Origin of the sequence: Streptomyces sp. NPDC102441 (assembly GCF_044765585.1) — a bacterium.
GTDB lineage: Bacteria > Actinomycetota > Actinomycetes > Streptomycetales > Streptomycetaceae > Streptomyces.
This window is the reverse complement of sequence record NZ_JBIWKH010000001.1, coordinates 693,622-778,832: the sequence shown is the minus strand read 5'-3', so window position 1 is coordinate 778,832 and position 85,211 is coordinate 693,622. Positions and strand designations below refer to the sequence as shown.

Annotated in this window: 77 protein-coding genes, 1 tRNA gene and 1 pseudogene (1 of these 79 running past the window's edge); 50 read left to right on the top strand and 29 right to left on the bottom strand. The window is 68.6% G+C overall.

The genetic code is table 11. The features are described 5' to 3' along the window. The first annotated feature begins 139 nt into the window (after positions 1–139). Complete coding sequence (locus ACIREO_RS03615; RefSeq protein ID WP_404104425.1) at positions 140–1,654, top strand: AAA family ATPase; 1,515 nt, start codon at positions 140–142, stop codon at positions 1,652–1,654. A gap of 540 nt (positions 1,655–2,194) precedes the next feature. Here the strand turns inward: ACIREO_RS03615 and ACIREO_RS03610 are convergent. Then, positions 2,195–2,464 carry a Txe/YoeB family addiction module toxin gene (locus tag ACIREO_RS03610; RefSeq protein ID WP_404104422.1) on the bottom strand — a complete coding sequence of 90 codons (270 nt, stop codon included), beginning with the start codon at positions 2,462–2,464 and terminating at the stop codon, positions 2,195–2,197. Beyond that, positions 2,461–2,721 (bottom strand): type II toxin-antitoxin system Phd/YefM family antitoxin, encoded by a 261-nt coding sequence (locus tag ACIREO_RS03605; protein ID WP_138358631.1) that lies wholly within the window; start codon positions 2,719–2,721, stop codon positions 2,461–2,463. Before ACIREO_RS03605 ends, ACIREO_RS03610 begins: the two co-directional genes overlap by 4 nt. A gap of 1,150 nt (positions 2,722–3,871) precedes the next feature. On the opposite strand from ACIREO_RS03605, the gene ACIREO_RS03600 reads away from it, so the two are divergent. From ACIREO_RS03600 to ACIREO_RS03575, 6 genes and pseudogenes are all read left to right on the top strand, one after another. Further along, a complete protein-coding gene (locus ACIREO_RS03600) occupies positions 3,872–4,123 on the top strand; it encodes a type II toxin-antitoxin system VapB family antitoxin (protein WP_404104419.1) in 252 nt (83 codons plus the stop codon). Next, on the top strand, positions 4,120–4,536 hold the full coding sequence (locus tag ACIREO_RS03595) for a PIN domain nuclease (protein WP_404104416.1): 417 nt from the start codon (positions 4,120–4,122) through the stop codon (positions 4,534–4,536). Before ACIREO_RS03600 ends, ACIREO_RS03595 begins: the two co-directional genes overlap by 4 nt. A 280-nt stretch (positions 4,537–4,816) precedes the next feature. Next, positions 4,817–5,023: pseudogene (locus ACIREO_RS03590) on the top strand (type II toxin-antitoxin system Phd/YefM family antitoxin); the annotation flags it as partial. Continuing rightward, positions 5,020–5,274 carry a Txe/YoeB family addiction module toxin gene (locus ACIREO_RS03585; RefSeq protein ID WP_404104414.1) on the top strand — a complete coding sequence of 85 codons (255 nt, stop codon included), beginning with the start codon at positions 5,020–5,022 and terminating at the stop codon, positions 5,272–5,274. The pseudogene ACIREO_RS03590 and the gene ACIREO_RS03585, both read left to right, overlap by 4 nt. Positions 5,275–5,681: 407 nt before the next feature. Then, positions 5,682–6,431, top strand: a complete 750-nt coding sequence (locus ACIREO_RS03580; RefSeq protein WP_404104411.1) for an SDR family oxidoreductase — start codon at positions 5,682–5,684, stop codon at positions 6,429–6,431. Between the two features lie 108 nt (positions 6,432–6,539). Further along, a complete protein-coding gene (locus tag ACIREO_RS03575) occupies positions 6,540–6,971 on the top strand; it encodes an Rrf2 family transcriptional regulator (RefSeq protein WP_404104409.1) in 432 nt (143 codons plus the stop codon). Between the two features lie 194 nt (positions 6,972–7,165). Here ACIREO_RS03575 and ACIREO_RS03570 read toward each other — a convergent pair whose 3' ends face one another. The 3 genes from ACIREO_RS03570 to ACIREO_RS03560 all read right to left on the bottom strand — a co-directional run bounded on the left by ACIREO_RS03570 (position 7,166) and on the right by ACIREO_RS03560 (position 9,171). Beyond that, positions 7,166–7,972: an SAM-dependent methyltransferase gene (locus ACIREO_RS03570; RefSeq protein ID WP_404104406.1), complete on the bottom strand. Its 807-nt coding sequence runs from the start codon at positions 7,970–7,972 to the stop codon at positions 7,166–7,168. Positions 7,973–8,056: 84 nt separating this feature from the next. Next, positions 8,057–8,308, bottom strand: coding sequence for a DUF397 domain-containing protein (locus ACIREO_RS03565; protein ID WP_148020507.1), 252 nt, complete (start codon positions 8,306–8,308; stop codon positions 8,057–8,059). Further along, entirely contained in the window at positions 8,305–9,171 is an 867-nt protein-coding gene (locus ACIREO_RS03560; RefSeq protein WP_404104404.1) for a helix-turn-helix domain-containing protein, read from the bottom strand. The genes ACIREO_RS03565 and ACIREO_RS03560 overlap by 4 nt, the downstream gene beginning before the upstream one ends. A gap of 314 nt (positions 9,172–9,485) precedes the next feature. Between ACIREO_RS03560 and ACIREO_RS03555 the strand changes: the two genes are divergently transcribed. From ACIREO_RS03555 to ACIREO_RS03490, 14 genes are all read left to right on the top strand, one after another. Further along, complete coding sequence (locus ACIREO_RS03555; RefSeq protein WP_404104402.1) at positions 9,486–9,944, top strand: ATP-binding protein; 459 nt, start codon at positions 9,486–9,488, stop codon at positions 9,942–9,944. Further along, entirely contained in the window at positions 9,941–10,309 is a 369-nt protein-coding gene (locus ACIREO_RS03550; RefSeq protein WP_404104400.1) for a hypothetical protein, read from the top strand. The genes ACIREO_RS03555 and ACIREO_RS03550 overlap by 4 nt, the downstream gene beginning before the upstream one ends. Before the next feature lie 1,160 nt (positions 10,310–11,469). Continuing rightward, entirely contained in the window at positions 11,470–12,732 is a 1,263-nt protein-coding gene (locus ACIREO_RS03545; RefSeq protein WP_404104398.1) for an ATP-grasp domain-containing protein, read from the top strand. A 43-nt stretch (positions 12,733–12,775) separates the two neighbouring features. After that, complete coding sequence (locus tag ACIREO_RS03540; protein WP_404104397.1) at positions 12,776–13,777, top strand: SGNH/GDSL hydrolase family protein; 1,002 nt, start codon at positions 12,776–12,778, stop codon at positions 13,775–13,777. 205 nt (positions 13,778–13,982) lie between these two features. Beyond that, the gene (locus ACIREO_RS03535; RefSeq protein ID WP_404104394.1) at positions 13,983–16,067 is read left to right on the top strand and encodes an iron-containing redox enzyme family protein; all 2,085 of its coding nucleotides are present in this window, start codon (positions 13,983–13,985) and stop codon (positions 16,065–16,067) included. Continuing rightward, positions 16,067–17,905, top strand: coding sequence for a carbamoyltransferase (locus ACIREO_RS03530; RefSeq protein ID WP_404104391.1), 1,839 nt, complete (start codon positions 16,067–16,069; stop codon positions 17,903–17,905). The genes ACIREO_RS03535 and ACIREO_RS03530 overlap by 1 nt, the downstream gene beginning before the upstream one ends. Positions 17,906–18,123: 218 nt before the next feature. After that, entirely contained in the window at positions 18,124–18,540 is a 417-nt protein-coding gene (locus tag ACIREO_RS03525) for a DUF6917 domain-containing protein (RefSeq protein WP_404104389.1), read from the top strand. Then, a complete protein-coding gene (locus ACIREO_RS03520; protein ID WP_404104386.1) occupies positions 18,540–19,742 on the top strand; it encodes a pyridoxal-phosphate dependent enzyme in 1,203 nt (400 codons plus the stop codon). Before ACIREO_RS03525 ends, ACIREO_RS03520 begins: the two co-directional genes overlap by 1 nt. Positions 19,743–19,744: 2 nt before the next feature. Then, positions 19,745–21,388: a thiamine pyrophosphate-binding protein gene (locus tag ACIREO_RS03515; RefSeq protein ID WP_404104383.1), complete on the top strand. Its 1,644-nt coding sequence runs from the start codon at positions 19,745–19,747 to the stop codon at positions 21,386–21,388. A 1-nt stretch (position 21,389) separates the two neighbouring features. Next, positions 21,390–22,652: an ATP-grasp domain-containing protein gene (locus tag ACIREO_RS03510; protein ID WP_404104380.1), complete on the top strand. Its 1,263-nt coding sequence runs from the start codon at positions 21,390–21,392 to the stop codon at positions 22,650–22,652. 151 nt (positions 22,653–22,803) lie between these two features. Then, positions 22,804–23,562 carry an HAD family hydrolase gene (locus ACIREO_RS03505; RefSeq protein ID WP_404104378.1) on the top strand — a complete coding sequence of 253 codons (759 nt, stop codon included), beginning with the start codon at positions 22,804–22,806 and terminating at the stop codon, positions 23,560–23,562. Between the two features lie 33 nt (positions 23,563–23,595). Then, positions 23,596–24,570 carry an asparaginase gene (locus ACIREO_RS03500; RefSeq protein ID WP_404104375.1) on the top strand — a complete coding sequence of 325 codons (975 nt, stop codon included), beginning with the start codon at positions 23,596–23,598 and terminating at the stop codon, positions 24,568–24,570. Positions 24,571–24,693: 123 nt separating this feature from the next. Continuing rightward, the gene (locus tag ACIREO_RS03495; RefSeq protein ID WP_404104373.1) at positions 24,694–25,953 is read left to right on the top strand and encodes an ATP-grasp domain-containing protein; all 1,260 of its coding nucleotides are present in this window, start codon (positions 24,694–24,696) and stop codon (positions 25,951–25,953) included. Next, positions 25,946–27,172, top strand: coding sequence for an MFS transporter (locus ACIREO_RS03490; RefSeq protein WP_404104370.1), 1,227 nt, complete (start codon positions 25,946–25,948; stop codon positions 27,170–27,172). Before ACIREO_RS03495 ends, ACIREO_RS03490 begins: the two co-directional genes overlap by 8 nt. A gap of 51 nt (positions 27,173–27,223) precedes the next feature. On the opposite strand, the gene ACIREO_RS03485 is transcribed toward ACIREO_RS03490, so the two are convergent. Next, complete coding sequence (locus tag ACIREO_RS03485; protein WP_404104367.1) at positions 27,224–27,940, bottom strand: SDR family NAD(P)-dependent oxidoreductase; 717 nt, start codon at positions 27,938–27,940, stop codon at positions 27,224–27,226. 147 nt (positions 27,941–28,087) lie between these two features. Here ACIREO_RS03485 and ACIREO_RS03480 point away from each other — a divergent pair, with 147 nt between their 5' ends. Beyond that, positions 28,088–28,693, top strand: a complete 606-nt coding sequence (locus ACIREO_RS03480; protein WP_404104365.1) for a TetR/AcrR family transcriptional regulator — start codon at positions 28,088–28,090, stop codon at positions 28,691–28,693. An 81-nt stretch (positions 28,694–28,774) separates the two neighbouring features. Here ACIREO_RS03480 and ACIREO_RS03475 read toward each other — a convergent pair whose 3' ends face one another. Then, positions 28,775–30,577 (bottom strand): flavin-containing monooxygenase, encoded by a 1,803-nt coding sequence (locus tag ACIREO_RS03475; RefSeq protein ID WP_404104362.1) that lies wholly within the window; start codon positions 30,575–30,577, stop codon positions 28,775–28,777. A gap of 204 nt (positions 30,578–30,781) precedes the next feature. On the opposite strand from ACIREO_RS03475, the gene ACIREO_RS03470 reads away from it, so the two are divergent. Then, positions 30,782–31,795, top strand: coding sequence for an SMP-30/gluconolactonase/LRE family protein (locus ACIREO_RS03470; protein ID WP_404104359.1), 1,014 nt, complete (start codon positions 30,782–30,784; stop codon positions 31,793–31,795). A gap of 11 nt (positions 31,796–31,806) precedes the next feature. Here the strand turns inward: ACIREO_RS03470 and ACIREO_RS03465 are convergent, their stop codons facing one another. The 3 genes from ACIREO_RS03465 to ACIREO_RS03455 form a co-directional block, all read right to left on the bottom strand. After that, positions 31,807–32,397, bottom strand: coding sequence for a TetR/AcrR family transcriptional regulator (locus ACIREO_RS03465; RefSeq protein ID WP_404104356.1), 591 nt, complete (start codon positions 32,395–32,397; stop codon positions 31,807–31,809). A gap of 66 nt (positions 32,398–32,463) precedes the next feature. Then, positions 32,464–33,522 carry a M24 family metallopeptidase gene (locus ACIREO_RS03460; protein WP_404104354.1) on the bottom strand — a complete coding sequence of 353 codons (1,059 nt, stop codon included), beginning with the start codon at positions 33,520–33,522 and terminating at the stop codon, positions 32,464–32,466. Between the two features lie 300 nt (positions 33,523–33,822). Then, complete coding sequence (locus ACIREO_RS03455) at positions 33,823–34,560, bottom strand: SDR family NAD(P)-dependent oxidoreductase (RefSeq protein ID WP_404104351.1); 738 nt, start codon at positions 34,558–34,560, stop codon at positions 33,823–33,825. A gap of 100 nt (positions 34,561–34,660) precedes the next feature. Here ACIREO_RS03455 and ACIREO_RS03450 point away from each other — a divergent pair, with 100 nt between their 5' ends. Further along, on the top strand, positions 34,661–35,509 hold the full coding sequence (locus ACIREO_RS03450; protein WP_404104348.1) for a helix-turn-helix transcriptional regulator: 849 nt from the start codon (positions 34,661–34,663) through the stop codon (positions 35,507–35,509). Here ACIREO_RS03450 and ACIREO_RS03445 read toward each other — a convergent pair. After that, entirely contained in the window at positions 35,506–36,318 is an 813-nt protein-coding gene (locus tag ACIREO_RS03445; RefSeq protein WP_404104345.1) for an alpha/beta fold hydrolase, read from the bottom strand. The genes ACIREO_RS03450 and ACIREO_RS03445 overlap by 4 nt on opposite strands. A 140-nt stretch (positions 36,319–36,458) precedes the next feature. Here ACIREO_RS03445 and ACIREO_RS03440 point away from each other — a divergent pair, with 140 nt between their 5' ends. After that, positions 36,459–37,049: an ArsR family transcriptional regulator gene (locus ACIREO_RS03440; RefSeq protein ID WP_404104342.1), complete on the top strand. Its 591-nt coding sequence runs from the start codon at positions 36,459–36,461 to the stop codon at positions 37,047–37,049. A 134-nt stretch (positions 37,050–37,183) separates the two neighbouring features. After that, the gene (locus ACIREO_RS03435) at positions 37,184–37,513 is read left to right on the top strand and encodes a hypothetical protein (protein WP_404104339.1); all 330 of its coding nucleotides are present in this window, start codon (positions 37,184–37,186) and stop codon (positions 37,511–37,513) included. Positions 37,514–37,601: 88 nt separating this feature from the next. On the opposite strand, the gene ACIREO_RS03430 is transcribed toward ACIREO_RS03435, so the two are convergent. From ACIREO_RS03430 to ACIREO_RS03420, 3 genes are all read right to left on the bottom strand, one after another. After that, positions 37,602–37,805 (bottom strand): hypothetical protein, encoded by a 204-nt coding sequence (locus ACIREO_RS03430; RefSeq protein WP_404104337.1) that lies wholly within the window; start codon positions 37,803–37,805, stop codon positions 37,602–37,604. Positions 37,806–38,181: 376 nt separating this feature from the next. Beyond that, on the bottom strand, positions 38,182–39,027 hold the full coding sequence (locus ACIREO_RS03425; RefSeq protein ID WP_404104334.1) for an SDR family oxidoreductase: 846 nt from the start codon (positions 39,025–39,027) through the stop codon (positions 38,182–38,184). Between the two features lie 114 nt (positions 39,028–39,141). Further along, positions 39,142–39,585, bottom strand: a complete 444-nt coding sequence (locus ACIREO_RS03420; protein WP_404104331.1) for an ATP-binding protein — start codon at positions 39,583–39,585, stop codon at positions 39,142–39,144. Between the two features lie 204 nt (positions 39,586–39,789). On the opposite strand from ACIREO_RS03420, the gene ACIREO_RS03415 reads away from it, so the two are divergent. After that, positions 39,790–40,629 carry a Scr1 family TA system antitoxin-like transcriptional regulator gene (locus ACIREO_RS03415; RefSeq protein ID WP_404104328.1) on the top strand — a complete coding sequence of 280 codons (840 nt, stop codon included), beginning with the start codon at positions 39,790–39,792 and terminating at the stop codon, positions 40,627–40,629. After that, a complete protein-coding gene (locus ACIREO_RS03410; protein WP_404104325.1) occupies positions 40,626–40,826 on the top strand; it encodes a DUF397 domain-containing protein in 201 nt (66 codons plus the stop codon). Before ACIREO_RS03415 ends, ACIREO_RS03410 begins: the two co-directional genes overlap by 4 nt. Before the next feature lie 105 nt (positions 40,827–40,931). Here ACIREO_RS03410 and ACIREO_RS03405 read toward each other — a convergent pair whose 3' ends face one another. The 10 genes from ACIREO_RS03405 to ACIREO_RS03360 form a co-directional block, all read right to left on the bottom strand. Further along, on the bottom strand, positions 40,932–42,824 hold the full coding sequence (locus tag ACIREO_RS03405; protein WP_404104323.1) for an SMI1/KNR4 family protein: 1,893 nt from the start codon (positions 42,822–42,824) through the stop codon (positions 40,932–40,934). Positions 42,825–42,878: 54 nt separating this feature from the next. Continuing rightward, positions 42,879–42,953: transfer RNA gene (locus ACIREO_RS03400), tRNA-Trp, on the bottom strand. A gap of 15 nt (positions 42,954–42,968) precedes the next feature. Continuing rightward, the gene (locus ACIREO_RS03395) at positions 42,969–45,578 is read right to left on the bottom strand and encodes a glycosyl hydrolase family 65 protein (RefSeq protein WP_404104320.1); all 2,610 of its coding nucleotides are present in this window, start codon (positions 45,576–45,578) and stop codon (positions 42,969–42,971) included. Positions 45,579–45,686: 108 nt separating this feature from the next. Next, positions 45,687–46,382 carry a GntR family transcriptional regulator gene (locus ACIREO_RS03390; protein ID WP_404104317.1) on the bottom strand — a complete coding sequence of 232 codons (696 nt, stop codon included), beginning with the start codon at positions 46,380–46,382 and terminating at the stop codon, positions 45,687–45,689. A 100-nt stretch (positions 46,383–46,482) separates the two neighbouring features. Further along, on the bottom strand, positions 46,483–47,526 hold the full coding sequence (locus tag ACIREO_RS03385; RefSeq protein WP_404104314.1) for an LLM class flavin-dependent oxidoreductase: 1,044 nt from the start codon (positions 47,524–47,526) through the stop codon (positions 46,483–46,485). Then, on the bottom strand, positions 47,523–47,795 hold the full coding sequence (locus tag ACIREO_RS03380; protein ID WP_404104311.1) for a 4-oxalocrotonate tautomerase family protein: 273 nt from the start codon (positions 47,793–47,795) through the stop codon (positions 47,523–47,525). The genes ACIREO_RS03385 and ACIREO_RS03380 overlap by 4 nt, the downstream gene beginning before the upstream one ends. 1 nt (position 47,796) lies before the next feature. After that, entirely contained in the window at positions 47,797–49,293 is a 1,497-nt protein-coding gene (locus tag ACIREO_RS03375) for an aldehyde dehydrogenase (RefSeq protein WP_404104308.1), read from the bottom strand. Further along, the gene (locus ACIREO_RS03370; RefSeq protein WP_404104306.1) at positions 49,286–50,017 is read right to left on the bottom strand and encodes an alpha/beta fold hydrolase; all 732 of its coding nucleotides are present in this window, start codon (positions 50,015–50,017) and stop codon (positions 49,286–49,288) included. The genes ACIREO_RS03375 and ACIREO_RS03370 overlap by 8 nt, the downstream gene beginning before the upstream one ends. A gap of 6 nt (positions 50,018–50,023) precedes the next feature. Continuing rightward, positions 50,024–50,575: an amino acid synthesis family protein gene (locus ACIREO_RS03365; protein ID WP_404104303.1), complete on the bottom strand. Its 552-nt coding sequence runs from the start codon at positions 50,573–50,575 to the stop codon at positions 50,024–50,026. Beyond that, complete coding sequence (locus tag ACIREO_RS03360) at positions 50,575–51,165, bottom strand: amino acid synthesis family protein (protein ID WP_404104301.1); 591 nt, start codon at positions 51,163–51,165, stop codon at positions 50,575–50,577. Before ACIREO_RS03360 ends, ACIREO_RS03365 begins: the two co-directional genes overlap by 1 nt. Before the next feature lie 330 nt (positions 51,166–51,495). Between ACIREO_RS03360 and ACIREO_RS03355 the strand changes: the two genes are divergently transcribed. The 5 genes from ACIREO_RS03355 to ACIREO_RS03335 all read left to right on the top strand — a co-directional run bounded on the left by ACIREO_RS03355 (position 51,496) and on the right by ACIREO_RS03335 (position 55,794). Further along, positions 51,496–52,449 carry a flavin reductase gene (locus ACIREO_RS03355; RefSeq protein ID WP_404104298.1) on the top strand — a complete coding sequence of 318 codons (954 nt, stop codon included), beginning with the start codon at positions 51,496–51,498 and terminating at the stop codon, positions 52,447–52,449. Positions 52,450–52,489: 40 nt separating this feature from the next. After that, positions 52,490–53,929 (top strand): purine-cytosine permease family protein, encoded by a 1,440-nt coding sequence (locus tag ACIREO_RS03350; protein ID WP_404104295.1) that lies wholly within the window; start codon positions 52,490–52,492, stop codon positions 53,927–53,929. Between the two features lie 172 nt (positions 53,930–54,101). After that, positions 54,102–54,848: a GntR family transcriptional regulator gene (locus ACIREO_RS03345; protein ID WP_404104292.1), complete on the top strand. Its 747-nt coding sequence runs from the start codon at positions 54,102–54,104 to the stop codon at positions 54,846–54,848. 345 nt (positions 54,849–55,193) lie between these two features. Continuing rightward, the gene (locus ACIREO_RS03340; protein ID WP_404104289.1) at positions 55,194–55,394 is read left to right on the top strand and encodes a hypothetical protein; all 201 of its coding nucleotides are present in this window, start codon (positions 55,194–55,196) and stop codon (positions 55,392–55,394) included. Between the two features lie 214 nt (positions 55,395–55,608). Beyond that, the gene (locus tag ACIREO_RS03335; protein ID WP_404104287.1) at positions 55,609–55,794 is read left to right on the top strand and encodes an SPOR domain-containing protein; all 186 of its coding nucleotides are present in this window, start codon (positions 55,609–55,611) and stop codon (positions 55,792–55,794) included. A 360-nt stretch (positions 55,795–56,154) separates the two neighbouring features. Here ACIREO_RS03335 and ACIREO_RS03330 read toward each other — a convergent pair whose 3' ends face one another. Then, a complete protein-coding gene (locus ACIREO_RS03330; protein ID WP_404104284.1) occupies positions 56,155–58,809 on the bottom strand; it encodes a DUF6493 family protein in 2,655 nt (884 codons plus the stop codon). Between the two features lie 337 nt (positions 58,810–59,146). Here ACIREO_RS03330 and ACIREO_RS03325 point away from each other — a divergent pair, with 337 nt between their 5' ends. From ACIREO_RS03325 to ACIREO_RS03315, 3 genes are all read left to right on the top strand, one after another. Continuing rightward, positions 59,147–59,551: a (deoxy)nucleoside triphosphate pyrophosphohydrolase gene (locus ACIREO_RS03325; RefSeq protein WP_404104282.1), complete on the top strand. Its 405-nt coding sequence runs from the start codon at positions 59,147–59,149 to the stop codon at positions 59,549–59,551. Between the two features lie 114 nt (positions 59,552–59,665). Further along, positions 59,666–60,103: an ATP-binding protein gene (locus ACIREO_RS03320; protein WP_404104278.1), complete on the top strand. Its 438-nt coding sequence runs from the start codon at positions 59,666–59,668 to the stop codon at positions 60,101–60,103. Between the two features lie 194 nt (positions 60,104–60,297). Then, positions 60,298–62,868 (top strand): SpoIIE family protein phosphatase, encoded by a 2,571-nt coding sequence (locus ACIREO_RS03315; RefSeq protein ID WP_404104487.1) that lies wholly within the window; start codon positions 60,298–60,300, stop codon positions 62,866–62,868. 42 nt (positions 62,869–62,910) lie between these two features. Here the strand turns inward: ACIREO_RS03315 and ACIREO_RS03310 are convergent, their stop codons facing one another. Together ACIREO_RS03310 and ACIREO_RS03305 are read right to left on the bottom strand one after the other, a co-directional pair. Beyond that, a complete protein-coding gene (locus ACIREO_RS03310) occupies positions 62,911–63,624 on the bottom strand; it encodes a PspA/IM30 family protein (protein WP_404104276.1) in 714 nt (237 codons plus the stop codon). Positions 63,625–63,692: 68 nt separating this feature from the next. Next, positions 63,693–65,816, bottom strand: a complete 2,124-nt coding sequence (locus ACIREO_RS03305) for a TPM domain-containing protein (RefSeq protein WP_404104273.1) — start codon at positions 65,814–65,816, stop codon at positions 63,693–63,695. Positions 65,817–65,972: 156 nt separating this feature from the next. Between ACIREO_RS03305 and ACIREO_RS03300 the strand changes: the two genes are divergently transcribed. The 10 genes from ACIREO_RS03300 (at position 65,973) to ACIREO_RS03255 (ending at position 79,392) form a co-directional block, all read left to right on the top strand. After that, positions 65,973–66,449: a MarR family winged helix-turn-helix transcriptional regulator gene (locus tag ACIREO_RS03300; RefSeq protein ID WP_404104271.1), complete on the top strand. Its 477-nt coding sequence runs from the start codon at positions 65,973–65,975 to the stop codon at positions 66,447–66,449. Further along, on the top strand, positions 66,446–67,876 hold the full coding sequence (locus tag ACIREO_RS03295; RefSeq protein WP_404104268.1) for an MFS transporter: 1,431 nt from the start codon (positions 66,446–66,448) through the stop codon (positions 67,874–67,876). The genes ACIREO_RS03300 and ACIREO_RS03295 overlap by 4 nt, the downstream gene beginning before the upstream one ends. A 31-nt stretch (positions 67,877–67,907) precedes the next feature. Then, complete coding sequence (locus ACIREO_RS03290; protein ID WP_404104265.1) at positions 67,908–68,459, top strand: isochorismatase family protein; 552 nt, start codon at positions 67,908–67,910, stop codon at positions 68,457–68,459. 231 nt (positions 68,460–68,690) lie between these two features. Then, positions 68,691–70,922, top strand: coding sequence for an ABC transporter substrate-binding protein (locus ACIREO_RS03285; protein WP_404104262.1), 2,232 nt, complete (start codon positions 68,691–68,693; stop codon positions 70,920–70,922). A gap of 335 nt (positions 70,923–71,257) precedes the next feature. After that, on the top strand, positions 71,258–73,132 hold the full coding sequence (gene typA, locus ACIREO_RS03280) for a translational GTPase TypA (protein WP_404104259.1): 1,875 nt from the start codon (positions 71,258–71,260) through the stop codon (positions 73,130–73,132). A 443-nt stretch (positions 73,133–73,575) separates the two neighbouring features. Next, complete coding sequence (locus ACIREO_RS03275; protein ID WP_404104256.1) at positions 73,576–75,198, top strand: ABC transporter substrate-binding protein; 1,623 nt, start codon at positions 73,576–73,578, stop codon at positions 75,196–75,198. A 122-nt stretch (positions 75,199–75,320) separates the two neighbouring features. Then, positions 75,321–76,250 (top strand): ABC transporter permease, encoded by a 930-nt coding sequence (locus ACIREO_RS03270; RefSeq protein ID WP_404104253.1) that lies wholly within the window; start codon positions 75,321–75,323, stop codon positions 76,248–76,250. Then, positions 76,243–77,187, top strand: coding sequence for an ABC transporter permease (locus ACIREO_RS03265; RefSeq protein ID WP_404104250.1), 945 nt, complete (start codon positions 76,243–76,245; stop codon positions 77,185–77,187). The genes ACIREO_RS03270 and ACIREO_RS03265 overlap by 8 nt, the downstream gene beginning before the upstream one ends. 11 nt (positions 77,188–77,198) lie before the next feature. Then, positions 77,199–78,257, top strand: coding sequence for an ABC transporter ATP-binding protein (locus ACIREO_RS03260; RefSeq protein WP_404104247.1), 1,059 nt, complete (start codon positions 77,199–77,201; stop codon positions 78,255–78,257). Continuing rightward, positions 78,250–79,392, top strand: a complete 1,143-nt coding sequence (locus tag ACIREO_RS03255; RefSeq protein ID WP_404104244.1) for an ABC transporter ATP-binding protein — start codon at positions 78,250–78,252, stop codon at positions 79,390–79,392. Before ACIREO_RS03260 ends, ACIREO_RS03255 begins: the two co-directional genes overlap by 8 nt. Before the next feature lie 148 nt (positions 79,393–79,540). On the opposite strand, the gene ACIREO_RS03250 is transcribed toward ACIREO_RS03255, so the two are convergent. Together ACIREO_RS03250 and ACIREO_RS03245 are read right to left on the bottom strand one after the other, a co-directional pair. Next, complete coding sequence (locus tag ACIREO_RS03250; RefSeq protein WP_404104241.1) at positions 79,541–80,017, bottom strand: hypothetical protein; 477 nt, start codon at positions 80,015–80,017, stop codon at positions 79,541–79,543. A gap of 366 nt (positions 80,018–80,383) precedes the next feature. Next, positions 80,384–80,833 carry a hypothetical protein gene (locus tag ACIREO_RS03245; protein ID WP_404104239.1) on the bottom strand — a complete coding sequence of 150 codons (450 nt, stop codon included), beginning with the start codon at positions 80,831–80,833 and terminating at the stop codon, positions 80,384–80,386. A gap of 349 nt (positions 80,834–81,182) precedes the next feature. Here ACIREO_RS03245 and ACIREO_RS03240 point away from each other — a divergent pair, with 349 nt between their 5' ends. From ACIREO_RS03240 to ACIREO_RS03225, 4 genes are all read left to right on the top strand, one after another. After that, the gene (locus ACIREO_RS03240) at positions 81,183–82,811 is read left to right on the top strand and encodes an ABC transporter substrate-binding protein (protein WP_404104237.1); all 1,629 of its coding nucleotides are present in this window, start codon (positions 81,183–81,185) and stop codon (positions 82,809–82,811) included. Positions 82,812–82,913: 102 nt separating this feature from the next. Then, positions 82,914–83,837, top strand: a complete 924-nt coding sequence (locus ACIREO_RS03235) for an ABC transporter permease (protein ID WP_404104234.1) — start codon at positions 82,914–82,916, stop codon at positions 83,835–83,837. Next, positions 83,830–84,822, top strand: a complete 993-nt coding sequence (locus tag ACIREO_RS03230) for an ABC transporter permease (protein WP_404104231.1) — start codon at positions 83,830–83,832, stop codon at positions 84,820–84,822. Before ACIREO_RS03235 ends, ACIREO_RS03230 begins: the two co-directional genes overlap by 8 nt. 13 nt (positions 84,823–84,835) lie before the next feature. Continuing rightward, a protein-coding gene (locus tag ACIREO_RS03225; protein WP_404104229.1) for an ABC transporter ATP-binding protein crosses the window boundary here: on the top strand, positions 84,836–85,211 show its 5' end (the start). The gene runs 602 nt beyond the window's last position; the window shows 376 of its 978 coding nt (coding positions 1–376); its start codon is at positions 84,836–84,838; its stop codon lies off the right edge, out of view.

The window sequence follows — 85,211 nt, the reverse complement described above, 5'->3', positions numbered from 1 at the left end:
ACGAGGCCCGGCCCTTCAAGTGGACCAAGACCGCCGACCAGATCCTCGACCGGATCTGCCGCTACTGCTCACGCATCTCCGAACCAGGTCACTAGGACTGCATGCCGCGGGGCAGCTCCAGGGCCAGGCGGTCGAGGCCATGCATGGTCAAGCCCAGTCCTTCGGTGCCATGCGCACGAGGCTCCAGACCCCGCTGTCCTCCCGGTTCCAGATCGGGGGTTACGTGAACTTCCGTTTAGAGACGCCCCGTGACCTGTGGCTCGCGAGGGCGGCGAAGTTCTTGGACGACGGCCTACTCGATCAAGCATGGAACATGCTCTCCCACGCAGTGCTCGACTGCGACGAGACCCGCTTCGTCTGCGCCCGCTACGCCGTCCTGAAGAAGGACTGGCCACTCCTTCTGACCTTTGCCGAAGGAATCCGGAGCTCCTTCCTGCGAGACGAGTCGCAGCTCTGCGTTGCGGCCAGCCTTATCGCCCAAGGCGTATCCCACGAGGCGCTCAACGTGCTGAGCCCACTCCCGCAAGCGCTGGCTGACAACGCCGGATTTCTCGGGGAGATTGCCTACTTGCGTGGCCGTGCGTATGAGCAGCTCGGCCGGGCTGAGGAAGCCCTGAAGGAGTTCCAGACAGCGTTCCGATACAGCCCGACCTTGGGTGATGTGGCCCAGCGGGCGAAGGTGATGGCCTCGCCCGCTGCGCGCCTGCCCGCCCAGGCTGCTGGGGCTGCGCAAGAACAACGTGAGGACTCCTCCGGCGTCACTTTGAGTGACGAGGAGCGTTCGGCATTGCTGGACGAGGCGATGGCCGAACTCGACCAGATGGTCGGGTTGGCCCCGGTGAAACGCCAGGTGCGGACCCTGTCGGCGCAGCTGAGGATGGCGGCAGTGCGAAGAGGCCAGGGCCTGGCTGCGGCACCGGCTCCACAGCACTTGGTATTTGCCGGGCCGCCCGGCACGGGCAAGACCACGGTGGCCCGCGTCGTAGGCGAGGTCTTCGCAGGGCTTGGCTTGCTGGCCCGAGGCCACGTCGTCGAGGCCCAGCGCGTTGACCTCGTGGGACAGCACCTCGGAGAGACGGCGATCAAGACATCAAAGATCATCGACGAGGCCCTGGACGGCGTTCTCTTCATCGACGAGGCTTACGCACTGTCCAATACCGGGTACTCGGGCGGCGACGCCTTCGGCAAGGAAGCCCTGCAGGTGCTCCTCAAGCGAGCCGAAGACGACAGGCACCGCCTGGTTGTGGTTCTCGCCGGGTACCCGAACGAGATCGACGATCTCCTGTCCACCAACCCGGGTCTCACCTCCCGCTTCAATACTCGGGTGGACTTCCCTGCCTACTCGGCTGAGGAGCTGGTGCTGATCGCGGAGTCGTTCCTGGGAGCCCAAGGTGATGTCCTTACCGACGAGGCAGCGGTTGCGCTGCGCACGTCATGTGACCTTGTCGTCGTCAATGGCTTGATTGACCGGCTTGGTAATGGTCGCTTCGCCCGTGAACTCGCTCGGAAGGCTGCCGCAGCGCGGGACCTGCGGGTCTACGACGCACATGGCAGCTCTGCAGTCCCGTCGGAGGACGAGGTCACCACGCTGCACGTGGGTGATGTCATGGACGCGTACCAGGAACTCACTGAAAGGGTTCCGCCGAACCGCTGACTGGGGGATCGCGGATGTCTGCCAGTCCGCGGCCAGTCCGCAGGACACCCGTAAACGGCCGTCGGGAGCCAACGCATGCCAACCAGGAAACCGCAGGTCAGGGTCGGTGGGCAGACATTCCGCTTCAACGTGTAGCGGCTGACTTACCGCCACGTCGCCGATCTGGCAAACGTGCAGGTCGGATAGGGCCCGACTCTTCGGGGTCGGGCCCTTGGTTTTTCCCGTGCTGGAGTGGGGATGTCCGTGCTGGGATTAGTGATGTGGCGTGGTCGCGTACTGCTGCGATGTATTCGGTCAGGCGGCTGGCCTGGTACCAGGTGTCTGGATTTGGGCGGCGTGGGGAGCTTTGGCGCTGAGGCAGTCTCGGTGAGGCGTTGGAGGTGCCTGGGTGCGCACGCGAGCCACGCCTCGATGACCGGCACGGGTACCTTCGGTGAAACGGGCCCGGATCCAGTCGCTCAGCGTCCCGGTGTTGAGAAGCCGTATTCCGATCGTGAAGGCGGTACCGCACGGTGCGCGATCCGGGGCGGGGCTGTCCCGCTAGCGGTCGGTGTAGTGGCCGTGGACGCGGGCGATCTCCAGTACGTCACCACTCACCCGGTACACGAGGCGGTGTTCCTCGGTGATACGCCGCGAGCACCAGCCCTTGAGTGCGCCTTTCAGCATCTCGGGCTTTCCGACGCCATTGCCGTCATCGGGGTTGCGCTGGATGTCCGCGATCAGAACGTTGATGCGCTTGAGGCTGCGCCGGTCGTTCATGGCCCACTGCGCATACTGCTCCCATGCGCGGGTGGAGAACATGACCTTCACTCCGCCGCCTCCGGGTCGATCAGGTCGCGGACAGTGCCGCGTCCGGCATCCAGCTCAGCAACGGACTCCATGAGCTCAGCGGCGGTGCGCGCGTTGCCGAGCAGGTACATGGTCTCCGTCCACGCTTCGTAGTCGGACTCCGCCATGAGGACGGCGTTTCCCTGTTTGGAGGCGATCCGTACCGGTGCGTGATCGTCGTTGACCTTCTTCAGCAGCGGGAAGAAGTCCCTCCGCGCCTCGGTTCCGGTGATCGTCATTGTTGTTGTCCCTTTCGCTCCAGCCACCCTTGAATGGTACTGAAAAGCGTACATCACCAGTACGGATTTCAGTGCCTAGCGGCTGCTCGTCCCAGCCAAGATCACCCAACCAGGGACCCTGTTCGATGAGATGCCTCGTTGAGGCGCACAGGGAGACGACGCTGGATGTCGAGGTCGATATCGGCGTGGCCCAGGGCTGACTCCGGGCGATTGTCAAGGGGCGCGATTGGGCCCGGTAGGCTTCCCTGTCCGGGATTGGGGGGGATCCGGATGGGCCATCGACTGTCGGCAGGCGAAGGGATCGGCGCATGGCCACCGTATTTCGGGTGGTGACCGTGGATGACGAGGATGGCCATGAGGTTCGGACGCAGTACTACGACGAGGCGGGGGGCGAGATCCCTGCCCCCCGGCTGTCTGTCGTGCGCTGGTCGGCCCGTGGCACCGTATCCCGTGTTGCTGTGCCCCCTGTTGCCGTAGCTCATGCGGCTGTTGAGCCCGCGGGGGCGGGAAAGGGTTTCGTCTCCGGCGTTCGCCGGGGAGCAGTGGGCGGTGTTGCCCGGGTGTGTGGCGGTGTTTCTGCCGGCGGATCCGCCGCGCAGTGGGCGCGTCGCGTTTCATGTCGCGGGGAGTGCAGTCTGGCGGCATGCTGCTCTGTACGCCCTGTACCTGGCGGGGCGCGGGCTGTTGCTGCCGGGGCTCAGCGCCGGTGACCATGATGCCTGGCGGCTTGGCCCTTACGCGGAGGCGGACGCGACCTGGGTGCGGGCGCTGGCCGAGGTCATGCCCCCGCCGCGTGCGCCGTACCGCTGGGGCCCGCGGGGGAGGGGAGGGCGCGTACGCCGCTGCGACTCCCTGACCCTTACGCCCGGTTGAGGGAGTTCATGGACGCGGTGGCGGGTCTGCTGCCGCGTACCCCAGCCGGAGCGGCCGCTCCGGCAACATCGCGCCGATTCGTTCACCGAGTCCCAGATCAGGGAGTTCGTGCAGGGTCTCGTCCAGCGGTTGCTCGCCGATCCAAAGCTGATCAACCAGTCCAGGTCGTGCTCCCGACTCTGATCGAGGCACCCTCGACGCGCTCCAGCATTTTGATGCCATTTCTGAGGTCTAAATGATATCGTTGTTGGGGCGTCGAGCTGTGGAGGGACAACTGATGGCCAGAACTGTGATCGATCTGGATGAGGAGATCGTCGAGCAGGCGATGCGGGTGTACGGGGCGAAGACGAAGGCCGCCGCAGTGCGGGCGGCCATGGAGGAGGGGGTGAGGCTGCGGCTGCGCCGGGAACTGTTCGATGCCATTGACGATGGTGAGTTCGATGACGCGTTCGCGGAGATCCGGTCGCAGACGGGACCGCGGAATCAGGACGGCTCGCTTAAGCGCGAAGACGGGGCTTCGGCGGCGTGAAAGGGCGCTACCTCATCGACAAGTCCGCGCTGGCCCGCCGGGGTATACCGGCAGTGCGGGCGCGGCTGGATGCGCTGGACCGCGATGGACTCCTGGCAGTGTGCGCCCCCACCGAGTACGAGGTTCTGTACTCGGCGCGTGGAAAGCCCGAGGCGCTGCGCCTGCGTACCCTGCTCCGCGGTTTCGACTACTTGCCCTGCAACGACGAGGCGTTCGAGCAGGCGCTCGCGATCCAGGCATTGGCGCTGAACGCTGGCTTTCACCGGGCGCTGTCGCTGGCCGACGTCCTCATCGCGGCAACCGCAGAACGGCACGGGGCCACGGTCCTGCACTACGACGGCGACTTCGACATGATCGCCTCGGTGAGCGGGTTGCAAGCCGAGTGGGTCGTAGAGCCCGGCACAGCCGACTGACTGGGAACGCCGCATGCCGTGTCAGTGAGTGCCTCGATGGACGAGGGTGGAGCCGGTGCATCGTTGACCGGGCCGTCGCGGATCTGCATTGTCTAGTGGTGAGACCCGTAAACAGCCGTCGGGAGCCAACGCATACCAACCGGGAAACCCCAGGTCAGAGCCCTGGAGGGGGCACCGCCGCAGGTCAGGATCAGGCCGCAGGCATTCCGCTTCAATGTCTGAGCGGATGAAATGACAAACGCGCAGGTCGAATGGGGTCGACTCTCCTTGGAGTCGGCCCCTTGCTCTTTCCCGTGCCAAGCACGGGAACGCCGTGCTCGTCTCGGCCGAGGACTACGCGGCGCTGCGCGAAGGTTCGTATCTGCTTCGTTCGCCGGCGAACGCACGTCGGCTCCTCAAGGCGTACGAGAACGCGCTGGGCAACATCAACGTGTCGGAACGTGAGCTGATCGATCCGAACGCGGCCCCCGGAGCGGGTGCTGTGTGAGGCTCGTCTTCGAGGACCAGGGCTGGGAGGACTACACGTCCTGGCTCAAGAGCGACCGCAAGGTGCTCACTCGGACCAACAAGCTCATCGAGGACGTCAAGCGCGACCCTTTCACGGGGATTGGCAAGCCCGAACCACTCAAGTACCACTTGCCCGGAGCGTGGTCGAGGCGGATCGACGACGAGCATCGTCTCGTCTACTTGGTCACGAACGAGGGGATCGTGATCCTGGCGGCTCGCTACCACTACTGAGTGCTGCACTGTCCCAAGCTGCTCCTCGGTATGGGAATCGATGCTGGTGATCAGGGAAGTAGAGGCTCCCGTGCTGGGATCGTGCTGGGATGGCCCCTCCAGAGCCGCGTTTCCGCAGGTGGGAGCTCCGTACTGCGAAGCCCGCTTCAACGTCTGATGGGTGACCTGTCACCACGTCGCTGATCTGGTCGGCGTGCAGGTCGGTCATGAGGGGTCCGACCGTCCGGGGTCGGGCCAGGCGCCGCTCCGCCCGTTCCGTCCGCATGATCGTGGCGAGCGCTGATGCCGTCTCGATCAATTCCAGAAAATCTGTGCGGCCTTGACGCACTTCCATGTAACCAATACGGTTACATCTGTAGAAGCAACAAGATCTGTTACATCAAAAAGATCAATCGACGGAGGAAGTCATGGGGCAGCTCACCGGCAAAGTCGCGGTCGTCACCGGAGGAACCACCGGGATCGGGCTCGCCACAGCCAAACGCTTCGCCGCCGAGGGCGCGCAGGTGTACGTCACTGGGCGCCGCAAGCCTGAACTGGACGCCGCGGTCCAGGACATCGGCCGGGGCGCCGTCGGGATCCAAGGGGACATCTCCGTGCTCGGTGATCTGGACCGGCTCTACGAGACCCTGGACCGGAGCGGCCGGCGCATCGACGTGCTGTTCGCCAACGCGGGCGGTGGTGAGTTCGCCACTCTGGAGGAGGCCACTGAGGAGCACTTCGACGCGACCTTCGCCATCAACGTCCGCGGTCTGTTCTTCACCGTCCAGAAGGCCCTGCCCCTGCTCAATGATGGCGCGTCGGTGATCCTGCCCGGCTCCACGGCCGCCTCGACCGGCGGCGAGGCGTTCGGGGTGTACGCCGCGAGCAAGGCGGCGGTACGGTCCTTCGCCCGCACCTGGGCCAATGAGCTCAGGGGGCGCCGCATCCGGGTCAATGTCATCGCGCCCGGACCGGTCGATACTCCCGGCATCACCGGCCTCGCTGCCGACGTCGAGCAGGCCGGGCAGCTCAGGGGTGCGCTCGTCGGCGGCGTGCCGATGGGCCGGATGGGCCGACCGGATGAGATCGCGAGCGCCGTCCTGTTCCTCGCCTCGGACCAGAGCAGCTTCACCACCGGCGCGGAGTTGTATGCCGATGGCGGTGCGAACCAGGTGTGAGGGCGAGGTGTGGTCCGACCCGCTCGACACGACTCCCGCCGCAGGCGCCCGTAGGTCTTGCCTCACATTGACGTAACTTATACTGTTACGCCCGAGAGGTGAGTGAGTATGAGCGCGAACAGCAGGCTGACCGTTGCGGCTCACACCCTGGCATGGATCGGCCTCTACCAGCGCCGTGGCCACGAGGTGGCCACCTCGGAGCAGATCGCCGGGAGCGTCAGCACCAATCCGGTCGTGATCCGGCGCTTGCTGGCCGAGCTGCGCAAGGCCGGTCTCGCCGACTCGCGGCGCGGCGCGGGAGCAGGGTGGATGCTCTCCCGGGAACCGGCGGCGATCACTCTGCTCGATGTCTACGAAGCCGTCGAGCCAGGGCCGGTCTTCGCACTGCACCGCTCGACACCCGACGCCGAGTGTGTCGTGGGCCGGGGGATCGGCCCGGTCATGACCGCCGTGTACGACGACGTGGAGGCCGCCCTGCGCAGGGAGCTGGCGAGGACCACGCTGGAGGACGTACTTCGGGACGTGCTCAACGTCGCCTAGCAGCGCTGCTCGGTCCGGCCGTCATACCTCCGGCGGGTGATGACCGCCGTGCACATCACCAGGGCACCACCCCGGCGTCCTCGAAGAACTGGCCGGTCGGGCCGCCGTCGGGCAGGGCCGCGAGCTTGATGGCGATCGCAGCAGCGGCAGCGCTGAGGCTGTTCAGGTGCCGGGCTCGCGACTCCGCGCTCCGGCTAGCGCTTTATGCCTACTCCCGCCAGCAGGCTGATCTCCGCGTCCGGGATCTCCTCCCCGCCGGCGGAGCGCCAGCGGTGGCAGCAGCAGATGCCGGGCTCGATCAGGTCGAGCCCGTCGAAGAAGCGGCGGACATCGCTGTGCGAGCGGAACTGCACCGGAGTGCCGGAGTTGGTGTAGGCCTCCGCGACGTTGTTCCAGGTCTCGGGGTCGAAGTCGGGCGTGCAGTGGTTCATGGCGAGTGCGCTGCCCGCCGGGAGCGGGTCGAGCAGCCGACGGACGATGGCGTACGGATCGTGCGGGTCGGTGACGAAGTGCATGAGCGCGTTGAGGGTGAGGGCGATGGGCTGGTCGAAGTCCAGGACCTCGGAGTCCTCCACAGCGCTCATCAGCGCATCGGGGTCGGTGACGTCGGCCTCGATGTAGGCGGTACGTCCCTGCGTCGTGCTGCGCATCAGGCGTTCGGCGTACTTGAGGACGAGAGGGTCGTTGTCGGCGTACACGACGCGGGCGTCGCCCGCGACGGACTGGGCGACCTGGTGCAGGTTGGGCTCGGTCGGGATGCCCGTGCCGATGTCGAGCCACTGGCGGATCCCGTGCTCCTGCGCCAGCACACGGGTGGCCCGGTGCATGAACGCCCGGTTCTCGCGGGCGGTCACGGGGAGGCCCGGGTGGGCCTTGGCGGCGAGCACGGCCGCCTCCTTGTCGACCTCGAAGTGGTCCTTGCCGCCGAGGAAGTAGTCGTACATCCGGGCCGAGTGTGCCCTGCTCGTGTCGAGATCCCGGCCGGCCTGCCTGGTGGTCATGTTCTCCCCTTCACGTGTGCGTCTGTCGGCCCGCAGGCCGGTACGGGACCGGTGTCGTCGGCCCTTCTGCTGCCCGCGGGGTGTTCACCCGGCGGCCAAGTGATCGGCCAGGCCCTCTTTGACCCCGCGGACGAACGCGGCGATCTCCTCCGGCGTGTAGATCAGCGCCGGCCCGGCAGGGTCGGTGGACTGCCGTACGGCCACGCGGCCGTCGGCGAGTTGTTTCGTCTCGACGCACTGACCGCCGTTCGGCCCGCTCCAGGGACGCTCCCAGCCCTGTTCCCCGAGATTGCGGGCCGGCATGCCGTTGTAGACGCCCTCGTCGGTGATCGTCATGAGTACTCCTTGCGCATGCGGTTCAAGAGCGCCCTGCTGTCCTCGGACGACGTCAGGAGCGACATGCGGGTATGTGCCTCGAGATGGGAGACGACGTCCGCGCGCTGGTCGAGGTAGACGGAGGCGGAGAGGAGTTCGCTGTAGACGATGTCGGGCAGTTCGGGTTCCTCGAACCGGAAGTATGTGAACGGCGCACACGCTCCGACATGCGCGCCTGCGGTGAAGGGCACGATGTCGAGGCTGATGTGCGCGAGCTCGGAGACGTCCAGGAGCCGTTCGAGCTGCTCCCGCATCACCTGAGGGCCGCCCACCACCCGGTGCAGGACGGCTTCCTCCATGACCACCCACAACGTGGGGGCGTCCTCCCGCTCCAGCAGGCTCTGACGGTGCAGCCGAAGCTCCACGCGGCGTGCGAGCTCGTCCTCGGTGCCGTTCGGCAACCCGCCGCGCAGCACGGCGTGCGCGTAGTCCGGGGTCTGCAGCAGGCCGGTGACGTACTGGGGCTCATATGTGCGGAGGGTCTTGGCGCCGGCCTCAAGGCTGACGTAGGCCGTGAACCAGCTGGGGACGGCATCGCGATAGGAGTGCCACCAGCCCGGCTTGTTGGCCTGCTCGGCCAGGTCGACGAACTCGTCGATCTCCTGGCGGCCCGCGCCGAAGGTCTCCAGGAGCTTCTCCACGTAGAGAGGCTTCAGCGCGACCTCGGCCTTCTCCAGCCGGCGGATCGTCAGGGTCTTCACGCGCAGAGCCCTCGCCGCGTCCTCCAGCGAGGCACCGGCGCCCAGTCGCATCTCCTGCAGCCGACGGCCGAGGATCATACGCAGGACCGTCGGCGCGCTGGTGCCGGAACGGGCTTCGCTCACGCCCAACCTCCTGAGGGACCATCAATAACACCATTCTTACAGTGATTTGATGTGGCCGCCAGGGTGATACCAACGCTGCTGAAATTATCAGGGAGTCGGTTGCAGCGTGTGCTCCATCACGCGCATAGTGGACGCGTGAGCGGTCAAGTCACTGCAATGACGCAGGATCCGGCGCGGGGCGAGCGTGCGATGCCGCCGCCTTCGGCACCCCGTCACTGGACGCCTGCCTCGGCGTACGTCACTCGCCGCTCGAGTTGCAGCTCCGCATCCCCCCACCGCGCCCCGTCCCCACAGGGCGCTGGAAGGCGACATCCGTGACTCTGTCCACGCACCCGACCCCCGCGTTAGTCCGGGCCGCGCCGCGCCGGGAGTACTGGTTCGGTCTGCCCGCTCTGCGTACGAGCGCGAGATCCGCCCGCGACACCGTGCGCGACCTGCTCCGTGCGTGGAAGCTGCCCGGCGACACATGCTGCGACGCGGTGCTGCTGGTCTCCGAGCTGACCACGAACGCTGTGCTTCACACCGGCAGCGGGCATGTCCTGTGCGGCCTCACGCTGACCGCCGACGGGCGGCGCCTGCGCATCGAACTGCACGACGAGGGCAGCACCCCGGTCCGCCTGCCCGAGCACCCCGCCGGCCCCGGGGAGGAGAGCGGACGAGGGCTGCTGCTCGTTCAGCAGATCGCGGAAAGCTGGGGCTCCGCACGCTCGACGCGGGCCGAAGGCAAGGTCGTCTGGGCGGAGTTGACGGCCCACTCCGGAAGGCGCCCATGACTCCCCACGGTGAATCCGATTCTCCCGTCGTGCTGTACGTATGCGCCGACCGGGCCCCGGAAGCGCCCGGGGATGCCACGCAGCGCGCGCAGACAGAAGGCCGCGCGTTCGCCCAGGAGCGCGGACTGACGATCGCCGAGGTCGTCACCGACACATACGGTGAGCCCGATCCGGCACGGCGCAGGGGGTGGCGGCGCGTGAGGCAGCTGGCACAGACGGGCCATGTCACCGCGGTACTCGTCCGCTGGCCCAGCGCCATCGCCCCGGAGTCCGCGCGCGAACTCCGGCACCGCGAGGCAGCCTGGCTCCACGACCAGGGCGTGCGCGTCCGGTACACCTGGGCGCCCTTGTCATCGAGAGGCTAGGGCTCGTCGTGGATTCTGCGACCCGTTGAGTTGCAGCTGATGACAACGTTTACCTTCCGGTCCAATGGATGCGCGAAGTCCGCCAACATCCATTGTGTAAAGGCGAGTTCGGGACGCGCTCGGTGGTTTACGAGCCCGGTGGAAGCGTCACGAAGGCCCGGATCCGATCTCGTATCCCGGCAAGCGGATTGATCACCGTTCAGTAATCCGTATTCGATCTAGATTTTCGAGCCGACACGGCCTCAAATGAGCGCAGAGGCGACCGGTTCTCTCCCTGGCGTCACAGCGAGGACAGCCCCATCTGAGGCTCGTGTCCGTGTCGCGACTGCTGGTGCGTCGTGGGTATGGCTGTCCCCCCAGCAGGCCTCCCCAGCAACCGACATGATGGCCCGTCAGTCGATAGGCCGGCAGCCGCTCCCGGGAGCGGAGCACCCCCGGGAACCAGCCCTTGACCAGCATGTTTCAGTCCGCCCTCTGCCGGCGTCGACATCATGCAGCCCTCCCACCCGAACGCCGTTGTGCCCATGGCCAATGAGGAGCATTCGGGACGGAGAATTACTTGGCGCTCAAACCACCCCAGATGTGGAAAACATCGACCATCGCCGCCCCTTGGCCGCACCGCGCGCCGACTTGATCACCGGGGATGTTCCTCCTTGATCCAATATCCGCCCCGTTGGCTGACGCCATCCCTAACGCCGGTCAAGTACCCGGCCGTTCGAACGAACGGGGGACGTGTGGTTAGATTGCGCCCGCTCGGCAATCGTGGGGGTGCCGCAGAGAGTGGGCCGGGGGGCAAGGGTTTTGAATCCGTCAGCAGAGTTGTGTACCGGTCGGCAGTGTCCGACAGTCGGTCACATCCAGTTTCTCAACCGTTTGCCCCAGCTGCGGGCGCCCGAAGGTACGGCAAGGCCGTTCACGCCGCATGCTCCCCGCCAATCGCCCAAGATACCGGGCTGCTCGGCCGGTCGAAGGACTGTGCCCAGTTCGTGTTTCATGCGCCCGGGTGCACCGATCGGTGACTCGTTTGCCGGCCGGACAGCCATCCCAGTGGGACTCGGTGATGGCGTATCAGGCCGAGACGCTCTTGGGGTGCAAGGGTCTGCGCGTGGAAGGGAAGGCACTTCAGCGTCGCCGTCCCGGCCGATGGAAAGTAGCAGAGAATGAGCATTCTTGTACTCCATAAATCCAACGCGAGCCGCCGCAAGCACCTGGCCCGAGCCGCAGAGTACGCAAAAGAGAACGGGGAACGTTTTCTGCTTCTCGTGAAGGACCCCACCTGGGAGCATGAAGTCGCGGATGTCGTCGTGTCGGTGGACACCTCAGACATCCAAGCCACACTTGCTGCGGTTCGCGACCTTGCGGCGTCCGAGCCGGAACCGATCCGAGCCGTGGCGGCGTTCGTCGGGCACAGCGTGCCGGCCGCAGCAGCTGTGGCATACGAGCTGGGATTGCCATGCGTGAGCGAGCAGGCGGCGCATGCGGTGCGTGACAAATATGCGATGCGTCAGGCGTTTGACTCGGCGGACATCCCGCAGCCCGTTTACGGCCTGGCCCGGACGGTCGAAGAGGCATTGGACCTGGCCGCACGTATCGGTTTCCCCCTCGTGGTGAAACCGCTCATCGACAACGACACCATGTACCTGCGCCGGGTGGATGACAGCGAGGAGCTCACCGAGCATTTCGCTACCATTCAGCGGGGCGGATGGAGCGGAATCAAGGACGATCCGCTCTACGGGTGGGCCATCGACAAATACGAGTACGCGATCATTCTTGAGGAATATCTGCCAGGGCCGGAAATCAGCGTCGAGTCGATCGTCGTGGAGGGTCAGGCACACGTAGTCGCCATCCACGACAAGCCGCTCCCCATGGACGGCCCCTACTTCGCAGATGTCCACTTCACGACCCCCAGCCGGCTCCCGGCAGAAGTACAGCAACGAGTCCACGACCTTGCTGCCGCAGCGAACCGGGCCATCGGGATCGACGTGGGCGCAACCCACACGGAATTCCGGATCCAGGAGGACGGCACACCCAAGATCCTGGAGACGGCGGCACGTCTCGGGGGTGGACCGGTCTACCAGTCGGTCCTGCTGAGTACCGGCGTCGACATGGTCACTGCCGTACTGGACACGGCTTCCGGCCGGAAGCCGGATCTCAGTTCCCGGCCCGAGCCCACCCCGACCGGTTTCTATCTGTTCTTCGCGGAGCGAGCCGGGCGGATCAGCGCCATTACCGGGGTGCCGGAAGCTCAACTCGACTCCCATGTGCATGAGCTCTCTCTCTACCGAAAGACGGGGGACACGGTTGATGTTCCTCCGCGTGCCTGGCAGTCACATGGCCATGTCGTTTTCACCGCTGACAGCAGCGACGAGCTGGTCCGGACTTTCGATGGGCTTGTGAAGTCCATCAACATCGAACTCGAATAATATTCTCGACGGCCGTCGAGGCGCGCAATCCAAGGAGCTATCTTTGAGCATCAGGACCGAGTTGGCGCCGTACCTGCGCGGCTACGAGGAAAAGTTCACGAGCGGCGGTGAGATACGTTGGCTTCCGCATCTTCTGTATTTTCACCCGCAGTCCCATCGATCGGAAGTGGTGAACACCGACTCCGTCGGTTTCCGGTATGCCACGGACGGGGATCGCAGCTACTCGGTGGCCGACCACGGATCGGCCGACTCGGTACGGCTGCTGGCGGGGAGCTCAACGGTTTTCGGTATCGGGGCCAGCTCCGATGCCTGGACGCTTGCCTCCAGGATGAACGTCCACGACGAGCGGGATCAGACCTGGCTCAACTTCGGCGGTCGCAGTTTCAATTCGACGCAGGAACTGCTGTTGTTCACGCTGTATCGCCACCTGCTGCCCAAGGTGGATGAGATCGTACTGTTCTCCGGGTTCAACAACCTGAGCCTGGCGCGAATGCCACAGGTCAGGGACGAGGACCACGGCACCTTTTTCCAGTACAACATGTACAACGAGATGTTCCCGCCGAAGAACGAACCCAAGGCGGTCTCTCCGATGCGGAGCCTGCTGCGCAGGAAAGAGGAAGCACCCGCACCGGTCCCGCCCAGCATAAGTGAGCAGATCACGTACGCTGCCGACCTCACGCTGCGGCACCTGGATGCCTGGAAGGCATTGGCATCCACGTGGGACGCGAAGATCACCTACATTCTCCAACCGCTGTCGGGCTGGGTTCGGGACAAAGGCAGCAGGGAGGAGGAGCTCATTTTCGACGAGCTCGAACGGCTCGGTGGTTTCGCCGCGATGTACGGCGACATCCTGAGCAAGGACGTAAACGTCGAGTACGCGGCAAAGCTGGAGCAGGGCGCAAAAAACATCGGCGTCAATTTCGTCAATTTCAGTCCGGTCATGGCGGAGTCCGCCCCGTCGGATGAATGGCTGTTCATCGATCGGATCCATCTCACCGACAACGGCCATGATCTTGTTGCCAGGAAAATTCTGGAACACATATAACCAGGAGTCTCGCATGTCGTTCATCAAATCCCTGTTTCTCCGGGTATTCCGAGGAAAAAAGAAGCCCAAGAAGTCGGACACGTCGATCTATCCGATGTTCTAGGATCGGCCTGACACAGCAAGAGGGCATTCAATGTGGCGTGAGATGTACCGCCGGTGTGTCGACCCGGAATTGTTCGTGGACACCACCTCGATTCGCACACTCATGGCCGAGATCGCATCCGACGATCCCGAGGCCGACCCGCCGAACCTGTCCACCACGCTCGACGCGGTGCGGTCGTGGTCGGGGGAACAGTCCGGTATCTACCGCGAACTGAGCGCTTCCGCCGACCGTTCGGGGTCGTCGGAGGGCCTGGCGCACGCGATTCTCCGGCAGTCCGGTCCGCTGGCCTCGGCCCTCGGGGGATGGCTGCAGGGCATGAGCGCACCCGGTGTCTTCGAGGACGAGGTACACCTGCGGATTCTTGCTCTGTTCGCCGACGACATCGGCGTCGGCGGCCCGCGATCGTCGCGGTACGACGCATTCAAGATGCTCGCGAAACAGCATGGCCGGCCCGAATTGGCCGTGGACGCAGCCGAACTGGCTGCCGAGCGTTCGATCCGGGATCACATGTTCGCGCTACCCGCGACCCTGTTCGCGATCAGCAGGCGCAGTGATGAATTCGCGCCGCTGATCGCCGGAGTCGACGTGGTGATGCGCACCGTCGGCATGCTGCCCGGCTGGTCCGCGCTCGGCTCGGACGACGGCGCGCAGACCGAGTGGGGGCGCCTGGATCTCACACGGTCCACCGGGGCAACTGACATCTCCGCGCCGTTGGACGTCTCGCGCGCTGTCGCCGAGAGGTTCTGCGAGACCGGAGCGGATGCGCGCCGTCAGGTCGAGCTCGGCGCGGCCTGGACGCTGAGTGCCCTGCAGTCATGGAATCAGCTGCTCTTCGACGAGGCCGCCGCCGCGCTGCATCCACAGCGGGCGATGGAGCAGCTCATCCGGGAGCGCGCCCGCGAAGGGGCCGTCTACCACCAGAACTTCCGGATGGGCGAGGGCACTCTCTCCGAACTGCTCGAACGCGCGAAGTCCGATCCCGCTCCGCTGTTGCGGGAGCTCGCCGCGAGCCGCATGGTCAAGCCCGGCAACGCGGCACGCAGTTCACTGGTCAACGGCCTGATCGGCCCGAAGGGCCCGATGTTCAGGGTCTTCTCCGCCGACGACGTCGAGGTCATATCCACATGGATCGACTCCCTCGCCGACGCCGAACCACAGCCCGCACTGCCACCGGCTGCCCGGGCCCCGCAGATGCCGGACCTCGACGCCCTCGAATCGGCCCGGAGCGACGAGAACGGGGTGGTGCCCCGCGACATCCGCGACGCGTATTTCGTCCTCCAGGGACGTGCGCTGGCGCCCGCGACCCGCAGTTTCGCCATCCGGTACGTCAAGCGCTGGCTGGCCAGGGCGAAGATGTCGGTGGGGCGTACGGACCGGTCTCTGCCCGGGCGGTGGACGCCCGCCGGCCTGCGGCCGTGGCTGCTGGACATGCACGACAAGCACGGCGCCGAGTTCGAGACGGGCAGATCGAACGACATGCCCAGTCGCGAGGATGTCGTCGACTCCACCCTGCAACTGGCGCCGCTGACGCTGATCGACGGTTCCTGGCTGCAGGGCTTCACCGACGTCGGGCTCGCCACCACACGGTTCGGCTTCCCCCTGTTCGAGACCTACTGGGACGAACTCGGCAACGGCGACATCGAGATCAACCACCCCAAGATCTACCGCGACGTGCTGCGCGAGATGGATATCGAGCTGGCACCGACCGGCAGCAGGGAGTTCGCCCACGACAGCCGATTCCGGGAGGAGTCGCTCGAAACGCCGGTCTACTGGCTGTGCCTGGGCAAGCTGCCACGCACGTTCCTGCCGGAGATCCTCGGGATGAACCTGGCGATGGAACTCTCCGGTGTCGGTGGCAGCTACCGCACCGCGCGGACGTTCCTGAAGCACTACGGCTTCTCCACGCATTTCGTTGACCTGCACAACACGATCGACAACGTGTCCACCGGCCACTCCGCCTGGGCCGCGGACGCGATCGACACGCATATGCGCTCGGTGTCGCAGCTCTCCGACCCGGAGAAGTTCGCCGCCGAGTGGGAACGAGTGCGGATCGGCTACGAGTCGCTGGCCCCGCTGCCGACCAAGAGGATGGCCGATCTGATCGGCCGTCGATTCATGACAACGCCGTGGAAACCTCGATCGCAAGACCGGTCGCTGTTCCATCACACACCGGTAGGGGTATCCTGATGTCCGTTTATACGCTGGGGATTTCGGCTTACTATCACGACAGCGCGGCCGCGCTGGTCTGCGACGGCACCGTGGTGGCCGCTGCACAGCAGGAACGATTCAGCCGGATCCGGCACGACGCGGCCTTCCCGAACGCGGCGATCGAGTACTGCCTCGACCATGCCGGCATCTCCCTGGACGACCTCAATGCCGTGGTGTATTACGAGGACTCGCGTCTGAAGTACGAGCGCGTGCTGTCCTCGTTCGCCAGCGCCGGCCCGCGCGGGATACGGCCGTTCTCGGCCGTGGTGCCCGAATGGCTGAGCTGGAAGCGCGACGTCCTGGAGCGGGTGGACGCCGAGCTGCGTGCGCTGGGACGTGGCACGGCACCCGGGGCGATCGCCTCGCAGCATCACCGTTCCCATGCGGCGTCGGCGTTCTTCCCCTCGCCGTTCGAGAACGCGGCCGTGCTCACCATCGACGGCGTGGGGGAGTGGCAGACCACCACCATCTGGCACGGGCGTGGCAACTCCCTCGAGCTGGTGAACTCGGTCTCCTACCCGCATTCGGTGGGCATGCTGTACTCGGCGTTCACCTATTACTGCGGCTTCAAGGTCGACTCGGGTGAGTACAAGCTGATGGGCCTGGCCCCCTACGGGGAGCCGAAGTACGCGGATCTCATCCGCCGGGAACTGGTGAACATACGGCCGGACGGCTCGTTCACGCTGAACATGAAGTACTTCGAGTTCCACCAGGGGACGCGCATGGTGGGGCGCAGCTTCGAGAAGCTGTTCGGGGCCCCGATCCGGGACCCGGAAGGTGAACTGGAGCAGCGGCACTGCGATCTGGCGGCCTCGGTGCAAGTGGTCACCGAGGAGATCGTGCTGGGGCTGGCGCGGGCGGCGGTGGAGCAGACCGGCGAGCGAGCGATCGTCATGGCCGGGGGCGTCGCCCTGAACTGTGTGGCCAACGGTGTGCTGAGCCGTTCCGGCATCGTGGACGAGCTGTGGATCCAGCCGGCGGCCGGTGACGCGGGGTGTGCGCTGGGCGCCGCACTCGACCACTCGGTCGGGGTGCACGGCCGGCCGCACCTGGCCGGCGGGGGCGACGGTATGTCCGGCGCGCTGCTCGGGCCGAGCTTCTCCGATGCCGAGGTCGAGCAGTTCCTCACCGCCAGGGGTTATGCCTTCCAGACGTATGCGGAGGACAAGCTCTACGACGAGGTGGCCGCCCACCTCGCCGAGGGCGCCGTGGTGGGCTGGTTCCAGGGACGCATGGAGTTCGGCCCGCGAGCGCTGGGCGCGCGATCGATCATCGGTGATCCGCGCGATCAGGAAATGCAGAAGCGGATGAACCTCAAGATCAAGTTCCGGGAGTCGTTCCGGCCTTTCGCTCCCGCCGTGCTGGCCGAGGACGCCGAGGACTACTTCGGCCTGGTCGGCGACAGCCCGTACATGCTGGTGGTCGCCGAGGTCGCGGACCGGATCAAGTCCGAGGCCGCCCTGCGGCCCGGTGGGCCGAGCCGTGGCCTGGGCAGCCTCAACGAGATCCGCTCGGAGCTGCCGGCCATCACGCATGTGGACCTCTCGGCGCGGGTGCAGACGGTCACGGAGCGCGACAACGCACCGTTCGCCCGGCTGCTGCGCGCCTTCAAGGCGTCGACCGGCTGCCCGGTCCTGGTGAACACCTCGTTCAACGTGCGCGGTGAACCCATCGTGCACACCCCCGAGGACGCCTACCGCTGCTTCATGCGCACCGGGATGGATGTGCTCGTCCTGGGCGGCCACGTGCTGCACAAGGACGCGCAGCCGCCGTTCGCCGAAGCCGTCGACTGGCGCGACGAGATCCCGCTCGACTGAAAAAAGGACTGGCCTCCATGCGTTTTGCAGCACCCGCGGCATTCCTCACGGTTTTCGTTCCGATCTCGCTGTATCGGCGCCTGCGGGCATCGAGCCGGTTCGGCTCCCGGTTCCACCACGGTCCCTCGGCATGGGACAAGCCGTGCGCAGAAAACCCGCGTTGAGCACACGCGCACACGCGCACACGGAACATCCCTGACACAACTACCCGAGAAGCTGTGAGCCCTTTGTTTTCCAGCAGAGAACCATTGCGGTTGCACTGGACTGCGGTCATGGACCACAGTCGTCATGATCGCGGCATCGAGCCGTCGAAATGGGCGACGCGGTGCATCGGCGCGGGCGAGGTCCACGAGTTCATCAACGTCGGACCTGGGCCGCGTTACCCCGTCGATCACGTCGAGTACTACGGCTTCGCCACGTTCGACACATCGGGTGTGATCGCCGTCGGCGACGCCTTGATCTGCAACGGGCAGACGCTCGGAGTCATCAGTGGTTTCGACGAGACCCACATGCCCAACCACTACAACATCCTTGTCGAGGGCCCGAATCTGCAAAACGGCCACTCGCTCGAACTGACTGCTGGAATGACCATCGTCACGCGCCCGCGAGAAAACAAGGATTCCGGGGGATCCTAATGTTCGACTATCAGAAGCTGTACGCAAATCATACGGCGCCCGCCGGCCCTCTGTATCTGTGTCTCGACTGCGAGAAAGAGGCAGCGGCCACGGCGAACAGGTGTCCCGACTGCAAGGGTGCGATCGAGGTCCTGTACCCCCTTGACCGGGTGGAGATCAGGCCGTTCGACTCGAGCCCCAATCCCCTTCAGCGGTACAAGGACGTCCTCCCCGTCGCGAACGAGGAGAACCTCACCTGGCTGGGCGAGGGCAACACTCCCTGCATCAGCGTGGCGCCGCTTGCGCGACTTCTGGGCGTCCGGTCCGTGCACGTCAAGGACGAGTCACGCAATCCGACGAGGTCGACCAAGGACCGCATCGCTTCGGCTGCCCTCAGCCGGTTCAAGGGCATCGGTGTGCGCGAGTTCGTCATGGCGTCCACCGGAAACAGCTCGACCGCCTTCGCGAACTCCATGAGCCTCGTCAGCGGATTCAAGCTTCACATCTTCGTGGGCGAACAGTTCGCCTACCGTCTGAACTACGCGGATCACCCGCGGATCACCACGCACGCCGTATCCGACACCTTTGTCGGCGCGGGCACGGCAGCCCAGAAGTTCGCCAAGGAGAACAAACTCTTCTGGGAAGGCGGTTTCTTCAACTACGCCAGGCGTGAAGGCCTCAAGATGTCCTACATCGAGGCGTACCAGCAGATGCCGGTGAACCCCACGCACGTTTTCCAGGCCATCAGCAGCGGGATGGGCCTGCTGGGTGGTTACAAGGGCGCTGTCGAGCTCAACCGCATAGGGCTCATGGACGATGTCCCGGCATTCATCGGCGTGCAGGAGGATGTCTGCGCCCCCATGGTCAGCGCATGGGACGCGGGTCGCGCGGAGATCGCCGAGGAGGACATCGTCGCGAAGCCCGATGGACTGGCTCATGCCATCCAGCGGGGCGATCCGACGAACACCTATCCCTACATGCGCGCGATGTGCATCAACACCAACGGCGCACTGGTCGCCGCTCGCACGGACGACATGCGTATGGCCAAGGGCCTTTTGCAGTCGCTCGGTTTCGAAGCGTGTTACGCGGCATCCGCCTGCCTGGCGGGCGCCATGCGCATGGCTCAGGAAGGATCGCTCGGCGCCGACAGCGACCTGCTCATAGTCCTCACGGGCGCGGAGCGTCCGCTGGCGCCCACTCCGTCGAACATTCTGGCTGCCTGATCATGACCACTGTTGCAGACGAGATCGCGCGCAGGCTGTCCGGGAACGGCATCTCTCATGTGTTCGGGTATCCCGGAGAGACGTCACTCTCCCTCTACGCGGCGCTCCAGCGCAGCGAATCCATTACCCACGTCGTGGGCAGATGCCCTCGCGGAGCGGCCTACGCGGCCGAGGCGTACGCCCGGATCAGTGGGAACGTCGCGGTGTGCGACGCTCCGGGCGGGATCGGCTCCCCCTACTGCACTCCGGCACTGCTGGAGGCGTACAACAGCGGTACGCCTCTCGTGCTGATCACCTCCGGACCCAGCAAGAGCACTCCACGTCCGTGGGCGACCGGGCAGGTCGAGCATGCGCGGCTGTTCGACAGCGTCGCGAAACGCGTGTACGTGGTCCGTGAGCAGAGGGGCGCGCTCGGAACCATCGATGCCGCGCTGGCCCTCGCGGAACAGCCACGCCGAGGTCCGGTGGTCATCGAGATCGCTCCGGATGTCCTGGAGGCCGAGGCCGACCCGGCTCTGCTGAACGAGCCGAGCCCTGCGGCCGGCGCCGTGGCACGTACGGACACGGGTGCCGGCGTGGAGCCGGAGACGGCGGAACTGGTGGCGGCAGCCGCCCAGGCCATCAGGCAGGGATCGAGTGCCGCCGTCATCGCCGGTGGCGGGTGCCACACCTCGGGCACCCCTGAGGTTCTCCAGGAGTTCGTCCGGCGATTCGGCATACCGGTGTTCACCACGCTCAACGGCAAGGGCGTCCTGTCCGAGGTCGGCGACAATCCGCCCCGGGTCGTCGGGTCCAAGGGCGATACGCCCGCGAACGAGTACATCAGTGGCTGCGACGTCGTCCTCTACGCCGGATCCAAGATGGGCGACAAATCGACCAATCAGTATTCCTGGCCGTCACCCGGCCAGTTCCTCGTCCGTATCGACAACGATCCGGACATCGAGGACTTCAGCTCGGTGAGCGGCTGCCTGATCCGTGAGGACATCAGCCGTGGACTCGGGCTGCTATCGGACGAGTTGGGGGAGTGGTCCTACGGCGGCGGTCGCCCCCTGGCCACCTCCGGCAGCTGGTCACAGTCGGGGACCGCCACTCTCGTGCAGGCGGTCGACGCCACGATGACCGGCCGGGATGTCTGTGTGGGGGAGGCCAGCGTCGCGAGCGGCTGGTTCGGCGCTCTTCTCCACCTCGTTCCCCCGCAGCGGCTCATCACCCCGCGCGGAACCGGGAGCCTCGGCTACGCGATTCCCGCATCTGTCGGCGCAGCTGTCGCACGGCCCGATGCCGATGTGTGGACGCTTGTCGGAGATGGTGGACTGACGATGTCCATAGGCGAGCTGGAGACCATCGCCCGGCTCGGTCTCCATGTGAAGGTGACCATTCTCGACAACGGTCGTCTCAATCTGATCGACCAGCATGCCATTCATCATCATGGAGCGGACGCGGTCAGTCGCGATTTCATCAGGGTCGACTGGTCCGGCATGTGCTCGGCGATCGGTCTGCCCGTCATGTCCAGTGACGACCCGGACCGGGACGCGTCACTCATCAGCTCCTTCTTCTCCCGTAAAGGCCCGGCCGTCCTGGTGCTCGACACCTCGGTCGACGAGATTTCGCCGGATATGGCGATCGCAATCAGAAAGGCGCACTGAAATGACGCTTATGATCCTGCACACCCGGAACGCGAGCCGGCGGAAGCATCTCGCCAAGGCCGCGGAAACAGCCCACGCACTCGGGCATCGAGCGATCGTGGTCGTGGAGGAGCCCAGCTGGGAGCGCGAGTACGTCGACGCGGTGTACACCGCGCCCACCGGTGACCTCCAGGCGACCGTCGCCCGGTGTGTCGAGATCGCGAAGGAGGAGTCCGAACCCATAGCCGGCGTGATCGCGTTCGTCGAGCACAGCGTCCCGGCGGCAGCGGCGGTCGCCGCGGAGCTCGGCCTTCCCTTCATCTCCCCGGACACGGCCGAGAAGAGCCGTGACAAGTTGAGCATGCGCACCGCGTTCGAGAAGGTCGGCATCTCGCAGCCGCGCTTCGCGCTCGCCTCCTCGGTCGAGGAGGCTCAGGAGGCGGCGAAGTCGATCTCGTACCCGCTGGTCATGAAGCCGATCATCGGCGGGGGCAGCATGTTCGTCCGCCGGGTCGACAGCCCGGAGGAACTCGCTGAGCACTTCGAGGAGATCCGCGCGGGCGCGTGGGCCGGGTTCGACTACGACCCCCTGTTCTTCCTCAAGTCGAGGTACTCGGAAGGCATCCTTCTCGAGGAGTTCCTCCAGGGGAACGAGATCAGCGTCGAGAGCTACGTCCAGAACGGTGAGACCACGGTCGTCGCCGTGCACGACAAGCCGATGCCCATGGACGGCCCGTTCTTCGAGGAGACCTTCTACGCGACGCCGACCGTGCTGACGGGCGAGACGCTGGAAAAGGTCAAGAAGTTCACGAGGCTGGCGCACGAGGGCCTCGGCATCACTCAGGGCGCGACCCACACCGAGTTCCGGATCTCGCCTTCGGGCGAGCCCTGCATTCTGGAGACCGGTGCGCGCCTGGGCGGCGGCCCGGTGTACCAGAGCGTTCTGCTCTCGACCGGAATCGACATGGTCGAGGTCCTCACCAAGGTGTCGCTCGGCGAGACCGTCGACGTCGTCGTGGACAGCGAGAACGTCCAGCACGTCGGCTTCTCCCTGCACTTCGGCGAGCAGGCCGGTGAGCTCGTCGCCGTCGAGGGGATCGACGCCCTGGAAGCCAGTGAGAGCGTCTCCGAGGTCATGATCTACAGCCAGATCGGCGCCCTGATCGATGTTCCTCCGCGGGTGTGGCAGGCGCACGGCCATGTGATCTTCACGGGAAGCTCCCGGGAGGACATCGTCGAGAAGCAGCGTCAGGTCAACGAGACCCTCCGGTTCCAGGTTCGTTGAAGCGACTCGCGGCGACGTGACCGGTGACGTGACCGGTGACGGGTGTGCGGCTGTGGTGTCCCGCCGGGGCCCACAGCCGCATGTTCCCGGCCGTCGGCGCCGGGTCGTCCGTTGTATGAAAGGTTCGCTTACCGCGGAGGTGCGACGACGTATGCGATGTGACGCGCTGTCCTTCGATCTGGACGGGACCGTCATCGACTACTCCGTGAGTTCGATGCGGGCGCTCGAAGCGATCGGCGGACACAGGTCGGTTCTGCCGCAGTGGTACGAGGTGTCCGCCGGTTCTGAAGCCGCGCTGGACCGAGGCCTGCTGTCGGTGGAGGAGTTCGAACACGACAGGATCCGCCGGTTCCACGAGGCCTGTTACGGACGGCACCTGTCCGGATCCGAGCTGAGCGATCTCGTGGCCGTACGCCGCAGTACCGTGCTGGAATCGGTGCGTCTGTTTCCCGACGCGGTCCGCATGCTCAGGTCGATCGAGGCGCTCGGCATACGGTGTGTCGCCGTGTCGAACTCGTTCGCAGGACTGCGTGACGACATCGTCGACCGGCTCGGCCTGGCGAAGTACTTCTCGTACGTGCAGTTCTGCGGGGACGGTGCGCACCGCAAGCCCGACGGGGAGGCGTTCTCCGAAGGGCTCAGGGTCCTCGGTCTGCCGGCAGCGCGCGTCGTGCACATCGGTGACGAGTTCGACGCCGATGTCATGGGCGCCCGCAACGCCGGTCTGCAGGGCGTTCACATCAACCGTTCCGGTGTCGTGTGCTCCCATGCCGGAGTCTGCGTGCCGTCGCTCGACGTCCCGCTGGAACGGCACGCGGACGGATTCGCTGTCCGGTTCGGCCCGGACAGCGCTGCTGAAGAATCCGGGCCGGCCCGCAGCCCGGCAGGGGCGGCGTCGCCCACATCATGAAGACCTGTCACACCATCGCAAGGAGTGCCCGCAGTGAGCCCTGAACCCTCCGCCGTCTACCGTGGCGGCGACCCCGTCGCCGAGGTCCTCCGCTCCGGCTTCGCCGAGAGCTTCCACCGCGGATCCGTCGCGGTGGTCGACTCCACGGGCGCACCGGTCGCGTCGGTCGGCGACGCGGCCTCTCCGGTCTTCCCGCGCTCGGCCGTCAAGCCTGTGCTGGCCGTCGCGATGCTGCGCGCCGGGTGGAAGCCCGCCAACTCGGCCCAGCTGGCGATCTCGTCGGCCAGCCACCACGGCGAGCCGATACACCTGGAGCAGGTCGAGGCGATCCTGGCGGGCGCGGGCCTGGGCGACGACGCGCTCCAGTGCCCCCCGGACCTCCCCGGCGACCCCGCCTCCCGCCGCGCTGTCATCGCCGCCGGAGGCGAGGCACGGCGGGCCTACATGACCTGCTCGGGCAAGCACTCGGCGATGCTCGCGACGTGCGTCGCGAACGGCTGGGACACCGCGACCTACCGGGAGTTCGACCATCCGCTGCAGAAGCTGGCCGCGTCGGTGGTCGAGGAGCTGACCGGTGAGCCGATCGCGGCGACCGGCGTCGACGGATGCGGCGTGCCCGTCTTCGCGGTGAGTCTGACCGGCCTGGCACGCGCCTCGTCACGCCTGGTCGAGGCCGCCGAAGGCACCGAGGAGCGGGCGGTCGCCGACGCGATGCGCGCCCACCCGCGGCTGGTCGAGGGCACCGGCAGGACCGACGCGCGGGCGATGGAGGCCGTCCCGGGCCTGCTGGCGAAGTTCGGTGCCGAGGGCGTCCACCTGCTGGCCGCACCGGGCGCCGGGGCCGTGGCGGTGAAGATCGACGACGGCGCGGGCCGGGCCTCGATGCCGGTGGCGCTCCGCGCGTTCACCACGCTCGGCGGTCTGACGGTGCCCGAGTCGGCGAAGCGAGCCGTGGAGGACCTGATCCGTCCGGACATGTGGGGCGGCCGCTTGCGTACGCTGCTGTAGCGGTGGTCCCGACGGTCAACGGCACCCCTCACAAGAGCCCAATCCAATTGAGAGAAACGAACCTGTGAGTAATCTGCTCCCCCACACGAGGAACATCGGCCGCGCCGTCGCCGTGGAGGTCCGATGAGGTACCTGATCCTCAACCGGACCCCGCTCTCCGTGTTCCGGTTTTCGGATTGGCTCGGAACCGGCAACGAGGCAGTCCTGCTGACCGACGCCGCGGCTGTCTCACCTGACCCTCAGGAGCGCTCCGCCCAGCTCGCGGGATACGCGCATGTGGAGCTGGTCGACGACTTCCACTTCAATCCTCTGGTGGAGAGCCAGGCCGTCGCGATGCACCAGAAGTGGGGCTTCGACGGGGTCATCGCGGTGTCGGAGTTCGACCTCCTCCGGGCCGCGCGTCTGCGTGAGCTGTTCGGTGTTCCGGGTCAGGACGTCGCGAGCGCGACCGCCTTCCGCGACAAGCTCGCGATGAAGCGAATACTCTCGGCGGCCGACGTCCCGGTCGCTCCCTTCGCGCCCGTGTCGAACCTCGCCGACCTCCTCGGATTCGTCGAGGAGTACGGATTCCCCGTCGTCGTCAAGCCCCGGCGCGGTGGCGGGTCCATGGACGTGCACGTGCTGCACGACCAGCAGGACATCGAGTCCCTGCTCGCCGTCCACCGGGACCTGGGCACCGACGACGGCGCCCAGCTGCTCGCAGAGCAGTACATCGAGCACGAACTGCTGCACGTGGACGGCATCATCCTCAGCGGGGAGACCCGGGTCATGTGGCCCTCGACCCAGGGTGACAGCACCTGCCTGGACATCAAGGCGGGTCTCGCACTGCACAGCTGCCTGCTGGACGCGGACGACCCCCTGTTCGAGCCGGCACGTGAACTCACCCGTCGTGCCCTGGCCGCGCTGCCGACTCCGGAGACCTCCACGTTCCACGCCGAGATCTTCCTCGCGACGGACGGCCGCCTGGTGTTCAACGAGGTCGCCAGCCGTATGGGCGGCGGGCTGATCGAGGACGTGCTGACGCTGGGCTTCGGCCATTTCCTGCCCGAGGTCTACGTCCGCTACCTCGGCGGTAACGAGCCGCCCGGGGTTCCGGCCGCACCGGAGCGGATCGCCGGCCTCGCACTGTTCCCGCCGCGCCCCGGCACCCTCGTGGCGATTCCCGAGGAGTGCCCGGTGCCCGGCATCGTCGAGTACCGCGCGTACGCCGAGCCGGGGGCCGTACTCGAACCCGCCCGGATGAGCGTGGAGAAGATCGGGTCGGTGCTCGCCACCGGCGGTTCACGCGGCGAGGTCGAGACAGCACTGGCCGATGCCAGGACGTGGTTCGAGCAGGCCACAGTCATCCAGGCCGAAGCCGGGCGGACCTCTGATCATGATTGAGACCTTGCGCCTCGCCCGGCGTACGCCCGGCGTCCTGCTGTTGCTGACCGGCAACTTCGCTGTCGCCGTCGGCAGCAACATCGTGATTCCCTATCTCGCCATCTTCCTGACCCGGGAACAGCACCTCAGCGCGGCTGTGGTCGCCGTGGCCATCACGGTGAAGTTCTGGTCCCAGCAGGGGCTGAGCATGCTGGGCGGCTGGATCGCGGACCGTGTCGGTCCTGTCGGCGCCATGTGCGGCGGTCTGCTGGTCAGGGCCCTGTCGTACCTGCTGCTCCTGGCCGCCTCCGGACCCGTACCGGTCGTGGCCGCGTGCGCGCTCCTGGGATTCGGTGGCGCGATCTACGTGCCGGCTTCGAAGTCGGCGCTGGTGCGGCTGCTGGGATCAGGGGAACAGCTCAGGACGGTGTTCGCCCTGCGCAGTACGGCGAACAACGCGGGCAGCGCCATCGGCCCCCTGGCCGGCAGCCTCCTTCTGTTCCTCGCCGACGCCCGCGTCGGCTTCGTCGTCACCAGCGCCATCTACGTCGCCCTGGCCGTCGTCCTTCTGCGTCTGCGCAAGCTGACGGACTTCGAGGCACCGAAGGCCACGGACACCACGGCGGACACCGGCTCCGTAGGGGCCACCGCTCCCGTGGACGGGCGGAAGCTCGCCTGGGTGCTCGGCTGCGCCTTCGCCTTCGGGTTCTGCTACATCCAACTCGAGTACGCACTCCCGGTGTTCACGGGAAGCGTGCAGAGCCCGTCCCTCGTCGGCGTCCTGTTCACCATCAACGCCATCGCCGTGGTGCTGCTCCAGGTCCCGCTGAACCAGTCCACCGGAAAGATCACCAGTTCGGCACTGGTCATCTCCGGCGCGCTCCTGCTGATGGGGACCGGGTTCGCGGCCGCCTCCCTGGGGTCCGTGGCCGGTCTGGTCGCGTGCGTTCTGCTGTTCTCCGTCGGGGAGGTGCTGATCGACCCCCGGATCGACAGTGAGATCGCCACCTCGGTCCCCGCACACCGGCGCGGCATGGCGTTCGGCTTCGTCGGCACGGCGATCGCCGGAGGAGGAGCCTGCGCCAACGGCCTGGCCGCCTTGCTGGCCTCCGACCAAGGCGCCGTCGGGCAGCAGTTCTGGCTGCTCCTCGTCGCGGTGAGTGTCGGCTTCGCCGCGGTCATCTACGTCTCCTCAATGGCCATGCAGCCCCGGCTGGTGGCGAGTTCGAAGAGCCTCTGAGCGCTGGTCCGCACCCGGACGTCACCGGGTGCGGACGCTCGGGACACACACCTACGCGGCGCGGCTGTGGACACCCATGCCGCCGGAGACGAGCAGATTGTCGCCCGTTATGTAGCCGGCGCCGTCGGACGCCAGGAAGGCGACGGCTCCGGCGACGTCGGCAGGGGTGCCGACGCGGCTGAGGGGAACGCCTTCACCCCAGGAGGCGATCGTGTCCGGGGAGATGCCCAGCTTGCTGTACGCGGGTGTGTCGATCAGGCCGGGGCTCACGGCGTTGACCCGGATGCGGCGTGGGGCCAGTTCGAGGGCCAGGGAGCGCATGAGCGGCAGCAGGGCTCCCTTGGCGGCGGTCATGGCGGCGCCGAGTCCCTCGCCGGCGCCGACGGTGAACACCACGGACGCTCCTTCGTTCAGCAGGGGGAGCGCCTTTTGCAGTGTGAAGAAGTTGCCCTTGACGTTGATGTCGAACAGGGCGTCGAAGGCGGCCTCGTCGGTGGACTCGACCGGGCCCGGGCGGGAGACGCCCGCGGTGAGGTGGAGCAGGTCGAGTGACCCGAGGTGCTCGCGCGCCTGCTCCACGGCCCGGTCGATGTCGGTCATGGAGCCGGCGTCGGCCCGGACGGTGATGACGTCCTCGGGAAGACCCGAGTCACCGGTGTCGCGGAGGCCGGTGACCATCACGCGGTAACCGCGCGAGTGGAGCAGTTCCGCGGTGGCCTTGCCGATCCCGCTGGTTCCGCCGGTGATGAGTGCTGTCTTCGCTGTCACGACTGTTCTCCTCGCTGATGGCACGGGGTGCCTCCGGCCCTGTCGCCGAGGGCACCCGGCCTCACCTGTGACAGCGTACGCCAACTTGGCAGTGACTGCCAGGTCTCTGGTGAGTGCCAAGATGGCAGGCAGGGCTATGCTGACTGCATGACGCAGGGAACGCAGGGCAGCGGAGCGGCTACGCCCACGCTGTGGGACCGGACACGGCAGCTGGCCGCCCAGGAGATCCTCCGGACCGCGCTGCGCCTGTTCACGCAGCAGGGGTACGACGAGACGACCATCGCGCAGATCGCCCGCGAGGCCGGCGTCTCCCAGCGCACCCTCTTCCGCTACTTCGGTACCAAGGAAGACCTCGTCGGCGGCAGCCAGGAGCAGTTCGTCACCCTCCTGGTGGAAACCGTCCGCGAGCAGCCCGCCGACGCCGGTGCCTGGGAGGTGCTGCGTACCGCGCTCGAAGCCGCGCTCTCCCTCCATACGAGTCATGAGGAGGCGCTGGAGCGCTTCCGCCTGGTGCACCACACCGACTCGCTGCGCGCGGCCTACCTCGGGAAGCGCGTGCGCTGCCAGGAGGAGTTGCTGCCGCTGCTCGAAGCCAGGCCGGCGCCTTCGGAGACGGACAGAGGGCAGGCCCGCGCCGTCGTCGCGACAGCGTTCGCGTGCTTCGACGCCGCGACCGCGACGTGGCTCGAGGCGGACGGGCAGGGCGACCTTCTCGACCTGTACGACCGGGCCCTGGCCGCGGTGCGCGGCTGAGGGCCCCCGGCCGCCCGGCGCGCGATGCCGGGGCGTGAGCCGTCCCGCCCCGGCATCGCGACGTCACGCCCCGCGGCCGGGTCAGCGGGCCGTCCGCGGCTGCAGAACCTCGGCCATGGATCCCTCGCGCCACTGCCTCAGCAGGTCGTGGAAGGCGACGGCGCCGTGGGGGTACGCGCTCGGGGCGTTCGGCCGGCCGAGTCCCTCGCGGTTGTAGTAGCCGGGGGTGCACTCGGCGTGGAACCACTCGTGGTCGGGTGCGTCCTTGGCCAGGACCGAGATCCAGGCGTCCTCGGACGCGCGTGACGGTTCGAGGACGGCGTCCTCGGCCTCCGCCGCCGCGACGAGTGCGGCGGCGTGGACGGCCTGTTCGTCGAGGATGTGCGAGAAGTTGACGCTGCTGGCGTTGTGCAGGGATCCCATCCGGATCAGGTTGGGGAAGCCGTTGCTGGTGAAGCCGTGCAGGGTCCGCGGGCCCTCCTGTGCCATCGCGTGCAGAAGCTGGACGCCGTCCCGGCCGTGGACGGGGAGCTTGCCGGAGTGGACGCCGGAGACCCCGACGGAGAACCCCGTGGCGAAGATCAGGCAGTCGAGTTCGTACGTCTCGCCGCCGACGACGACCCCGTTCCCGGTGATGCGCTCGATGCCGTGGGTGTCCGCGGTGTCGACGAGGGAAACGTTGTCCCGGTTGAACGCCGCGTAGTACTTGTCGGAGAAGGTGGGGCGCTTGCAGGCGTACCGGTACCAGGGCTTGAGCTTCTCCGCCGTGTCGGGGTCGGTGACGGCCTGCTCGACGCGGGCACGGAGTTCGTCCATCTTCGTGGCGTCGGCCACCTCGTACGCGGCTTCGAAGTCGGGCCCGTTGTCCTCGCGGCGGAAGCTCGGCAGGAGCTTCTCCAGAAGGGCGGCCGATGAGGTCCAGCCGTCGGCGACGAGGTCCCGGTCGGCCGACTCGCCGGAGACGATGCGCAGGAAGTTCTCGCGGCGCTCCCGGGACCAGCCCTCGTGGTCCGCGCCGACGTCCTCCGCGGTCGTGCGGCGGTTGCCGCGCACGTCCACGCTGGAGGGGGTGCGCTGGAAGACGTAGACGTGCTGGGCGTCCTCGGCCAGCAACGGAATGACCTGGACGCCGGTGGCGCCGGTGCCGACGATGCCCACCCGCTTGCCGGTCAGGCCGGTCATGCCGCCGTCCGGAGTGCCGCCTGTGTAGGCGTAGTCCCAGCGCGACGTGTGGAAGGTGTGGCCCTGGAAGGTCTCGATACCGGGTATTCCGGGCAGCTTCGGATCGGACAGCGTGCCGGTGGCCGTGACGACGTACGTGGCGTGGAACGCGTCGCCGCGGTCGGTGGCCACGATCCACGTCCCGGACTCCGCGTCCCAGGTGAGTGAGGTGACCGCGGTGGAGAACAGCGCGTCCGGGTAGAGGTCGTACTTCTCGGCGATGCGCACGGCGTGGCGGCGGATCTCGTCGCCCGGTGAGTACTTCCACTCCGGCACGTACCCGGTCTCGTCGAGCATCGGCAGATAGATGTGCGACTCGACGTCGCAGTGGACGCCCGGATAGCGGTTCCAGTACCAGGTGCCCCCGAAGTCACCGCCCTTCTCGACGATCCGGACACGCTCCACGCCCTGCTGACGCATCCGCGCACCGGTGAGGATCCCGCCGAAACCGCCACCGATCACAGCGACGTCGACGGTGTCGTGCAGCGCCTCGCGTCCGGTCGGCCCCTCCACGTACGGGTCGGCGGCGTAGTAGCCGAACTCCGCTTCGGTGTCGCGGTACTGGCGCGCTCCGTCGGGCCGTACGCGCCGCTCCCGCTCCTGCTGGTAGCGCTGCCTCAGCGAGGCGAGTCCGTCGGGGATCGACGCTTGGGTGGTCGTCATGTGGGGGTCTCACTCCAATCGGTCGGCCGCCCGGACTGAACGGCCATCAGTTACCGTAGCAATGACCGGACATCGTTGTCCGGTTGGCTGTGCGGGAGGGTCAGGACGCCCGCACGGGAACCCCCGCGCCCCGGCCCGAGCCCCTGAACCCCTCGGCCGGCGGCACACCCCCGCACCTCGCTGACAGGAAGTGTGATCCCCCCCATGCGACGATCTCCGGCCCGTTCCCTCGCCGTGCTCGCCACCGCGGGCGCCCTCGCCCTCACCGGATGCGGTACGGAAAATGCCGGCTCAGCCGGCGGCGGGGCCGCCGCCTCCACGGACAGGACCATCCGCGCCCACCAGGTCATGCAGTTGACGAAGGTGCACGAAGAGACCGGGATGACCCTGCTGGAGGGCCCGACCTTCGGTGAGAACGGCGACCTGTTCGTCGTCGACGTCACGGCACCCGCCGGAGACCCCAAGGTGATGAGTGTCGATGTGAAGGAGAAGAAGTCGCGGGCGGTCCACACGGACGACCGGGGGGCTTACACCTCCGCACAGTTCAGCCCGCACGACGGACGGCTCTACCTCACCGACTACGCCCACGGCGAGGTCGTCAGCCTGGCCCCCGACGGCAGCGACCGGCGGACCTTCTTCTCCGGCACGGTGGACGGCGCGCAGATGAACCCCGATGACATCGCCTTCGACGAGGAGGGCAACCTGTACGTCAGCGACTCACGCAGCCTGTCCGTGGGAGACGCGCACGGCCGTGTGGTGCGCATCGACCGCGACGGCGAGAAGGCCACCGTGGTGGCCGACGGGCTGGCAGCGACGAACGGAATCTCGTTCGACGCGGACTACCGGGGACTGTGGGTCAGCGAGCTCACGCAGAACCGGATCTCGTACCTCGGTCTCGACGGAGAAGGAGCGGTGACCTCCCGGCACGTCGCCATCCGGGTGGACGGCGGGATCGCCCAGACCGACTCGATCGCCGTGGACGCGGACGGCAACCTCTACCAGGCGCTGCACGGCCGGGCCGCGATGGCCGTGTACGACAAGCACGGTGAGCGACTGGCGACGGTCGAGGTCCCGGCCAAGGGCCTGGAGTCGGCGACGAACGTGGCGATCACCCCCGGCGGGAAGAAGGCCTACATGACCGTCAGCGGCCCCGCCGGCGGGTACATCTACACCTTCGACGCACTGGCAGAGGGGATCCGGCAGTCCAACGGCGGCTGACGGCCCCGCCCTCAGGCGTCGAAAGGCCGCACTGTCCCCACCTCGACGCCGAGCAGCCGCCAGGCCGCCATGGCGCGGCGCTCCCGCGCCTCACGCTCGGGACCGCCGGCGGCGCCGGAGACCATGGCGACGGCGAGCATGAGGTCGTTCGCCGCCCCCAGCCGATGGCCGTCCGGCAGGCGTTCCCGCAGGGCACGCTCGACGCGGTCCGAGAGGGCCAGGGCGTGCGCGAGAGCCTCCGAGTGGTCGACGGACCCGCGCATGTGCAGCAGGCCGAGGAATGCCGCCGACTCCTTGAGGTGCCAGGTCAGTACGCCGAGGATGTCGGCGAACGACATGTCCTCGGCCGCAGCGGCCTGCTCGATCTGCCGCACGTTCTCCTCCAGGACCGCGGTCGCGAGGGCGTCCCGGTCAGGGAAGTGCCGGTACAGAACGCCCTGCCCGACCCCGGCCCGACGTGCGATCGCGGAGAGCGGGGCGTCCAGTCCCTGTGCCGCGTAGATCTCCCGGGCGGCCACGATCAGAGCGGCACGGTTACGGGCGGCGGCCTTCGGGCCGCCGTTCGCGGGTCGCCTTACGTCCGGCAAAAGGGGCTGGGTCATCCCGAAAGGGTACCGGCCGGCCCCGCAGGCGGACCCGGGCGGCGCCTACGGGGAACCACGAGCGCGCTACCTTCGTGAGCGAGTGGCTGTTCCCGTCGCTCGCAGGATCTGCGCGGTGTACGGGTTGAGCTCGACCGCTTCGTCCTCGCCGACGACGACCGTCCCCCCGATGTAGGCCAGGTGCTGTCCGAAGGCGTAGTTGGGCTCGAAGGCGAAGGTCATTCCCGGGCGGAGTTCCAGGTCCCCGTTGATGGTGGGATGGTCCGCCTCCGGAGGGTAGGCCCCGGCGCCGGGAATCCTCCGGCCGGCGTCGGCGGGGAAGCCGCTGAGCGTGATCGCCGGGTTGAGCGCGTGCACCGCAGGGCCGAACTCCCAGCCGTCGGCCGCGTCCAGCGGTCTGCGCATGGCGTCGACGACGTCGCCGAACGTCCGCCCGGGGCGCAGCGCCTCCAGGCCCGCGTCGTAGGCCGCGCGAGCGACGACGGCGGCGCGCAGCAGATCCTCGTGCGGCTCACCGACGGTGATCGTCGCCTGGTGCTGTGTGTGGCGTCCGCCGAAGTTGCAGAACACCTCGGCGGAGATGATGTCGCCGTCCCGCAGGATGCGGGGGGCCTGCGGACGGTACGCCCACTGCGGCAGCCCCGACGCGAGCGGGGCGGGGCCCGACCAGAAGTGCATGGCCGCCGGAACGGTTCCGCGCGCGTACCCCGCCGACATGCCCGCCGCGTACACCTCGCTCTCGGGGACACCGGCGGCGGCGGTGGCGGCCATGGCCGCCACCATGGCGTCGCCGATGCCCGCCGAGTGGCGTACGACGGCGACCTCCTCGGGGCCCAGCGGCATGATGAGCCGTGACAGGGCCATGGCCACCGGCTTGAACTCGGCCTCGGGGAACTCCTCCAGGATCTTGCTCCACAGCCCGTGGGGCACGATGCCCTCGGGATGCCAGGGCGGATAGATCTCCAGGCCGACGACGCCGACGGTGCTCCTGGACAGGCCGAGTTCATGCAGCGTGGCCGCGACCGCCCGGGAGTCGCGGCGCTGCGACCGGATGCTCCGGGGCGGGATCCACATGGTGTCGCCTCTGCGCATGGACTCCAGATGGTCCCTGGCGAACATCTCCATGGGAAGAGCACGACCGGTTCGCCGTCCCGCGGGAGGACGACCGTCGTCCCGGCCCTGCCGTTGGTGAACCACGTGTCATAGGCGAACGGCGCCGGGCCGGCGTCCTCGTGCTCCCCGAAGACGAGCAGCGCGTCGAGACCTTCGCGCTCCATGAACGCGCGTGCCAGGTCCCAGCGGCGGTCGCGCTCCGCCATCGAGAAGGACGGGACCACTGCATCACTCATGTCGTTCTCCTCAGGGGTGTCGGCTGAGCCTGCGGAAGGAGGCGCCGGCCAGGGGCGAGCGGCGCCGGGCGTGCCCTCACCAGGGGAGGGAGCCGTCGCGGTCGCGGTACTGCCCTGTCCCTCCGGGCGAGGTGGTCGCCAGCTCGACGATGACGTCGGTGCCCTCGGTGACGGTCTGGGTGCCCTTGTGGCCGTTGAGGTCGGTGGCGGTGAAGCCGGGGTCGGCGAGGTTGAGGCGGATCCCCGGGAGGGCCTTGGCGTACTGGGTGGTGATCATGTTGAGGGCGGCCTTGGACGGCGGGTACATCAGGTGGGGGAAGGTCGACTCCTTCCGCTCGGGGTCGGAGGTGATCGTCAGCGATCCGGCGCCGCTGGAGACCATCACGACCCGTGGGTCGTGCCCGGCGCGCAGCAGTGGCAGGAACGCGTGCGTCACGCGGACCGGGCCGACCACGTTGACCTCCAGGACCGGGACGAGGTGCTGGGGCAGGGTCTCCTCGGGCCCGACGAGCTCGCCGGTGATGCCGGCGTTGTTGATCAGGACGTCGAGCCGGCCGGTGATCCCGCTCACCGTCAGGACTGCGGCGGCGACCGACTCGTCGGAGGTGACGTCCAGCGGGACGAAGGTCACGTCCGCGCCGTCGGCGGCGAGCTGCTCGCTCGCCCTGAGGCCTCGGGCCTCGTCGCGGGCACCGAGGAAGACGCGCCAGCCGAGTGCGCCCAGACGGCGGGCCGTCTCGTAGCCGAGGCCCTTGTTGCCGCCGGTGATCAAAGCGGTGGTCGTGTTGCTGGAGGGGCTGTGTGACTCGCTCATGCCCCGACGATGACCCCCCGGGCGGAACCTATCCAGAGAGGGCTGAGACTGGGAGCGGGCGTCCCTGGATGGCGGCACCGGGCGGGTGGACAATCGGCGTATGGACCGTCTCGAACTCGCCCGCGTCCTCAAGGCCGCGCGGGCACGCATCGTGCCCGAGGAGGTCGGCCTGCCTGCCGGTCCGCGACGCCGGGTGGCCGGGCTGCGTCGCGAGGAGGTGGCCCAGCTCGCCGGGCTGAGCGTCGATTACGTCGTCCGCCTGGAGCAGGGCCGGGGGCCCAGGCCGTCCGCCCAGGTTCTGACGGCCCTGACCCAGGCGCTCCGGCTGGAGACCGACGAACGCGACCAGGTCTTCCGCCTCGCCGGCAGTGCCCCGCCGCTCGCCGGCCGGGTCGAGATGTCGGTCCGGCCGAGCGTGCTGCGTCTGCTCGGACGGCTGACCGACCTGCCGGCACTCGTGCTGTCGGCCAGGAGCGACGTACTGGCGCACAATCCCATGGCCGACGCGCTCCTCGGGGACCTGAGCCGCTGGACCGGGCGGCAGCGCAACATCATCTGGCAGCGGTTCCTCGGCACCGCCCGCACCCGCGTGGCGCTCGCCCCCGACGAGGACGAGGCGACGGCCCAGCAGGCGGTCGGGACGCTGCGCACCGCGCTCTCCCGCTACCCGGACGACCCGGACCTGCGCTCGCTGGTCGATGAACTGCTCGCCGGCAGCGAGCGGTTCCGGGCCATGTGGGAGGAGGGGCTCTCCGCGGTGCGGCGGTCGATGCCCAAGACGGTCGACCATCCCGACCTCGGGAAGCTCGTCCTGGACTGCGACACCCTGATGCTGCCGGACACCGACCAGTCGATGATCGTCTACTCGGCGGCGGCCGGCACGCGCGAGGCCTCGGCCCTGGACCTGCTGCGCGTCACCGGCACCGAACGGATGCGGGTGAGCGGCTAACGGGCCCTCACCCGCGAGCCCAGGAAGTTCAGGAGCGCGTCGTTGAAGGCCTCGGGCTGCTCGGCGCCGGGGAGGTGCCCCGCCTGCTCGATGACGACGAGGTCGGCGGACGGGATCAGGCCGCGCAGGGTCTCGGCGTCGCTCAACGGGGTGTAGGCGTCGTCGGCGCCGACCACGACGAGCGCGGGGACCGTGGCCCGGGCGAGGGTGTCACGGTAGTCGGGCCGCTCGGCCCTTCCGCGCAGTGCCGCCGCGGCCCCTTCCGGGGAGGTGCCGCGCATCATGGCCAGGACGTGCCCGGCGACGTCCGGGAGGGCCGTGACGTTGTACGAGGCGATCATCTTGTCGATCACTTCGTCCGCGTAGCCGCCCATGCCCTCCGCGACGATCCTGTCTGCCAGGGCGACACGGTAGGCCTTGCCCTCGTCGGTCTCGGCCTCCATGGAGGTGTCGGACAGGACGAGCCCGAGCACCCGGTGGGGGCGGGTCCGCTGGAACTCCATCGTGATCTGACCGCCCATCGAGACCCCGCCGATGACCACCTGTTCCAGGCCGATCGTGTCGAGGAGCGCGGCGATGTCGTCGGCGAAGTCGGAGAGCAGGGTCCTGCCCGGCACGACCTCACTGGCCCCGTAGCCGCGCAGATCCGGCGTCACGACCCGGTACCCGGCTGCCGTGAGTGCGGTGACCTGAGGGGCCCACAAGGTGCGGTCGAACGGATGGCCGTGCACGAGCACCACGGGTATGCCGTCCGACGGCCCCTGGTCGTCGTAGTGGATGGACACGCCGTTGACCACTGTCTTGATCATGCGGGGCACTGTAGTGGCCACGATGCGGCCGGTACGGGAGTAGTGGCGCGAGGAGGTTCGTCGACCGCCGCTTGGTTACAAACTGTCAAGGGCGCCGGGCAGGTTGTTACTTTTATTGGACGCTTGATAAACTGCGTCCAATGAAAGTATCGCCGAGTCTGCTCCCTATTCTCCGATCCCGCACGCAAGGCGAGCTCCTTGCGACTGTGCTCCTGCATCCGGAGCGCGAATACAGCATCACCGAGCTCGCCACTGGCATAGGGGTGACGCCCACAACCGTCCTGCGTGAGGTCGAGCGGTTGGTCGACGGTGGCATCCTGACGGACCGCCGCGTGGGGCGCAGCCGCCTCGTCAGGGCCTGTACGGATACCCCGCTGTATCGTCCACTGAGCGATCTCATGTCCGTCTCCTTCGGTCCTGTGCCCCTGCTCACCGAAGGCCTGGCAGGGCTCGAAGGCGTTGAGCGCGCTTATATCTACGGGTCTTGGGCCGCTCGGTACAACGACGAGCCGGGGCCGCCGCCCGCTGACGTGGATGTCCTCGTTGTGGGTGTTCCCGACGCTGACGCGCTCTTCGACCTTGCCGACGAGGTGTCCCGACGGCTGGGGCGTGAGGTCAACGTCCACAGGATCTCCGCCGAGGCGTGGGAGGGGGGATCCGACGACCCGTTCCTCACCAGCGTTCGTGAACGTCCGTTGGTCCAGCTGAACCTTGAACCGGAGGCGCGGTGATGCGCTGGAATCAAGGGCGCTCCGCAGTCGACGCACTCATCGGCAGTGGCGCACTTGAACGCGTACCAGCTTCTCGGCAGGCCGCTGAGAGGGAACTGGTCCGGGCGCGTACGCATGTCGGATCTGCGCGGCAGTTGGCGGCGACCGACCCGGAGGGCGCATACACGCTGTCCTATGATGCCGCGCGTCGAGCGATGGCTGCGGTGTTGCAGAACCAGGGGCTGCGCGCTACCAGCCGTGGTGGCCACACTGTCATCTCCGAGGCCGTGCGAGCACAGCTCGACCCGCCGCTCGGGTCGATACTGCGCCCCTTCAACCGCATGCGCGCCCGGCGCAACGAAATTGAGTATCGGTCGTCGGAGGCCCCCACTGTGTCTCCGGAGGAGGTGGTGTCTGACTTGACCAAGGTGGAGGCACTCATCGAGCTCGCGGAGAAGGCGATTCCGAACATGCCGCGCTATTGACGTCCTGATCGTCTGGCTGGCATTCGTGCCCAAGGCCCCTATGCCCCGCGGCCTGGCCGGCATCGGGGCATACGGGCTCGGCGTCGGCTCAGGTCGACAGCGTGGAGGCGGAGCCGAGCCCGGCGACACCCAGCCCGTCGAAGCTGACGGCGCCCGAGAATCCGGCGGAGAGCGAGGAGAGCGGCGTCTCCAGGGCGATGTCGCCGGCCAGGCCGGCCGAGACGCCACCGGACACGTTGTCCAGGTCCGCGTCGGAGATTTCCTGAGCCTGTATCTGGGGAGCGGAGCTCATGAGGTGAATTCCCTTCACGTTTCATTCCGAATGGCTCGGGCCAACTCCGTCAGGAATGAAGACCCTTGCCGCATTCACGGGTGTGGGGACACCCGTGGTGTGGAGGATGAAAGCACGTGAGTGCGGCGCGGGGCCACCCCTCGCTCTACCCCTCGTCGCGCTTTTCCACATCGAAAAGCCGGTGCGGTCACATCGGTTCGTGGACCGGTACGTTTTCTTCACTCGACGATCGACGGAATTTCCGTCAGCCGAATCCTGAATACGCCGCGAACGGGGCATTCTTCGCGGGAGTTCGCTCCACGCCCCGGGGGCCCGCCGGAGGCGGCGGACCACCTGCGTGCGCGGTGTGGAGATCCGCCGCAGACGGGCCGGGAGGTCAGGGCCGGACCGGTGTGCCGGGGCTGATCTCGTACGCCTTCTGTACGAGGGCAGGGCGGCGGCCGTCGTTGAGCTGCCGGTCCCACTGGGCGTCCATCTGCTCGCGGGCCTGCGGTTCCATCTCGGTGGGGAGCAGATGCCGGTACCGGCGGTCCTCGCCGAGGAGGGCCTGGACGGTGCGGCGGTAGACGGGTTCGGGGTCGTACTGCTCGTGCGGGAAGGCGAGTGCGGAGTAGTCGTAGAGACGGCCGGCGGGATCGTCGCGCCATTCCTTCCACGTTTCGAACATGGTGTCGTTGAAACCCGTGAGGAAGGGGCCCGGGTTGATCGTCGCCACCGTGACCCCGAACTCCGCGAGTTCCTGGTCCAGCGCGTCGGCGAATGCCTCCACCGCGTGCTTGGAGCCCGCGTAGGCACCGGTGAACGGGTCGACGGTGAGGCCGGCGACCGAGGACATGAACACGATCCGTCCACTGCGGCGGGCCGCCATCCGGCGGGCGATGCCCTGGGTGAGCAGAACAGTCCCGAAGACGTTCACCTCGAACTGGCGGCGCAGCCGGTCCTCGGGAATGTCGGCTGTCGCGCCGCCCTCGGAGACGCCGGCGTTGTTGAGGAGGACGTCCACATCCCAGGACCAGGCGTTCTCCCGGTCGCCGGGGTCGGTCACGTCCAGCTTCTCGACCCGCACCTCGACACCTCGTTCGCGGGCGTCTGCGCGTACCGAGCTGACCTGGGCGATGATCTCCACCCCCGCGATCACCTCGTGCCCGGCCGCAGCGAGCCGCAGCGCCACTTCCTTGCCGAAGCCGCTGCCCGCGCCGGTGATGAGAATCGGTCCCGCCATGTCGTCACACCTTTCCGTGCCTCTGGCCAGCTCGTACCGCCGCACCCTATGCACGGGGGGCGGACATTTCGGTCACCTGTCAGTTGTGGTTGAGCTGGTCGTGCCGGAAACCGTTCACACGGGTGCGGTGGCCAGGACGGCCCAGACGGTTTTGCCCGGCGCGCCCTCCCGCGCGGTGGTGCCCCACTCCTCGGCGAGGGCGGCGACCAGCATCAGCCCTCGTCCCGTCTCCGCGTCGGCGGGCAGACCGGTGGAGGGTGCCGGCAACCGCTCGCCCCGGGTGTCGCCGATCTCCACTCGCAGCCGTCCCCCTCCCGCCCGGCTCAACCGGAGCAGTGCGTCCCGGCCCGGTACCAGCCCGTGCGTGACCGCGTTGGCGGCCAGTTCTCCGACGACCAGGCTCACCGTGTCGTTCACCTCGGAGCCGTAGCGGAAGCCCCACTCGTGCACGCGGTGGGAGGCCAGCCGCCGGGCGAGGCGGGCGCCGCGCGGGGTGGAGGAGAAGCGGAGTTCGAAGGTGTCCGCAGGGTGCGGCGCGGTGCGGCCGGGGATCGTCATGGGGCAAAGATCCCGTCCCGTGCACCGCTCTCACCAGCACCGACGGCCGTACGAGCGGGGTCTGTCAGGGCCGTGCCGGATTCTGACGGGGCTGTACGGGCGTGCCGTCACCCGTGGGACGGACATCAAGGCGAAACCGTCTCCCGGCACGACGGGCGGTCATAGCTTGCTGTCACTGCGTGCCGACCCAGGGAGTGAGGAAGCATGGACGTTGCGGTGGCCGGTGCCGTCGAGGGCTCCGCGGACCCGGGGAGCGGGTTCCTGCGCTGCTTCGGCCAACAGGTGAAGCTCCTGCGCGAGGCCGCGGGGCTCACCCAGGCTGAGCTCGGCGCGAGCGTCGGATACGGCGAGGCCCACATCGCCTCGGTGGAACAGGGACGCCGCATCCCCAAGCCGGAGATGGTGGACGCGATGGACCGGGTTCTGGGCGGGCGCGGGGTGCTGGTGGCCATGAAGGGGGAGGTGGAGCGGGCGCGGTATCCGTCGTTCTTCCGGGAGTTCGTACGGCTCGAAGCCGAGGCGCACGAACTTCACGCGTACGACGCGCAGGTGGTGAACGGGCTTCTCCATCGCGAGGAGTACGCCCGTGCCGTATTCGCCATGTGGCGCCCCCTGCTTGACGAGGAAACCATCGAGCAGCGGCTGGCCGCCAGGCTGGACCGCCAGAGGATTCTCTCCAAGCGCCCGGCTCCGCTGCTCAGCTTCGTCATCGAGGAGTCGGTTGTACGACGGCCGCTCGGAGGTGCCGCCGTGCTGCGTAGTCAGCTTGAACAGCTACTGATCGTCGGTCATCAGCGGCACGTCGAGATTCAGATCATGCCGACGGACAGGGACGAACACGCAGGCCTGTCCGGGCCCTTCACGTTGATCCTCGCCAAGAACCGGCGGAGGATGAGCTACGTGGAGGCGCAGAGCCGAGGAGTCGTACGCTCGGAGCCCGCAGAGGTTCAGGTGCTGGAATCCACCTACGGCGTCCTGCGGGCCCAGGCTCTGACTCCGAAGGAGTCGTTGGCGCGGATCGAGAAACTCTTGGGAGAGCTGTGAACAAGAACGCCGACGGGGCAGCAGGGCTGACCTGGATGAAGAGCAGTCACAGTGCCGGGGACGGCGGGCAGTGTGTGGAGGTGGCGGCCGCGAGCGTGTCCGTATACGTACGCGACTCCAAGCAGGCCGAAGGCCCCGTCCTGCACGTCGGAGCCGGCCAGTGGACGACGTTCGTGCGGATGGCCGCGCGCGGCTGACGTACGACACGATGCCCCGGCCACCTGCGGCCGGGGCACGTCACGGCATCCTGAGCATCGCTCGAATCCCGGACCTCGGAACCCGACGCCCGCATCTCGAAGCGTTCAGTGCCGGTGCCGCCCGAAGCTGAGATAGGCGAAACTCTCGCCCTCGCGTGGCGCCCGGGTCCAGGACCGGGTTGTGAAGGTGCGGAGACACCCCTGGGTCAGCGCGAAGCGGGGCAGGGACAGCCCGAGTTCGGTGTGCAGGGCCTCCAGGGTGCGTAGCTCGTTGTCGAGTTCGGCGGCCTCCGGGAGGAACAGCCGTGCGGGGTCCAGGGCCCCGGGTATCTCGCCGGAGCGCTCGATGCCCGTGCCCCGCACCGTGAACGCGTAGAGCTCGGCCCCGTGTTCGGCCACCGACAGGTGGAACGTGTGCGGGCGGCTACCCAGGGGCGGGCGGCTCGGGCTGCGCCACACCACCACCGCGCGGCCGGACGAGGAAGCGGCCGGGGCGGGGGACACGAACCGTTCGCTCAGGTGATGGGCGTCGCCGTCGAAGGCGAAGGCCCACCCGCCGGCGGTGCGGCCGACGGCGACCGGGGCCCGGTCCTCCCAGGGTTCCGCGTGCTCCCGCGCGTCGGCATCGGATGCCCGCCGCCAGCGCCCCCAGTGCTGATCCATGGGGGCGCTCAGCGCGGAACCTTCCTCGCCGATCAGGCCCGGCAGAGCGGCGGGATCGATCCCCTCGGCCCAGACGCAGCGGTATCCGTCGAGTGCCTGTCGGTACGGATCGGACTCCGTCAGCCAGGCGAGGCCCGGCGGGTCGAGATCGGGCACCGGCTCGGGAGCGGGGCCCTTCTCCCCGGCCCGAGGTGTCGCGAGGATTTCCCGCCCGCGCTCCGGGGTGATCAGCGACCCCAGGAACGGATCGGCGAGCAGGCCGATCGGGGCGATCAGCGAGGGCCCGGGGGCCTCCCACAGCGGGAGCGCGTCCCGCAGCACCCGCCATGCGGCGTCGGCCGCACCCCAGCGGGCCGAGTCCCGGGCCTCGGCGACGGCCCGGCCCCACGGACCGGGAGGCGCGTAGTGATGGGTGCCGTCCCGCATCGCGCCCAGCACGGCCTCGGCGGTCTCCCGGTCGACCCCGCGAGCAGCCATCATGCCGAGCCAGTGGTCGTCTCCGCCCAGCCGCCATTCGTCGCGTGCCGGTTTCATGGCGTGCACGGGCAGCATCTCGGGCAGATAGCGCTGGTCGGCCACCAGGAGGCCGTAGTCCCGGGGACTGTGCGGAGCCAGCAGGTGCCGGAGCTGGCCCAGCAGGACGGCGCTGTGTGGCCGTCCGAAGGACATCGCCTCCTCGAGCAGGGGCAGGGCCTCCTCATGCCGTCCGCGCAGGGCCAGCCGACGGGCCTCCTCGACGTGGGCGTCCTGGGTGCGGGTGGTCGCGTTCACGAAGTGGGGCATTGACGCCCGGTCCGCGTGGAATTCGCGGTACATGGCCTCCATGTACGCGCGGAACGAGGGGTAACGGTCCGGAAATTCGCCGCTCCAGCCCTTGTAGACGTAGAGCGCCCACTCGCCGTCCTGGTCCCTGTCACCCGGGTCGAGCAGGGCGGACGACATGTCGGAATCCGTCTCCAGCCGCAGCGCCCGTTGCCACATACCGGCGAGCAGGACTTCCTCCTCGCTCGGGTCGGCGCCCAGGTTCTCCTCGTACAGCGGGGTCATGGCGTGCGGATCCCCGAACCAGTCGATATCCGCAGCGCCACCGAGGTGATAGATCGCGGCCGTCTGGTCCACGTGCCAGCCGTCGCTCTGGGCCAGGAACTCCCGGTAGGAGGTCGGCAGCCGCTGCCCCAGCCGTTTCTCGGCTGCGGCGATCGCGGCCTCGTCCGCTCCGGGTCTGCCCGGTCCGGCGCGGGGCACCTCGCCGTCCTCGTCGTCGTCCGTGTCGGGAATCCACTCCTCCTGCCAACGCCCCAGGAAGTCGTGCCAGCTGGAAGTCTCACTGTTCATGGCCGGGATGCTGCCATCCGGCACCGACAACGATGCTGGGACCCGGGTCCCGGGCGGAACCGGCCGGATTCGAACCGGCGTCCTCGCGGTTTTGGAGGCCGCGCGCGACGACCTCTGCGCTACGGCTCCGCCCGGACAGGAATCCTATTCCGCCGCACGGGCGGTGACGGTCAGTTCGCTCACCCCCGCCGGCTTCTCCGCGTCCGTCGAGCGGACCGTCAGCCTGACCTGGCGGGCCACGGCGCCCGGTTCGTACGGGCGCCAGCTGCGGCCGTCCAGGGAGGTCTCCAGGGTGTGGGAGGCCGGTGCGACGTCCGTCCAGCGGGGCGTGAGCGAGGCGATCCGGGTGACGTGGCGCAGGGGCACCGTCAGCGTGCCCGTCGCGCCGTCCGGTGACCAGGAGGTCGACGGGCTGCCGTCCACCGCCGCCTCCGCGTACAGGCCGGGGGCCTCCGAGGTGGCCGTCGCGGGGCGGCAGCGGGCCGCGTCGGACGTCGGGGTGAGATCGGGGCGGCGGGTGGGGAGCGTGAGGGTGCCGGAGAGGCGACGGGGGCCGGCCGGGGTGTGGACCGTGAAGGGCGCGCCGTCCGTCAGCCGGACGGTGGTCGTCCGGGGGCCGACGGCGAGGTCGTACGTACGGCCCCGGTAGCGCAGCCCGGTCAGCTCCACGCCCTCGCGGAGCTGCGGCGGCAGGAGCGGGTCGAGGCGTACGCCGTCCTCGCGCAGCCTGAGTCCCGTCAGGCCGTGTGTGAAGACCTGGAGGAAGCCGCCCTTGCCCGTGAGGAAGTCCTCGGCAGGGAAACCGGAGAGCGGGTCCTCGGCGCCGGACTTCTCGCCCCGCGCCTCGGAGAAGAGGTTGTACGGGCCACGGACGAACGGCCGTACGGCGCGCTGGAGGTACGTGTACGTGGCGCAGCCCGGCTCTCCGGTCGCGGCGGCGTCGATCGCGTGCACCGAGTCGGTCATCGCGGGGCCGTCGGGGTCGGTGCGCGCCGCGTAGTAGTCGAGCGTCGCGGCGGCGGCGCCCTCCTCCATCGGCCACTCCAGCGGGTACACGAGCAGCACGGTGTCGGCCTGCTTGATGGTCGAGCCGTTGTAGCCGGCGTACTGGAGGAACAGCTTCCGCTCGGCGTCGTACGGGATGCGCAGCCCGTCGGCGACCCGGGCCCAGCCGGCGGGGGCCTGGTGGCCGAGGAGGGCGGCGGCGCGGGTGGCGTTGCGCAGGGAGGTGGCGGCGACCGCGTTGGTGAAGACGCCGTCGGTGACGCCGTTGCTGTACTCGTCGGGGCCGGCGACGTTCTTCACCGAGTAGCTGCCGTCGGTGTTCGCCGTGGCGCGCGACTGCCAGAAGTCGGCGATGCCCTTCAGCAGCGGCCAGCCCCGGTCCGCCAGCCAGGCCCGGTCACCGGTGGCCAGGTAGTACTGCCAGACGGCGAGCGCGATGTCGCCCTGGAGGTGGTTCTGGGTCAGGCAGTGCGGCGGGTCCCAGCTCTGGCACTCGGAGTCCAGGCGGCCCTTGCTCGCGCTCGTCCAGGGGTAGAACAGCCCTTCGTAGCCCAGCTTCTCGGCGTTGGCGCGGGCGGCGTGCCGGGTGCGGTAGCGGTACTCGACGACGGAGCGGGCGAGCTCGGGGCGGGTGGCGAGGAGACCCGGATACATCCAGGTCTCGGCGTCCCAGAACACCATGCCGGCGTAGTTGTCGCTGGTCAGCCCGGCCGGGGCGAGGCTGTCCGACGAGCCGGGGCGGGTGTTGGCGAGCAGCCCGTACTGCGCGGCCCGCAGCCAGGCCTGCAGTTCCGGGCTGCCCGGCGTCCTGACATCGGATGCCCAGGCCTTGCGCCAGGCCGCCGCGTTGCCGGCGAGGACCCCTGACCAGCCGCGCCGGGCCGCGCGGTCCGCCACCGCCCCTGCGGAGGCGAGCGGGGTTCGGGAGGTGAGGGCGGTGTCGACGCCCACGTACTTCTCGAAGGTGTACGAGCGGCCGGCCCTGACCCGGGCGGTGCGGGCGCCGTCGGTTCCCCGCTGGGCGATCGCCCCCTCCGTGCCCGTGCCGAGCGTGCGGAACGTGCCGTCGTCCGCGACCGTGACCCGGCGCGCCCCGCGTTCGTCCAGCCGGCCCGTGACCGTCGCGGTGCCGCTCCAGTGCGGGGTCATCCGCAGGCGTACGGCGCCGGTGTGCACGTCGGAGCGGTCGGCGAGCACCTCATAGGTCAGGTCGGTCGCGCGGCCGCCGGCCGTGGTCCACCGCAGCGAGGTGACCACGACACCGCAGCGCAGGTGGAGGGTCTGGCGGTAGCGGGAGACGTGGCCGGCGGGGGTCGCGGAGCCGTACGTCTCGGAGCCGACGCGCACGTCGAGCGTGGTCCAGGACGGCAGCGCGGCGATCACCTCGCGGCCCTCGGCGAGGCCCTTGTCGCGGGCGTAGAGCCCGGAGACGAAGGCACCGTCGTACCGTGGGGTGTAGAGGGGCCAGCCCGTCTTCTCGCCCGTGGCGGCGTATCCGGCGCCGGTGGCGGGCACGCGGTGGCCCAGATAGCCGTTGCCGACATAGGGGTCGTATCCGTCGGCCTCGCCGAAGGTGGTGGACGCCGGTGTCCACGAGGCGTCGGACGGGGAGCCCGTCCTGCCGCACACGGGGTCCTGGACGGGCCCGGGGCCCTGGGCGGGCCCGGTGGCGTACGAGAGCGGCGGCAGGGGAAGGACCAACGCGCCCGCGATGAACGGCGCGAGAAGAGAGATGCGCTTGAGGCTCACCCCACGAAGGTAGGGAAGGCGACGCCGCCGGTGCGGTACCGGCGCGCGGGACGAGCGGACCGGTCCAGGACCGGGCTGAACAGCGAGGCGGAGGCGGCCGGGCAGGAGTCAGCCCCGATACCGGTCGTTGTCCATCCCGGCCATGAGCGCCTGATGGCTGCGCCGGACGTGTTCGCGCATCACGCGTTCCGCGCCGTCCCCGTCCTTGGCCCGGATGAGGTCGAGTACGTGGTGGTGCTCGTGGTCGGACTCGCTGAGCCGGCCCGGCTGCGCCAGGGACGTACGGACCAGACGTGCGTAGGCCAGCTGGTTCATGAGGGTCCGGTAATGAGCTTCCAGTTTGGAATTGTCGGCTCCCACGACGATGAGGTCGTGGAACTCGTGCACCAGTTCCTCGTACCGCTCGGAATCACCCTTGCGGACAGCGGCGTCGGCCGCCCGCATGTTCGCTTCGAGGTGGTCCACCTCGGGGACGTTGCCCCGGAAGGCGAGCAGCCGGGCAGCCGCCCCCTCGAACAGCTCCTTCATCTGGAACAGTTCGGTGATCTCCCGGCGGGACGGGGCGGCGACGAACGTGCCGACCCGTGGGCGCACCTCCACCAGGCCCTCGATCTGCAACTGCTTGAGGGCCTCGCGGATGGGGGTGCGGCTGACGCCGAAGGTCTGCGACAAGGTCATCTCGGAGAGACCGGAGCCAGGCGGCATCGCGCCGCTGATGATCATCTGGCGTAGCTCTTCGGCGACCCTGGCCTGCATGCTGGTCTGCCGCAGGGGCGTTCCTGCCGGGCGAGTGGGTTCTTGCATGGCAGATGAACCTAGTGTGAGGTGATGTTAGCCGTCAATCGCACGCATGGCGGCCCGCTGCCATGCAAGAAGCCTGGGTCCGGATCTCCCCGTCGATGCCCTACTGGAAGGCAGGGACGACCTCCTTGATGAACAGTTCCAGCGAGGCGCGCTTCTCCTCGTGCGTCAGGCTGGTGTCGATCCAGAAGCTGTATTCGTCGACGCCGAGTTCTTCGTAGGCGCGCAGTCGTTCGACGACCTCGGCGGGAGTTCCGATCATCGCGGTTCGGTGGAGTGACTCAGGGGTGAACTCCGGCCGCTCGGCGAACTTCGATTCCGGGCTGGGTTCCAGGAAGCCGTCGAGCGGGGTGGTCTTGTTGCCGAACCAGGCGTCGAAGGTCCGGTAGAACCGGTTGATGGCCTCAGCTGCCGGCCGCCAGCCCTCGGGCTCCTCGGCGGAGTGGACGTGCGTGTGCCGCAGGACCATGAGTTCGGGGCGGTCCACCTCGGGGTGGTTCGCCACAGCGGTGTCGAATTTCTCCTTGAGGGCGGCGACTTCCTCGTCGCCCTTCATGAGGGGGGTGACCATGACGTTGCAGCCCTGCGCGACGGCGAAGTCGTGGGAGGCGGGGTCACGGGCGGCGATCCACATCGGCGGGGTGGGCTGTTGGACAGGCTTGGGCACGCTGGTGGATGTGGGGAACTTCCAGATCTCCCCGTCGTGGGCGTAGTCGCCCTGCCAGAGCTTGCGGACGGCGGGGACGAGCTCGCGCAGGTGCTTGCCGCCGTCAGCGGCAGGCAGCCCGTCCGCCAGCCGGTCGAACTCGATCTGGTAGGCGCCCCGGGCGAGGCCGACCTCCATGCGGCCGTTGCTGATGACATCGAGCAGGGCGGTCTCCCCGGCGGCCCGGAGCGGGTGCCAGAAGGGGGCGACGATGGTCCCGGCACCCAGGCGGATGGTCGACGTCTTCGCCGCGAGGTGCGCGAGAATCGGTATCGGGCTGGGGGAGATCGTGTACTCCATCCCGTGGTGTTCACCGACCCACACCGTGCTGAACCCGCCGGCCTCGGCGATGAGGGACAGCTCGGTGAGGTTCTCGAAGAGCTCCCGGTGGCTGGTCTCCTCGTCCCAGCGCTCCATGTGCACGAACAGCGAAAACCTCATGTCAGCTCCTTCTCTGCAGTGGTGGCGGTGTCTTTGCCGCCCTGGTCCCCGGGCGGCTGACCAGGCCCGTCCGCCGACGCGGACGACATCTCGGCGATGGTCACGTCGCCGGTGGCCCAGTGGGTGCGGGGGATTTCGTGAACCGTGACGCGGATGTGTTCGGGCCGGGCGTCCACGGTGCGCAGTACGGCCGCGTGGATCTCGTGCAGCATGTTCCGGATCTGCTGCGGCCCGCGGCCCTCCGCGATCGTGACGGTGATGTGTGGCATGTCAGCTCCGCATAGTGAACGGGTCGGCCACGGGCTCCTCGCTCGTGTTGATCCAGACGCTCTTGACGCGGGTGTACTCCCTGATCGTCTCGGTGCCGTGCTCCACGCCGACGCCGCTGGACTTGAAGCCCTGGCGCGGGGACATCGGGGACATGGCTCGGTAGGTGTTGACCCAGACCGTTCCGGCGTCCAGGCGCCCGGCCACCCGGTGGGCCCGCGCGAGGTTCGTGGTCCAGACGCCTGCCGCCAGGCCGTATTCGGTGTCGTTCGCCAGGCGGACGGCCTCCTCCTCGGTGTCGAAGGGCATGACCGCCACGACCGGGCCGAAGATCTCCTCGCGGACGACGCGCATGCTGTTGTCGACGTCCACCAGGACGGTGGGCTCGTAGAAGTAGCCGCCGAGGCCTCCGTCGGTGGCCGAGCCGCCGGTCAGGACGCGGGCGCCCTCGCTGCGGCCGAGGTCGACGTAGTCGGCGACCTTGTCCCGCTGGGCCTCGAAGGCGAGCGGGCCGAGTTCGGTCGTCTCGTCCAGCGGGTCGCCGATGCGGATGGATTCGGCCCGCTCGCAGACGCGCTCCAGCAACTGGTCGTAGACCGAGCGGTGTGCGAAGACCCGGCTGCCGGCGATGCAGGTCTGTCCGGCGGCCGCGAAGACACCGGCGATGACGCCCATGGCGGCGTTCGCGACATCCGCGTCGTCGAAGACGATGTTGGGGGACTTCCCACCGAGTTCGAGGGTCGTGCCCACGAAGCGGCTGGCCGTGGCCGCCGCGATACGCGATCCTGTGGCCGTGGAGCCGGTGAACGAGATCTTGGCCAGGCCCCGGTGGTCGACCAGGGCCTGCCCGGCCTCGGCTCCGAACCCGGTCACGACGTTCACCACGCCGGGCGGGAACCCGGCCTCCGAGGCCAGCTCGGCGAGGCGGAGCCCGGTGGCCGACGTGTACTCGGAGGGTTTGATCACCACGGTGTTGCCGGCGCACAGGGCGGGGGCCAGCTTGCTGGTGGTCAGCGTCAGCGGGGAGTTCCAGGGCGTGATCGCGCCGACGACGCCGAGGGGTTCCCGAGCCGTGTAGTTCAGTACCCGGCGGTCCGAGGTGGGGATGGTGGAGCCGTGGATCTTGTCGGCCAGACCGGCGTAGTAGTGGTAGTACTCCGGCAGCGTGGCCAGCTGGCCACGCATCTCCCGCAGCAGCTTGCCGTTGTCCCGCGATTCCATCAGCGCGAGCTCGTCGGCGTTCTCGGCGATCAGGTCACCGAGGCGGCGCAGCAGGTGTCCGCGCCGGGTCTGGCTCAGGTCACGCCAGCGTGGATCCTCGAAGGCGTTCTGTGCCGCGGTGACGGCCCGGTCGATGTCGGCGGCCGTCCCCCTCGCCGCCCGGTACAGCCTGCGGCGGGTGGCCGGGTCGGTGCTGTCGAAGTACTCGCCCCCGGCCGGCTCCTCCCACCCGCCGTCGATGAAGTGCTGCCAGGTGGTGACTTCAGTGGGGTCAGACATGCGTGCTCTCTCCGATGAACGTGGTGAGTGCCTCGGTGAACGCCTTCGGATGCTCGACGGGCAGCATGTGCCGCGCCCCGGGGAGGATCACCGTCCGGCACGAGGGCAGTGCCGAGGCCAGCCGGTGGGTCATCGCGGGGGTCGACCCGGGGTCGTCCGCTCCCGTCACGGCCAGGGCGGGCACGGTGATCTCATGCAGGTGCGGGCCGAGTTCGGCGTCCGCCGTGGCGAACACCCGGTAGCAGCCGAGGAACGCCCCGACGTCGTTGGCGTACAGGGTGGACCGGGTCCGGCCGACCAGATCGGCCGGTACGCCGGTCCCCGCGTACCAGCGTCGCAGGGACGCTTCGGCGGACGCCGTGAAGTCGGACTCCGCCGCATGGAGCCGGGCCTCGACGGCCGTCCGTTCCTCCGGTGTCCGCCGGCAGACCGAGCTGACCGAGGTCAGTGTCCGCGCCAGCTCCGGCCGGTGCAGCGCCAGGTGCTGGGCGACCAGTGCCCCCAGTGAGAATCCGACCAGGTGCGAGCCGGCCGGGATGTCGCCGGCCACCCCGTCGGCCAGGTCGCCGAGCGTCACCCCGCCGTCCACCGGCGGACGGGTGCCGTGCCCCGGCAGGTCGGGCGTGAGGACGCTGAACCGGTCGGCGAGGAGTGCGGTGACGGGTTCCCACATCGTGTGATCGAGCCCCACGCCGTGCAGCAGTACGAGGGTCGGCCTGCTCATGGGCGCCTACTGCTCGGTCGACAGGTCGGCGAGCCGGGACTGCGGCCGGCCCTGGGCCGCCGCGGCGAGCCCGATGACGATCTCGTCCGCCCTCGGGCCGTCCGGGACGCGAACCTCGATGCTCTGGTGGTGCGAGCGGACCGTCGCGTCGGTGATGTGCTTGAGCGGGATGTCGAAGGAGCTTCCCGCGGCGGCCCGCTTCTCCACGGCGGGGAGCAGGGTGGTGGCGTCGGCCGCCTTGCGGAAGTGGTCGCCGAACTTCAGCGTGTGGATGAGCGCGCTGCCGTGTTCGACCTCTCCGTCGAGGCCGACGACGGCGGCCTTGCCGTAGGCCTCGACCGGTGCGCCGAGTGCTTCCACGACCCGCGGCGCCAGCAACGCACCCAGCTGCGGCGCCACTTCGTCGATGCCCGGCAGCAGGTCCGGCACGAAGTCCTGCCCGGCCCACGGATTCTCGATCACGGCGAGCACCACGGCGGTGCGCGCGACCGGGTCGACGGGGCGGCCGCCCTCGGTGTGGACGTCTTCGGTCCAGGTGATGATCTTGCGGACGTTCATCAGGTCTTCTCCAGGTCGGCGAGGCGGACTACGGGGTCGGAACGGCGGTCACCTATACGGGCGTTGGGTCGCGGCCCGGACGCGGCGGCGGCGACCACGACGATCTCGTCGGGGCGGGGCGCGTCAGGCACCCGGATCTGCACCGTCTGGTAGTGCGAGCGGGTGGCGGCGGCGGTCTTGTGCCACAGCGGGACGGTCAGCGGCTCACCCGCCGCCAGGCGGTCGTCGCTGAACACGATGATCGAGGTGCCTTCGGTCAGTTCCCGCAGCACATTGCCGAAGTACGGGGTGTGGATCAGCGCACCGCCGTGCTCCAACTCGCCGTCGAGGCCCACCAGGGCGGCTTTTCCGAACGCCTCGATGCGATCCGCACCGCCCAGCGTCTCGACCAGGAGGTCGGTCAGCAGGCGGCCGAGGCCCGGTGCGACGGCCTCCACCTCGGGCTGCAGGTCGGGGACGACGCCGCGGCCGGCCCAGGGGTTGCGGATCACGGCGGCGGCCGCGACCCGGCGGGCCGGAGTCGCCACCGGGTGGCCGAGTTCCAGCAACACCTCGTCGACGACGGTCACGACCTTGCGCAGGCCGTTCATCCGGTCGGCTCCGGCGTAACCCCGGCGGCGGTGAACTCGCCCGTTCCGGAGCCGGCTCGGCTGCATCCGCCCCACCGCCGAGTGCCGTCGCGACCGTTACGTAGCGAGAATCGCATTTCTTGCCCTTCCACTCGCTGCTGTGCCATGCCAGTGAGGCTAGGAGTCCGCTTAAGGGGCGTCAAGGGGTGATCGCGAAAGATAGGGTTCTGACCTCAGCTTTCATGGAGTCTGGGCAAAGAGTCACATCAATTTCGCCCATGCCATTGACAGCACCACACCCTCTTCCTAGCGTCCTGTGCCATACAAGAGCCGCACATCGAGGGGAACTTCATGACCCGCACTGCCGACCTCACCGACCACACCCCTGACACCGATCCGGCTGACCGGTCCACGCGCCTGCGCGCCGCATGGAGTGCCGCGTGGGACCAGGGGGACGTCGACGTCCTGGACGGTCTGCTCAGCCCGGCCTACGTGCGCCGCCGTGGACCACAGGGCATCGAGCAGACCCGTGAGGGCTTCAAGGAGAGCATCCGCGCCGTGCGCGAGGCTTTCCCCGGGCTGCACACCGAGATCGAGGACCTCGTCGAGGACGGCGACCGGCTCGCGATCCGCTGGCGCAGTACGGGCCGGCACACCGGCACCTTCCTGGGGGTACCGCCCACCGGAAGGCCGGTCGAGGTGTCGGGTGCCACCTTCGCCCGTTTCGAGGGGGACACGATCACCGAGGAGCGGGTGACCTTCGACTCCCGGCAGCTTCTGGAGGCGCTCGGGGTCATCACCACCAGCCAGGGGGCCGCGGTCGAGCCCGAACTGGTACGCGGGGTCCATCGCAAGTTCATCACCGGCGTCACCGTGGTGACCACCGACGACGAGGGCACACCCCGGGGCCTGGCGGTCAACGCCTTCTCCAGCATCTCGCTCGACCCGCCCATGGTCCTGGTCTGCGTCCAGCGCAGTTCCTCGACCCACCCCGTGCTGCACCGGGCGAGGCACCTGGGCATCAACATCCTCGCCGCCGACCAGCTCGACGTCGCGAAGACCTTCGCCGGCAAGAGCCAGGACAAGTTCGCCGACATCCGGTGGAGCCCCGGGGAACACGGTGCTCCGCTGATCGAAGGCTCCAGCGCGCAGCTCGAGGTGGAGATCGGTGAGCGGATCGAGGCCGGCAGCCACAGCGTCTTCACCGGCCGCGTGGTCTCGGCCAGGCACGACGACCGCGCACCGCTGGTCTACAGCGGCGGAGGCTTCTTCGACATCTCGAACACGGCGCCGCTCCCGTGGTGACCGCCCCCGGCCCCCGGCCCCACGCCCTACGGAGCGCCCCATGACCCATGACGCCCAGGAGCCCACCTACGGCACTTCGCTCACGAAGGTCGAACCCTTCGGTGTCGACCACATCCCGGACAGCGAGCGGCACGGCAAGCCGAGCTCGCAGTTCTTCGTCTGGTTCGCCGCCGGCCTCAACTTCCCCGTCATCCTGCTGGGTTTCAGCGCGGCTCGGTTCGGGCTCAGCTTCCCCGTAGCCGTGTGCGCCATCGTCGCGGGGGCGGGGGCCGGGTCCGTGCTGATGGCCGTGATGTCCAAGATGGGCGTACGCCTCGGCGTACCGCAGCAGATCCAGGCCAGAGGCCCGCTCGGCTTCTTCGGCAACTTCCTTCCGGTCGCCTACATCAACGTCTTCTCCGGAGTCGGCTGGGCCGCGGTCACCGTCATCCTCGGCGGCAAGGCGTTCGCCGAGCTGGCCCACCTGCCGTTCTGGCTGTGCGCCGCCCTGTTGACCGCCGTCGAACTGGTCGTGGCCGTTTACGGCTACAACATGATCAACTTTCTCCAGCGGGCGCTCACCTATGTCCTCACCCCGCTGTTCGTCCTGATCACCGTGGTGGCCGTGGTGCGCGGCGGAAGCCTCTTCGCGGCCAACCCGCACGCGGACGGCTACATCGGCTCCGCCGGCGGCTCCATCACCCTCGGTGGCTGGTTCCTCGCCTTCCTCGTGGCCTGGGCACCCTTCGCCTCGGACTATTCCCGCTATCTGCCGGACACCCCGCAGGTGATCCGGCGCACCGCCTGGTACACGGGGCTCGGCAACTTCGCCACCATCTGCTGGCTCGGCATCCTGGGCGTGATCGTCGGAGGTTCCGCCTCCGGTACGGACACCATTGCCGCGCTGCACGAACTGGCGGGCCCGTTCGCCGTGCCGGCCCTGGTCGCGGTCGGCCTGTCCGCCCTGGCGCAGAACTTCCTCAACGTCTACGGCGGCGCGATCTCGGTACAGACCCTGAGGGTTCCGGTGACCCGCTCCCAGGCGGTGGCCGCCATCTGCGTGCTCGCCTATGGCATCAGCCTGTGGGGCGCGACCGGGGTGGAGGACAAGTTCAAGGTGTTCCTCAACCTGACCGCGTACTTCATCGCCCCGTTCGCCACCGTGCTTCTGCTCGACTTCTACCTGGGCGGTCGCAGCGATCAGAGCCGGATCGCCGAGCTGTACGACCGTTCCCGAGTCCTCGGCTGGGGTCTGGTGGCCTGGGCCGGGGGTGTGGCGGCCTCGGTGCCCTTCTGGCAGTCGACCCTCTACACCGGCCCCTTCGCCGCGGCCCACCCCGGTGCCGGTGATCTGAGCATGTTCGTCGCGGCAGGGGCCGCGGTCGTCCTGTACCTGCTCACCTACCGGATGAAGCCGCTCTGGCGGCGGCCCGGCGGGGACGCGGCCACGGCACCGGCGGAGCGGTCGGACCGCTCCGCGGACCTGGCCGCACGCACCTGATCCTCGATGGGAGTTCCGGTGGGGGCCGGCCTCGGCCCTGACGAACACCCGGTTCAGGTATGCGCTGGTGGGCGGGGAATCATCACTTCGAGTGAAACTCTGGCCCTTGCTTGCGGTACTGAACCCACGGTTGCGACGCTGTTGCTGTCTGTCAACCTGTTGGGAGTGGCCAGTGCCTTTTGGTGAGCAGCCCGCCTATCTGCGCGTGGCGAGCGATCTCAGGGAGAAGATCGTCAACGGCGCGCTGCCGCCCCATACCCGCCTGCCGTCGCAGGCCCGTATCCGCGAGGAGTACGGGGTCTCGGACACCGTGGCGCTCGAAGCGCGCAAGGTGCTGATGGCCGAGGGGCTCGTCGAGGGCCGTTCGGGCTCCGGCACGTATGTGCGGGCGCGTCCGGTCCCGCGCCGGATCGCCCGCTCCGGCTATCGGCCGGGAGCCGGCCCGTTCCGTCAGGAGCAGACGGCGGAAGGGGCGCGGGGCACCTGGGAGTCCAACAGCGAGCAGGAGGGTGCGAGCGCCGAGATCGCCGAGCGGCTCGGGATCGAGCCCGGCGACCGGGTGATGCGCACGAGGTACGTCTTCCGGGAGGCGGGCGAGCCGATGATGCTGTCCACGTCCTGGGAGCCCCTGGCCGTGACGGGGCGTACGCCGGTGATGCTGCCGGAGGAGGGCCCGCTGGGCGGCTGCGGTGTGGTCGACCGCATGGCCGCCATCGACATCGTCGTGGACAACGTCGCGGAGGACGTCGGCGCGCGCCCGGGGCTTGCGGAGGAGCTCCTGGCACTCGGCGGCGTGCCGGGCCATGTGGTGATGGTGATCGGGCGGACGTACTACGCCTCGGGGCTGGCGGTGGAGACGGCCGATGTGGTCGTCCCCGCCGACCGCTACCGGATTGCCTACCATCTGCCGGTCAAGTAGCCGCCGGGGTGGGCGGGACGACAGGTGGGACGGCTGTGGTGACCGCTGGGAGCGACGGCCTGTCCGCCCCGGTTGACGCCGAGTCAACAGTCCCGCGCCGCGCGTAACCGGCGGGCAACCGTCCGCCGTGACGGCTTGTCATGTCCAAGCCCTGACTTCCCGTCCGTCACCGCACACCGGACCGACGGACGGGAAGTCACCGACGACGGACATCGCAACGCCCGCGACGGGCGAGGCGCCGCAACAGGAGCCGGGGAAAGGCCCCCGGGCACCCCGGCGCAGCTACGCCAAGCTCGCGGCCGACGAGAGCCGGGAGGACTATTCCTTCCGATGTACTGACGGACGATGGACAGCGGGGCCTCGCCCGCCGACCCGGCGGAGCAGGAGCCGGACCACAGGGTCTGGATCATCGGCATGGTCAGGTCGGGGCCGATCTGTTCCCTCTGCCGCTCGCTGGACCAGGAGTGCGGAGACGTCTGCCGCAAGGAACCCGCGGCCGGCCCGGTGCTGATGCCGCTGCCGGTCGTGCGGACCCCCGCCGGCTGACAGCGGAGGGGACGCCGCCAGACGCCGGAAGGGGGCGCATTCGGAAGGATGCGCCCCCTTTGGTATGGACGGATGCGTGTCTCTTTGTGTAAACACGCATCCGCTGAGTGAAGGTCAGGCGTACGCTCGGGCATATGCGTACCGCGGTTTCCTGGGGATCCTTAGAGACGTGCACGCCGGTGGCGAGAGGGGCGGGATGCTGGGGAGGAATGTCATGACGGACAGCGGCGCCGTGCTCCCCTGGCTGGTGATCAGGCAGGACGACAACGGCAACAGATACCGCGTCGGGCGCTATGCGACGCAGGACGAGGCGCAGAGGATCGCGGACGGTCTGGACCGTCATGGACACAAGCAGCTCTACTGGGTGGAGCGGACGGCGAGCCGGAGCGCACGCCCCTGAGCTTGTCCTGCCTTCCAAGCATGGGTCTGAGGCGGTCCTTCGTAAGATCGTCGGGCCCAGGGGTTCCGGGTATGGCTGTCAGCTTGTCGCCGTTGGATGGCTCAAATGACTTGGCCGCCCGGAGCCCCGCGACGACTCGACCGCCGAGTCGAACGACTGGGGCACGAGTGAGTAGGTCGCGGGTAGCCGGATGAGCCCCGTTTCCCCGGTCCCGAGCGCCGTCGTTGGTTTGATCGAGTGATCGAGGCCAAAGGGGCGGACGTGTCGACCGCCGCCTTTGCCTGCGGCGGTCCCACAAGTCCAGCTGGTCAAAGTGCTCTGGCGGAAGCACAGCCGCCAAACCTGTCTTGGCCAAGCATCTCAGGGAACAGCGACAAGATCATCTCCTTGCTCTTCGACTGGCATCTCGGTCGCACTCTTGATTCGCCGCGCCTGTCTGACCAGTTGTGACGAGCCCGAGCGTGCCGCCAGCTTGTTGATCTCCGGTGGCGTCCCACGGGCTCCGCACCGTTCCGCGCATTCGGCCGCGAGCGTGAGCACGGCGGGGAGGCCGTGAGGTGCTGCGCCCGCTAGCAGGAGGGGGAGGGCGGCCGAGAGTACCGCCCATACCGTGGCGTGGCCTCCGCTGCGCACCACTTCCCGCAGCGCCATCACGATTCGCTGGAGCTTGAGCCGGCGCAGGCCGGTCAGTTCGGCGATGTCCGAGCCGAGTCGAGCCGCGTCGAGTTGTCCGCGAGCGGCCAGGATGAGCATCGCGTCCACGGCGAACAGTTGCTCCTCCACGCGCCGTGCGCCGAGGCCGTACGCCATGAGGAGATGGGTGGCGGGCCCGGCCGGCCCGCCGGACTCGGCCAGCGTGGGCAGCACGGGCGTGCACCGCCCGACATCGTCGCGCTCGGCCAGGAGCGCGAAGGGCACCAGCATCCGCGCCGCGATGACCTCCCGGTGCTGGGGCAGGAGCGCCAAGGCGTGCGAGGAGCACTCCACGTCCCAGCTCCATCTGCACGAGATCCCTTTGGGGTCATGTGCGCCGAGCAGGGAGCGGAACGGCTCGGGACGGTCCTCGTGCCCGGGAACGGCCTCGGTGCGGACCAGCACCCCCAATTCGAGGTGGGGGCTCTTCGGCCGGGAGTCGGTGACACGGGAGAGCGCGGGATCGGGTAGTCCGCCGGAGGTGAGGCAGGCGGCAAGTCGCCGTCCCGCCGGTGATGTGAGTTTCGCCGCCGCTGCCCGCGCCTCCGGCGGCACCTCCTGGTCGAGTCGCAGCAGGGCCTGGTCGAAGTCGGCCTGACCGGGTTCGGTGCCGGAGTCCTCGTACGCGGCGAGCCGTGCCACCAGCTCCATCGGGTCGATGGTTCCCGTCGACCAGGTCGGTGTGGCCAGCAGGAACGGCAAAGGGGCAGCGCTCATCCACGCCCCGGCTTCGGCCGCGCGGATGAGGGAGACGGACCGGAGGGCTGAGTGCGGACATTGGTGCCCGAGAGCCTCGAGGGTGACGCTCACGTTCCCCAAGGGCGTGCCCATGATGGACATGACGACGATCGCGAGGCCCTGTTTCAGGTAATCGGCTTGCCAGTGCACGGTCCGCTGGGCCATGACCGGTTCCAGGGCAGCGCGGAGGCCCGTCAGGTCGGCGTGGGCGTGCACCACGAGACCGTTCAGTACTCGTTCCCACTGAGCGGAGGTCCCGTCTTGGCGCAGCAGCGCACCGGTCTCCTCGGCGAGTTCTGCAGAGGTGGGCGGTACCGGATCGAGTCGCTCTGCGCTCGGCACGGGCGGCAGCGCGTCACCCTCGGCGGCCGACGCACCGGTGTCCTCACCAGCGGTGACGTCGCCGAATGCTTCAGCCGCGCGTCTGCGCAGGTCGGGGCTGAGCTGCCCGGCGCTCGCCGCGAGCTCGGCCAGGACGGCGCCGCTCGCGTGCTTGCGGTGGCGGACGGCCAGGGCGAGAGCCCGCTCCTGGAGGCTGTGCTCCTCGTGGCCGAAGGCTTCGGCGGCCATGGGAAGCAGTTCGTCCGTGCGTGACCGCTCACGCTTCATCGCCTTGTCGAGCATGGTCAGCTGGGCCCGCACGATCTTCTTCTCGGGCCGGGACAGGGCGGCCCGCGATGTCTCGACCAGGTGCTCGCTCTCCAGGCGGCCCGCCTCGTCGAGCCCCGCCAGCGCCTCCTGGGCACGCGCCACCGTCAGCGCGTGGGCGTCGGGCACCATCCGCACCCAGGTGAGCGTGTGCGCCGCCCGCTCGTCCTCCGTCAGGTCCAGGGCGGTCAGGAGGACAAGGAAGCCCTGCACGATGCCGAGCCGGCCACCGCGCATCAGGCGCGACAGGCAGCCGTCGACCAGCATCTCGCGGCTGAGCAGCCCCTCCTCGGACAGCCCGACGAGCGCGTCGGGCCACCCGACGGTGTCACCCCCGCTGTACTCGAAGTCCGAGCCGGCCTCCGGCACCTCGAAGAGCCGGGGGACCATCACCGTCAGGAACGGGTCGTCCCGGAGCCTGTCCCTGATCGTCCTGTCGCGGCCAGGGATGCTGCGCTCCCAGCCGATGACGAAACCGTCCGTCGTGGGAGGCTCGCAGCCCGCGGCGTGCACCAGCTGTGCGATCAGCGAGTACTCCGCCTCCCTGATCGTGCGGCGCTCGGCCAGCCGGTGTGCCACCTGGCCCAGCCATACGGGGTCGCGGTCACCCAGCGCTTCGAGGACCAGCGAGGGGTCATAGGAGGCCCGCAGGTCGCCGCTGGCAAGCCACTGGGCCGCGGCCGCCGCACCGGTGCAGCACCCCGCCCCGGCGACCAGCAGCGCCGCGCGTATGGCCCAGTGCCCGTCGTCCCAGTTGTCCCGTGTGATCTTGCGCCACGACTTGAGTACGGGCACGCCCATGCGCCGCTCGGCGCCGGTGAGCGGGCCGAGCAGCTCGGGGACGTCCTCTTCGCGGCCCTCGCGCACGGCGTGCAGCAGCGCGTGCACGCCCTCGGTGGCCCCGTCGGGGATGTCGTAGTTGATGGTCTCGCTCATCAGGTGGCTCCAGTGGAGGTGGAGGTGGAGGTCATACCGTGTGACCGAGCCGCGCGTACACGCCGTAGCAGCCGGAGATTGAGAGCGTCGCCCTCCGCGGTACTACCTACTGCGGAGGGGCGGAGATAGGTGTACGTCTGCGAGACCTGCGTCATGCTCGAGACACTAGGCGCCACCACTGACAAGCTGCAGAGGCGGCCACCCAACCCCTCAGACCCATGCTTGGAAGGCAGGACAAGCTCAGGGCCTGTCGTCAGACTCCCGCCTGCCGCGCGACGCCCCGCACGCGCACCGGCGGATCGCGGCCGGGAGCGGGTCACCGGCTACGCTCCCGCGCATGAGTGATTCCGTGGTGGTGGCCGGGGCCGTCTGCGACGGCGGGCGGCTCCTGGCCGCCCGTCGCAGCGCCCCGCCGGAGCTGGCCGGACGGTGGGAGCTCCCCGGCGGCAAGCTGGAGCCCGGGGAGAGCGGCGAGCAGGCGCTCGTACGGGAACTCCGGGAGGAGCTGGGTGTTGCGGCGGAGCCCCTGGAGCGCATCCCGGGGGAGTGGCCGCTGAAGCCCGGCCATGTGCTCCGGGTGTGGACGGTCCGGCTGCTGTCGGGCGAGCCCAGTCCGCTGGAGGACCACGACGAGCTGCGCTGGCTCGCCCCGGAGGAGACGGACACCGTCGACTGGCTCGACCAGGACCGTCCCGCCGTGGCCGAAGTGGTGCGCCGCCTGCGGGAGGCCTCGCGGGCCTGAGCGGGTACACCCGTACGCCCCATAGGACATCGTCTGCGATAGGCCGCGGCAAATACAGGGTATGTGCGGATTATGCCCTTGAATGGGGCGTGTCCCCGCTGCCGGCTCCGGGAAGTGATCGGCGTGACCGATACCGAAGGCGATTGTGCCGAGTGGAGCTTTCCGGCGGTGCCGGGCTCCGTGCGCAGCGCCAGGCATGCGGTCCGTGACGCACTTCATCAATGGGGGTTCGACTCGTCGGTGGGCGATGTCGCCGTGCTGCTCGTCAGCGAACTGGTGACCAATTCCCTGCGCTATGCTTCCGGCCCCATCGGCGTCCGGGTGCGGTGGCCGCATCCCGACGGTGGGAGTCCCGGCGCAGGTGCGGAGGGGCGGGGCCTGCTGGTGGAAGTCTCCGATCCGGTTCCGGATCCGCCCACCGAACGCACGCCCGGACCCGAGGACGAGAGCGGTCGCGGACTGCAGCTCGTGGCTTGTTCCGCGCGCCGCTGGGGGACCCGGCGCGGAAAGAGTGGCAAGACCGTGTGGTTCGAGCTCGCTCTGCCTGGTTAGGAGTGGGAGGGGACGGCACAGCGATCACCGGAGGTCGGGCAGGACCTGGCTGAAAGGGACTGAGACCGTGCTGTGATCGTGAACGCCGTGCCGGTGAGGCCCGTAGTGCTGAATACTGCGGGCAGGACCGGTCCGGTGTGTGAGCTGGAGGGGACGGTCGCGTGAGCGAGATACCTGGGACGGCGGGCGACGTCATGTGGCAGAGCAGCCCGCCCGGCTCGATCTATGACTACATCAGGGTCGCGTCGTTCTCGATCGGGCCCGACGGCCTGATCGAGCAGTGGAGCCGACGGGCCGCGGGTCTGTTCGGCATGTCCTCCGCCGAGGTGGTGGGCAAGGACCCGGTCGAGGCGTTCATGCCCGCCGAGCTGCGCCCCGATGCCCACCGGCGGGTCCGCGAGATCCTGGACGGCAAGGAGTGGACGGGCCTCGTCCCGTTCCGGATCCCGGGCGAGAGCACGGTCCGCGGGATGGCCGAGATCTACGTCATGCCGAGCGAGACGGAGACCGGTGAACGTGCCGCGCTGTGCATCGTCGTCGACGTCGGTGCGCTGCGGCGCATCGAGACGGACCTTGCTGCCTCGCAGGCGATTTTCGGCCAGTCTCCCTTCGGTTTCGTCCTCTTCGGTACCGACTTCACCGTCGTGCGCGCGAACAAGCGGTTCGCCACCGTCTTCGGCGGCGAGGCCGACGACCACCGCGGCCGCACGGTGGACGACTACCTGGCCCGCCCGGAGGCCGAACGCCTCTCCGCCACGCTCAGGCGCGTCCTGGAGACCGGTGACGCCGTCACCGACCTCCAGCTCGTCGGCACCCCGCGCGGCACCACGGGCCGGCGTCACTGGTCCATGAACCTCTACCGGGTGCACAGCGGCGCCGGGCGCCCCGTCGGCGTCGCCGGACTCGCCACCGACGTCACGCAACGGCACATCGCCGCCCGCGAGGCCGCCAGCGCCCGCCGCAATCTCGCCCTGCTCAACGAGGCCAGCGCGCGCATCGGCAACTCCCTCGACCTGGAGACCACCGCCCGGGAGCTGCTCGACGTCGCCGTGCCCGGTTTCTGCGATCTCGCCTCCGTCGATCTCTACCAGGGACTGCTCACCGGCGAGGAGGCCTCGCCCGCCAGCTGGGGCAGGCGCCACCAGGAATCCGGCACAGGCTCGGCCGAGCTGCGCCGGGTCGCCCATGCCAGCGCCGTCTCCGACGCCCTGCCCGAGTCCCTGTCCGGCGGCGTGGCGGGCGCCGGCGGGGACGCCGGCCCGCCCGCGCTCGGTTCGGTCCACCGCTATCCCTTCCACTCGCCCTGTGCCGTCGCCCTGCGTACCGGCCGCGTCGAGAACGTGCCCGGCGACGAACGCGGCTTCGTCCACTCCACCCTCGCCGTGCCGATGGTGGCGCACGACGTCGTCGTCGGCCTCGTTCAGTTCTCCCGTACCAAGGGCAGCGAGTCCTTCGGCGAGCGGGACCGGGCGCTGGCCACCGAGCTCGCCGCACGCGCAGCCGTCTGTATCGACAACGCCCGCCTCTACCGCCGGGAGCACGAGCGGGCGCTCATCCTCCAGCGCAGCCTGCTCCCTCCGGGCGACCCGGAGGCGGCGGGCCTGGACATCGCCTGCCGCTACCTTCCCGGCAACACGGCCACCGAGGTCGGCGGGGACTGGTTCGACGTGATCGAACTCCCCGGGCACCGCACGGCTCTCGTCGTCGGCGACGTGATGGGCCGCGGACTGCGGGCAGCGGTCGCCATGGGCGAACTGCGCACCGCCGTACGCACGCTGGCACTCCTGGACCTGGAACCCGCCGAGGTGCTCTCCGCGCTGGACGAGGTCGCCCGGGGCCTCGGTACCCCGGGAGGCGGCGAGCGGAGCGACGGCTTCGGCGCGGGCGGAGGCGCCCAGTGGCCGTCGCGGGCCGCCCACAAGTCACGCGAGGCCGACCTCTCCGAGGTGTATCTGGCGACCTGTGTGTACGCGGTGTACGACCCGGTCACCCGGCGGTGCACCTTCGCCAACGCCGGTCACCTCCCACCGGTGGTGGCCGAGCCGGGCGAGCCCGCCATGCTGCTCGACGTACCCCCGGGCATGCCGCTCGGCGTCGGTGGCGAGCCCTTCGAGGAGGTCGAGGTGGAGCTGAGGGAGGGCGCCCTCCTCGCCCTGTACACCGACGGGCTCGTCGAGTCCCGCGACCATCCGCTCGACGAGGGCCTCGACGCCTTCCGGCACGCCCTCACCGAACCGTCGCAGCCCCTCGAAGACGTCTGCGACCACGTGCTGACCACCCTCGACACCCGGCACGGCGAGGACGACATCGCCCTGCTGATGGCCCGTATCCAGGGTCTCGCCCCGGACGCGGTGGGCGACTGGCGGCTGCCGCGGGAGCTCCGCTCGGTCGCCCGCGCCCGTGAGCTGGCCCGCGCACAGCTCAGCGCCTGGGACCTGGACGACCTGGTGGACACCACCGAACTGCTCGTCAGCGAACTCGTCACCAACGCCCTGCGCTACGGCGAGGGCGAGATCCGGCTCAGGCTGCTCCGCGACCGTACGCTCGTCTGCGAGGTGTGGGACGCGGGCCTCGTCCAGCCCCGGCGCAGGCGCGCCCGCGACACCGACGAGGGCGGGCGCGGTCTGCAGCTGGTCGGGCTGCTGAGCGCGGCCTGGGGTTCGCGGCGTACCCCTCGCGGCAAGACGGTCTGGTTCGAGCTTGCGCTGCCCGACGGCGCCCCCGCCGCCGAACTCTCCGTGGAACAGCTGCTGAGCATGTACTGACAGCACCGCAGGCATGTGGGCCCGGCCCAGGGACGGGCACCGTCACGAAGCGGACTTCAGGGCCGCGAGCCTGGCCTCGATCTCCGCGCTCTCCCCGAGGCTGTCCAGCTGCTCGAACTGGGCGTCCAGGGACGAAGCGGCGAGTTCCTGCTTGCCCACCGCCCTCGCCTCCTCGCGCCGCACCTTGTCCTCGAAGCGGCCGAGCTCGCTCGTCGGGTCCATGACGTCGATGCTCTTGACGGCGTCCGTCATCCGGTTCTGCGCCTGCGCGGACGCGGCGCGTGCGACCAGCTCGTCGCGCTTGGACTTCAGCTGGGTCAGCTTGTTCTTCATCTGGTCGAGCCCCGACTTCAGCTTGTCCACGACCACCGTCTGCGAGGCGATCGTCGGCTCGGCCGTCTTCGCCTCCTGCTCCGACCGGAGCTGCCGCCCCAGCGCCACCTTGGCGAGGTTGTCGAAGGTGTCGGCCTCCGCCCCTGAGCTCCCGGCGCGCAGTTCGTCGGCCTTCCTGCTCGCGGCGAGGGCCTTCCGGCCCCACTCCCTGGCCGCGTCGACGTCCTCCCGGTGGTCCTCCTCCATCAGCCTCAGGTTGCCGATGGTGGCGGCCACCGCCTGCTCGGCCTCCGCGATGTTGTCGGTGTAGTCGCGGATCAGCTGGTCCAGCATCTTCTGCGGATCCTCCGCCTGGTCGATCAGGGCGTTGATGTTGGCCCGCGCCAGCTGGGTGACGCGGCCGAGGACGGTCTGCTTGGTCATGGCACCTCTCCTTGTGCGAAATCCTGTCGTACGGACGTGGGAGTCCGCGGCCGGTGTGTGCGGGGCCGTCAGAAGCGGCCCCCGCCGCCGCGCCTGCCACGGGTCCCCCCGCCGCCGAAGCTGCCCGGCCCGCCGCCGAACCCCCCGCCGGAACCACCGAACCCGCCGCCGAACCCGCCGCCGAGGCCGCCGCCCCGCCCGCCGCCGAGCAGCCCGCCGAGGAGAATGCCGCCCAGCACGGCGCCGCCCGCCCCGCCTCCGCCGCGCGGGCCGCCGAAGCCGCTCCCGTCGCGATAGCCGCGTACGTCCTGCTCGGCCAGGCTCCGCGCCTGCGCGGCCAGCGCGTCCGCCTGCTGCGCCTCGGTCAGGGCGGCCTGCGGGTCGGGGCCCTCCGACAGCTCCCGGGCTGTCTCCCACCGCCGCTGGGCCTCCGCGAGCCGGGTGCGTGCCTGGCTGCCGACCGCGCCCCGGTTGGTGGTGACGTAGTCCGCGGCGGCACCGATCGCCGCCCGCGCGGTGAGCATCGCCTGGTCGAGCAGCGAACGGGCCCGCCTGTTGCCGTGCTCCTGCTCGCGGGCTCCGGCCAGCGCCTCGTCCAGCGCCGCGTCGGCCTCCTCCACCCTGCGCAGCGCGTCGATCGGGTCGTACGGGCCGGAGCCGATCTCGCCCCGTACATCGCCGGCCACCGCCTCGGCACGGGCGACCCGGCCCCGCAGGTCCGCGGTCGGCACACCCTGGGGGGTGCCGTCGAGCAGCCCCCTGGCGTCGGCCAGGTCCGTCTCCGTCTCGGTGAGCGCGCCCGGCAGCCTGTCCGCCGCCTCGGCCAGTTCCCCGGCCCGCCGGCCGACCGCGTCCACGAGGGTGGAGACCTGCTTGATCGCGCCTTCGGCGGCACGGACGTACACCGCCGCCTGCGCGTTGTCGCCGCTGTCCACGGCCTGGCGTGCCTGGGTGAGGGCGGAGGTGGTGAAGACCAGCCGGTCCTTGGCCTGTTCGACGTCCCCGGCGGCCGGAGCGGTTGCCGACCCGGCGTAGCGCTCGCGCATCGCACCCAGCTCGGTCTCCGATGCGGAGACGCGTGCGGCCAGGTCGCGGAAAGCGGTCTCGGCTGTGGTCACGGCCTGCGGGGCGGTCTGTTCGAGGGCGCGCAGCCGGTCGAAGTCCTCGGACACGGCGTCCAGACGTCCGTTGGCGTCAGCGCAGCGGCTGATGATCTCGTCGAGCATGCGGCGCCGTGTCGCGTCGTCCTCGGGAAAGGCGTCGTCCAGCTGCTGGCGCAGCCGGAAGGCGGCGGTCAGCTCGTTCCTGGCGTGCTGGACGGCCTCGGCGAACGGGGCCGCGGCCTCATCGCCGAACTGCGCCGTGGCGAAGCCGAGCTCCTCCTCGCTGGTGCGCACGGCATCGTCCGTGTCGACCAGATCCTCCTTCGCCCGCGCGTCCAGGTCAGGCAGCGGGGCCGGCGGTTCGGCCGCCGCTCCGGGCTCGCCGCCCCAGCCGCCCGCCGCCGGAGTCGTACGGGACTTCATACGCCGTCTGCGGCGGGTGAGCGCGAAGGCGGCGACGGCGCACGCGACTACGAGGACCGCCAGGGGCACGATCAGGTTCGCCGAGGAACCACCGCCGGAGGCGCTCCCGGGATCGGCGGCACCCGGTGTGACGGCCGGGACCGGCACGGCGTCCCCGGCGAGCACCGCGGCGTAGCCGTCGGCGGCCCCGATCGCGGCCCCGGCCCAGTCGTTCTGCCGGAGCGCCGGCTCGATCGCCGTGTTCGCCACGTCCTGGAGCCGGCCGTCGGTGAGACGTGATCCCTGGTCGACGGAGTAGGCGTACTGCCGGTCGTGCGTGGCCACGGCCAGCAGCACGTCCTCCTGGCCCAGGCCGTTGCGGTTCGCGGTCTCGTCGGCCCAGGTCTGGGCGTCCCGGCCGGAGAAGTCACGGACGTACGCCACGAACAGCTGCACCTGCCGCTCGTCGAACAAACGGTCGAGAGCGGCCTCGACCTGCCGTTCGCGGTCACCGAGCGCGTCCACCTTGTCGGTGACCTGCCCGTCACGGGACAGGGTCACGGGTTCCTCGGCCCGGGCTCCGGGAACGCCCGGCAGGGCGATCCAAAGCATCACTGCCAGGGCGGCGATGAGGACCCTGCCGGGTATCGAAGGCCGGGACAACCCGGTACGGCTCGCAGACGGCATCACATTTGGGAGGCTATGTCCGCCCACTACCGCCCGCGACCCGGCGCCGGGGACAGTGGCCGGGTTCGTGGCGCCGTTCGCGGCTCACGCCGGGCTTTGCCCAACAATGGACAGGTTGCCTTGCAAGATGCCCTGTCCATCTTTACGGTGGAGAACATGTCCGGAACATCCGAGAAGCCCGAGAGCGCGGCGCCGCAGCCCCCCGTCGGCCCGACGGCCGAACGAGTGGCGACGGACCTCTCGGCCGTGGTCGGCAGGCTGCTCAGGCGGCTGCGGAGCTCCTCGGCGGACAGCCTGCTCACCCCCTCCCAGCGCTCGGTCCTCGCCAGGCTCGAGGACGGCGGACCGACCACCACGGCGGCACTCGCCAGGGCCGAGCTCGTGCGGCCGCAGTCCATGCGGCTGACCCTCGGCGCCCTGGAGAGTCAGGGGTTCGTCACCCGCGCCCCCCATCCGGCGGACGGCCGCAAGTCGGTGGTGTCCGCGACCCAGGAGGGGAGCACCGTCCTGGCCGGGGTGCGGGCCGCCAAGCGGGGCTGGCTGGCCGACGCGATCGCCGGCGAACTGGACGGGGCGGAGCGCCGGACGCTCGCCGAGGCCGTCGAACTCATCGGCCGTCTGGTCGACAAGTGACCCGGTACGGGACGGATCTGACCTCCGGCGCGCCGGAGGCGGAGCCCCGGTCGCCCCTGCCCGTGGAACCCGGTCCCGGGTTCAGCGCGCGGCTCACCGCGCCGCTGCTGATGGGCTCCCTGCTCAATCCGCTCAACACCACGATGATCTCCACCGCCCTGGTGGCCATCGGACACTCCTTCGGCATCGGGGCCGCCGACACCGCCTGGCTCATCTCCGTCCTTTACCTCGCCAGCGCCGTCGCCCAGCCGGTCCTCGGCAAGCTCGCCGACACCCTCGGCCCGCGACGGGTGTTCCTGGCCGGCCTCGTCGTCGTGATCGCGTCCGGTCTTGTCGGCGCCCTGGCCCCCGGATTCGGCACCCTGATCGTCTCCCGGCTGCTGCTCGGCGTCGGCACGTCGGCCGCCTACCCGGCCGCCATGGCCGTCCTGCGCGACGAGTCGGTGCGGCTCGGCCGCCCCACCCCGCGCCCCGTGCTCGCCAGGCTCTCCTTCGCCGCCCTCGGCAGCGCCGCCGTCGGCCCCGCACTCGGCGGGCTGCTCGTGTCGGTCGTCGGCTGGCGCGGAATCTTCGCCGTCAACGTGCCGATCGCCCTGCTCGCCTTCGGCGCGGCGCTCCTCTGGGTCCCGGCCGACCCGCCGCGCGAGCGGACCGCCGACGGGTCCACGCCGAAGCTCTCCCTCGACCCGCTGGGCATCGGCCTGTTCACCGCCGCCCTGACGGTGCTGGTCTTCTTCCTGCTCGACCTCGCACACCCGCAGTGGTGGCTGCTCGCCCCCTTCGCCGTCCTGGCGGCCGTCCTGGTCAGGTGGCAGCTGCGCACCGACCAGCCGTTCATAGACATCCGGATGCTCGCGGGCAACGGCCCCCTGCTGCGCACGTACGCGCGCCACGGCCTCAGTTATCTGCTGATCTACTGCGTGATGTACGGCTACACGCAGTGGCTGGAGGAGGCCCGCGGCTTCTCCTCCGGGTACACGGGGCTGCTCATGCTGCCCATGTCCGTCACCGCGCTCGTCTGCTCGCTGCTCGGCGCCCGTACGAAGGGCCTGCGCGCCCCGCTGACGGTGGCCTGCCTGCTGCTCACCGTCGGTGCGGGAATCCTGGTGTTCCTCTCCGGCGACACCCCGCTCGCCGTCCTGCTGCTCGCCGGAGCGTGCTTCGGCGCCCCGCAGGGGCTCATAGGGACGAGCAACCAGGCGGCCGTCCAGGCCTACGCGCCCCCCGAGAGCATCGGGGCCGCCGCCGGGCTCCAGCGCACCGCCCAGTACATCGGAGCCATCACCGCGTCCAGCCTGATCGCCCTGGCCTACGCCGACGCGGCGAGCGACGCGGGACTGCACCTCATGGCGGCGGTCTCCGTCGTCCTGGCCGTCCTGCTGACCGTCCTGACCCTGACCGACCGCGCGCTGCGCGCACGCACCTGATCCTGACACCAGCACATCAAGGAGTACCCACATGACCGCCACCGTCCTCGACCCCCGGACCGCACTCGTCGTCGTCGACCTGCAGAAGGGCATCGTCGCCCTCCCGACGGCCCACCCGGCCGAGGGTGTCGTAGCCAACTCGGTGACCCTCGCCGACGCCTTCCGCGCCAAGGACCTCCCGGTCTTCCTGGTCCGCGTGACGGGCGGCGCCCCCGGCCGCAACGAGGGCCGCGCGCCCTCCGGCAAGCCGGCAGCGGACTGGGCCGACATCCTGCCCGAGCTCGGCCCGCGCGACGGCGACACCGTCGTCACCAAGCAGCAGTGGGGCGCCTTCCACGGCACGGCGCTCGACCTCGAACTGCGCCGCCGCGGCATCACCCAGGTCGTGGTCACCGGCATCGCCACCAGCATCGGCGTCGAGTCCACCGCCCGCGCCGCGCACGAGCACGGCTACCACGTCACCATCGCCACGGACGCGGTCACCGACATGGACGCCGACGCCCACCGCAACAGCGTCGAGAAGATCTTCCCGAGGCTCGGCGAGACCGGCACCACCGCCGCGATCGTCAAGCTCCTGGGCTAAGAGCCTGCCGGACGGCCTCCGACAGGCTCTGGGAGCCTGCCGGGCCGGGCCGGGGCCGGGGCCGCACGGGTGACTTCCGCGTCCCCAGCGGCCGCGTCTGCCGCCTCCCGCGCGTGCAGGTGCTTTCAGTGGATCAGCGAATCAGTCTGATCAACTGCAAATGCCACCAGTACGCATCATCCGGTCCATTCCGGTACGGGGTGGGCCGGGCCGGCCCCGGAGGTATCAGCCATGGCCCACGTCGGCGTCCCACGCGGGACGGCCCGAAAGCGCCGCTCGGTCGCGCTCCTGGCGACAGGTGTGCTCACGATCCCGGTACTGGCGGGCTGCACCTCGGACAGCGAGGGCCCCACCTCGGTGGCCTTCCCGCAGGACATCGCCCCGGCCTCCCGGGACCGGGTGACCGACGGCTCCACCCTCACCTGGGCGATCGACGCGGTCCCCGCCACCCTCAACGCTTTCCAGGCCGACGCCGACAGCGCGACCACCCGGATCACCGGGGCGTTGCTGCCCTCGCTCTTCCCGCTGGACGCCCAGGGTGAGCCGAAGCTCAACCCCGACTACCTGGAGTCGGCGAAGGTCATCGAGCAGGAGCCCAAGCAGGTCGTCCTCTACAAGCTCAACCAGCAGGCCGTGTGGAGCGACGGCCGGGAGATCGGCGCCCCCGACTTCGTCGCCCAGTGGCGCGCGCTGAGCGGGAAGGACTCGGCCTTCTGGACCGCGCGCAACGCGGGGTACGAGCGGATCGAGAAGATCGAACGCGGCAAGGACGATCTGCAGGTCCGGGTCACGTTCTCGAAGCCGTACGCGGACTGGCGCTCGCTCTTCTCGCCGCTGTACCCCAAGGAGGTGACCGGGTCGCCCGGCACCTTCAACGACGGTGCCAGGACGACCCTGAAGAACACCGCCGGGCCGTTCCGGCTGCGCAGCGTGAACAAGGGCAAGGGGACGGTCGTGCTCGACCGGAACCCACGCTGGTGGGGCAACGAGGCCAAGCTCGAATCCCTGGTCTTCCGCGCCGTCGAGCCCAAGGACCGGACCGAGGCGCTGACCGGGGGAGCGGTGGACGTCGCCGACATCGACGCCGCGACGGCGAACGACGTCGCCCTCGCCGCCCGCTACCGCGGAGGGAACGGTGGGCCGCCCGCCCACGGCCCCGGAGCCGACATCACCCCGGCCGCCGCCCTGCGGTCCTGGGCGCTGGCCCACGGTTCGGACGAGGAGGCCGCCGAGACGGCGCAGGCCGCTCGCGAGAAGAACCGGGAAGCCGTGGCGGTCTACGCGGCCGAGCAGAAGTCGTTGAAGGGTTTCGCCGTACGCAAGTCGCTGGAGCCCGCCTACACGCAGCTGGCGCTGAACGGCGAGACCGGGCCCCTCTCCGACGACCGGGTGCGCCGCGCCATCGCCCGCACCCTGGACCGCCAGGAGCTCGCCGACGCCGTGCTGAAGCCCCTCGGCCTGCCCGCGAAGCCGCCCGGCAGCCACCTGGCCCTGGCCGGGCAGCCCGGATACAAGGACGGCAGCGGCGCGCTCGGCGACCGGGACACCAAGGAGGCGCAGGCGCTGCTGGCCGACGCGGGATGGACCGTGGGCGGGGCCGTCCGCAAGACCGAGGACACCAAGGCGGGCAGCGAGGCCGAGAAGAAGGCCGACGAGAAGAAGACGGCCGAGGAGAAGAAGGCCGAGGAGAAGGGCGCCGACAAGGCGGAGAAGGCGGACAAGGACGACAAGGCCTCGCGCGAGGAGGGGACGTACATCGTCGGCGACGACAAGCCGGGCGACCGCTCCGCCGGCGGCACCGACGTCACCGCGCAGGACAAGCAGCCCGGCGGCCAGGCAGGCGCCTACGCCCCCGCGGGAACCGCCGCCCCCGCCCCCGCCTCGGTCAAGGACCGCATCGGCAAGGCGGGCAAGCCGCTGACCCTCCGCTTCGTCCTGCCCTCGGGCCCCGGATCGCAGCCGCTGCGCACCGTCGGGGAGAAGATCGTCGCGATGCTGGACTCGATCGGCATCAGCACGCAGATCACCAAGGTCGACGACGACAGCTACTTCAAGGACCACATCGCCTCCGGCGACTACGACATGGCCCTGTACTCCTGGCCCGCCACCGCCTACCCGGCGACCGACGGCCGCCCGATCTTCGCCAAGCCCGAGCCCGCGACCGACGGCTCGCTGCTCGTCGAGCAGAACTACACGCGGGTCGGTTCGGACCATATCGACCAGCTCTTCGACCAGGCGGTCTCCGAGCTCGACGCCAACGCGTCGAGGGACCTCCTGAGGCAGGCGGACGCACGGATCTGGGCCGCCGCGGGATCGATTCCGCTGTATCAGAGGCCACAGCTGGTCGCCGTCGACAAGAAGCTGGCGAACATCGGCGCCTTCGGCTTCGCCGCACCTCGCTACGAGGACATCGGATTCACCGCGCGACAAGCGGCAGGTTCCCCCGCGAATCGGAAGAAGTAGCAGGTCAAAGCCATAATCAAAGCTCAGATGCAGCTCAATTCCCTTGCCCGCCGGAGCCCCCGGCGGGCAAGGTGGTGTCCGCCCAGACCCGGGCTGCTCGTCCTCTCACACCCCTTGCCGTCCGGCCGCCCACCGGCTGGACGATGACGTAATACTGGCTGAATATCGGCCGAATAGTGGCTGTAGCCCTGCCCCGCGGACCGGGCCGGGAAGTCCCGGACCCGTCTGGCCCGTACCATGGGACTAGCCGTGGCGTGCCGCCCGGCGGGCGTACGAGGACTCGAAGACCGACTGAGACGCCTGATCCCACGATCCGAGAGAAGCGCAAGCCACCCATGCCCACGCGCCACGACATCCGTAACGTAGCCATCGTCGCCCACGTCGACCACGGCAAGACCACGCTGGTCGACGCCATGCTCAAGCAGGCGGGCGCCTTCGCCGCGCACGCCGCCGAGAACCTCGACGAACGCATGATGGACTCGAACGACCTGGAGCGTGAGAAGGGCATCACGATCCTGGCCAAGAACACGGCCGTGAAGTACCACCCGAAGGATGGCGGCGACGTCATCACCATCAACATCATCGACACCCCCGGCCACGCCGACTTCGGCGGTGAGGTCGAGCGCGGTCTGTCGATGGTGGACGCGGTCGTCCTGCTCGTGGACGCCTCCGAGGGGCCGCTCCCGCAGACCCGCTTCGTGCTCCGCAAGGCGCTCACGGCGAGGCTGCCGGTCATCCTCTGTGTGAACAAGACGGACCGGCCGGACTCCCGGATCGCCGAGATCATCGACGAGACGTACGACCTCTTCCTGGACCTGGACGCCGACGAGGACCAGATCGAGTTCCCGATCGTCTACGCCTGCGCCCGTGACGGCGTCGCCTCGCTGACGAAGCCCGAGGACGGCACCGTCCCGCAGGACAGCGACAGCCTGGAGCCGTTCTTCAGCACGATCCTCTCCGCGGTCCCGGCCCCGGAGTACGACGAGGACGCCCCCCTCCAGGCCCACGTCACCAACCTGGACGCCGACAACTTCCTCGGCCGTATCGCGCTGTGCCGCGTCGAGCAGGGCGAGCTGCGCAAGGGCCAGACCGTCGCGTGGATCAAGCGTGACGGCACGATGTCCAACGTCCGCATCACCGAGCTGATGATGACCGAGGCGCTCACCCGTAAGCCGGCCGAGAAGGCGGGCCCGGGTGACATCTGCGCGATCGCCGGTATCCCGGACATCATGATCGGCGAGACGCTGGCCGACCCCGAGAACCCGATCGCGCTGCCGCTGATCACGGTCGACGAGCCCGCCATCTCGATGACCATCGGTGCGAACACCTCGCCGCTGGTCGGCAAGGGCGGCAAGGGCCACAAGGTCACCGCCCGGCAGATCAAGGACCGTCTGGACCGCGAGCTGGTCGGTAACGTCTCGCTCCGTGTCCTGGACACCGAGCGTCCCGACGCCTGGGAGGTCCAGGGCCGCGGTGAGCTCGCCCTGGCCATCCTCATCGAGACCATGCGCCGCGAGGGCTTCGAACTCACCGTCGGCAAGCCGCAGGTGGTCACCAAACAGATCGACGGCAAGACGCACGAGCCGATCGAGCGCATGACCATCGACTGCCCCGAGGAGCACCTCGGCGCCATCACACAGCTCATGGCGACCCGTAAGGGCCGTATGGAGACCATGACGAACCACGGTTCGGGCTGGGTCCGCATGGAGTGGATCGTCCCGTCCCGCGGACTCATCGGCTTCCGTACGGAGTTCCTGACCCAGACGCGTGGCACGGGCATCGCCCACTCCCTCTTCGAGGGCCACGAGCCGTGGTTCGGTGAGCTGCGCACCCGTCACAACGGCTCGCTGGTGGCGGACCGCGCGGGCGTCGTGACGCCGTTCGCGATGGTCAACCTCCAGGAGCGCGGCGTCATCTTCACCGAGGCCACCACCGAGGTCTACGAGGGCATGATCATCGGAGAGAACTCGCGCTCCGACGACATGGACGTGAACATCACCAAGGAGAAGAAGCTCACCAACATGCGTGCGGCTTCCGCGGACACCACGGAGAACGTGGTGCCGGCCCGCAAGCTCTCGCTGGAGCAGTCGCTGGAGTTCTGCCGCGACGACGAGTGCATCGAGGTGACCCCGGAGACCGTGCGTATCCGCAAGGTCGTCCTGGACCAGAAGCAGCGTGGCCGCACGGCCTCGCGCGCCAAGAACGGCTGACCCGGCCCGGACCGGGCCGTTCGGGCGCACGAACCGCCGGAACGAGCCATTGACATGAGGCTCGGACCCCCGCAGACACTGTGGGGGTCCGAGCCTTTCGTCAACTTGTTTTTCTGAGCAAGGTGTCCGGATATCGTGCGTCGCTCTCCGGAACATGTGTTAACGGTCCGTTTCGGGGGTGTCTGTCTGGGATCCCTTTGTCCGGATTTCGGGCAACCATGGCTTCTCGATGTTGTCAAACCGATACCCTTTAAGTGTGGTTTACAGCCCGGTGTTCCTTAATAGTTGGCTCCACTGAGCTCGGGTCAATGGGTCGGCGCACTGTGGGGAGTGCGGACTCACGAGCACACTCGGGGCACTGCAAACGATCGCCGTCAGGGGTGTCGGTGGATCTGTCCAGTGCCCCTCTTGTAGTCAAAAGTGGACTCATGAGGAGGAAACCCATGCGCGGTGCCAAGAGCGCCAAGTGGGTCGCGGGAGCGGCCATCATCGCCCTGGCCGCGACTGCCTGTGGTGGGGGCAGCGACGACAGCAGCGACTCGGCTTCGAAGGAGAAGGGCAAGCCTGCGGGCTACGTCTCCGTCGACGTCGGTGAGCCGCAGAAGCCGCTGATTCCGGCCGACACCAACGAGCAGCTCGGCAGCTACGTCATCCAGTCGCTGTTCACCCAGCTCCTGGAGTTCGACGGAGACGGCAAGATCGTCTACACGAACGCCGAGTCCGTGAAGTCGGACGACAACAAGACGTGGACCGTCAAGCTCAAGCCCGGCTGGAAGTTCCACGACGGCACCCCGGTCACCGCCGAGTCCTACATCAAGGCGTGGAACTGGTACGCCAACAGCAAGAACAACCAGCAGAACGCCTTCTGGTTCGAGGACATCAAGGGTTACGCGGACGTCCACCCCGAGAAGGGTGACCCCAAGTCCACGGAGATGTCCGGTCTGAAGGCGGTCGACGACACCACCTTCACGATCGAGCTGGACAAGCCGGTCCCGTACTTCGAGTACAAGCTCGGCTACTACACCTTCGCCCCGCTGCCCGAGGTGTTCTACAAGGACACCAAGGCGTTCGGTCAGGCGCCGGTCGGCAACGGTCCCTACGTCTTCGAGAAGTGGGACCACAAGAAGCTCATCCAGGTCAAGGCCAACGCGGACTACCAGGGTCCGAACAAGGCCAAGAACAAGGGCATCCTGTTCAAGAACTACGCGACCGTCGAGGCCGCGTACCAGGACCTCCTGTCCGGCAACCTGGACATGATCCGCCAGGTCGGCCCTCGCGACCTGCCGAACTACAAGACCGACCTCGGTGACCGCGTGGTCGAGGAGCCGTACGCGGCCGTCCAGTCGATCGTCCCGACGTTCTACTCGAAGACCTTCAAGGGCATCGACCCGAAGGTCCTCCAGGGTCTGTCGATGGGCATCGACCGCGACACCATCACCAAGACGGTGCTCAACGGCACCCGCGAGCCCGCCACGAGCTTCACGCCCCCGGGCGTCGCGGGCAACCAGCACCTGGACACCGACGTGTTCAAGTTCGACCCGGCCAAGGCCAAGCAGCTCATCAAGGAAGGCGGCGGCGTTCCGGAGAACAAGCTCTGGATCCAGTACAACGCCGACGGCGGCCACAAGGAGTGGGTGACCGCGGTCTGCGAGTCCATCCGCAACGCGACCGGCGTCGACTGCGTCCCGGACGCCAAGCCGGACTTCCAGACCGACCTGGAAGCGCGTGACAACGACCAGGTCAAGTCGATGTACCGCGGTGGCTGGGTTGCCGACTACCCGCTGAACGTCAACTTCATGCGGGAGCTGTACGGCACCACCGCCGAGGCCAACAACGGCCGCTTCTCCGACAAGGAGGTCGACGCGGCCTTCAAGAAGGGCGACAACGCGGCGTCCCTCGAAGAGGCGACCAAGGCGTACCAGGAGGCGGAGAAGCTCGTCCTGGAGAAGATGCCGGCGATCCCGCTCTGGAACTACAAGATCAACGGTGGTTACGGGAAGTCCGTCGGCAACGTCGCCATCGACTTCCGCGGCGACTACGTCATGACCGACGTCACCGTCAAGTAGCACACGCCTGAGGGCCCCCACTCGGCCATCAGCCGCCCACACCAGGCAGTAGGTCCCGGGGGGCCGCTCTCCGTATCCGGAGGGCGGCCCCTGGGCTGCTTTATCCCTAATCGGAGGCAAACATGGGGCGTTATGTCGCGCGGCGACTGCTCCAGATGATCCCGGTCTTCCTCGGGTCAACCTTGCTGGTCTTCGCCATGATGTACGCGCTGCCCGGCGATCCCGTGCGCGCACTGGCAGGCGAGCAGACCGTCGACCCGACGCAGATCGCGAACATGAAGAAGGAGCTGGGCCTCGACCTGCCGCTCTGGCACCAGTACTGGAACTACCTCATGGGCCTGTTCCAGGGTGATTTCGGTACGGAGATCGCCAGTGGACGACCGGTGGCCGACACCATCGCGGACGCGTTCCCGATCACGATCCGGCTGGCTCTGTTCGCCTTCCTCTTCACGGTCATCGTCGGCATATCCATGGGCGTCTTCGCGGGCCTCAAGGCCGACACCCTCCGTGACCGCGGTCTGCTCATCCTGACGCTCCTGCTCATCTCGGTCCCGTCGTTCGTACTCGGCTTCCTCGCCCAGTACTTCTTCGCCCACCAGCTCGGTTGGGTCGATCCCAACGTGAGCGCGGAAGCGAACTGGAGCGAGTTGTTCCTGCCCGCTGTCGTGCTCGGGTCGCTGTCTCTCGCGTACGTCGCGCGGCTGACCCGTACATCGGTCGCGGAGAACCTGCGCGCCGACTACATGCGGACCGCCGTGGCGAAGGGACTGCCGCGACGCCGCGTCGTCGGGGTCCACCTCATGCGCAACTCGATGATCCCCGTGGTCACCTTCCTCGGCACCGACCTCGGAGCCCTGCTCGGCGGTGCGGTCATCACGGAAGGCATCTTCAACGTCCAGGGTGTGGGCCGCGCCGTGTTCGCTGCGCTCCAGCACCGCGAGGGAGCCACGGTCGTCGGCATCGTGACGCTGATCGTCATCGTCTATCTCGCCACCAGCCTGCTCGTCGACCTGCTCTACGCGGTCCTGGACCCGAGGATCCGTTATGCCTGAGGCGCTCAAGGAAACAGCCGCGGAGAAGTCCGCGGACACGACGGCCACGCAGGCCCCCTCCGCCAAGCTGGGCAAGCCCCGCAGCCTGTGGTCGGACGCCTGGCACGACCTGCGGCGCAGCCCGCTGTTCGTCATCTCGGCCATCCTGATCTTCTTCCTGCTCGTGATGGCGGTGTTCCCCGGTCTGTTCACCGGTGCGGACCCGCGCTATGCGGACCTGGCGCACCACTACCTGCAGAAGCCCAAGTGGGGGAACTTCTTCCAGGAGGACTGGTTCGGCTACGATGTCCAGGGACGTTCGATCTACGCGCGCGTCGTCTACGGCGCCCGTGCCTCGATCATGGTCGCCGTCGTGGTCACCGTGCTCGTGACCGTCCTGGGCACCGTGGTCGGCATGCTGGCCGGATACTTCGGCGGCTGGATCGACACGCTGCTCTCCCGGGTCACCGACATCTTCTTCGGCGTCCCGTTCATCCTCGGCGCGATGGTCGTCCTGACCTCGTTCGAGGAGCGCCACATCTGGGTCGTCATCCTGGCCCTGGCGTTCCTCGGCTGGACCCAGATCGCCCGTGTCGCACGCGGCTCGGTGCTGACGATCAAGCAGGCCGACTACGTGATGGCGGCCAAGGCGCTCGGCGCCTCGACCACCCGCATCCTGCTCCGGCACATCCTGCCCAACGCGATCGCCCCGGTGATCGTCGTCGCGACCATCGCGCTCGGCGGCTACATCTCGGCCGAGGCCACCCTGTCCTTCCTGGGCATCGGCCTCGCCGAACCGACCGTGTCGTGGGGTGTCGACATCTCCTCGGGCCAGGAGCAGCTGCGTAACGCCGGGTTCGTCCTGCTCATCCCGTCGGTCATGGTGTCGATCACCGTCCTGGCGTTCATCATGCTCGGCGATGCGGTACGCAACGCCCTCGATCCCAAGCTGCGCTGAGGGAGGCGTACATGACCATCATCGACAAGACGGCGGATGTTCCTGCTCCGCGTGGATCGAACGACGAGAGCGGCCCGCTGCTCGAAGTCCGCGATCTGCACGTGGAGTTCCATACCCGTGACGGAGTGGCCAAGGCCGTCAACGGAGTCAACTACAGCGTCAGCGCCGGCGAGACCCTCGCCGTGCTCGGCGAGTCCGGCTCGGGCAAGTCCGTGACCGCTCAGGCGATCATGGGCATCCTGGACATGCCTCCGGGCAGCATCCCCAAGGGAGAGATCCTCTTCCGGGGCCAGGACATGCTCAAGATGGGCAACGAGGAGCGTCGGCAGATCCGCGGCCGGAAGATCGCCATGATCTTCCAGGACGCGCTCTCCTCGCTGAACCCGGTTCTCTCCGTGGGCTACCAGCTCGGCGAGATGTTCCGCGTGCACCAGGGCCTCTCCAAGAAGGAGGCCAAGGCCAAGTCCATCGCGCTGATGGACCGTGTGCGCATCCCGGCGGCCAAGGAGCGGGTCAACGACTACCCGCACATGTTCTCCGGCGGTATGCGCCAGCGCATCATGATCGCCATGGCGCTCGCCCTGGAGCCCGACCTGATCATCGCGGACGAGCCCACCACGGCGCTCGACGTGACCGTCCAGGCACAGGTCATGGACCTGCTCGCGGAGCTCCAGCGCGACTTCAACATGGGCCTGATCCTGATCACGCACGACCTCGGCGTGGTCGCCGACGTCGCCGACAAGATCGCCGTGATGTACGCGGGCCGGATCGTCGAGACCGCTCCGGTCCACGAGATCTACAAGCGCCCCGCGCACCCGTACACCAAGGGCCTGCTGGAGTCGATCCCGCGCCTGGACCAGAAGGGCCAGGAACTCTACGCGATCAAGGGCCTGCCGCCCAACCTGCTGCACGTGCCGTCCGGCTGTGCCTTCAACCCGCGCTGCACCATGGCGCAGGACATCTGCCGTACGGACATCCCGGCACTGCTCCCGGTGACCGAGCAGGACGGCACCGAGCTGGCCGGCCGCGGCAGCGCCTGCCACTTCTGGAAGGAGACGATCCATGGCTGACCTCGAGAAGGGGCCCGTGGACGCCACCCCGAACGTCACCGAGGTGGCGACGGTCAACGCGGGCACCGAGACGGAGGCCGTCGCGGCCATCGAGGCGCCGGTCCCGCAGGGGGAGCCGATCCTCCAGGTGCGCAACCTGGTCAAGCACTTCCCGCTGACCCAGGGCATCCTGTTCAAGAAGCAGGTCGGCGCGGTCAAGGCCGTGGACGGGATCTCGTTCGATCTCTACCAGGGCGAGACGCTCGGCATCGTGGGCGAGTCCGGCTGTGGCAAGTCCACGGTCGCCAAGCTCCTGATGACGCTGGAGCGGGCCACCGCGGGTGAGGTCTTCTACAAGGGCCAGGACATCACCAAGCTGTCCGGGCGTGCGCTGAAGGCGGTGCGCCGCAACATCCAGATGGTGTTCCAGGACCCGTACACCTCGCTGAACCCGAGGATGACGGTCGGCGACATCATCGGGGAGCCGTACGAGATCCACCCCGAGGCGGCCCCGAAGGGTGAGCGGCGCCGCAAGGTGCAGGACCTCCTGGACGTCGTCGGCCTGAACCCGGAGTACATCAACCGCTATCCGCACCAGTTCTCCGGAGGTCAGCGCCAGCGCATCGGGATCGCCCGGGGCCTCGCGCTCAACCCGGAGATCATCATCTGCGACGAGCCGGTCTCCGCGCTCGACGTGTCGGTGCAGGCACAGGTCATCAACCTGATGGCGCACCTCCAGGACGAGTTCAACCTCTCCTACCTCTTCATCGCGCACGACCTGTCGATCGTCCGGCACATCTCGGACCGGGTCGGTGTCATGTACCTCGGCAAGATGGCCGAGATCGGTACGGACCAGCAGATCTACGACCACCCGACGCATCCCTACACCCAGGCGCTGCTGTCGGCGGTCCCGGTCCCGGACCCCGAGGCCCGTGACGGCCGCGAGCGGATCATCCTCTCCGGTGACGTCCCGTCGCCGGCGAACCCGCCGTCGGGCTGCCGCTTCCGTACGCGGTGCTGGAAGGCCCAGGACAAGTGCGCCACCGAGGTGCCGCTGCTGGCGATCCCCGAGCGCTTCAAGGCGTCGGACACGCCTGCCGCGCACGAGTCGGCGTGCCACTTCGCGGAGGAGAAGGACGTCGTGCACGCGGCGTAGTCCGCGCAACGAGCTTGTCTGCAAGAGGTGCCTACCCCGGGGGTAGGCACCTCTTTTGTCTGCCCGCACGAGACGAAGGAGCGCCCGTGTGGCGTTGATCCAGCGCCGTTTATGGTCGTGCGACACCCGATGAACCCCGCGTAAATGTTCAGCCACTCGGTGCCTGTGCCAGCACCGCTCGAGCCGGAGAGCCCGCCGGGCAACGCTTGGAGATGGCCATACGCGCCAGTTTCGAGTCTGAGTTTTTTGACGGGTCGACCAAGCAGTCGACGAGCCCAGTGGTCGAGGAAGCCACTTCCCACGAAAAGAAGGTACCGGAAATTTCGGCTTTCTTAGTGGGGCAGTTGAAACTATAGCTGCCAGCTATTTCCTTCACCCCTCGGTAGTAGACAGCCTGGCCAGCCTCGGGGAATTTTGCGGACATGACGCGTTTTTCGATGGTTGTACTAACATCTAGTTTTGCCAGTTCTTTCCCGATTTGATCGGAAAGGCTCTGAAGTATGTATTTATGGGGCAAGGATTCATGTGAAGATGTCGCCGCCGCTACTCGCGGTTGGTAGGGGAGGGATTTTGCTTCAAATGTGTGCCCGGATTTTACGGTGACTGGCGCGTCTAGAACGGTCAAGCGCCATTTCTTGGAGATGGACCAATCGAACGCACCGTCTTCGCATGGGGGGGCGTCTGCGGCTGGACGTTCCGCAGCGGCGTGTGAACACCCGGTGGAAATGACGGCTGCAGCGGCTGTGGTGAGACAGAGGATTCGTGCGTTTTTCATGTTCTGTTGGCCTCGGAGTTTATGTCCTACTGCCGCCACCGCGACACGTGTTGACAATCATCACTTCGTACCGCGTACGTGGCTTGGCGGCTCGATGGCCGGATGCTGGGCGGCAACGAAGTCGTTGGTACCGATTGAGGAACAGCGGTGGCTTCCCCGCGGCGAGGGGGCGCCCACAGGTGCACTGTGGGCGCCCCCTCCGCCTCTACCTCGCGGTCAGGTCTTTCCGCCGTTCGTCCCGCAGTCGACGAAGCCTACGCTGGGGCTGGCGTTGACGCTGACACTGTGTCCCTCGGGAAGGTCGAGATTGTCGTGAACTCCCTTGCCTGAACCGAGAGTCCAGCGCCACTCCTTTCCGGTGCCCTGGAAGTAAGCTTTGTAGTTGATGCTGGAGAAAAGGGAGCTATTGGTCGCGTACATGTGCTCGCCGTCGGAAATGAATTCAATCCTGAAGAAGCGAGTCGAATTTGTCTTGTCGCGGGAGGTTGCTATGACGTTGCGCCCTCCGGGGTCGGTGGAGCTTGCAGAGCTCGACGCCTTGCAGACATAGTTTTTCGCACTCTCGGCGTGAGCGGATCCGGCCGTTGCGGGAACAAGGATTCCCGCGATGACCAGTGTTGCGGCGGCGCTTCGACTAAGCGTCTTCCGGGTGGCCTTCTGCTTCACTTTCATCCTCTTCGGGTCGACGTGTCTTCTTCTCGTCGTATTCGCTGTGTAGCGAGTTAATCATTAATGGAGGGAGGGTGCGAGTGAATTGAGGAAAACTTGAGACTCGTATCCGATTGGTCGCACAGGGTAATAACTGATGGGGGGGGGCGTCGCCAACTGTCGACTCTCCGACCAGGGCGTGGCTGTCACATTTCGTTACCGAAGTGCCGTCGCTCGCGTTCGGGATTGCATCACGCCCGTCCTCATGCCGTCTGGCGCCCGGACGGGGCAACTGAACATGCGACGGAGTGTCATATGGGGTGATATGAGGCATTGAGGCACTCAAGGGAACCCTAGGAGGCACTCCATGCGCGGAGCCACACAGGCCAGGTGGGCCGCATGCGCCGTCGCTGTCGCCCTGGCGGCCACGGCCTGCGGCGGCGGGGACAGCGGTGGCGGCGGTGGTGCCGACGGGATCGTCAGCTCGTCCTGGGGGGACCCGCAGAACCCGCTGGAGCCGGCGAACACCAACGAGGTGCAGGGCGGCAAGGTCCTCGACATGGTCTTCCGCGGGCTCGTGCGGTACGACCCCAAGACCGGCGAGGCCAAGAACGAGATCGCCGAGAAGATCGAGTCGACGGACTCGCAGAACTTCACGATCACGATCAAGGACAACTGGACCTTCAGCAACGGCGAGAAGATCACCGCGAAGTCGTTCGTCGACGCCTGGAACTACGGCGCCGCCCTGAAGAACAACCAGAAGAACGCCTACTTCTTCCAGTACATCGACGGCTACGACAAGGTCCACCCCGAGTCGGGCAAGGCGACGGCGGGCACCCTCTCCGGCCTCAAGGTGGTCAACAACACGACCTTCACGGCCAAGCTGTCGCAGAAGTTCTCGCTCTGGCCCGACACCCTCGGCTACGCCGCCTTCGTGCCGCTGCCCAAGGCCTTCTACACCGACCACGACGCCTGGCTCTCCAAGCCCGTCGGCAACGGTCCCTACACCATCGACCAGTACGCCAAGGGCTCGTCGATGAACCTGCGCCGGTGGGACGACTACCCCGGCGCGGACAAGGCGCAGAACGGCGGCATCGACCTCAAGGTCTACACCGACAACAACACCGCCTACACCGACCTCACCGCGGGCAACCTCGACCTGGTCGACGACGTGCCCGCCTCACAGCTCAAGAACGTCAAGGCGGACCTGGGCGACCGGTACATCAACACACCCGCCGGCATCATCCAGACGCTCGCCTTCCCGTTCTACGAGAAGGCCTGGAACACACCGGGCGCGACCAAGGTCCGCCAGGGCCTGTCCATGGCGATCAACCGGGACCAGATCACCGACCAGATCTTCCAGAAGACCCGTACCCCCGCCTCCGACTGGACCTCACCGGTCCTCGGCGACGAGGGCGGCTTCAAGAAGGGCCTGTGCGGCCCCGCGTGCGAGTACGACAAGGCGGAGGCCAAGAAGCTGATCGAGGAGGGCGGCGGCATCCCCGGCGGCCAGCTCAAGGTCTCGTACAACGCCGACACCGGCTCCCACAAGGAGTGGGTCGACGCGCTCTGCAACAGCATCAACAACGTCATGGGGAACAACAAGGCGTGCGTCGGCGGGCCCGTCGGCACCTTCGCCGACTTCCGCAGCCAGGTCTCCACCCAGAAGCTGACCGGAGCCTGGCGCGCGGGCTGGCAGATGGACTACCCGCTGATCCAGAACTTCCTCCAGCCGCTCTACTACACCAACGCCCCCTCCAACGACGGCAAGTGGAGCAACCAGAAGTTCGACGACCTGGTCGACAAGGCCAACGCGGAGAGCGACAAGGCCAAGGCCGTCACCACCTTCCAGGACGCGGAGAAGGTCCTCGTCGAGCAGATGCCCGTCATCCCGCTCTGGTACCAGAACGGCAGCGCGGGCTACTCGGACAGGGTCGAGAACGTCTCGCTGAACCCCTTCAGCGTCCCGGTGTACGACCAGATCAAGGTCAAGTGACCCGCTGAAGCCGGGTGGCCGGTGCGGCAGCCCGCACCGGCCACCCGGCTTTCCGGTCCTTCCGCCCGTTCGCCCGCCCAGCCCCGACCCCCGGAGCCCCTCATGGGACGTTATGTGATCCGGCGGCTGCTGCAGATGATCCCGGTGTTCATCGGCACCACGCTGCTGATCTTCCTCATGGTGAACGTGATGGGCGACCCCATCGCGGGCCTCTGCGGCGACCGCCAGTGCGACCCCGCGACCGCCGCCCAGCTGCGCAGCGAGTTCGGCCTCGACAAGCCGGTCTGGCAGCAGTACCTGACCTACATGGGCAACATCTTCACCGGTGACTTCGGCACGGCCTTCAACGGGCAGAAGGTCACGGAGCTGATGGGCACCGCCTTCCCCATCACCATCCGGCTCACCATCGTCGCGATCGTGTTCGAGATCGTCATCGGCATCAGCCTCGGCGTCGTCACCGGACTGCGCCGGGGGCGGCCCGTGGACACCGTGGTGCTGATCCTGACCCTGGTCGTCATCGCCGTACCGACGTTCGTCACCGGCCTGCTGCTCCAGCTCCTGCTCGGGGTGGAGTGGGGCATCATCAAGCCGTCCGTCTCCTCCGAGGCGCCGGTCGACGAACTCATCGTGCCCGGACTCGTCCTGGCCTCCGTCTCACTGGCCTACGTCACCCGGCTCACCCGCACCTCGATCGCCGAGAACGCCCGCGCCGACTACGTCCGTACCGCCGTGGCCAAGGGCCTCCCCAGGCGGCGGGTGGTCGTGCGGCACCTGCTGCGCAACTCCCTCATCCCGGTCGTCACATTCATCGGTACGGACGTGGGCGCCCTGATGGGCGGGGCGATCGTCACCGAGCGCATCTTCAACATCCACGGAGTCGGCTACCAGCTCTACCAGGGCATCCTCCGGCAGAACTCCCAGACCGTCGTCGGGTTCGTCACCGTCCTGGTCCTCGTCTTCCTGGCGGCCAACCTGATCGTCGACCTCCTGTACGCCGTACTCGACCCGAGGATCCGCTATGCCTGAGCAGCAGCCGTGGGACGAGACGACGGGCAGCGGGGCGATCTCGGGTGCCGGCGCGGGCGGGGCGATGGACCTCGCGATGGACGAGGGCACCACGCTGGAGAAGACGCCCGGCGGCCCCGAAGGCACCGGGCCCACGGGCAAGCCGCGCAGCCTGTGGTCCGACGCCTGGCGCGATCTGCGCCGCAACCCGGTCTTCATCATCTCCGGTCTTGTCATCCTCTTCCTGGTGATCATCTCGATCTGGCCCTCGCTGATCGCCGGCCAGGACCCCCTCGACTGCGACCTGGCCAAGGCCCAGGAGGGCTCCCAGCCCGGACACCCCTTCGGCTTCGACGGACAGGGCTGCGACGTCTACACCCGCACCGTCTACGGCGCGCGGACCTCGGTGACAGTCGGCGTCCTCTCCACCCTCGGGGTCTCGCTGCTCGGCGGCGTGCTGGGCGGACTCGCCGGCTTCTTCGGCGGAGTCTGGGACGCCGTGCTCTCCCGCATCACGGACGTCTTCTTCGGCATCCCCGTGGTCCTCGGCGGACTGGTCTTCCTGTCCGTCGTCACCAGCTCCACCATCTGGCCCGTGATCGGCTTCATCGTGCTGCTGGGCTGGCCCCAGATCGCCCGTATCGCGCGCGGCTCCGTCATCACCGCCAAACAGAACGACTACGTACAGGCCGCCCGGGCACTGGGCGCGTCCAACTCGCGGATGATGCTCCGGCACATCACACCCAACGCCATCGCCCCGGTGATCGTGGTCGCGACCATCGCGCTGGGGACGTACATCTCGCTGGAGGCGACCCTCTCGTATCTCGGCGTCGGCCTGAAGCCGCCGGCCGTCTCCTGGGGCATCGACATCTCCGCCGCCTCCCAGTACGTCCGCAACGCGCCGCACATGCTGCTCTGGCCGGCCGGGGCGCTGGCCGTCACCGTGCTCGCCTTCATCATGCTCGGCGACGCGGTGCGCGACGCCCTCGACCCCAAGCTGCGCTGAGGAGTCCGCTGCCATGTTGCTCGAAGTGCGCGATCTGCACGTGGAGTTCCACACCCGTGACGGTGTGGCCAAGGCCGTCAACGGGGTCAACTACTCGGTCGCCGAGGGCGAGACGCTCGCCGTGCTCGGCGAGTCCGGCTCGGGCAAGTCCGTCACCGCCCAGGCGATCATGGGCATCCTCGACACCCCGCCGGGGAAGATCAGCGGGGGAGAGATCCTCTTCCAGGGCCGCGACCTGCTGAAGCTCAAGCCCGAGGAACGCCGCAGGGTCCGGGGCCAGGAGATGGCCATGATCTTCCAGGACGCGCTGTCCTCCCTGAACCCGGTGCTCAGCGTGGGGGCGCAGCTCGGAGAGATGTTCGTCGTGCACCGCGGGATGTCCCGCGGTG

Excerpts from the sequence above, each read along its gene's own strand:
- ACIREO_RS03370 (WP_404104306.1), bottom strand. The coding sequence starts at position 50,017 with ATGAGCAGGCCGACCCTCGTACTGCTGCACGGCGTGGGGCTCGATCAC.
- ACIREO_RS03305 (WP_404104273.1), bottom strand. The coding sequence starts at position 65,816 with ATGCCGTCTGCGAGCCGTACCGGGTTGTCCCGGCCTTCGATACCCGGC.
- ACIREO_RS03270 (WP_404104253.1), top strand. The coding sequence starts at position 75,321 with ATGGGGCGTTATGTCGCGCGGCGACTGCTCCAGATGATCCCGGTCTTC.
- ACIREO_RS03545 (WP_404104398.1), top strand. The coding sequence starts at position 11,470 with ATGAGCATTCTTGTACTCCATAAATCCAACGCGAGCCGCCGCAAGCAC.
- ACIREO_RS03415 (WP_404104328.1), top strand. The coding sequence starts at position 39,790 with ATGGACGTTGCGGTGGCCGGTGCCGTCGAGGGCTCCGCGGACCCGGGG.
- ACIREO_RS03600 (WP_404104419.1), top strand. The coding sequence starts at position 3,872 with ATGGCCAGAACTGTGATCGATCTGGATGAGGAGATCGTCGAGCAGGCG.
- ACIREO_RS03315 (WP_404104487.1), top strand. The coding sequence starts at position 60,298 with ATGTGGCAGAGCAGCCCGCCCGGCTCGATCTATGACTACATCAGGGTC.
- ACIREO_RS03340 (WP_404104289.1), top strand. The coding sequence starts at position 55,194 with ATGGACAGCGGGGCCTCGCCCGCCGACCCGGCGGAGCAGGAGCCGGAC.
- ACIREO_RS03455 (WP_404104351.1), bottom strand. The coding sequence starts at position 34,560 with ATGAGCGAGTCACACAGCCCCTCCAGCAACACGACCACCGCTTTGATC.
- ACIREO_RS03285 (WP_404104262.1), top strand. The coding sequence starts at position 68,691 with ATGGCCCACGTCGGCGTCCCACGCGGGACGGCCCGAAAGCGCCGCTCG.
- ACIREO_RS03235 (WP_404104234.1), top strand. The coding sequence starts at position 82,914 with ATGGGACGTTATGTGATCCGGCGGCTGCTGCAGATGATCCCGGTGTTC.
- ACIREO_RS03360 (WP_404104301.1), bottom strand. The coding sequence starts at position 51,165 with ATGAACGGCCTGCGCAAGGTCGTGACCGTCGTCGACGAGGTGTTGCTG.
- ACIREO_RS03390 (WP_404104317.1), bottom strand. The coding sequence starts at position 46,382 with ATGCAAGAACCCACTCGCCCGGCAGGAACGCCCCTGCGGCAGACCAGC.
- ACIREO_RS03300 (WP_404104271.1), top strand. The coding sequence starts at position 65,973 with ATGTCCGGAACATCCGAGAAGCCCGAGAGCGCGGCGCCGCAGCCCCCC.
- ACIREO_RS03365 (WP_404104303.1), bottom strand. The coding sequence starts at position 50,575 with ATGAACGTCCGCAAGATCATCACCTGGACCGAAGACGTCCACACCGAG.
- ACIREO_RS03255 (WP_404104244.1), top strand. The coding sequence starts at position 78,250 with ATGGCTGACCTCGAGAAGGGGCCCGTGGACGCCACCCCGAACGTCACC.
- ACIREO_RS03490 (WP_404104370.1), top strand. The coding sequence starts at position 25,946 with ATGATTGAGACCTTGCGCCTCGCCCGGCGTACGCCCGGCGTCCTGCTG.
- ACIREO_RS03230 (WP_404104231.1), top strand. The coding sequence starts at position 83,830 with ATGCCTGAGCAGCAGCCGTGGGACGAGACGACGGGCAGCGGGGCGATC.
- ACIREO_RS03475 (WP_404104362.1), bottom strand. The coding sequence starts at position 30,577 with ATGACGACCACCCAAGCGTCGATCCCCGACGGACTCGCCTCGCTGAGG.
- ACIREO_RS03385 (WP_404104314.1), bottom strand. The coding sequence starts at position 47,526 with ATGAGGTTTTCGCTGTTCGTGCACATGGAGCGCTGGGACGAGGAGACC.
- ACIREO_RS03290 (WP_404104265.1), top strand. The coding sequence starts at position 67,908 with ATGACCGCCACCGTCCTCGACCCCCGGACCGCACTCGTCGTCGTCGAC.
- ACIREO_RS03580 (WP_404104411.1), top strand. The coding sequence starts at position 5,682 with ATGGGGCAGCTCACCGGCAAAGTCGCGGTCGTCACCGGAGGAACCACC.
- ACIREO_RS03405 (WP_404104323.1), bottom strand. The coding sequence starts at position 42,824 with ATGAACAGTGAGACTTCCAGCTGGCACGACTTCCTGGGGCGTTGGCAG.
- ACIREO_RS03440 (WP_404104342.1), top strand. The coding sequence starts at position 36,459 with ATGAAAGTATCGCCGAGTCTGCTCCCTATTCTCCGATCCCGCACGCAA.
- ACIREO_RS03575 (WP_404104409.1), top strand. The coding sequence starts at position 6,540 with ATGAGCGCGAACAGCAGGCTGACCGTTGCGGCTCACACCCTGGCATGG.
- ACIREO_RS03325 (WP_404104282.1), top strand. The coding sequence starts at position 59,147 with ATGAGTGATTCCGTGGTGGTGGCCGGGGCCGTCTGCGACGGCGGGCGG.
- ACIREO_RS03480 (WP_404104365.1), top strand. The coding sequence starts at position 28,088 with ATGACGCAGGGAACGCAGGGCAGCGGAGCGGCTACGCCCACGCTGTGG.
- ACIREO_RS03550 (WP_404104400.1), top strand. The coding sequence starts at position 9,941 with ATGACTCCCCACGGTGAATCCGATTCTCCCGTCGTGCTGTACGTATGC.
- ACIREO_RS03495 (WP_404104373.1), top strand. The coding sequence starts at position 24,694 with ATGAGGTACCTGATCCTCAACCGGACCCCGCTCTCCGTGTTCCGGTTT.
- ACIREO_RS03310 (WP_404104276.1), bottom strand. The coding sequence starts at position 63,624 with ATGACCAAGCAGACCGTCCTCGGCCGCGTCACCCAGCTGGCGCGGGCC.
- ACIREO_RS03570 (WP_404104406.1), bottom strand. The coding sequence starts at position 7,972 with ATGACCACCAGGCAGGCCGGCCGGGATCTCGACACGAGCAGGGCACAC.
- ACIREO_RS03470 (WP_404104359.1), top strand. The coding sequence starts at position 30,782 with ATGCGACGATCTCCGGCCCGTTCCCTCGCCGTGCTCGCCACCGCGGGC.
- ACIREO_RS03465 (WP_404104356.1), bottom strand. The coding sequence starts at position 32,397 with ATGACCCAGCCCCTTTTGCCGGACGTAAGGCGACCCGCGAACGGCGGC.
- ACIREO_RS03515 (WP_404104383.1), top strand. The coding sequence starts at position 19,745 with ATGACCACTGTTGCAGACGAGATCGCGCGCAGGCTGTCCGGGAACGGC.
- ACIREO_RS03240 (WP_404104237.1), top strand. The coding sequence starts at position 81,183 with ATGCGCGGAGCCACACAGGCCAGGTGGGCCGCATGCGCCGTCGCTGTC.
- ACIREO_RS03260 (WP_404104247.1), top strand. The coding sequence starts at position 77,199 with ATGACCATCATCGACAAGACGGCGGATGTTCCTGCTCCGCGTGGATCG.
- ACIREO_RS03425 (WP_404104334.1), bottom strand. The coding sequence starts at position 39,027 with ATGGCGGGACCGATTCTCATCACCGGCGCGGGCAGCGGCTTCGGCAAG.
- ACIREO_RS03505 (WP_404104378.1), top strand. The coding sequence starts at position 22,804 with ATGCGATGTGACGCGCTGTCCTTCGATCTGGACGGGACCGTCATCGAC.
- ACIREO_RS03350 (WP_404104295.1), top strand. The coding sequence starts at position 52,490 with ATGACCCATGACGCCCAGGAGCCCACCTACGGCACTTCGCTCACGAAG.
- ACIREO_RS03355 (WP_404104298.1), top strand. The coding sequence starts at position 51,496 with ATGACCCGCACTGCCGACCTCACCGACCACACCCCTGACACCGATCCG.
- ACIREO_RS03430 (WP_404104337.1), bottom strand. The coding sequence starts at position 37,805 with ATGAGCTCCGCTCCCCAGATACAGGCTCAGGAAATCTCCGACGCGGAC.
- ACIREO_RS03565 (WP_148020507.1), bottom strand. The coding sequence starts at position 8,308 with ATGACGATCACCGACGAGGGCGTCTACAACGGCATGCCGGCCCGCAAT.
- typA (WP_404104259.1), top strand. The coding sequence starts at position 71,258 with ATGCCCACGCGCCACGACATCCGTAACGTAGCCATCGTCGCCCACGTC.
- ACIREO_RS03450 (WP_404104348.1), top strand. The coding sequence starts at position 34,661 with ATGGACCGTCTCGAACTCGCCCGCGTCCTCAAGGCCGCGCGGGCACGC.
- ACIREO_RS03605 (WP_138358631.1), bottom strand. The coding sequence starts at position 2,721 with ATGACGATCACCGGAACCGAGGCGCGGAGGGACTTCTTCCCGCTGCTG.
- ACIREO_RS03535 (WP_404104394.1), top strand. The coding sequence starts at position 13,983 with ATGGCCGAGATCGCATCCGACGATCCCGAGGCCGACCCGCCGAACCTG.
- ACIREO_RS03375 (WP_404104308.1), bottom strand. The coding sequence starts at position 49,293 with ATGTCTGACCCCACTGAAGTCACCACCTGGCAGCACTTCATCGACGGC.
- ACIREO_RS03420 (WP_404104331.1), bottom strand. The coding sequence starts at position 39,585 with ATGACGATCCCCGGCCGCACCGCGCCGCACCCTGCGGACACCTTCGAA.
- ACIREO_RS03265 (WP_404104250.1), top strand. The coding sequence starts at position 76,243 with ATGCCTGAGGCGCTCAAGGAAACAGCCGCGGAGAAGTCCGCGGACACG.
- ACIREO_RS03335 (WP_404104287.1), top strand. The coding sequence starts at position 55,609 with ATGACGGACAGCGGCGCCGTGCTCCCCTGGCTGGTGATCAGGCAGGAC.
- ACIREO_RS03520 (WP_404104386.1), top strand. The coding sequence starts at position 18,540 with ATGTTCGACTATCAGAAGCTGTACGCAAATCATACGGCGCCCGCCGGC.
- ACIREO_RS03510 (WP_404104380.1), top strand. The coding sequence starts at position 21,390 with ATGACGCTTATGATCCTGCACACCCGGAACGCGAGCCGGCGGAAGCAT.
- ACIREO_RS03380 (WP_404104311.1), bottom strand. The coding sequence starts at position 47,795 with ATGCCACACATCACCGTCACGATCGCGGAGGGCCGCGGGCCGCAGCAG.
- ACIREO_RS03530 (WP_404104391.1), top strand. The coding sequence starts at position 16,067 with ATGTCCGTTTATACGCTGGGGATTTCGGCTTACTATCACGACAGCGCG.
- ACIREO_RS03330 (WP_404104284.1), bottom strand. The coding sequence starts at position 58,809 with ATGAGCGAGACCATCAACTACGACATCCCCGACGGGGCCACCGAGGGC.
- ACIREO_RS03460 (WP_404104354.1), bottom strand. The coding sequence starts at position 33,522 with ATGGAGATGTTCGCCAGGGACCATCTGGAGTCCATGCGCAGAGGCGAC.
- ACIREO_RS03275 (WP_404104256.1), top strand. The coding sequence starts at position 73,576 with ATGCGCGGTGCCAAGAGCGCCAAGTGGGTCGCGGGAGCGGCCATCATC.
- ACIREO_RS03615 (WP_404104425.1), top strand. The coding sequence starts at position 140 with ATGCATGGTCAAGCCCAGTCCTTCGGTGCCATGCGCACGAGGCTCCAG.
- ACIREO_RS03445 (WP_404104345.1), bottom strand. The coding sequence starts at position 36,318 with ATGATCAAGACAGTGGTCAACGGCGTGTCCATCCACTACGACGACCAG.